Here is a 115,343-nt window from a genome sequence, read left to right as displayed (position 1 = left end):
GCGCGGACGTCCACGACCTTGCGTACGAGCTCGTGGAGCCCCCAGTCGTGCCAGCGGGCCGCCATGCCGCCCAGTTCGTCGTTGTCGGTGGGCGCCCGCCACAGGGAGAGCACGGGCGCGGCGGTCAGCAGCGGATGCAGCAGCAGCGCGTCCGGGTCCAGCGTGACGGCCGGGCCGGAGGCGGGCTCCGGCGTCGGGTCGGCGACGGCCGCGCCCAGCCGGACCTGCGGCAGGCACACCTCGGTGCCGAGCGGTGCCCAGGCCTCGTCGTCCGCGGTGACCACCCGCAGCGTCAGCCAGGACTCGCCCTCCGGCACGGGGAACGGCAGCGGCACCGCCGCGGACTCGCCCGGCAGTACGTCGGGCAGCTCGGCCGGTGCCGTCACCGTGGTGCCGTCCGCGAGGACCAGGCACCACTCGGCCGCCAGCCATTCCAGGCCCCGGAAGTGCTGCCGGTTGTGGACCAGGAGCACGCCCTGGCCGTAGGTGAGGCGGACCGGCGCCGCGATCTCCCGGTGCTCGTACATCACGGGCTTGGGCGTGCGGTCCGGGAACACCACGCCGTCGGCGATGAACGCCCCGTCGTGGATGGTCTCGCCGAAGTCGCCGCCGTAGGCCCAGCGATGGCCGGGCGCGGCGACACCGTGCTCGTACAGCCCGGCGCCCCCACGCCCGACAGGTCTTCCGTCGTTCACACGTTGGAGAATGCCGTGGTCCCAGAACTCCCAGATGAAGCCGCCCTGAAGACCTGGGGTGGACTCGATGGCGGCCCAGGTGTCGGCGAGCGTGCCGTTGCTGTTGCCCATGGCGTGCGAGTACTCGCACTGGATGACCGGCTTGGTCTGCTTCCCGGACCGGGCGTGCGCGACACAGTCCTCGATCGGCGCGTACATCGGGCAGGCGATGTCGGAGGCGACCGTGAGGTCGGCCCAGTCGAGCTTGGCCGCACCCTCGTACTGGATCGGCCGGGTCGGATCGTGGCGCCGGACCCAGCCCGCCGCCGCGTCGTGGCCCGCGCCGTAGTCGGACTCGTTGCCGAGCGACCAGATGATGACCGACGGGTGGTTCTTGTCGCGCAGCACCATGCGCGAGACCCGGTCCACGAAGGCGGGCAGATAGCGGGGGTCGTCGGCGATCTCGTGGGCGTGGTCGTGCGACTCGATGTTCGCCTCGTCCACGACGTAGAAACCCAGCTCGTCGGCGAGGTCGTAGAGCGTCGGGTCGTTCGGGTAGTGGGCGGTGCGGATCGCGTTGAAGCCGAAGCGCTTGAGCACGACCAGGTCCGCGCGCATGTCGTCCGCGGTGACCGTGCGGCCGGTCAGCGGGTGGAAGTCGTGCCGGTTGACGCCCCGGATGTAGACGCGCTCGCCGTTGACCAGCAGGTCCCGGCCGCAGATCTCGACATCCCGGAACCCGACCCGGTGGAGTGAGGTGTCGGCGACCGAGCCGTCGGCCCGGTGCAGACTCACGGTCAGGTCGTACAGCTCGGGCGTCTCGGCGGTCCACGGCCACACGTTCTCCACGGTGACCCGCAGCCGCGCCTCGCCGAAGAAGTCGGACACCCGCATGTCCTCGGCGTTGAGACGGTCGAACTCGGTGTCCTGGGCGAGGAGTTGGCCCTCCAGTGCCCCGGTGACGTACCACCCTTGCGGCAGCGGTCCCGCCGCGTCGCGCACCTGGCAGTCGACCCGGAGCCGCCCGTCCCGCCGGGCCCGCACGGTCACGTCGGCGAGATACAGCGGATCGGTCGCGTACAGCAGCACCGAGCGGGTGATCCCGGCGTGCCACCACTGGTCCTGGTCCTCGATGTGCGAGGCGTCGGACCACTTGACGACGGTGAGCCGGACGGTGGCCGGGTCTCCGGGGCGTACGACGTCGGAGAGGTCGAACTCGGCCGCGAGGTGGGAGTCCTTGGAGATGCCGACCGGCTTGCCGTTCACATGGACGAGGAGCACGCTCTCGGCCGCGCCGACCTGGAGCACGATCCGGCGTCCGGCCCACTCGGCGGGGATGTCGACGGAACGCTCGTATATGCCCGTCGGGTTGGCGGCGGGCGAGGCGGGCGGGATCTCGCCCCACGGCATCTGCGCGTTGGTGTACTGCGGCAGGTCGTCGCCGCTCTGGGTGGTCCAGGTGCCCGGCACCTCGGTCCGGGTCCACTCGCCCGAGCAGCCCATGGGCGAGGGCAGCAGCTGGAAGTGCCAGGAGCCGTCCAGGGACAGCGCACCGGGGCGCCGGTCCACCGCGTTCATGGCCAGCCGCCCCCAGGAGGTCACCTCCGGTGCCTCCCAGGGGCGCAGGGCGATCAGGTGATCGCGTCGCATCAGCGAATGGCTCCCTTGCCGAGATCCGCGATGATCTGCTTGGCGCCGATCGCGAAGACGATCAGCAGCGGGATGAGGGCCAGTACCGCACCCGTCATGACCATTCCGTAGTCCGTGGTGCCGTGGACGCCGTTGAGCTGGGACAGCGCGACCTGAAGGGTCACGTTGTCCGGGTTGGTGAGGGCGATCAACGGCCAGGCGTAGTCGTTCCACTGGCCCATGAAGGTGAAGATCCCGAGGAAGGCGAGACCGGGCCGCACGACCGGCAGGGCCACGTGCCAGTACTGGCGCATGAAGCTGGCCCCGTCGAGCTTGGAGGCGTCGAGCAGCTCGTCGTGGATCGCGCTCTTCATGTACTGCCGCATCCAGAAGATGCCGAACGCGTTCGCGGCCGCCGGCACGACCAGCGAGGTCATCGAGCCGATCCAGCCGAGCTTCGCCATGATCACGAACTGCGGGATGGCCTGCAGCTGCGCCGGCACCATGAAGATCATCATCATCATGGCGAACAGCACCCCGCGGCCCGGGAAGCTGAACTTCGCGAAGACGAACGCGGCCAGCGAGTCGAAGAAGAGCACGAGGACCGTCACCGTGGTGGCGACGAGCAGCGAGTTGAACATCGACCCGAAGAAGTCGATGCTGTCGAAGAGCTTGCTGAGGTTGTCGCCGAGGTGCGAGCCGGGCAGCAGCTTCGGCGGGTAGGAGAAGATCTCGGTCGACGAGTGCGTCGACATGATCACGGCCCAGTAGAACGGGAACGCGGAGAGCAGCACGCCGAGGATCAGCGAGGCGTGGAGGGCGATGCCCCTGCGCCGGGTGCCGTCGATGCGCTTGTTCTTGCCGTGCCTGGCCTTGCCGGGCTCGGACTCGGTGGGCTTGACATCGGTGATTGTCATGGTGACGGGCCTCCCTAGTCTTCGCCCCGGCGCTGCACCAAGCGCCAGTTGATGATCGAGAAGATGACGACGACGAGGAAGATGCCCCAGGCCACGGCGGCGCCGTAGCCGAAGTCGTTGTTGTCGAAGGTCTGCTGGAAGAAGTAGAGGACCATCGTCCGGCCGGCGTGGTCGGGACCGCCCGAGAACGTCGACTCGTTGGCCGTGGTCTGCAGCAGCACCTGGGGTTCGGAGAAGCTCTGCAGTCCGGTGACCGTCGAGATCACGAGGACGAAGAGCAGCACGGGCCGCATCATCGGCAGCGTGATCCGGAAGAAGGTCTGGATGGGCCCGGCCCCGTCCACGCGCGCGGCCTCGTACAACTCACCGGGGATCGTCTGGAGTCCGGCGAGGAAGATGATCGCGTTGTAGCCGGTCCACTGCCAGGTCATCAGGGTCGCGATGGCGACCTTGATGCCCCACGGGGTGTTCAGCCAGGCCACCTGGTCGAGTCCGACCGCCTGCAGCAGGGCGTTCACCAGGCCGAAGTTGGTGGAGAAGACCGAGCCGAAGATGATCGCGACGGCCACCACCGAGGTGACGTTCGGCAGGAAGTAGGCGAAGCGGTAGATCTTCTTGAAGCGGACCGCCGAGTTGAGCATCACGGCCGTCACCATCGCCAGGAAGATCATGGGGAAGGTGGCCAGCGCCCAGATGATGATCGTGTTGCCGATCGAACTCCAGAAGTCGGTGTCCGTCAGCAGGTACTTGTACTGCGACAGCCCGGCGTACTCCATCGAGCCCAGACCGTCCCACCGGTGGAACGACAGATACAGCGAGAAGCCGACCGGGATCAGACCGAAGGCGAGGAAGAGCAGATAGAAGGGGGAGATCGCGGCGTACAGCCGCCAGTAGCTCCGGATGCTCCTCTTGGGATTGGGGGACGGCGGTTCCACGGCGGGCGCCGGGGGCTTCTCGACCAGGGGCACGGTAGCCATCAGTAGCTCACCCCCAGGTGGTCCGCGATGCGCCGGCACTTGCTCATGGCGTCCCTCCAGGCCTTCTTGGGGTCCTTGCCGAGGACGCCGACGTTCTTGATCTCGTCCCTGATCGGCTGCCCGAGCGCCACGTCGAACGGGCTGTTGAAGGCGACCGGGATCTTCTCCGCGGCCGGCCCGTAGACGTCCATCGTGATCTGGTCGCCGAAGAACGGGTCGGGCTCGCGCAGCTTCTTCATGTCGTACGAGGCGGGGGTCGACGGGAAGAGTCCGGCGTCGACGAAGCCCTGGGCCTGGTTGTCGGCGTTGAGCAGCCAGGTGATGATCTCGAAGGCCTTCTCGGGTTCGCGGCACGCCTTGGTGATCGCCAGGAACGAGCCGCCGACGTTCGAAGGGCCGCCCGGGCAGTTCGCCACCCGCCACCTGCCCTTGGTCTTCGGGTACTGGAGCTTGAGGTCGCCGGCCGCCCAGGAGGCGTTCAGCTGGCTCGGCAGCCGGCCCTTCTCTGTGGCCGAGATGGAGTCGGGGGTGCCCGTCACGAGGTCGGAGACGATCCCGCGCCGCTTGGCCTCCACCGCACGGTCCCAGCAGTCGCGTACGTGCTGGCCGTCGCCGATGAAGTGCTTGTCCCGGTCCACGAACCGGGTGGTCCCCTGGCCGATCGACATCTCGAAGACGCTGCCGACGTCGGTCAGGATGTACGTGCCGGGGATGCGCTTCTTGAGCTGCTCACCGGCCGCGAAGAACTTGTCCCAGGTGTTCATCTCCGAGGAGACGTCGTCCGGTTCGTGCGCCAGTCCGGCCTTCTCGTAGACCGCCGGCTGGTAGTACTGCACGACCGGGCCCACGTCGATGGGGAAGCCGATCAGGCTGCCGTCGGGTGCGACCGCCTGCTGCCACTTCCAGTCCAGGTACTGGCTCTTGAGCTTCTCGGCGCCGAGGGTCCGCAGATCGATGAACTGGTCGGCGTTCGGCAGGTAGGACGCCATGTCCTCGCCCTTGAGCCCCGCGATGTCGGGGATGTGGGCCTGGCCGGTCATCGTGGTGATCAGCTTGGAGCGGTAGTAGCCGCCGATCTGGATCGCGTCCAGGTCGACCGACGAGTCGTAGCGCGCCTTGGCCTTCTTGACGACGGTGTCGCTCAGCCCGCCGCTCCAGTACCACAGGACCATGTTCCGGCCGGTCGAGCCGGTCGGGACGGCGCAGCCGGTTGCCAGGCCGCCGAGCGCCGTGGCGGCCGTACCGGCCAGACCCGCGCGGAGCAGGCCCCTTCGTGAGAGCCGCACAGCTCCCACCGCCTTTCGGATGTGTTCGGTCTTCGCATCAGGGGAGATCGGGAATGCCGTGGGGGGCGGGTGGGGTCACCGGGGCGTGGGGGACCGGCGGTCCGGGGTCGGCGGGCAGGCGGTCGGCCAGGAAGCCGTACGCCCGCCGCAGTTCGGTGTTTTCGGGGTTCTCGGTGTTCCGGACCGACTGCCACCACCGGTGGACGCCGTACCAGCCCGGCGCGGCGAGAGCCCCGCCGTGCCGCTGTACGGACAGTCCGGCGGCCAGCACCGCGAAGCGCAGCCGCTCTTCCAGGGGCCAGCCTTCGAGGGAGGCCGCGACGAAACTCGCGCCGAAGACGTCTCCGGCACCCGTCGCGTCCAGCACCTCGGTGGCGAGGGCGGGTACGTCGGCGTACTCGCCCGTCGTCTGGTCGACGGCGATCGCACCGTCGCCGCCGCGCGTCACCACGGCCACCGGCACCAGCTCGGAAAGCTTGGAGAGCGCGTCGGCCGCGGTGTCGGTGCGGGTGTACGCCATCGCCTCGGTGTCGTTCGGGACGAAGGCGTGGCACAGGGCGAGCTGGTCGAGGAGGGCCGAGGACCACTGCTGGGTGGGATCCCAGCCGACGTCCGCGAAGATCTTCGTACCGTTCGCCGCCGCTTTGGCGAGCCACTCGCGGGGTTCGGCCTCGATGTGCACGAGGGCGGTGCGCGCGGCGGGCGGGTCGCCCATCAGCGCATCCTGCGAGTACGGGGGTTCCTGGCCGTGGGTGACCAGGGCGCGGTCGTGTCCGTACGCGATCGAGACGGTGACCGGGGTGTGCCAGCCGTCCGCGGTACGGGAGAGCGAGAGGTCGATGTGCTCCTGCTCCGCGAGGACCTCACGGCAGTGGGCGCCGTAGTAGTCGTCGCCGAACACCGTGGCCAGGGACGTCCTCAGGCCGTAGCGGGCCGCGGCCACGGCCAGGTTCGCTATCCCGCCCGGGCTCGTGCCCATCCCGTCGGTCCAGATCTCCTCGCCGGGGGTCGGTGGCTTGCCCAGACCGGTCAGGACGAGGTCGTAGAAGAGCAGCCCGGTCAGCAGCACATCGGGCCGCGCGTCGGGCTGTTCGTCACCCACGAGCGCATCCTCTCGTCAAAACTCTTCACTTTCGATGCACGGGATCGTGTTTCGGTGGACAGGATCGTGCGCGCCTCAGGCCGATTTGGCAAGAGTCGAGCAGAACTGAGCATGGAAATGATTGCGAATGACGAGTACTGTTCAGCGCGTGCTGGCAGAGCGACGACATCAACTCATCCTGCGGGCCCTGCGAAACGGGGGCCCCGCAGCCGTCACCGACCTCTCGGAGCAGCTGGGTGTGAGCCCCGCCACAGTCCGGCGTGACCTGCTCAAACTGGAGGAGGAGGGGCTGCTCACCCGCGTGCACGGCGGGGCGGTCGCCGAGGAGGGCGACCAGCCCTTCGCCGAGGTCGCCGAGGTGCGCGTGGCCGAGAAGGACGCCATAGCCGAACGCGCCGCCGCGATGGTCGAGGACGGCCAGTCGGTCCTGCTCGACATCGGCACCACCGCGTACCGGCTGGCCCGGCAGCTGCACGGCCGCCGGATCACCGTGATCACCAGCAACCTCGTGGTCTACGAGGAGCTGGTGGACGACGAGGGCATCGAACTGGTGCTGCTCGGCGGCATGGTCCGCCGCGAGTACCGCTCACTGGTCGGCTTCCTCACCGAGGACAACCTGCGTCAGCTGCACGCGGACTGGCTCTTCCTCGGCACCAGTGGAGTGCGCCCCGGCGGGCAGGTGATGGACACGACGGTCGTCGAGGTGCCGGTCAAGCGGGCCATGATCAAGGCGGCCGAGCGGGTCGTCCTGCTCGCCGACCGCGCCAAATTCCCGGGTACGGGCATGGCCAAGGTCTGCGGGCCCGAGGAACTGGACGTGGTGGTGACCAACGGACCGGCGGACGCCGGGACGCGGTCGGCCCTTGAGGAGGCGGGTGTGCGCGTGGTGCTGACGTGAACGGCGTGCGCGCCGGTTCGCGGACATCGAGGAGCTCAAGGTCCTCGACGAACATCGAAAGGGCAGTTGCGTGAAGCTGACGATTCTGGGCGGCGGCGGGTTCCGTGTGCCGCTCGTGTACGGGGCGCTCCTCGGGGACCGCGGCGAGGGCCGCGTCACCGACGTCGTGCTGCACGACCTGGACGCGGGACGGCTCTCCGCCGTCGCCCGCGTCCTCGCCGAGCAGGCGGCGGACGTCCCCGACGCTCCGACCGTGACCGCCACCACCGATCTCGACGAAGCGCTGCGCGGCGCCGACTTCATCTTCTCCGCGATCCGCGTCGGCGGCCTCGAAGGCCGTGCGGCCGACGAGCGGGTCGCCCTCGACCAGGGCGTCCTCGGCCAGGAGACGGTCGGTGCCGGCGGCATCGCGTACGGGCTGCGCACGGTGCCCGTCGCCGTGGACATCGCCCGGCGTGTGGCCCGGCTCGCGCCCGACGCCTGGCTCATCAACTTCACCAACCCGGCGGGCCTGGTCACCGAGGCCATGTCCCGCCACCTCGGCGACCGCGTCATCGGCATCTGCGACTCGCCGGTCGGCCTCGGCCGCCGGATCGCCCGGGTGCTCGGCGCCAACCCGCGCGAGGCCTGGATCGACTACGTCGGCCTCAACCACCTCGGCTGGGTCCGCGGCCTGCACGTCGCCGGACGCGACGAACTCCCGCGGCTGCTCGCCGACCCGGACCTCCTCGGGTCCTTCGAGGAGGGCAAGCTCTTCGGCACCGAGTGGCTCCAGTCGCTCGGCGCGATCCCGAACGAGTACCTGCACTACTACTACTTCAACCGGGAAGCGGTCCGCGCCTACAGCGAGGCCGAGAAGACCCGCGGCGCGTTCCTCCGCGACCAGCAGGAGCACTTCTACGAGGAGATGAAGCGCCCGGACGCCGCCGCGCTCACCGCCTGGGACCGTACGCGCGCCGAGCGCGAGGCCACGTACATGTCGGAGAACCGGGAGACGGCCGGCGCGGGCGAGCGTGACGCCGACGACCTCTCCGGCGGCTACGAGAAGGTGGCGCTGGCCCTGATGCGGGCCATCGCCCGCGACGAGCGCACCACGCTGATCCTCAACGTCCGCAACCAAGGCACCCTCTCGGTGCTCGACACGGACGCCGTCATCGAGGTGCCCTGCCTGGTCGACGCCAACGGCGCCCACCCGGTCGCCGTCGCCCCGCTCCCGGACCACGCGACCGGCCTGGTCTGCGCGGTGAAGGCGGTGGAGCGCGAGGTGCTCGCCGCCGCCGAGTCGCGTTCCCGCACGACGGCCGTGAAGGCCTTCGCCCTGCACCCGCTCGTCGACTCCGTGAACGTCGCCCGCAGGCTGGTCGACGGATACACCGGGGTCCATCCCGGCTTGGCGTACCTTAAGTAAGCGCTTTCCCCGCTACCTGGAGACTTGAGATGCACGACGAACGCCGCCGGATCGAAGAGCGCGTCCAGCGCGTCCACGACCAGCGCATCAAGACCGCGATCTACGCCGCCTCCGTACCGTTCGAGGTCGAGGCCTGGCAGGCTCCGGGCGAGCCCGTCCCCTTCGAGGAGGCCGCGGCCGCCTCGTACGAGCCCTTCGCGATGGACACCCCCTGGGGCCCGCCCTGGGGCACCACCTGGTTCCGGATGCGCGGACAGGTTCCCGCCGAGTGGGCCGGCAAGCGCGTCGAGGCCGTCATCGACCTCGGCTTCATCGGCGACTGGCCGGGCAACCAGGCCGAGGCGCTCGTCCACCTCACGGACGGCACCCCGCTGAAGGCGGTCAACCCGCTCAACCAGTACGTGGCGATCGCCAATCCCGCCGTCGGCGGCGAGCAGATCGACTATCTGGTCGAGGCGGCCTCCAACCCGGACATCCTCGCCGACAACTTCTCCAAGATCACACCGCTCGGCGACAAGCTCACCGCGGGCGACAAGCCGATCTACACCTTCCAGCGCGCCGACATCGCCGTCCTCGACGAGGAGGTCTGGCATCTCGACCTCGACGTCCAGGTGCTGCGCGAACTGATGCTGGAGCTGGGCGAGCACGACCCGCGCCGGCACGAGATCATGCACACCCTGGACCGGGCCCTGGACCTGCTGGACCTCGACGACGTCTCCGGCACGGCGGCGGACGTACGGGCCGCACTCAAGCCCGCGCTGTCCAAGCCCGCCAACGCCAGCGCCCACATCGTCTCCGGTGTCGGCCACGCGCACATCGACTCGGCCTGGCTCTGGCCGATCCGCGAGACCAAGCGCAAGACGTCCCGCACCTTCTCGAACGTCACCTCGCTCGCCGACGAGTACGACGACTTCATCTTCGCCTGCTCCCAGGCCCAGCAGTACGAGTGGGTGCGCGACAACTACCCGAAGGTCTGGGCCCGCATCCAGGAGTCGGTCAAGAAGGGCCAGTGGGCGCCGGTCGGCGGCATGTGGGTCGAGGCCGACGGCAACCTGCCCGGCGGCGAGGCCGTCGCCCGCCAGCTCATCCACGGCAAGCGGTTCTTCATCGAGCACTTCGGCGTCGAGACCAAGGGCGTCTGGCTGCCGGACTCCTTCGGCTACACCGCGGCCTACCCGCAGCTCGCCAAGCTGGCCGGCAACGAGTGGTTCCTCACCCAGAAGATCTCCTGGAACCAGACCAACAAGTTCCCGCACCACACCTTCTGGTGGGAGGGCATCGACGGCACGCGGATCTTCACGCACTTCCCGCCGGTCGACACCTACAACGCCCGCTTCAGCGGCGAGGAGATGGCCCGCGCCACGCGCAACTACCAGGAGAAGGGCGCCGCCACGCGCTCGCTGGCACCCTTCGGCTGGGGCGACGGCGGCGGCGGCCCCACCCGCGAGATCATGGAACGGGCGCGCAGGCTGGCCGACCTGGAAGGCTCACCCAAGGTCGTCGTCGAGCACCCGGACGACTTCTTCGCCAAGGCCCGTGAGGAGTACCCGGACGCCCCGGTCTGGGTCGGCGAGCTCTACCTGGAGCTGCACCGCGCCACCTACACCTCGCAGGCCCGCACCAAGCAGGGCAACCGCAGGAGCGAACACAAGCTCCGCGAGGCCGAGTTGTGGGCCACGACGGCCGCGCTGCACGCACCCGGCTACGCCTACCCGCACGAGAAGCTCGACCGGCTCTGGAAGACGGTCCTGCTCCACCAGTTCCACGACATCCTGCCCGGATCGTCCATCGCCTGGGTGCACCGCGAGGCGGAGGCCGAGTACGCGCGGGTCGCGGTCGAGGTCGAGGAGCTGACCGCCGAGGCGGTCACCGCACTCGGCACGGGCGGCACTCGTGTCTTCAACACCAGCCCGGTCGAGCGCCGGGAGGTCGTACGGACCGCCGACGGCACCCTCGCCCACACCGTCGTCCCCGCGAACGGCAGCGCGCCCCTCGGCACCGGCGAGGCCCCCCGGCCGGTGACAGTCGAGGGCCGTGTCCTCGACAACGGCCTGGTCCGCGTCGAGGTCGCCGAGGACGGCACCCTGGCCTCCGTACGTGATCTGCGCGCCGGCGGCCGAGAGGTCCTCGCCGACACGGGCAACCTGCTCCGGCTGCACACGGACCTCCCCAACTACTGGGACGCGTGGGACGTCGACAAGCACTACAAGAACCGCTACACGGACCTGCTGGACGCGGAGTCGGTGACCGTGGTCGAGGAGGACCCGCTGCTGGGCGCGATCCGCGTGGAGCGCTCCTTCGGCAAGGGCTCGCGCATCACCCAGACGATCAGCCTGCGCGCCGGCAGCCCCCGTATCGACTTCGAGACGGACATCGACTGGCACGAGGCCGAGAAGTTCCTCAAGGCGGGCTTCCCGGTGGACGTCCGGGCCGCCCACTCGTCCGCCGAGATCGCGTTCGGCCACATCCAGCGGCCCACGCACACCAACACCAGCTGGGAGTCCGCCCGCTTCGAGGTCTCCGGCCACCGCTGGGTCCACATCGGCGAACCGGGCTACGGCGTCGCGGTCATCAACGACTCCACCTACGGCCACGACGTCACCCGCACGGTCCGCGAGGACGGCGGCACGACCACCACGGTCCACCTCAGCCTGGTCCGCGCCCCGCGCATCCCGGACCCGGAGGCCGACCAGGGCAAGCACCGCTTCACTTACGCGCTGCTGCCCGGCGCGACCATCGAGGACGCGGTCGCCGAGGGCTACTCGCTCAACCTCCCGCTGCGGGTGGCGGACTCGGCGGGCACCCCCGAGCCGGTCGTGTCCGTGGAGGGCGGGGGCGGTGTGACCATCGAGTCGGTCAAGCTCGCCGACGACGCCTCCGGCGATGTCGTCGTACGCGTCTACGAGTCCCTCGGCGGCCGGGCACAGGGCACCCTGCGCACGAGCTTCCCGCTCGCGGGCGCCCAGCTCACCGATCTCCTGGAACGCCCGCTGACCAGCGCGGACACGGACGGCGACAGCGTGTCCGTCACCCTGCGGCCCTTCGAGATCCAGACGCTGCGCCTGGCTGTGGGGAACAAGTGACCACGCTTCCCATGAAGAATTAAGGAAGCGGTAAGACGCCTGGTCACGGCGGGTCCATCGCCCGCCGTGACCAGTGCCTGTTCCCTGTACGACACCTGGAGTTCGCCCGTCGCCCCTCTGATGTGGGGCAGTGCGAGAGAAAGGTGTCACTGTGCGAGACCCGCGAATGTCCGCGATCGGCAAGGGGCTGAGGCGCAGGGGAAGGCTGATGGCCCAGGCGGTGAGTCCGCCGCGCCGGAACCTCGACGCCATGCCCGCGCCCCGGACCGACGGGGACTCGTACACCGCTCCGCCCGCCCCGCGGCTGGTGGACTCGCCGGTCTTCGTCCTCTCCTCCGTGCGCTCGGGCTCGACCCTGCTGAGGGTCCTGCTGAACAGCCACAGCAGGATCCGCGCCCCGCACGAGATGCATCTGCGCACCCTGCACATCAACCTGTCGCGCGACTTCACCGCCGACGCCATGAAGGCGCTCGAACTCGACAAGGACGAGCTGGAGCATGTGCTGTGGGACCGGGTGCTGCACCTGGAACTCGCCCGCAGCGGCAAGCAGATCATCGTCGACAAGACCCCGCCGAACACCCTCATGTGGCCGCGCCTGCACCGATGTTGGCCGAACGCCCGCTACATCGTGCTGCTCCGCCACCCCGGCGCGGTCGTCGCCTCGCTCACCGACCGCCGCACCGACCCGGACCACGAACAGATCCGCGCCGAGGTCCTCGACTACAGCGAGAAACTGGACGAGGCCCGCCGCACCCTCGACGCCCACGTGATGACGTACGAGGACCTCACCGCCCACCCGGAGCGGACCACCCGCGGTCTGTGCGAGTACCTCGGTGTCCCCTGGGAGAGCACGATGCTCGACTACGGCGACAAGGACCACGGCGACTTCCGCCCGCAGCTCGGCGACTGGAGCCCCACGATCAGGTCGGGCCGCATCCAGCAGGCCCGCCCGGCCGACCCGACGGCCCAACTGCCGCCGCGCCTGACTGAGTTGGCAAAGGCGTGGGGGTACCCGGTCGACTGACCGGGCACCCCCGTTGATAGCCGTTCTCGGGACCTTGCGCGGCCGTCAGCCGGTGAAGCCCGCCGTGATCGACGTGAACTGCCAGTTGCTCTGGCTGATGCCGGAGCAGTTGCTGACCACGCCGCCGCCCGGGCACGGCCGGTCGCGGTTGACCGACCAGAACGCGAGGCGGGCGATGTGGTGGGAGTTCGCCCAGTCGCGGATCTGCGTCCAGGTCGCCGGTGAGGTGAGCTCCTGCTGGTCGCTGAGACCGTTCATGCCGGAGATGCCGATGTGCGCGTAGGCCGTGGCGTCGTCCCAGCCGAAGACCGACTTGAGCTTGGTCTTCAGCCCCTCCGTCGCGTTCACCGTGTTGCCGTACATGTCGGCGCCGCCGCCGAAGTCGAACGGCATGATGGTGAAGACGTCGATGTTCGCGTTGAGAGCCGAGGCCCGCTCGATGAGCCGGTTGCCCCAGTAGGTCGGGCCGGTCGTCGACGTGCCGAAGGTGATGATCGTCCGCAGCCCGGGGTTGTTCTGCTTGACGATCCTCAGGGCGTTGAGAATCCGGTCCTGGACGACCTCGTTCTCGAACTCGTCGGTGTTCTCGATGTCGACGTCGATCGCCTTCAGCCCGTACGCGTCGATCACCTTCTGGTACGCGCCCGCGAGCGCCTCGGGTGTCGAGCAGTTCGGCCCCAGCTTGTTGCCGCTCCAGCCGCCGATGGACGGGACGATGTCGCCGCCCGCCGAGCGGATGGAGTTGATGACGGACTGGTCGTTGCCGCCGGTCAGCGGACGCGATCCGTCCCAGGCCGGGTTGCAGCCTCCGGAGGAGAGGATGAACGCCATCGTGAACCACTTCACGCCGGTCGAGTTCATCACCGACGGGGCGCTGGGCGGGTCACCCCAGCCGAGGTACAGATAGGGCGCGGCCTGCTTGAAGCCGGTACCCCCGCCACCGCCCGGATCGGTTGTCACGGCAAGGGAGTTGGAGGCGGCCGACCGGTTCCCGGCCGCGTCCCGGGCCCGCACGGTGAACGTGTACGCGGTGCTCGGCGAGAGCCCGCTGACCGTGGCACTCGTCCCGGAGACACTGAGCACCTGGTTGGTGCCGCTGTAGATGTCGTACGCGGTGACGCCCACGTTGTCGCTCGACGCGTTCCACGCCAGCGACACGCTCGACGAGGTCTTCCCGGTGGAGCGCAGGGTCGAGGGGGCCGTCGGCGCCTGGGTGTCCGAGCCGCCGCCAGGACCGTCGAGGCTGATGTCGTCGGCCTGGTAGGTGCCCTGCGCGTACCAGCCGTGCGTGTAGATCGTGGCGCTCGTCTGCGACGCGCCGGTGGTGAACGGCACGGTCAACTGGCTGTAGGCGGAGGGTGACTGGGTCCAGGTCGACGGCCCGCCGTCCACGCCCAGGTAGGCGTAGCTGCCGCGCACCCAGCCCGTCAGGCGGTACGCGGTGTTCGGCTGGACCGACACGGTCTGGCTGCACTTGGCGATGTCACTCGAACTCGCCGCGCCCGCAAGGGCCTTGGTGCCCCCGTGGACCGGGCTCGACACGATCGAGCCGAGGTTGCCCGAGCAGGACCAGGGGGAGAGGCTGCCCGACTCGAAGCCGGCGTTGGACAGCAGGTTGGCCGCCTGGGCGGTGCCGGGCAGCGCGACCGCCCCGGCGAGAGCCAGGGCGGCCGAAGCGAGCAGCGCGAGGAAACGGTCTCTGGAACGTCTGAGGCGCACGTGATCTCCCTGAACGTATGGGGGTACGGGAGTTGGCACGCTCACCAAGTTGGTATGGACCAATCAGACTGTCAAGGGACTGTCCGAAGTCTGTGCCGCCTGTGCCGGATGAGACGCCTGGGTGGTCTGCTCCGAGTGCGCCTCGACGGTGGGCTCCGCGGCGGTCGCGGTCGCGGCCGGGGGGACGGGGAGGTCCAGTTCCGCGCGCTGCTGCGGCAGCGACACGGGCCGTACCGCGCGCGGTCCCGCGACCACCGTGTAGTCCTGTCCGAGGAACGGCGGGACCACGTCGCCGGGCTCCTCGCCGAGCGCCAGCCGCACCGCCGCCCAGGGGGCGTTGATGCCGCACTGCGAGAGCTGGTGCAGGCCGCCGGCCGGGCGCGTGTTGACGTCCATGAGGACCGGCTCGTCGCCGAGCATCCGGAACTGAATGTTCGTCAGGTAGTGCAGCCCGAACGACTCCGCGAGCAGCCGGGACGGCTCGATCCACTGAGGGTCGAGTGTGAAGCCGCGCCGCCGGCCGTTCTTGGTCCGGCCCACGGCCATCCGTACCCGTCCGTCCGGACCGGTCAGGCAGTCCACGGACACCTCCGGCTGCTCCAGACGCGGCATGACCAGCCAGTCCACCGGCTCGTCGGCCTGCTTCAGCGCCTCTACGACCATGTCCAGTGGCACGTACGGGCTGGGGAAGCCGTTGAGGTGCATCAGGGAGAAGGGGGTCCGCGTGATGATGCGGAAACCGACGCCGCCCGCTCCGGAGGCCGGCTTGAAGCACGCCTTGTGGCCGTCGGCCTCCAGCGCGTCGACCGCCGTGACCAGCTCCTCCGCGGTCCGCACCCGCCACCACGGCGGTGCCGGAATGCCGAGCTTCTCGACCGCCTCGTACGCGATCACCTTGTCCTGGAAGGTGTGCACGGCCTCCGCGGGAGGCGCGAGCAGCGCCGTACCGACCGCGGCGAACTCCTCGCGGTGCTCGACGAGGGTCGCCTGGTGCAGGACCGGCACGAACACGTCGATGGAGTGCCGGGCGCACTGGTCGAGCGCGTACTCGACGTACGCCGCCGGGGACAGCCCCTCCGGCTCCAGCGCGGCCACGTCGGCGGCGGCGAGGATGGGGGAATCGGCGTCGCCGTGGGTCGCGTGGATCTCGACGGCCCTGCCGCACGGATTTCGCCGTAGCTGATCCATGAAGAACACGTTCTCCGCGTACGTGCGGTTGAGCCAGACGCGTACGCGAGAGACCATGCAGGCCGCCTTTCAGGGTTCGCGGGCACGGCGAAGCAAGCCGTGCCCGGCCAAGGAGTAAATGGGTACACAAAACCGCCGTTCGAAAACGGGAGTCCGTGGCGGTTGTGTAGGGCCGATCATAGGGCCTGCGCAGCGTGCTCGCTGCTACGTGCGTGTTACAGAATCCCGGGACGGGCCCGCCGGTGCTCCTGAGGCACGTCAGGCCCCCTGGACCCCGCTCCCCTTGAAGGACTCCAGCCCCTCCTTGATCTCCGCGAGCACGTCCGCCGCCTCGGCGCCGTCGATCACACGGTGGTCGAAGGTGAGGCTCAGCGGCAGCACCGGAGCGACGACGACCCTCCCGTCACGGACCGCCGGGCGGTCGGCGGTCGCGCCGAGCCCGAGCGTGATCGTGGTCCCGCCGACGGAGTGGAACGCCTCCACCGGACGGTGGCCGAGCGAACTCACCGCGAACGTGCCCGTCGTCGAGGCCCGCCTGCGCAGGGGACGGGTGGCGGCACGGTAGGCGAGGGTGCGCAGCGGCCCGGGCAGCCGCTGGAGCGCGCGGACGCCGGCGAACTCCGGCATCGTCGCGGGGTCACCGTCGCGGAAGTGGTCGACGCGCTCCTGGATCTCGCCGAGCCCGGCCCGCTCCAGGTCCGGCAGCACGGCCGACAGCACCACCCGGCGGCCGCCCAGCGTGCGGTCGAGCGTGAACTTGCCGTGCACACCGTCGTAGCGGGCGACCCTGGACCGGCCCCGGAGCGCGGCGTTCGCCTCGGGGTGCGCGGCCAGCACCCGCGCGGCCACATGGAGCACGTACGTGACCGTGGAGATCCGGCGCCCCGACGGCTGCCCGGCGCGGTGCTCCCGTACGTTGCCCATGTCGACCGACGTACCGAGGAACACCGGCGCGAAGGACCGGATGCCGTCGAGGAAGGCCAGGGTGTGGCGGCGCTCGCGGGCGACCGTTGAGATCCTCACGAGGCCACCGCCAGCGCGTAGATCTCCTCCAGGCTGCCGGCCTCCAGGGCCTCCGCCAGAGGGAGCGCACGGCCGGTCGTACGCTCCAGGAGCGCGAGGAGCGAGAGCAGGTGCACGGAGTCCCAGCCGGGCACCCGGTCGAGCCCCGCGCCGACGTCCGCGCCGGTCACCGGCAGGCCCAGGTCGTCCTGGAGGAGGATGAGGAAGTCGTCGATGGAGTTCACGAGCCGTCGTCTCCCGGGATCTCGGTGAAGTGGACGTGCGCGGGCGGGACGGGCAGGACCGCGAGGTCGTGCTCGTACGTCACGGTCGTGCCGTCGTGCTGACAGGTGGCTGTCGTGTTCTCGTCCGCGACCCGGACGAAGCCGTTCCTCGGGTAGAAGTCCTTGACCTTGGCGTTCTTCGGTGCGGCCCGGTGGTTCGCGCGCACCGCACGGGCGCCGTGTGCGCGGGCGTGTCGCAGCACGGCACAGAGCGCGGTCTGCTCGATGCCTCGGGAGAACACCCGGCAGCTGAGCAGGAAGTTGTCGATGTGGACGGTGTCGCCGTGCCGGTGCGTGAACACCGCGCCGACGACGCCATTGTCCCCGAAGCGGTCGGCGGCGCGGACGGCCAGGACACGCGCCGTCGGATCGTCGAGGAGGGCGCGGACCTCGGCGGGCCCCAGCCGCAGCGTCGTCTGGTTGAACTGGTTGGTGCGCAGGGTCAGTTGGGAGAGCCGGGCCACCTCGGCGGGCCCGGCCTCGACGAGCCGGACCTCGACCCGCAACTGACGCAGGTATTCGTCGAGGGAGTCGAAGCCGTCGAGGAAGTCCTTGCGGACCAGCTCGTCGCGGTACTGGGCGACCCGTGTGACGTCCTCGCGGGTCAGTTCCGGGGCGTCGAACCAGCCGTCGCGCAGCAACGCCTCGATGTGCAGGGCCGGTTCGCCGTTCACGGGTACGACGGAGACCCCCGGCAGCTCGTGGCGGACGAGCCCGCACTCGTAGGGGCTGTCGTCCACGAACACGAAGCTGTCCACGCCCAGGTTGAGCGCCTCGGCGAGCTCGGTGAGGTTGTCGTGCTTGGGCCGCCAGTTGGCGACGACCCGGACGAAGTCGTCCTCGCGCAGGAACATGCCGGGATGCCCGCGCAGCACCTCGCCGACCGGTTCGGGGTCGTTCTTGCTGACGGCGGCCAGCAGCACGCCCTGCGCGGCGAGTTGTCCGACGACCCGCTGGAACGCGTGGTGGGCCCCGCCGCGGTGCGTGCCGTCGGCTCCGGTCTCGATGCCGTCCGGGCCGTCCTCGCCGAGGATCCCGCCCCACAGCGTGCCGTCCAGATCCAGGACGAGGGCCTTCTTGCCCTGCCCGGCCCGATGCCGGGCGAGATGCCCGACCTCACGGGCGTACGCGGCGAGCAGGGCGGGGGAGAGGTGCGTCCTGGTGTACTGGCTCAGCCGCGGCTCGACCACGGGCACGCCCTCGCCGGCCAGCGGATCCAGGTCGAGGACGACGACCCGCTCGTGCTGCTCGGCCAGCCGCAGCAGCCGTGAGTTGGCCTCCCGCCACACCGCCCCGAGCCGCGCCCGCGACCGGTGGTCGACGAGCTGCGCGGCGAACCGCCTCGGCAGCGGCAGGGTGTTGAGGACGAGCGTCCCGCGCGCGGACTCCACGAACCGCGCGACCAGCCCCGCCAGCGTCCCGATCCGCTCCCGCGCCACCCGCTCCACGTCCTCGGGCCCCCAGGGCACGGGAACCTCGTCGAAGACCACCATCGGGTCGAGCACACAGAGGGCCAGTTCGGCCCGGTACAGCTCGCCGTCCGGGGCGGCGAGGTCGAAGACGTACGCGTCGAAGTCCGCGAGATGCGGCCGCAACAGCAGCCCGTGGCGGGCCAGTTCGACGGTCAGGGACGGCAGCAGCGGGGCCAGCGTGCCGTGCCCGGTGACGGCGACGGTCACGACCGGCACGGCCGGATGCTCCGCCACCACCTCGTCCGGATCGAGCCGCGCCAACAACTGCCCGGCCCGGGCGAGTTCGGCGTCCGAGGCCCCGCAGAGCAGCCGCCGAACACCGGGATACTCACGGAGGAGCCGCCCTTCACGGTGCAGATCGAGCAACGTCGAAGGCCCGGACGCCCCTGTCATAGCTCTCCTCGGGCTCGGCGCCCCGTAGGGGCGCGGGGAACGGCGCGAGCAACCCAACGGACCCGCACCCAAATGACCGACGGCCCGCACCCAGAAGTCCGGCCGTGGCCACATCGTCGGCGGGGCGGCTAAAGCCGCTCTTGTACCGTGGAGGCGGCATGTGTTCTTGTGGTCCCATCCGGGCACGCCGAGGGGCGTCTCCGGTCCACGGAGGGGGCGAGGGTGACGACGGCTGACCGTCCGGGCCGGCTGCTGGCCATCAGCGACCTGCACATCGGATACGCCGAGAACCGCGCCCTCGTCGAGCGGATGCGCCCCGAGACCGACGACGACTGGCTCCTGGTGGCCGGCGACGTCGCGGAGACGGTGGCCGACATCCGATGGGCCCTCGAAACGCTCGCCTCCCGCTTCCGCAAGGTGATCTGGGCACCCGGCAACCACGAGCTGTGGACCCACCCCAAGGACACCGTCACCCTGCGCGGCGTGGCCCGCTACGAGCACCTCGTGGAGGTCTGCCGCGAGCTGGGAGTGACGACCCCGGAAGACCCGTACCCGGTGTGGGAGGGCCCCGGCGGACCGGTCACCGTCGCGCCGCTCTTCCTCCTCTACGACTACTCGTTCCTGCCCGCGGGCTGCGCGACCAAGGAAGAGGGGCTCACGTACGCCCACGGGACCGGTGTCGTCTGCACGGACGAGCACTTCCTGCACCCCGACCCGTACCCGAGCCGTGAGGCCTGGTGCCGGGCCCGGGTGGAAGAGACCGAGCGCAGGCTCGCGGAGATCCCCGCCGAACTGCCGACGGTCCTGGTCAACCACTACCCGCTGGACCGCCACCCGACGGAGGTCCTCTGGTACCCGGAGTTCGCCATGTGGTGCGGCACCCGGCTCACCGCGGACTGGCACCGCACGTACCGCGTCGCGGCCATGGTCTACGGCCACCTGCACATTCCCCGCACCACCTGGCTCGACGGCGTCCGCTTCGAAGAGGTGTCGGTGGGTTACCCCCGCGAGTGGCGCAAGCGCTCGGAACCGCCGGGCAAGCTGCGCCGCATTCTGCCGATGGAGGTCGGATCCGGTGATCGAGGAGCTGCTCCCGGAGTCGGTCGTGGCCGTGGAGGCACACGGTGACGAGCGGCCCGGCGGCACGACGCCGTACCCCGAGCTCTATCCCGAGGAACAGGCGCTGATCTCGCGCGCCGTCGAGAAACGGCGCCGTGAGTTCACCCTCGTACGCGGCTGTGCCCGGCACGCCATGGAGAAGCTCGGCGTGTCCCCGCAGGCCGTGCTGCCCGGTGAGCGGGGAGCACCGCAGTGGCCCGCCGGGCTGATCGGCAGCATGACGCACTGCGAGGGCTACGCCGCCGCGGCGCTGGCCCGAGCCAGCGATCTGGCCTCGCTCGGCATCGACGCGGAGCCCCATCGGCCGCTCCCGGACAACGTGCTGGCGTCCGTGGCGCTGCCCGACGAGGACCGGCGGCTGCGCGGCCTCGCCGCGCAGCACCCCGGCGTCCACTGGGACCGGCTCCTGTTCAGCGCCAAGGAGTCGGTCTACAAGGCGTGGTTCCCCCTCACCGGGAAGTGGCTCGACTTCACCGAGGCGGACATCGACGTCTTCATGGATCCCGGACACACCACGTCAGGTGGCTTCCGTGCCCGGCTCCTCGTGCCGGGGCCGGTGGTCGACGGCCAACGGATCGGACACTTCGACGGGCGCTGGACGGTACGCCGGGGACTCGTGGCGACCTCGGTGACCGTGCAGCACGCGCAGGACTGAGCGCGCCCTCGGACGGCGGTCGGCGGAGGGCCGGGCCCGCAGCGACGGCCGCGGAACGCGGGCGCGTGCGGCTCGCCCGGCCCGTCCCGCCTCCGTCGAAGGACTGACGGCGGCTCATCACACCTCCGGGCACCACGTGTGCAGGAGGCGGAAGAACGCCTCCTCGTTGCCCGTGAGCCCGGCCGCGGCGAGCGCGCGCTCCGCCTCCGCGAGGGCGGAGGGCGGCACGACGGGTGGTCGGCCCGTGCCGGGAGGGCCGTCCATGGCGGCCCGTACCGTCTGCAGCAGTCGCAGATAGGCCTGCACGGCGGTGCGTTCGTGATCGGTCAGTACGGCGGTCGGCATCGGACGGCTCTCCCCGGTTCGGCTCGGCAGCAGCGCTTGTGGCGGTTCACTCGCCCCCGCACAGCGGTGGCGCTGGGTCCAGCTTGCCGTTCGCCACTGACAATGCCCTTTTGGTACGCGTCGGTTCGCCCGGTTAGCGGAGGGGAAACATCACGGAAATCCCTTGTCGGACAAGGGTCCTACGCTGGATGCCAGGGCCTGGAGCCGTACTCCCGGCGGCCCGGTGAGGGGAGGCGAGCCCGTGGTCGACGTCCCGCGACAGCACCCGAGGCCCACCGCACGGCTGCGCTCGGTGGGCGACGGGGAACTGCGGCTGCACCACCGCGTGGTGCACGGGTACCGCCGTGCCTACCGGATGGCGGGCGAGGGCCCGGCACTCGTCCTGATCCACGGCATCGGCGACTCCTCGGCGACCTGGGCCGGCCTCATCCCCGATCTCGCCCGCACCCACACGGTGATCGCCCCCGACCTGCTCGGCCACGGCGCCTCGGACAAGCCCCGGGCCGACTACTCGGTGGCCGCGTACGCCAACGGGCTGCGCGATCTGCTCTCCACTCTCGGCATCGAGCAGGCCACGCTGATCGGGCACTCGCTCGGCGGCGGCGTCGCGATGCAGTTCGCATACCAGTTCCCCGAGCGCACCGAGCGGCTGATCCTGGTCAGCGCCGGAGGGGTGGGCCGCGAGGTGAACCCGGTCCTGCGGGCGGTCTCGCTGCCGGGCGCCGACCTGGTCCTGGCGGCACTGAGGCTGCCCGGGATGCGGATCCAAGTGGGGCTGGTCGCCCATCTGATGAGGCTCCTCGACACCGACCTGGGCCAGGACGCCCCTGAGTTGCTGACCCTCGTGGACGCCCTGCCCGACGCGACCTCGCGCAGCGCGTTCATCCGTACGCTGAGGGCGGTGGTCGACTGGCGCGGCCAGGTCGTGACGATGCTCGACCGCTGCTACCTCACCCAGGGCATGCCGACGATGCTGATGTGGGGCGACCGTGACAGCGTGGTCCCGGTACGGCACGCGTACGGGGCGCACGAGGCGATGCCCGGCAGCCGCCTGGAGATCTTCGAGGGCGCCGGGCACTTCCCCTTCCACACCGACCCCGCCCGATTCCTCGCCCTCGTCGAGGAGTTCACCGGCACCACCAGCCCCGCCGACTGGAGCCGCGAACGCTGGAGCGACCTCCTGCGCGCCGGCAGCCCGGGAACCGCCGCGGGCCGCCCGGACACCGCCCGCAGCCTTGCGGTCGAGCGGGACCTGAGGGAGGCGAGCGAACGCAGCGCGACATAGCCGCCGCGCCGGCGTCGGCCGCGCCTCGTGATGGCCGGGGCCCGGTCAGCCCTCGCGTGCCCCTGAGGGTTCCGGTGCGCCCATGACCGTGTCCCGCTCCTTCTCCGACAGCGGCGGGTCGGCGAGGGGCGTCCGGCGGGGGCCCCGCAGCACCGCGATGACGACGGCGGGCTGGACCAGTGCGCTGAGGGGCTTGGACAGCGTCACCACGTCGAAGAACGCCTGGGTGACGAGGGGGCGGGCGGTCGCCGTGAGCATGAGGCGGTCGATGTAGCGGCCCAGGAGCTTGTCCGTGAGGCCCGGCTGCTCGCCGATCGCGCCTGGATAGAGGATGTCCGTGCCGGTGGCCAGGTCCCAGGCGGTGGAGACGGGCCGGGCCACGGCGCGCTGCACACGCCGGGCGAGCCCGGGTGTGGCGATCCCGTACTCGGCCACGAGCTCGCGCATTGCCACGGCACCCTGCGCGGCCACCGACAGCCCGTGCCCGTACACCGGGTTGTACGTGGCCACCGAGTCGCCGATCGCGACGAAGCCCTCGGGCCAGTCCTTGACCTTCTCGAACAGATGGCGGCGGTTCACGGTGCTGCGGGTGACGAAGACGTCCGACAGGGGCTCGGCGTGGGCGATGAGTTCGCCGACGACCGGATGCCTGACCTCGCGGGCGAACGTCTCGAACTCCTCGGCGGAGCCGGTGGGCTGACCGCCCCGCGTGCCCGAAAGGGTCACCAGCCAGCGGCCGCCCTCGATCGGCACGATGGTCGTCGTCTGCCCGGGGACGGGCTGCCGCGCGTCCGACTGTACGTTGACCAGGGGATAGTCCTCGGTGCCCTCGGGCGCCCGGAAGATCCGGCTGGCGTACGCGAGTCCGGAGTCGACCTCCTCCATCGGCGCCGGGGACACACCCAGCTCGTCGAGCCATTTGATCGCCCGTGAACCGCGCCCGGCGGCGTCCACGACGAGATCGGCCGCGAGGACGCTCTCCTCGCCGCCCGCCGTGCGGACCCGCACCCCGGTCACGCGCCGCGCGTCGCCCTCAAGGCCGAGCAGCTCGGTACGCGGCAGCACGGTGACACGGGCCTTGCGCGCGACCCGCTCGCGTACCACCCAGTCGAGGAGGTCACGGCTGCAGGCGATCATGAACTGCATCTCGGGCCACCGGCGGAACCAGCCCCGCGGCTGCATGGAGACAAGACCCGTCGGCAGCGAGATGCGACGGGCACCGGCGGCGAGCCATCCGTCGGTGACGCCGGGCAGCAGCTCCTCCATCGCGCGGGCACCACCGGACCACACGACGTGGACGTGGCGTGCCTGGGGGAGCCCCTTGCGCGGCTCGGGTCCGTCCGGCAGCACATCGCGCTCGACGAGGGTGACGTCGGCGTACTCGCCGAGCGCGGCGGCGGCCAGCATGCCGGCCATCCCACCGCCGATCACGACGGCACGTCTGGGGGCCGTTCCCGGTTTGCGGCTAGCTGGTTCGCTCATGGAAGTCGCTCTCTGACCTGGTCGCGTACTGCCCTCGGGCAGCCGCGACGACGGGGGACTGACGCAGCGCGATGGACATCCGCACGAGGTCGCGCGGTCCCTCGGTGGACATGGACGGAGAAGCGGCGGCGGGCGAGGGGGCGGTGGCCGGGGCGTCGGCCGCCGCCTCCGCCGAGTCGATGACCCTGCCGTCCGGGTCGGCGGCCCGCGCCCGCACCGCCGCCGTCACCATCGCCGCGTCGGCCTCGGCCTGCGCCTGGGCGGGATCGGAGCCCGCCGCGAGCGCCGCGTCGTAGGCGTTCGCGCGCACCCCTGTGTCGAAGTAGGGATACAGGCTGAGCATGCCGTCGTGGATGTCCGACTCCCGCTGGGTGACCTGGAGTTCGGCCGGGAACCACCACGACATGCGTACGCCGTGGGCCGCGTGGGGCGAGACCGGCTTCAGCTCGCGCCACAGGGGGCCGAGACGGCGGTACGTCGACCAGGTGGACCAGGTGTCGCCGACCCGCTGGCAGGCCAGGGGGAAGCAGAAGCCGATCGCGCTGATCTGCACCCCGGCGGAGGCGAGTACGGGCGCCGCGTCGGAGCTGAGGTAGTCGAGGTTCGCGCCGTTCCAGCGGGCGATCACCGCGGTGAACTTGGCGGTGAGATAGGCGATGTTGAACAGATAGCCGGCCACGATGATCATCAGGCCGGCCCGCAGCCACCCCTGCACCTGAAGTGCCCAGCGCCCGCACATGACGCTCATCGCGACACCCGAGACGGCCAGCGCCATGAGATAGAGCACGATCATCTCGCGGACGAACGGCTCGTTGGCGTAGTACGTGTCGAAGTCCACCAGCCGTTCCACGGGTGCGTCGCCGAGGACGAACAGCACGACCAGCGCCACGATCACGACGCTGTAGCCGATGATCCAGCGGCGCGACACCCGGCGGGTCGACTCCGGTGGCCCGCCACGCCAGTTGACGATCAGCACCAGACAGGCGGCGCTGAAGGCGCTGAGCAGGCAGTAGACCAGCGGCGCCGAGACGTTCGTGATCCCGATGACGTCGTTGACCTCGCCGATGGTCGGCGGGGCCGCGAAGAAGAACACCAGCCCGGCCAGCGCCATCAGCGTGCACACGGAGCGCAGCAGCGGGTCGCGCCAGGACCGCGACAGCGCGGGCGCCTTGACCAGGAGGGCGGCCGCCATGGCGACGGCGGGAACGTAGTAGCTGGACCCGTCCACGGTGTTCCGGAGCCCTCAGCCCTGCGGTCCGCGATAGCCCAGGGTGGCCTCGATCCGGCCGGCGAGACCGTCACGCCGTACGGGACCGCGCAGCGACGAACCCGCAAGCCACACCCGGCACTTGCTCGCCAGCAACAGCCCGAAGCTCTCCGCGTCCTTCTCGTCGGCCAGGTCCGACCGGGTGCGGGCCGCCACCTTCAGGACGGTCGCCTGGAGGTCGGCGTCGTCCGAGAGCATGCGGGCGGCGACGGCGGCGCCCTCCACGTGGTGGCTGCAGTGCCCGGCGTTCATATGCCACAGCTCATGGCCGAGGATCACCAACTGGTGGTCGGGCGCGGTGCGTTCCTCGACGACCACGAGGTCCTGGTCCGCCATGTCGAGCCAGAGCCCGCTGGCGGTGCCGGGCGGGAACGCGGCCGTGCGGAACTGCACCGGACGCCCGCGCCGTCTGCTCATGGCGTCGCACAGCGCGGCGTACAGATCGGCGGGCTCCGCCGGTGCCGGCAGTGAGAGCTCGTCGACCAACTCGCCGCACAGGCGGCGCATGTCCTTTCCTATGCCCACAGAATCCCCCGGATCACGACTCGGGCCGCTTGACGCTCTCCAAGAGCATGTCCAGCCACTCGGCGACCTTGTCCCGGTGCTGGTCGGTGGGCAGCTGTGCGGCCCGCCAGGCGATGCCGCGGACCCCGTGGTCCTGCAGCAGCCGCTCCAGCGGATCGTCGGCGGCGGCCGGCGCCGCCTCGCGCTCCCGGTCGGCGAGCCGCTGCAGCAGCTCCTGCTCGGTGTGCTGGAGGGCGCCCGCGAGTGCCTCGGGGTCCTCCGCGGTGAGGAATCCGGCGTGCACCCGGAAGAATCGCTGGATGGCGTCGCAGTGCTCCATCGTGGGGCGCCGGTCGCCGTTGATGAGGGCGCCCGCCTGCTGGCGCGACATTCCGGCGCCGTCGGCGATCTCCTGCTGGGTGTACCGGCGGCCGCCCGGCTTCAGGCGGGTGCGGCGCAGCAGGTCGAGGCGTTGCAGGAAGCGGGCCTGGAGATCGGGCTCGCCCGCGGGCCGCCCGTTGAGCAGGGATCTGACCACGACCTCGGGGACTCCGGAGGCCGCGGACAGCCGCCGGACGTCGAACACCTCGCCGTGCGGCGCGCCGAGCCGGTCGGCCAGCCCGGTGACTCGGGCCACGACGGCCGGCAGCAGACCCGTCGCCGTGGCGCCCGGAACCTCGAAGCCATCCGTCACCGACACTTCTCTCCTACGTCTCTTGTCGACCGCTCCGGTGGAACCGGATTCCTCGGACGTGAAGCCCCTGTGGGAATTCCGGAAGTGCGGAGTGAACCGCCCGAAGACCGGAGAGTAGCCCTTTGGTCGAACTCACATCCAGGTCTCGCCACAACTGTGGCGGGATTCAGCCGTCAACGGGCGTCAAATGCCACGATAGTTGACACCGCTCGCCTGGGGGTAGCAGGATCACGACGCCGCGATAGGGCCGCATAGGCAAGAGGGGTGGACCTCCCGATGGCATACCAGGCAGGAGGGTCCCGGCCACAGCCGCGACCCGCCCCCGAGAGTCGTGAGGCCCAGGCGTATCTCCAGGACTACGGCGCGCTTCTGGAGGCCGTCACCTTCCCCTCCGTCGTCGTCGACCACCGCTGGGACGTCGTCCTGGCGAACGGTGCGTTCGAGACACTTTTCCGCGGTGTGGGGCCGCATCCCACCGCCATGCCGTGGGACAACTTCCTCCGGTTCGTCCTGTTCCATCCGGACGCCGGAACGGTTCTCGGTGAGCACGAGTCGAGCTGGTGTCTGCCGATGCTGGCGCACTTCGCCGCCGCCGTCGAGCGGCACGGCCACGACCACGGACTCCAGTCGATCCTCCGGGACATCGCCCAGGACCCGATCATGGACGCCGCCTACCGGCACGGCCTGCCGCACTGGATCCGCTCGGTCGGCCCGGACGCCGTCGAGCACGACGGCGCGGTGCGGCCGTTGCTGCACCCCGACCCTCGCTGGGGCCGTACGGACTGCCGCATCGTCGGGGAGACCACCAAGACCCTTCAGGGCATGGGGTACACGCGACTGACGCTGGTCCTGCGCGAGGCCCGCCGGTCTCCCAAGCGGCGTACGCGACGCGCGTCGAGTCATCTGAGCGTGGTGTCGACCGCGGAGGTGTAGCACCCGCCCTACGCAAGCCACTCGCCTTTCTTGCGCTACTCCTGCGCGCGTGACGCGACGACATGCTCAGGTGGCGAAGAAGGTCGGGGTCAGCCGGGTGCTCAACGGCAAGCCCGGAGTCTCCGACACCACCCGGCAGGCGGTGCTCCCCGCACTCGACGTCCTCGGCTACGAACGGCCCACGCAACTGCGCGCCGAACGCGCCCGGTTGGTGGGTCTCGTCCTGCCCGAAGACGCGGGTCTCGACCCCGGCCAACCCCCGGCCACCGGGAACACGGTGACCGTCACGCTGCCGGACGGTGCCAAGCCGCGCTGTCTGCGGCTCAATGGCACCGCCGACACGGGCCGGCCCGCTGGGCAGTTCAGTGCAGTGGAGGCGTATCTGAACTGACGTCCTTCACCATTCGGTCGACCGGTGTCCCGCGCTTCGCCGCCTGGATCTGCTCGTACACATGGGTCCGCAGCTCGGCGAAGCGCGGGGCCACCCGGGTGTGCAACTGATCGCGCTCGGCCGGAAGATCGATCTTCAGCTGCTCCTGGACGACCGTCGGGGAGGAGGACAGGATCAGCACCCGCTCGCCGAGATACACCGCCTCGTCGATGTCGTGCGTCACGAAGAGGATCGTGATGCCCCGCTGCCGCCACAACCCGCGGACCAGGTCCTCCAGTTCGGCGCGGGTCTGCGCGTCCACCGCCGCGAACGGCTCGTCCATGAGCAGCACATCGGGCTCGTACGCGAGCGCGCGGGCGATCGCCACCCGCTGCTGCATGCCGCCCGACAACTGCCACGGGTACGCGCCCGCCGCGTCGGTGAGCCCGACCGACTCCAGAGCGTCGGCGACCAGTTCACGACGCCTCACGCTGGACAACTTCTTCTGCTTGAGGGGGAGTTCGACGTTCTCGCGGACCCGCATCCAGGGGAAGAGACTGCGGCCGTACTCCTGGAAGACGACGGCCATCCCGGGTGGTGGCCCGATCACCCGCTCACCTCCGAGGAGCACGTCACCCGCTGTGGGCGTCAGCAGCCCGCCCACGCACTTCAGCAGCGTCGTCTTGCCGCAGCCCGACGGGCCGACCAGACACACCAGTTCACCGGCCTCGACCGTGAAAGTGAGGTCGCGCACCGCCTCCACCCGGCGGCCCGACCCCTCGTAGACCTTCCTGAGGCCGCGTACGTCGAGCATGGAGCGCCCTTTCGCAAGGTTCACGTTCGAGAGGTTCACGACGACCGCCGGGAGACGTCGCGCGAGCCGTGGTACCAGCCGAGCACCCGCCGCTCGACCAGCCGGAAGACGACCGACAGCACAAAACCGAGCAGCCCGAGCAGCAGGATCCCGGTCCACATGTCGGGGATGGCGAAGCCGCGCTGGAACTGGACGATGGTGAAGCCGAGCCCGTTGCTCGCGGCGAACATCTCGCTGATGACCATCAGGATGATGCCGATGGACAGGGCCTGCCGCAGCCCCGCGAAGATCTGCGGACTCGCCGAACGCAGCACCACATGCCGCAGCCGGGCGACGCCCGTGATGCCGTACGAGCGGGCTGTCTCCGACATCACGGAGTCGACCGCCCGGACGCCCTCCACGGTGTTGAGGAGGATCGGCCAGACACAGCCGCTCGCGATCACGGCGATCTTCATCGTGTCCCCGATGCCCGCGAACAGCATGATGACCGGCACGAGCACCGGCGGCGGCACCGCGCGCAGGAATTCCAGCACCGGCTCGCACACGGCCCGCACCCGGCGGTAGGAGCCGATGACCGTGCCGAGCGCCACGCCCGCGACGGCCGCGCACGCGTAACCGGCGCTCAGCCGCAGCACGCTCGGCAGCACGTCGTCGCGCCACCGGTCGCCCGTCCACACGTCCGGGAAGGCGGTGAGGATCGTGCGCAGCGGCGGCCAGTAGACATCGGTGCTGTCGTCCGAGGCGACCCACCACCCCGCCACCAGCAGCACGGGCAGCGCGACGACGAAGAACCCCCGCAGCAGGACGCCCCTCACACCGCCACCTCCCCGCGCACCGACTGGTGCCAGGCCAGCGCCCGCCGCTCGACGGTCCGCGCGCCCACGTTGATCAGCAGCCCGAGCAGCCCGGTGACCACCACCAGCGCGTACATCTCCGGCACGGCCTGCGAGGTCTGGGCGACGGCGATACGGGCGCCCAACCCCGGTGCTCCGATGACGAGTTCGGCGGTGACCGCGAGGATCAACGCCACCGCGGCGGCCAGCCGCACACCCGTCATGACGTACGGGAGGGCCGTGGGCCAGAGCACATGCCGGACCCGTGCCCAGGTGCCGAGGCCGTAGGAGCGGGCCGTCTCCTCGGCGACCGGGTCGACGTCCCGGACGCCGTACATGACCTGGACGAGCACCTGCCAGAAGGACGCGTACACGACCAGGAGCAGGACCGAACGAAGCTCGGTGCCGAACAGCAGGACGGCCAGCGGGATCAGGGCGACCGAGGGGATCGGGCGCAGGAACTCGATCGTGGAGGCCGTCGCCTCGCGGAGGTAGGGAGTGACCGAGATCAGAACTCCCGCCAGGATTCCGGCTGTTACGGCGATCGTGAGCCCGATCGCCCAGCCGGTGAGCGTGTCCCCGAGCGCGGTCCAGAACGCCTCGTCGGCGAGTTCCGTCGCGAGCGCGTCGGCGATGCGGCTGGTCGGCGGGAAGTACTCGTCCTTGACGAGGCCGAGCCGCGGCACCGCCTCGCCGAGCGCGAGGAAGGCCGCGAGCCCGGCCGCGCCCAGGAGGGCGTTGGTGCCCCTCACGGAAGCAGCTTGTCCAGGTCCGGGGCCTTCTTGAACAGACCGTCCTGCACGCCCAGTTCGGACAGCCGCTCGATGGAGGCGCGGTTCGGCTCGGCCAGCCACCGGGGCAGGGTCAGCGTCTCCAGGAGGTTCTTCGGGATCTTCGTGTACGTGGCGATGATCTCGCGGGCCTCGTCCGGGTGGCTGTCGGCGTACGCGAGGGACTCGGCGGTCGCCTCCTGGAACTTCTTCAGCGTCTCCGGGTTCTTCTGGGCGTACTGCTGGGAGGTGAAGTACATGGCCACGGTGAGGTCGGGCGACACGTCGACGAAGAGCGATGCGATGCTGGTGCCGCCCTGGGACTTGATGGTGGCGAGCGCGGGCTCCACCACACAGGCCGCGTCCACCTGGCCGTTCGCGAGCGCGGCCGGCATCTGGTCGAAGGGCATCTCCACGAACTCGACCTTGGACGGGTCGCCGCCGTCCTTGCGCACCGACTCCTTGACCGAGGTGTCACAGATGTTGTTGAGCGTGTTGGCGGCGACCTTCTTGCCCTCCACGTCCTTGGCGGACTTGAGGGGGCTGCCCTTCTTCACGGCGAGTTCCGCGAAGTCGGCGCCCTGCTTGCCGGTGGACGCGACACCGTTCGACACGGCCTTGACCGGCATGTTCTTGGACTGGGCGACCAGCAGCGACGTCATGTTGCTGAAGCCGAAGTCGAACTGGCCGGAGACGACACCGGGCACGATCGCCGCGCCGCCCTGCGCGCTCGTCAGCGACAGCTTGATGCCGCGTTTGCTGTAGAAGCCCTTCGACTGGCCCAGGTAGAGAGGCGCGACGTCGATGATGGGGATGACGCCGGCCTTGATCGTGGTGGTACCGCCGGACGCCTTGTCGTCGTCCGACCCGGAGGAGTCGGACGAACCGCAGGCCGTCGCGGCGACGAACACGGCTCCGGCCGCGAGGCCGATGAGCAGACGACGCATGACTCCCCCTACTGGGACAGTTCCTCGACAGGCTGTGCGCAGACCGCACAGAAGTGCTCAGCGGGAACGTAGAACCTCGCCGCGAGCTGGTCAATGCCCTTGACACACAAGGACGTTGACAGAAACGTGCTCTTAGAGTGCGCAGAGCGCACGCCCGTGCGTCCCGTGGAGGCGATGATGCCTGCTGGAGCCCGCGAACCTCATTTCGTCCGTTCCTTCGAGCGCGGCCTCGCGGTCATCCGCGCCTTCGACGCCGACCACCCGGAACTGACGCTCAGTGAGGTGGCGCGGCTCACCGGCCTCACCCGCGCGGCGGCCCGCCGCTTCCTGCTGACACTCCTCGACCTGGGGTACGTGACGACGGACGGGCGGATGTTCCGGCTCACCCCGCGCGTCCTCGAACTGGGCTACTCGTACCTGTCCAGTTTCACCCTGCCGGAGATCGCCGAGCCGCATCTGGAGCAACTCGTCGCGCAGATAAGGGAGTCGTCGTCCCTGTGCGTCCTCGACGGCGACGACATCGTGTACGTGGCACGGGTGCCCACGCGCCGCATCATGACCGCGACGATCACGGTCGGCACCCGCTTCCCGGCCCATGTGACCTCCGTGGGGCGGGTGTTGCTCGCGCAGCTGCCGGACGAGGAGATCGACGCCCGGATCGTCCGCGCGGACCTGCATGCCCTGACGGCCCGCACGATCGTCTCGGCCGGCCTGCTGCGCACCGAACTGCGCCGGGTCCGCCGACAGGGGTACGCGATCGTCGACCAGGAACTGGAGGAGGGGCTGCGCTCGGTCGCCGTCCCGGTGCGTGACCGGGACGGCGAGGTGGTGGCGGCGGTCAACATCCCCGTGCACGCGAGCCGCAATTCCGTCGACTCCGTGCGCCGTGACCTGCTGCCGCATCTGCTGGCCACGGTCGCCCGGATCGAGGCGGACCTGGGGGCTGTGCGGCGGGTCAGGTCGGAGACGCGGTAGGCGTCACAGGTCGAGCACCAGGCGCTTCCCTTGGCACCGGGACACACAGATGAGCATGGTCTCGCCGGCCTCCCGCTCCTCGTCCGTGAGTACCGAGTCCCGGTGGTCCGGGGTGCCTTCGAGGACGTCCGTCTCGCAGGTCCCGCAGGTGCCCTCGGTGCAGGAGAAGAGCACCTCGACCCCCGCGGACCGTACGGTGTCGAGGACGGAGACGTCCGCGGGGACGGTGAGGGTGTGGCCCGAGCGCTCCAGGACCACCTCGAACTCCGTGTCCGCGCCCGTCTCCTGGACCTTGGGCTGGAACCGCTCGACGTGCAGTGAGCCCTTCGGCCACTGCGCGCACCGCTCCTCCACGGCGTCCAGCAGCGGACCGGGACCGCAGCAGTAGACGAGCGTGTCGGGCTGCGGGGTGCCCAGCTCGGAGGCGAGGTCGAGCAGCCCGGCCTCGTCCTGCGGGGCGATGCGTACCTTGTCCCCGTACGAGCTCAACTCCTCAACGAACGCCATGGAGTTGCGCGTACGGCCGCCGTACAGCAGTGTCCACTCCGCGCCCGCCGCCTCGGCCTCCGCCAGCATCGGCAGGATCGGGGTGATGCCGATGCCGCCCGCGACGAAGCGGTAGCGCGGCGAGGGCTGGAGGGCGAAGTGGTTGCGCGGGCCGCGCACGCGGACCTTGTCGCCCGCCTCCAACTGGCCGTGCACATGGGCGGATCCGCCGCGTCCGTCGGGTTCCCGCAGGACCGCGACGCGCCAGGAGCGCCGGTCGGCCGGATCGCCGCACAGGGAGTACTGCCGCTCCAGGTCCGGGCCCAGGATCACATCGATGTGGGCGCCCGGTTCCCAGGCAGGCAGCTCCTCGCCGAGCGGATGGCGGAGGGTGAGGGCGAGCACGCCTTCGGCGGCCAAGTCCCGTCGCTCGACGACGAGTTCGGCTTCGTAGGAGGTCATGAGCCGTTTCCTTGAGGGACATTCGGGTCGCGTGGGCCGTTCGGCACGTTCGGGTCGCGCGGGGTGTGTCCTTCGGGATGGCCGAGCATCCACTCCCACATCTCGATCGGGTCCTCGGCGCTGTGCTCGGCCCCGCAGTGACAGGTGCCGTGCAGCACATCGGTGCCCGGCAGCCAGTCGATGCGGTAGATCTCGCCGGTCGGGCTGGTCACTGGACCTTCTCCATGGGCTTCTCGCCCTCCTCGACCAGCCGGGCGAGGATCCGGCGGGCGGCCAGACCACCGGTGTCGATGTTGATGCTCAGCTCCTGGTAGCCGGTCCGCTCCGTACCCAGCGTCTTCTGCAGCAGGTTGAGCGCGTCCACGTCCTGCATCACGACGGTGTGGTTGTTGCCCCGCAGGAACTCGGTGACCTCGGCGTCGTCGGTCGCCCAGTCGCGCGAGACCATCCAGAAGTCGTACACCTTGCCGTCGGCGGACGGCGTGATGGCGTACGTGATCTCCGTGTGGAAGCCGTTCGGGTCGCTGCCGTCAGCCTCGGGCACCACACCGACCGGGGCGATCCGGCTGTGCAGGAGATACAGACACGGCGCGTGGTACTCGATGTCCTGCCAGCGGGTGATCCGCCCTTTGATACCGGTCGACTTGGCATAGAACGGCGGGCACTCGGCGTCGTCCATGTGCCGGCTGACCCGGACGATGCCCGCACCCTCGTCCACCTCGGTGGTGATCGGCGTCTCGGCGACCTCGGGGGTGCCGATGTAGCCGCCGTGCAGATACGTCTCGTGGGACAGGTCGAGGAGGTTGTCGACGAGGAGGCCGTAGTCGGCGTCGATCGGCTCCATCCCGCTGACGGTGACCCAGCCGGGGGAGTCCAGGTGCCTGGCCCGCGGAATGGTCTCCGGGTCGGCGAGCGCCGGGTCGCCTATCCACACCCAGATCAGGGCGTCCTGCTCGACCACCGGGTAGGAGGCGACCCGGGCGGTACGGGGGACACGCTTCTGACCGGGCACGTACACGCACGTCCCCGTCGTGTCGTACGTGAAGCCGTGATAGCCGCAGACGATCCGGTCGCCGTCGAGCCCGCTCTCGGAGAGCGGATAGCGACGGTGCACGCAACGGTCGTGCAGGGCGACCGGCCGTCCCTCGTCCTCGGTGCGGTAGAAGACGAGCGGCTCCCCGAGAACCGTCCGACCGAGCAACTCCCGCCCCACTTCGTGGGCGTAGGCGGCGACGTACCACTGGTTCCTGGCGAATGCGGTCATGTGAGGCATGGGCGGTCCCGTCCCGTGAAGCGGGGCGCCGTCGCCCCGCGTGCCGTGGTTGGACTCAGCGTCCTGACCCTTGCGGCAACTCCGCAAGACGGCTTCCGTGGGGCGGAAGAGCTTTCACGAAAGGGCTGGTCAGAGTATTGGTTGTGAGGAGATTGCGTCTGGGTAAACTGTCAAGTCAGATACATGCACTTGATGTTAAGTGGTGGGTTCCCTAGCGTTCTCGGCATGAACCTCACCGTCCTCGCGGCCTCCGGCCAGACCGGAATCGCCCTCACCCGACAGGCGCTGCGACGTGGTCACACCGTGACCGCCATCGCGCGCGATCCCGAGAAGATCGCCCTGCCCGACTCCCCGAAGCTGCGCAAAGTGGCCGGCGACGTGAACGACGCGGCGAGTATCGCCGCCGTCATGGACGGGGACTCCGTGGTCCTTTCCGCGCTCGGTACGGACCGGGCCGGGACTCTTCTGGCCGGTGCCCGGGCCGTCGTCGCCGCCGGCCCGCGGCGCGTCATCTGGCTCGGTGCCTACGGCACGGGCAGGTCGGCCGAAGTGGCGGGGGAGGGCGCGGGCGTGCTCGCCAAGGTGCTGGGCGACCGGCTTCCGGACAAGGTCGAGGCCGACAACACCGTTCTCGCCGCCGGGGGCACCGTCTTCCACGCCGGGATGCTTGCCGACGGGCCGGAAAGCCCCCGTCGGCGCACGGTCGGCCTGGAGTCCGCGCCTCCCTTCGACCTCGGTGCGAAGGTCAGCCGGGAAACCGTCGCCGCGGCGATGCTCGACGAAGCCGAGGCGCCTGGTTTCCCCGGTGCCGTGGCCCTGCCGTTGGCGGAGTAGGCGGAGCGGTCAGCGGGCGGTGATCTCCTCGACCGACGCCCGGACCTGCTCGCGGAGCCAGGCGTGGGCGGGGTCGGAATCGTAGCGCTGGTGCCAGTTGCAGTTGATCGTCGCCGCCGGGGACTCGACCGGCAGCGGCCGCGCGAGCAGCCCGAACGCCTCGATGAGCGGGCGGCCGAGGATCTCCGTGCAGGTGACCAGGGCATCGCCACGGGCGGCGATCTGCAGGGCGGTGGACACCGTCGCCACCGCCGCGACCACCCGGCGCCGCAGGCCTTCGGCGGCCAGCACGTCGTCGATCGGCGCGGTGAGGCGGCCACGCCGGGAGATCACCACATGCGGCTGCGCCGCGTAGGAGGCCAGGTCGAGTCCGGCGGCACAGGGGTGGTCCGCGCGCATCGCCACGACGAGCCGGTCCTCGCCGAGCGGCTCGGACCGGAACTCGGGCAGACCGGGCCTGCCGCCACCGAGTTCCAGATCGACGCGGCCGTGCCGCAGGTCGTCGGTGTCGACGGTGTTCTCAGCCAGCACCCGCAACTGCACCCCGGAGGCCTGCTGTTGGATCCTGTCGACCAGTACCGGTACCAGTGACGCGGCCACCGCGTCGTGACACTGGATCGTGAAGGTGCGGTCGAGCTCGGCCAGGTCCAGCTCACGGATCGGCGAGAGCACCGCGTGCGCCTGTCTGACCAGCCGGTGCACGTCCTCCCGCACCGACAACGCGTACGGGGTGGGAGTCATCGAGTGGCCGGTGCGCACCAGGATGTCGTCCCCGGTGACGGCGCGAAGCCGGCCGAGGGTGCGGCTGACCGCGGGCGAGGACAGGTGCAGCCGCTCGGCCGCGCCCATCACGCTTCCCTCTTCGAGCAGGGCGTCCAGCACGGTCAGCAGATTCAAGTCCAATTGCATACGAGTAAATCCCAACGAGACACCGATCCACTTCGGTCAACTCCAGGAGCATCCCATGAGCCAGGAACTGCTTGCCGCAACCGTCGCCGCCGTCCGCCGTGCCGGTGCCCGGATGATGACGCGCTATTCCACCGAGTCCCGTCAGTCCGGGCTTCCCGAACTGCTCGCGAACCTCCAGGCCAATGACGCGGCCGTCGTCGACGTGTTGCGCCCCGCGTTGGCCGAGGCGCAGCCCGCTGCGGGCTGGCTCAACGACGAACACGGATCGGGACCGCTGGCCAAGGGCGAGTGGTGGCTCATCGACCCGGTCGGCGGCAACGTCAACGCCGTGCACGGCATGCCCGACTGGAACATCGGCGTGAGCCTGGTCCGTGACGGGCGCCCGGTGCTGGCGGTGGTCTACTTCCCGGTCCACGACGAGATGTTCACCGCGACCGAAGGCGGCGGGGCGTTCCTCAACGGCGTACGGCTGCGGGTTTCGGTCAAGACGTCGTTGGACGGCGCACTGGCCGGGACGGGCCAGGCCCAGCCGGGTCACGACCCCGAACTCGCGCGGCGGATGGGCTCCGCCTTCACCGCGATGACGAACTCCGCCCTCTATGTACGGGTCTCCGTGCCTGTGACCCACCAGCTGGCCCAGGTCGCCGCGGGCCGGATGGACCTGCACTGGCAGTTCGACAACGTCCGGTCCCACGCGGCGGGTGTGCTGCTGGTGCAGGAGGCCGGAGGCGTCGTGACCGACATCGAGGGCAAACCGTGGGAACTGGCCGGCGAGAGCTACCTCGCCGCCGCACCGGGTGTGCACGCCGCCGCGCTGGAAGTCCTCGCCGTCTGAGGGAAGTCGGGATCGAGGGGGCGCCGGGGGCCAGTCGTCGGCGGGGTGTTCACGGGGGCGTGGTGCCGCCTCGTTCGCAGGGGCAGCGGGAATCGGGCAAGGCCGGCAGAGGGCGGTTCGGACACGGTCGCTTCCTGGTGTCACTGCCAGGCTGCGCAACAAAGGGTGCCAATGTTCGGCTATGAAGCGTTCTGCCCCATCGGGGCCAATGGTCCTCGCCGGCCTGTCAGTCGCAGTCACTGCCGCTGCCCTGGTGCTGGGTCTGATCCTCCCCGCCAGCGGGCACAGCCTCACGGATCGTTGCCCTCGTACGGGCGCCGCGACGGGATGCGGGGTGGCCCCACGGTCGGTGGGCGGCGCGGATCCGGGGCCGGTCGGGAGACTCTACGGTTCGGAGGTCCGCCGGATTCCCACCAGTAGCCGGTCGGTGGCGCTGACGTTCAACGCGGCGTGGGACGAGACGGGCGTGGAGACGGCCTTGACGGTGCTGCGCGGGCGGAACGTGCCGGCGACGTTCTTCTTGACGGGCAGGTTCGCCGAACGCCACCCCGGTGCGGCCCGGTCGATGGCGGCCGAGCACGGGATCGGCAACCACTCCTACAGCCATCCGCAGTTCGCAGACCTCACCCGCCCGGAGGCGGAGCAGGAGATCATGGGCGCGGACCGGGCGATCCGTCGGGCGACCGGGGCGGTACCGCTCCCGTTGTTCCGCTTCCCCTACAGCGCCACGACCCCGGAGGGCATCGCGCAGGCCAACGAACTGGGCTTCGCGGACATCGAGTTCACCACCGACACCAACGGCTACCTCGGAACCGCCGGCGGTATGACGGTCCAGAAGGTGGTCGACCGGGTCGTGGACGCCCTGACACCCGGGGCGATCGTGCAGATGCACGTCGGTACGGCCCAGGGGCACGGGCCTGCCCTCGACGTCCAGGCCCTCCCACGGATCATCGACACCATCCACGCCCACGGATACCGGATCATCGACCTGCGCACCGTCCTCGAATAGGAAACCCGCCAGGAAATCCACCCGTCCCATCTGCGACGATCCCTGCGTGGACTACCCGAACGACCAGCACCCCGCGGCCCCCGTCCGATCCGGAATTCCGGAGCACGGCCGCATCCCGAAGTACTACGCGGTGAAGGCGCGGATCTCCGCCCTCGTCGACGAGCTCGGGGAGGGCGGGCTGCTCCCCACCGAGCGGGACCTGTCCGAGCGGTACGAGGTCGCGCGGGAGACCGTACGGCAGGCGATCCGTGAACTGGTGCTGGAGGGGCGGCTGCGGCGGCAGGGGCGCGGCACGGTCGTCGCGGGCCCGAAGCTGGAGCAGCCCCTGTCGCTCGCCAGCTACACCGAAGGCGTACGACGTCAGGGGCGTACCCCCGGCCGTAACCTCGTCACCCTCGACCGCTTCCCCTGCCCCGAAGCGCTCGCCGCCGAGACCGGGCTCACGCGCGGCGAGCCGGTCTGGCATCTGGAGCGCGTGCTGCTCGCGGACGACGAGCGGGTCGGCCTGGAAAGCACCTACGTCTCCGTGGCCCGCCTTCCCCGCCTGGACGCCGACTTCGACCCCGACTCCTCCTTCTACGCCTACCTCCACCAGCAGGGCATCGCCTTCGGAGACGCCGACGAACGCATCGAGACGGTGCTCGCCACCCCGCGCGAGGCCCTCCTCATCGGCACGCCACCCGTTCTTCCGATGCCATGGACTACCTCGGCAGGCTCCAGGGCAACAACGTCGGCCCGTCCGCCTCCACCGGCAAGCTCGCGCCCAAGGTCGACAAGGGCGAACTGCTCGTTGCGAACGGCGATGTCCAGATGAACTTCGCCCAGGCCAAGTCCATGCCGAACCTCGCCATCTGGTTCCCGGCGACCACCACGGGCAGGCCCACCACCTTCGCCCTGCCGTACGCGGCCGGGCTGGTCACCGATGCCCCGCACAGCAAGAACGCCAAGAAGCTCCTCGACCACATGCTGAGCCGCAACGCCCGGCAGCAGGTCAGCGAGATCGGCGGCGGCTTCAGCGTCCGCCAGGACGCCAAGGCCACCGATGCCAACGCCATCGCGCTCACCAAGCTCATGGACGGCGTGGAGGTCTTCGAGCCCGACTGGTCCGACATCGACAAGAACCTCACGTCGTACGTTGACGGCTGGAAGGAAGCGACCGGAAGCTGACCGTTCCCCGAACGGGCCGCGCACCTCACGTACCGCCGTGTTTCACACAGATGCCACGCGGCCCTTCCCTGACGTTTGTTGCTCTTGGAACACTCCATTCGCGCACGTTCCATCACGTACTCGCCCTCAGTACCCCCTCAGGACAAGAGGTCACCTGCCATGCCCGAAGTGAATCGGCGCCGTTTTCTCCAACTCGCAGGCGGCACCGCGGGGTTCACCGCGCTGTCGGAGAGCATCGCCAAGGCCGCGTCCATCCCCGCGGGCTACCACCGCGGCACCATCGAGGACGTCGAGCACATCGTCGTCCTTATGCAGGAGAACCGTTCCTTCGATCACTACTTCGGTGCGCTCAGAGGCGTACGCGGCTTCGGTGACCCGCACCCGGTCACGCTCGACAACGGAAAATCCGTGTGGCACCAGTCGGACGGGACCAAGGAGCTGCTGCCCTTCCACCCGGAGGCCGACGACCTCGGTATGCAGTTCCTGGAGGGCCTGCCGCACAGCTGGCCCGACGGGCACGCCGCCTACAACGGCGGTAAGTACGACAAGTGGGTCCCCGCGAAGGGTGCCACGACCATGGCGTACCTGACCCGCGAGGACATCCCCTTCCACTACGCGCTCGCCGACACCTTCACCGTCTGCGACGCGTACCACTGCTCGTTCATCGGCTCCACCGACCCGAACCGCTACTACATGTGGACGGGCTTCACCGGCAACGACGGCAAGGGCGGCGGCCCCGTCCTCGGGAACGACGAGGTCGGCTACGACTGGACGACGTACCCCGAGCGCCTGGAGAAGGCCGGGATCTCCTGGAAGATCTACCAGGACATCGGCGACGGCCTGGACGCGGCCGGCTCCTGGGGCTGGATCTCGGACGCGTACCGCGGCAACTACGGCGACAACTCGCTGCTCTACTTCAACAAGTACCGGGGCGCCAAGGCCGGCGACCCGCTCTACGACAAGGCCCGCACCGGCACCGACGCCCGCAAGGGCGAGGGCTACTTCGACCAGTTGCGCGCCGACGTCAAGGGCGGCAAGCTGCCGCAGATCTCCTGGATCGCCGCCCCCGAGGCCTTCTCCGAGCACTCCAACTGGCCCTCGAACTACGGCGCCTGGTACATCTCCCAGGTCCTGGAGGCGCTCACCTCCGACCCCAAGGTGTGGGCCAAGACGGCCCTGTTCATCACGTACGACGAGAACGACGGCTTCTTCGACCACCTGGTCCCGCCGCTGCCGCCGCGCGACGCCGGCCGGGGCAAGTCCACCGTCGACGTCGGCCCGGACCTCTTCGCGGGCAGCTCGACGCATGTCGCAGGACCCTACGGGCTCGGCCCGCGCGTGCCGATGCTCGTCGTCTCGCCCTGGAGCAAGGGCGGTTACGTCTGCTCCGAGACCCTCGACCACACCTCGATCGTCCGGTTCATGGAGCGCCGCTTCGGTGTCGAGGAGCCGAACATCTCGCCCTGGCGGCGGGCCATCTGCGGCGACCTGACCGCCGCGTTCGACTTCTCCCGCAAGGACAGCAGGCCGGCCGACCTCCCGGACACCGACGCGTACGAGCCGCCGGACAAGGGCCGGCACCCGGACTACAAGCCGACCCCGCCCGCGGATCCGAAGCTGCCGAAGCAGGAGCGCGGTCTGCGGCTCGCGCGCCCGCTCCGGTACGCGCCGTGGATCGACGGTTCGGTGGACCCGAAGGCCGGGAAGTTCACGCTGACCTTCGCCTCGGGCAAGAAGGCCGGCGCCTCCTTCCACGTCACCTCCGGAAGCCGCACCGACGGCCCCTGGACCTACACCACCGAGGCCGGCAAGAGCGTCTCGGACACCTGGAACTCCGCCTACTCGAACGGCTCGTACGACCTGACCGTGCACGGGCCCAACGGCTTCGTACGTGTCTTCAAGGGCCCGGGCAGGACCGCCGGACCCGAGGTCACCGCACGGCACGACGGGGACGACATCGAGCTGACCTTCACCAACAAGGGCTCCCGCACGGCCGAGCTCAAGCTCACCAACGGCTACGGCGGCAGGCCCAAGTCGATCCGGGTACGGTCCGGCGCGACCGTCAGGCACACCGTTGACCTGGGGGCGAGCAAGCGCTGGTACGACCTCACCGTGTCCGACGCGGGCGGCTCGTTCCTGCGCCGGTTCGCCGGGCACGTCGAGAACGGCCGGGTGGGCGTCAGCGACCCGGCGATCGCCAGGGCCTAGAGGGTGCGATTCGCCACCGGAGATGCGATGAGTCCCACATCGCACGGACTGGTCAGGTTCTGGCGGGCCCGGGGTAGTGTGCCCCGGTGACCACGCATTCGAACACTCCTGCAGGTTGGTACCCGGATCCTCAGGGTGCGCCCCAGACGCTGCGTTACTGGGACGGTGCTCAGTGGACCCAGCACACCAACCAGGACCAGCAGCAGGCTCAGGCCGCGCAGCCGGTCCAGCACATGCCGCAGCAGCCGCAGCAGCACCCTCACGTGCAGCAGCAGCCGCAGCAGCACCCTGTGCAGCAGCAGCCGGTGCAGCAGGTTCCGCAGCAGGCGGGAGGGTTCGACCCGCGCGTGCAGCAGCAGGTGCATCAGCAGGCCGGTGTCGCACCGAACGCCGCCGGCGGGGGCACGCTGTTCACCGAGCCGGTCCTGGTGGTGAACCAGAAGGCCAAGCTGATCGAGCTGACCAACGAGTACAAGGTCATGGACCAGCAGGGCAACCAGCTCGGCTCGGTGGTGCAGGTCGGACAGGGCGCGCTGAAGAAGGTGCTGCGCTTCTTCGCGAGCCTCGACCAGTTCATGACGCACAAGCTGGAGATCCGCGACGCGTACGGTCAGCCGCAGTTGTTGCTGACCCGGCCCCGCAAGTTCATGAAGTCGCGGGTGCTCGTGGCGCGTCCGGACGGTTCGCCGGTCGGTGAGATAGCCCAGCAGAACATGGTCGGGAAGATCAACTTCGCCATCAAGGTCGACGACAAGCAGGTCGGCGCGATCAAGGCGGAGAACTGGCGCGCCTGGAACTTCTCGATCGTCGACCACGCCGACAACGAGGTCGCCCGGATCACCAAGACCTGGGAAGGCCTCGCCAAGACGATGTTCACGACTGCGGACAACTACGTCCTGCAGCTGCACTACCAGCTTCCCGAGCCCCTGTTGAGCCTCGTGATAGCGACGGCGCTGACCGTCGACACGGCACTCAAGCAGGACAGCCGAGGGCTTGGCTGACGAATCGGTTCGTCAGTTCGTCGTGAGCGTCGTGAGGGAGGGCGGCCGCGGACATCCGCGGCCGCCCTCCCTCATTCCGTCGTGCGTTCCGCCGTGGCCTACAGCGGGGTGAGGCGCTCGGGCTTCGGCTGCCGCGGCAGCAACGACGGCTCGTTCAAGGCCGATCCGGGCTCCAGGGCGAGAACCGCGGCCACCGGGTGCTCCTCGTCCACCGAGGTCTCCGTCGAAGGCTCCGCCGGAGCTGCTGTCAGGGGTTCCGCCGTCGGGGATTCCATCGCCGAAGGCACCGGCGTGGAGCGCGACAGCGTCACCACGCCCCAGGCCGCGACCGCCGCCCCGGCCAGCGCCAGCAGCAGTCCCGCCGCGCCGCCCTGCAGTCGCTCGCCGAGCAGCGAGAGGCCGATCACCGCGGCGGCGATCGGGTTGGCCAGCGTCACCACCGCGAGGGGAGCGCCGAGCCCGCCCTTGTAGGCGGTCTGCGAAAGCAGCAGCCCGCCCGCCGCGAAGGCGGCGACCAGCAGCGTGACCACGATCACCTGTCCGCTGAGCAGGGATTCCGAGCGGTCCGTCGCGGCGACCGTGACGGTCTGCGTGAGCGCCGAGGCGACACCCGAGGCGAATCCGGACGAGGTCGCGTGCCGCAGCCCGGGGCGGGTGCCCGGCCTGGCCAGTACGCCGATGAGGGCCGCGGTCGTGCCCGCCACGGCCAGCGCCTGCGGGACGCTCAGCACATCGTCGGGCGCGGGCCCTGACGCCGTGACCAGCAGCGCCGCGAGCCCGGCCAGCGTCAGCGCCGTACCGCGCCACTCGACGAGCGTGACGTGCCGCCCCGCCATCCGTGCGCCCAGCGGCACCGCGGCGACGAGCGTGAGCGCGCCGAGCGGCTGGACCAGCGTGAGGGGTCCGTACTTGAGGGCGGCCACGTGCAGCAGCGCCGCCGACGCGTTGAGGCCCACCGACCACCACCAGGCACCGCTGCCGAGCAGCCGGAGCACCCCGGAGTCGGGGGTCCGTGCGGCCAGCCGCTGCTGGGCCACGGCCGCGGCGGCGTACGCGACGGCCGAGAACAGCGACAGGACGACGGCGACGAGCGTGGCGCTCATCGTCCGGCTCCCACGAGCTCCGGAGCGTCCTGCGCGCCGGGTGTCCCCGGCCCGCCGGATCCGTCCGGTGCCCCCGGCCCTTCCGGTACGGAGCCGCCGGCGCCCACGCGCTCCCGGGCGGGCGCCGTCGGTGCCGCCGTCCGGCGCGGTACGCGGATCACGGCGAGGGCGATGCCGAGCAGCGCGGCCGCGACGATCGCGTCGAGCCAGTAGTGGTTCGCCGTGCCGACGATCACCAGCAGCGTGACCAGCGGATGCAGCAGCCAGAGCCATCGCCACCGGGACCGGGTCGCGGCGATCAGGCCGATCGCGACCATCAGGGCCCAGCCGAAGTGCAGCGAGGGCATCGCCGCGAACTGGTTCGACAGCGAGTCGGTCTCGGGCGAGGCGCCGTACACCGTGGGCCCGTACACCTGGCCGGTGTCCACGAGGCCCGTCGCGGCGAGCATGCGGGGCGGGGCGAGCGGGAACGTGAGGTGCACCACCAGGGCGGCGGCGGTGACCGCGGCCAGTACCCGGCGGGCCCACACGTAGTGCCCGGGCCGCCGCAGGTAGAGCCAGATCAGGAAGGCCGCGGTGGCGGGGAAGTGGACGGTCGCGTAGTAGGTGTTGACGACGTGCACGAGGGTGTCGCCGTGCAGCAGCCCCGACTGCACGTCGCCTTCGCCGGGCAGACGCAGGAAGCGTTCGAGGTCCCAGACCCGGTGCGCGTTGTCGAGGGCCTCACCGGTGTGGCCCGTGGCCAGCTGCCGGCCGAGCTTGTAGACGAGGAAGAGCCCCACGACGAGCAGGAGCTCACGGACGAGGGGCGGCCGCCGTATCGCGGCCTCCCCTTCTCTTGCAGGCTCGGATCGGCTTTCCATCCCCGGCCCCCTTGCTGACGTTCTGGTCGTGCTGGTGCGTGGTGAGCCCAGGAGGGGATCCACTCGACACGGGGGTGGGTCCTGTCCAAGGCTCATCGATACGACAGTGTACCGATACGTTCGCGTTCCGGTACACTGGCGTATCGATAGGACTTACGCCACACTGAGGGCCGGTCGAGGGCCACACTGGAAAGCACACGGGGAGCGGGCCCGCAGGGGGCCGCGGAGACCAGCGAGGAGAAGAGCCATGACGTCCCAGGCAGCCGACGAACCGGAGACGGTCGTCGCCTCGCGCCGCTCCAAGATCACGCCCCAGCGTGAGCAGGAGTTCTTCGACGCCGTGCTCGACCAGATCCGCGAGTGCGGCTATGACGCGCTGACCATGGAGGGCGTCGCCTCCAGCACCCGGTGCAGCAAGTCCACGCTCTACCGGCAGTGGAAGACGAAGCCGCAGTTCGTGGCGGCCGCGCTGCGGGCCAACCACTGTCCCAAGTTCATCGGTATCGACACCGGCTCGCTCGCCGGGGACCTGCGCGCGGTCGCGCGCACGGCTGGTGAGCGGTCGGACGAGGACACCAGGCTGCTGCAGGCGCTCGGGCAGTCCGTGATGCAGGACGACGAACTGCAGCGCGCGCTGCGCGACGCACTGGTGGAGCCCGAACTGGAGGCGCTCCGCGGGATGGTCCGGCGCGCGGTCGAACGCGGCGAGGTCGGAGCCGACCATCCGGTGCTGGAGTTCGTGCCGGCGCAACTGCTCGGCGTGCTCCGCGTCCGTCCCCTCCTGGAGGGGTGCCCCGCGGACGCGGAGTACCTCCTGCGCTATGTGGACGTGGCCCTGCTGCCGGCCCTGGGACTGTCGGACACCACCTGAGACCCAGGCCGCCGTCCATGGGATGACTGGACGGTGACCTGCTCGCGCCGCACCGTGGGGACGGGGGCGGCGCGCACCCCCCGGCCGGGTGGGGTTCCTCTCGAGCGGAGAGGCGCCCCACCCGGCCGATTGGTGTCCGGTCAGGGCCCCGGAGCCCTGACCGCCGTACGTCCTGCACGTCCTACACGTTCTGTCCGTTGCCGCCGCCGCCCGCGGCCTCCTTGATGCCCTTGGTGATCTCGTCGATGACCGACTGCTCGGGGGCCTTGGAGCTGACATCGATGCCGAAGCGCACGACGACGAGCTGCTTGGAGTTGGAGGGCGCCGGGAAGACGAGCGACTCGACGTAGCCGTCGTCGCCCTTGCTCGTGACGACCTTCCAGCGGACCGCGTAGCCCTTCTGCCCGGCCACGGTCACGGCCTTGGAGGAGAGCTCGTCGTGCGAGGTGATCTTGCCGTAGCTCTTGCCGCCGTAGGACTCCTCGGCGTTCTTGGCGATGTCCTCCTTGGCGGCGGCCTCGGCGGTGGTGGCCTTGAGCTCCAGCGCGAGCGCGGGAGCCGAGTAGGCGCCGCCGAGGCTGCACTCCTCCGAGGTGTCGCCGGGGCACTTGTAGGAGCCCTTGGTCGTCACCTGCGCGCCGACCTGGATGGTCGAGCCGCTCCAGCCGTCGGGCACGGGCAGGCTGATGCCGTTGATCGGGTCCGTGGCGTAGCCCTCCTCGGACGGGAGCGGCTGCGGGACCTCGGACTCGCCGCCCTCCGGGGCGCCGGGGCCACCCTGACCGCCGCCGTCCTGTCCCTGCGGGCCGCCCGGCTGGGTCGGCACCGGCTGGGTGTTGGTCGAATTGGTGTCGTCCGAGCCGTCGTCCGAGGTCAGCGCGTACACCCCGCCGCCGATGCCGGCGAGGACCGCCACGGCGACGGCGACGGCTATCGCCGTACGTGCTTTGCGCCGTGGGCCGCCGGGGTGCGCGCCCGGATAAGGAGAGCCCGGTGAGAACGCCGGAGGACCCCAAATGGCGCCGGACTCCGCGGGGCGGGTCTGGTCCGTCCATGTCCTACCGTCCCACCAGCGCTGCGTGGCGGGGCCGTCAATTGTCTGCCCGGGATCGGGATACCAGCCGGGGGGAGTCGCCTGCGTCATGGGTCCACCGTATGAGGCGCGAGTGAAAGCCGGATGAGAGGATCCGGATTCATTTCACCCAATCACCAGCCGCACCGGCTGTTTCAAGCCCCCGGGCACCCGTGGCAGCCCGTCCCGCCCCGGTGTCACCGAGCCCAGCACGCTGGGGTGCCGGGCCCCGGTGCTCCTCGGATCGGTGCCCACGAGACCGTGCAGCGTCAGGAAACCGAGGACGGCGAACGCGTACGCCTCCTTCGCCGCCGACGGCAGGCCCAGTGCGTCGGAGGTGTGCAGCGGTACCCCCGGCAACTCCTCGGCGAGCATCGCCATGAGGACGGGATTGCGCGTGCCGCCGCCCGAAGCGATGATCTCGGTGGCCCGCACGGATCGGACGGCGTCCGCGACCGTGCGCGCGGTGAGCCGGGTGACGGTGGCGATCACGTCCTGGTGCGCGGGAGTGCCGATGTCCGCCGGAGCGGTCGGATCGGCCGCCGTGGCCGGAGCGGCCGGGTCCGCGAGGCCTGCCAGAGCCGCCAGCAGGTAGTCCCGGTGGAACAGTTCCTTTCCGGTCGTCTTCGGCGCGGGCAGCGCGTAGTACGGCTCGTCGAGGAGCCGGCGCAGGAGCGGCTCGTGGACCCTGCCCCGGGCGGCCAGCGCGCCGCCCGTGTCGTAGGCGCGGCCGGTGAAGTGGCGGACGGCCGCGTCGATGAGCGCGCCCGCGGGACCTGTGTCGAAGGCGGTGCCGTCGGGCGCGGTCAGGTTGGCGATGCCGCCGAGGTTCAGCGCGACCGGGGTGCCAGGTCTGCCGCGCAGCCACAGCAGGTCGAAGAGGCTCACCAGGGGCGCCCCCTGGCCACCGGCGGCGATGTCGCGTGGTCGGAAGTCGGCGACCACGGGCAGCCCGGTGGCCTCCGCGATCCAGGCGGGCTGACCGATCTGCAGGGTGCCGCACACCCGCCCGCCGTCGGTCCAGTGGTAGACGGTCTGACCGTGCGAGGCCGCCAACTCGGCCCGTCCGCCGCACAGTTCACGGTCGGCGCGGAGGGCGGCCGCCGCGAAGGCCTGCCCGATGAGGGTGTCCAGGCGGCACACCTCGGCGAGGGTCGTGGCTGCCGGAGGCAGCGCCGCCGCGAGGGCCTCGCGCACCTCGGTGTCGTACGTCTCGCCGACCATGCCGAGGGGCCGCAGCACCAGGCTGTCCCCGTCGAGCCGCAGGTCGGCCGCCGCCGCGTCGATCGCGTCGTACGACGTGCCGGACATCAGGCCGATCACCCGCACCCGCTCAACTCCCTTGCCGTACCGGCTCCTTGCGGAGTGTCAGAAGCGCGAGCACGCTCACCGCGCACGTCACGGCCGCGTAGTACGCCGGGATGTCCACGCTGCCCGTCCGCTTGATGGTCTCCGTGATGATGAGGCCCGCGCACCCCGAGAACACGGCATTGGACAGGGCGTAGGCGAGTCCCAGCCCCGTGTAGCGGACGCTCGTCGGGAACATCTCCGAGAGCATCGCGGGGCCCGGGCCCGCCATCAGCCCCACGACGGCGCCCGCGACGAACACGGCCCCGCCCTTCACCGCGTTCGAAGTGCCCGTGTTCTGAAGGAGGTTGAGCAGCGGCACCGCCAGGACGGTGACCAGCAGCGCGCCCGTCAGCATCACCGGCCGCCGGCCGATCCGGTCGCTGAGCAGGCCCGCCGGGATGATCGTGGCCGCGAAGCCCAGGTTGGCGAGGACGGTGGCGACCAGGGCCTGCTGGAACGTGGCGTTCAGTGAGCTCTGCAGATACGAGGGGAGCACGACGAGGAACGTGTAGCCGGCCGCCGCCCAGCCCATGATGCGACCCGCGCCCAGCGCGATCGCCCTCGCCACCTCACGCCCCGGGGGCCGCTCGGGCAGGGGCTCCTCCCGGAGCGACTCGAAGGACGGCGTCTCGTCGAGCCGCAGGCGCAGCCACAGCGCCCCGAGCCCCATCGGCAGCGTCAGCAGGAACGGCAACCGCCAGCCCCAGTCGCCCAGTTGCCCCTCAGTGAGCACGGTCGCCAGCAGCGCGGCCACTCCCGCTCCGCCCAGCAGCCCCAGCGCCACCGTGAACGACTGCCACGACCCGTACAGGCCCCGCCTGCCCGGTGGCGCGAACTCCGTCATCACCGATACCGCGCCCCCGAACTCCCCGCCCGCGGACAGTCCCTGAAGGACCCTCAGAAAGGTCAGCAGCCAGGGCGCGAGGGCACCCACCGTGTCGTACGTGGGCAGCACGCCGATCAGTGTCGCGGCGCCTGTCATCAGGAGGACCACCACGGCCGGCACCGGACGCTGCGGAGCGCCTGGTACATTATTGCCGCCCCGCGAAGGGGCGTCGCGGCAGGGCTTGCCGGAGGGACGACACCACACCAGTGGGCGAGCGTCCGTGAACCTCAACCCGCCGGGTTGGAATCCTCCCGCTTCAGCGGGGGGAGGAGGTCAATCGATGAAGTTGCCTACCGAGCCCGCCAGCTGGGCCCTGCAAGCGCCTGACACAGGTGCTCCCGCAGAGCCCAGCTGGCGGGCTCGGTGACGTTCATGGGGTTCCTCCCGGAGTCGTCGCCCTGTCCGTCGACGTTGAAGAGTGGTTTCAGTTCACGCTGGTTGACAGTCAATAACCTTGACCCGCGCGCGCTGGCCGGCGGCCCCGTCCGTCGTCTTCGCGCCCCGACGTCACCCGTCACCGCAGCAGGTGTCCCGACCAGGCTCCATCGTGCCTTCCGGAGGGCTAGGCTCAAGGTCTGTACGTCGTTTGGGCGACCTGGGGAGGTAGCGGGATGACGGAGGCACGGCCGGGAACGGCCGCCTCGGCACCCCTCTGGGAGCGCGACGCGGAGATCGCCGCGGTCGCGGAGGCCGTCGACGCGCTGTGCGCGGGTTCGGCCTCGGGCAGCCTGCTGGTCTTCACCGGAGAGGCGGGCATCGGCAAGACCGCGCTGCTCGCCGAGTCGCGCCGGATCGCGGAGACACGCAAATGCACGGTGTGGTCGGCACGCGGTGGCGAGACCATCACGTCCGTTCCCTTCAACGTCGTACGGCAGTTGCTGCAGCCGGCTCTCGTGGCGCTGATGCCCGACGAGGCGCGTGAGTACTTCGGCGACTGGTACGACATCGCGGGACCCGCCCTCGGGATCGCCGAATCGAGCGACCGCCAGGCCGACCCGCAGGGCGTGTGCGACGGCCTGGTCGCGGCCGTGCGCAGGCTCGCCCGACGCGAGTGGCCGCTGGTGCTGCTCGTCGACGACGCGCACTGGGCCGACCAGGAGAGCCTGCACTGGCTCGCCGCCTTCGCGGAGCGCCTCGACGACCTGCCCGTCCTCGTCCTGGTCGCCCGCCGCCCGGGCGACGCCACCGGCGACAGCGCCCGCCACCTCGACGCCGTCGGCGCCCTGGCCGGCCCGATGCCCTCTCTGCGCGCGCTGACCCCGGACGCCACGGCCGGACTCACCCGCGCCACGCTCGGCGCGCACGCCGACGTCCCGTTCTGCCGCGAGGTGTGGGCCGTCACCGGCGGCAACCCGTACGAGACCGTGGAGCTCCTCGCCAAGGTCCAGGACAGCGACTTCGAACCGGTCGAGGAGTCGGCCTCGGAACTACGCGCGCTGAACCGCTCGGCGCGCGGCCGCGGACTCGTCGACCGGCTCGAAGGGCTCGGCGTGGACGCCACCCGGTTCGCCTGGGCGGCGGCCATCCTCGGCACGCAGATCTCCCTGGAACTGGCGGCCGAACTCGCCGGAATGCCGCGGGACGAGGCGGAGCGCTGTGCGGCGCTCCTCGGCGCGGCGCGCATCCTCACCGAGGCCGACCAGACGACCGGTCAAGTCCAGGACGGGGACCTGGAGTTCGTCCACCCGCTCATCGCCACCGCCGTCTACCGCTCGATCCCGGACGCGCTGCGCACCGCCATGCACGGGGTGGCCGCCTCGGTCGTCACCGCGTCGGGCCTCGGCGCCGCCGCGGCCTCCCGCCACCTTCTCGAGGTACATCCGGACGACGACCCCGAACTCGTCGAGCAGATGCGCGAGGCCGCCCGCGAGCACCTCGCCGTCGGAGCCCCGGACGCGGCCCGCCGCTGTCTGGAGCGCGCCCTGCTGGAACCGCCGCTTCCGGAGGTCCACGCGCGCGTGCTCTACGAGTTGGGCTGCGCCACGCTCCTCACCTCGCCCGCGACGACGATCGGGCACCTGCGGCAGGCACTCACGCTGCACGGTCTGGAGGAGGAGCTGCGGGTCGACGCGGTCTGCCGGCTCTCCTCCGCCCTCATCCACAACGACCAGCCGGAGGAGGCCGTCGCCGCGGTCGACGCGGAGGCCGACCGGCTCCAGCCCGGTCCCGCCCGAATGCGCCTGCAGGCCGTGCACTACATGTGGGAGGGCGTCCACGTCGCCGAGGAGGACGCGCCCGGCCGCTCCCGCCGCCTCGCCGAGCTCGTCAAGCCGCTCACCGGCCGCGACAACTCCGAGCGTGCCCTGCTCATCCTGCGCGCCTTCGACGGGATGACCCGCGGGGAGAACGCCGAGGAGGTCGTCGAGCACTGCGACCGCGCCCTCGTCAACGGCCGCCTCGCGCCGGGCCTCGGCTGGACCGACACCGAGTGGAGCTTCGAGCTCCTGATGATGCTCGGCATCTCCTACGCGTTCGCGGACCGCCTCGACCGCGCCGAGAGCCTCTTCACGGAGGCCCAGCGCACGTACGAGCACGCCGGGTGGAGCGGCGGCCATCTGGCCGTCGCGCACGCCTTCGGCGGCTACGTGCTCCGCAGACGGGGCCGCCTCGTGGACGCGGAGGAGTCCCTGCGCGAGGCACTCCGGCTGGCCGACCGGGTGGGCGACGGTCTGCCCATGCACTGGTCGGCGGCGTGCATGCTCATCGACACGCTGCTCGCCCGCGGCCACGTGGGTGCGGCCGAGGAGATCGCCGAGCGGTACTCCTTCGAACCGCCCCACCCGTCCACGACCGTCCTGCCGGACACCCACTCGATAAGGGGCCGCCTGCTGATCGCCACCGGCCGCGTCGAGGAGGGCGTGAACGAGCTGGAGACCGCCGAGAAGAGGTCCGCGGCCCGCGGCGGCCACAACACGGTGATGGCGCCCTGGGCCGGAGATCTGGCCCGCACCCTCGCCGTCGCCGACCCGCGGCGCGCCGCCGAGGTGGCGGCCGACGCCCGCATCCAGGCCGAACGCTTCGGCACGGACAGCGCGATAGGAGAGGCCCTGCGGTGCGCCGCGGCTCTGGAGACCGGCCGGCGCTCGGTCACGCTGCTCGCCCAGGCCGTGGCCTACTTGGAGGCGTCCCCCTGTGCCTACGAACACGCGGCGGCCCGCGTCGAGTACGGCATCGCGTCCCACTCCGTCACGGAGCTGACGCGCGGGCTCGCACTGGCGCGGACCTGTGGCGCGGACGGCCTGGTGACGAGGGCCCGGGAGGCATTGGCACTGCACACGGGTCTGGTGCCCCGTCCCCGGTGACCGAGGGGCGGACGGGTCGGTGACCGGGTGTCCAACGGGGCGGATGCCAGGCGCGCCGGGCGTCGAACGCCCGGTGGCGCGGCAGCCCGGGCAGCCGCTCAGCCGGCCGCCTCGTCCTCCTCGGCGAGCACCCGCTGGGCCACGGCGAACGCCGAGTTGGCCGCCGGGACCCCGCAGTACACGGCGGTCTGCAGCAGCACCGCGCCGATCTCCTCCGGCGTGAGCCCGTTGCGGCGGGCGGCCCGGACGTGCATTGCCAGCTCGTCGTAGTGGCCGTGCGCCACCAGCGCGGTCAGCGTGATCATGCTGCGCTCGCGGCGCGCCAGCGTCGGATCCGTCCAGATCTCGCCCCACGCGTACCGCGAGATGAAGTCCTGGAACCGCGCCGTGAACTCCGACTGCCGGGCCTGGGCACGGTCGACGTGTGTGTCGCCGAGCACCTGGCGGCGTACCTCCATGCCCCGCTTGGCGCCGCCGTCGAAGTGCGCGCGCAGCGCGGTGAGTACGGCCTCCGGGCACTGCGCGGGCGCGAGGTGCGAGGCCCCCGGGATCTCGACGAGCGCGGCACCGGGCACCGCGTCGGCGATCTCGCGCAGATGCGCGGGCGGCGTCGCGGGATCCTCGCGCCCGGTGACGAGCAGCGTGGGCGCGCCGATCTCCGGCAGCCGCTCCCGGATGTCGAAGGCCGCGAGCGCGTCACAGCAGGCGGCGTACGCGTCCGGATCCGCCGTCCGATGGTCCTCGACCAGCTCCGGAACGGTGAAACCGGGCGTGAACCAACGGGAGTCGGCGCTCTTGGCGAGCTCGGCCAGCCCCTCTTCACGGACCAGCGCGGCCCGCTCCTCCCACGGCTTGGAGCCGTTGAAATGGGCGGAGGAGCAGATCACCGCGAGCCGCTCGACCCGCTCCGGGTGATGGACGGCGAGATGCAGCCCCACCGCGCCGCCGAGCGAGACACCGGCGTACGAGAACCGGTCGAGGCCGAGCGAGTCGGCGAGCGCGAGCACCAGTGCGGCGAGATCGGCGACGGTCGCGCCGGGGCCGATCAGTCCTGCGGGGGAGTGGCCGTGGCCCGGCAGGTCCCAGCGCACGACCCGGTGGGTGACGGACAGTTCGGGCGCGACCTTGTCCCACAGAGCTGTCGATGTGCCGAGGGACGGACCGAGGAGAAGCGGGGGAGCGGTTACGGGACCCTCGGCGCGGTGGTGGAGCGACGTGCCGTCGGAAAGGGGCTGTCGGGTGCTCAACTTCGCTCCAGGGCACGGTCGGTGAGGGCTCCGGCGGAGCCGGTGTACTGGGCCGGGTCGGTGAGGGCCGCGAGGTCGAGGTCCTTCGACTCGGGCCCCTTCAACTCGGGCTCCTCGGCGAGGAGTTCCACGAGCGGCCGGTTCTCGGTGGTGGCCCGTCGCGCCGCCTGCGTGAGCAGTTCCTTGGCGCGGGCCCGTCCGAGCACCCGCGCGAGCTCGGCGGACAGCTGCTCGGAGACGATCAGGCCGTGGGTGAGGTCCAGATGGGCGCGCATCACGTCCGCGTGGACGCGCAGTCCCTCGGCCAGCTCGGCCGTGTCGCGCGCGGCCCCGCCGACCAGCCTCAGCAGGTCGCGCAGGGGCTCCCACTCGGCGTGCCAGGCACCGGCGGGCCGTTCGTCCTCGGCGGCCAGGGACCCGTACAGCGTCGCGGCGAGCTGCGGCGCCCGGCGGGCCGCCGCGGCGACGAGGGTGGAGCGCACCGGGTTCGCCTTGTGGGGCATGGCGGAGGAACCGCCACCGGTGTTCTCGCTCAGCTCACGGATCTCCGTACGGGCGAGGGTGAGTACGTCCGTGGCCGCCTTGCCGAGGGCGCCCGCGGTGAACGCGAGGGCTCCCGCCAGGTCGGCGACGGGGGTGCGCAGGGTGTGCCAGGGCAACACCGGTGCGGCGAGGCCCAGTTCACGGGCGTACGCCTCGACGAGGGCGCCCGTGTCCGGGGTGCCGTACGCGGTGAAGGCCGCCAACGTGCCCGCCGCGCCGCCGAGTTGGGCCGGGAGCCGGTCCCGTACGGCCTGGACGCGGTCCCTGGCATCCAGTACCAGCGACCGCCAGCCGGCCGCCTTCAGCCCGAAGGTGGTCGGCACGGCGTGCTGGGTGAGGGTGCGCCCCGGCATGACCGTGTCCCGGTGCTCGCGCGCGAGCCGCTCCAGCGCGATCTCCGTACGGGCGAGGTCCGCCAGGACCAGGTCCAGTGTCCGGGCGGCGACCAGCATGGCGGCCGTGTCCATGATGTCCTGGCTGGTCGCGCCCCGGTGGACATAGGGGGAGTGCTCGGTGTCGACGGCCTCGACCGCCGCCGTCAGGTCCGCGACCAGCGGGATCACCGGGTTGCCGCCGCCTCGCGCGCGGAGCGCCAGATCGCGGACGTCGAAGCGCGCCGCGTCGGCCGCCGCGGTGACGGCGTCGGCGGCCTCGGCCGGGGCGAGGCCGAGCGAGGCCTGCGCGCGGGTGAGGGCCGCCTCCGCGTCGAGCAGCGCCTGAAGGAAGGCCCGGTCGCCGGTCGCGGACTCGGCGGGCGAGCCCGTACGACCGGGCGCGAGCAGACCGGCGTCGAAACCGACGGAATCACCGGGACCGACGGAATCACCGATAACGACGGAGTCACCGGGACCGACGGGATCGCCCGAACCGGTGGGATCGCCGGGATCGGCAGGGGCGGCAGCTGTCACTGGAACTCCAGGAAGACCGTTTCGCCTTCGCCCTGAAGGCGGATGTCGAAACGGTACGTCCGGTTCGTGCCCTCGGCTGCTATCAGCGTGGCGCGCCGCTCGGCCGGCAGCGAGTCGAGCAGCGGGTCCGCGCCGTCGGCGAGGTACGCGCGGGTGAAGAGGTGGTGCGTCAGACCGCGCGCGAACACGCACACGCTGATGTACGGCAGCCCGGTGTTGCCCGGCGGCAGCGTGTGGAGCGCGTAGTGCCCGTCCGCGTCCGTGGGGACCCGCCCGTAGCCCGTGAAGTCGACGCCGTTGCGGCCCACGAACCCGCCCGTCGACGGATCACGGCGCATCGAGCCGGGCGCGCCCCTCAGCGAGCCGTCGGGCGCCGCCTGCCAGAAGTCCAGGAGGGCGTCGGGGATCGGCGTACCCGCGCCGTCGAACACGTACCCGTGCAGGGTGATCGCGTCGGAGTGGCCCTGGGGCGCCACCTCGGCGCCGCCCGGGAAGGGGAGCGCGTGCCCGTAGAACGGGCCGATGGTGTGGGAGGGGGTGGGGAGCAGTCGCTCGGCCATGCTCAACGGCCTTCCTCGATCCAGGTGGCGGAGGGACCGTCGAGGACGATGTCCCATGCGTAGCCCATCGAGAACTCGGGCCGCGAGAGGTCGTGGTCGTAGGCGGCGATCAGCCGGTTCCGGGCCGCCTCGTCCGTCACGGACCGGAGGATCGGGTCGTAGCGGAACAGCGGGTCGCTCGGGAAGTACATCTGCGTCACGAGCCGCTGGGTGAACGCCGTGCCGAACACCGAGAAGTGGATGTGCGCGGGCCGCCACGCGTTGGTGTGGTTGCCCCACGGGTACGGGCCCGGCTTGATCGTGGTGAACGAGTACCGGCCCTGATCGTCCGTCAGGGTCCGTCCCACACCGGTGAAGTTGGGGTCGTGCGGCGCCGGGTGCTGCTCGCGCAGATGGGCGTACCGGCCGGCGGCGTTGGCCTGCCAGATCTCGACGAGCTGGCCGCGCACGGGACGTCCGTCGCGGTCGAGCAGCCGGCCCGAGACGGTCATGCGCTCGCCGATCGGCTCGCCCCGGTGCTGGAGGGTCAGATCGCTGTCGTGCTCGGTGATGTCGGTGACCCCGAACACCGGCCCCGACAGCTCGACCGCCTCCGGGTCGCCTCCGCTCACCGCGACCAGCGGCTGCTTGGGGTGGCGCAGGAGCGAGCTGCGGTACGGGGCGTAGTCGCGCCCCGGGTGGTTCAGGACCGGGGCGCCGCCCGCGACCGCCTTGTCGTACGTGTCCTGGAGATCCTTGATCTCGATGTCGATGTCCGACTGGGTGAGAGCCATGAGAGTTCCTAACGCTCCAGTGCGAGGGCGAGGCCCTGGCCGACGCCGATGCAGAGGGTGGCGACGCCGACCCCGGTGCCCTTGCGGGCGAGCTGGTGCGCCACGGTCCCGGCGAGCCGGGCACCGGACGCGCCCAGCGGGTGGCCGAGCGCGATGGCACCGCCCTGCGGGTTGAGGATCGCCGGGTCGAACTCGGGCCACTCGGCGACACAGCCCAGGACCTGGGCGGCGAACGCCTCGTTCAGTTCAAGAGTTGACAGGTCGTCAAATCCCTTGCCCGCCTTGGCGAGTGCGCGGTTGACGGCCTCGACGGGGGCGAGTCCGAAGTAGTCCGGGTCGAGCGCGGAGACACCGGTCGCCGAGACGCGGGCGAGGGGTTCGCGGCCGGTGGCGCGCAGGCCCTCCTCGTCGACCAGGAGCAGGGCGGCGGCGCCGTCGTTCAGAGGCGACGCGTTCCCCGCGGTGACCGTGCCGTTCTCGGTGCGGAAGGACGGCTTGAGCCTGGCCATCGCCTCCAGCGACGTCGAGGCCCGTACGCATTCGTCGGCGCCGAAGACCAGCGGGTCGCCCTTGCGCTGCGGGACCGGCACCGGCGCGAGTTCGGCGTCGAACAGGCCGTCGGCCTGGGCCCGGGCGGCCTTCTGGTGGCTGCCGAGCGCGTACTCGTCCTGCTGCTCGCGGCTGATCTTGTGCTTGTCGGCGATGAGTTCGGCGGACTCGCCCAGCGGGATGGTCCACTGCGGGTCCATCTTCGGGTTGACCATCCGCCAACCCAGCGTGGTGGAGTACATCTCGGTGTGCCCGGAGGGGAATGGCTTGTCGTTCTTGGGCAGCACGTAGGGGGCGCGGCTCATCGACTCCACGCCGCCGGCGAGGGCGACGTGGGCGTCCCCGACCGCGATGGCGCGGGCAGCCTGGATGACCGCTTCGAGGCCGGAGGCGCACAGCCGGTTGACGGTCACCCCGGGTACGGAGGTGGGCAGCCCGGCCAGCAGTCCGGCCATGCGGGCGACGTTGCGGTTCTCCTCACCGGCGCCGTTCGCGTTGCCGAAGTACACGTCCTCGATCCGGGACGGGTCCAACTCCGGTGTACGGGCGAGGAGTTCACGGATGGCGTGCGCGGCCAGGTCGTCCGGGCGCACGGATGCCAGCGACCCGCTGTACTTGCCGAACGGGGTGCGGACCGCGTCGACGATGTAGACGTCCTTCACGACTGGATCTCCTCGATGAGCTCGTCTGCGATACGGACCTTCGCGGCGGTCTTGGCGACGATCTCCGCGACGGTGACGCCGGGCGCGGTCTCGACGAGCACGAGCCCTTCGTCGGTGACGTCCAGGACGCCGAGGTCGGTGATGATCCGGTTGACGCACGCCTTGCCGGTCAGCGGCAGCGCGCACTCCTGAAGGATCTTCGGCGAGCCGTCCTTGGCGGTGTGCGTCATCACCACGATCACCGTACGGGCGCCGTGGACGAGGTCCATCGCGCCGCCGATCCCGGTGATCATCTTGCCGGGGATGGCCCAGTTCGCCAGGTCCCCGCCCGCGGACACCTGCATCGCGCCGAGCACGGCGACGTCGATGTGCCCGCCGCGGATCATCCCGAAGGAGAGGGACGAGTCGAAGTAGGAGGCGCCGGGCAGGACCGTGACGGTCTCCTTGCCCGCGTTGATCAGGTCCGGGTCGACCTGCTCCTCGGTCGGATACGGGCCGGTGCCCAGGATCCCGTTCTCCGACTCCAGGATCACCTCCACGCCCGGCGGGAGGTAGTTGGGGATCAGCGTCGGCAGACCGATACCGAGATTCACGTACTGGCCGTCGTGAAGCTCGCGCGCGGCGCGGGTGGCCATCTCTTCCCTGCTCCAGGCCATCACGCAGTCACCGTTCCCTCTGCGGCTTCCCTCGTGACGGGGGCCGAGACCGTCCGCTTCTCGATCAGCTTGGAGTTCGCCTGCTCGGGTGTGAGCGCGAGAACCCGCTGCACGAAGATTCCCGGCAGATGCACGGCGTCCGGGTCGATCTCGCCGGGTTCCACCAGCTCCTCCACCTCGGCGATCGTCAACCGCCCGGCCATCGCGGCCAGCGGGTTGAAGTTCCGGGACGACTTGTTGAAGACGAGGTTCCCGTGCCGATCGCCCTTCGCCGCCCGCACCAGTGCGAAGTCCGTACGGATCCCGTGCTCCAGCACGTACTCCGTACCGTCGAACTCCCGCACTTCCTTCGGCGGCGAGGCGAGCGCGACCCCGCCGCTGCCGTCGTAGCGCCAGGGCAGCCCGCCGTCCGCGACCTGCGTACCCACCCCGGCCGGCGTGTAGAACGCGGGAATCCCGGCGCCGCCGGCCCTCAGCCGCTCGGCCAGCGTGCCCTGCGGGATCATCTCCACCTCCAGCTCACCGGCCAGATACTGCCGCGCGAACTCCTTGTTCGCCCCGATGTAGGAGCCGGTCACCCGGGCGATGCGGCCCGCCGCCAGCAGCACCGCCAGGCCGGACTCCATCGCCCCGCAGTTGTTGGAGACCACGCCCAGGCCGGAGACCCCGCGCTCGTACAACGCCTCGATCAGCACGTTCGGCACACCGCTGAGCCCGAAACCGCCGACCGCCAGGGTCGCGCCGTCGGGCACATCGGCCACTGCCTCGGCGGCTGTGGCGACCACCTTGTCCATCTGCGAAGCCTCATCTCTGCCGAGCGTCAGCGGCCCGATTAGTCAGGGCACTGAGTATTTCTTCGAGGTTTCAAACACGCTGCCATTCGAACGCCGGACCGTCAAGACCCCCAAGGAATCAGCAGCTCAGAGTCTCGACACACGGCGAGACAAGAAGAGCGCCTGCCCGGTATCGTTCAGTGCACCAACGAACAAGGAGGGCACATGGCCGCGGTGGATCTCTCCGCCCACCCCGGGCACCTGGCCCGGCGGCTGCAGCAGGCGCACTATCTGCTCTGGAACACGATGGTCTCCGAGGAGATCACCTCACCCCAGTTCGCGGTCCTGAACGCACTCGTCGCCGAGCCGGGGCTCGACCAGCGCTCGGTGGGGGAGCGGGTCGGGCTCGACCGGTCCACCATCGCCGAGGTCATCAGCCGCCTCGGCCGGCGCGGACTCCTGGACAAGGTCCGCGACCCCCAGGATGGCCGGCGCTTCCTGCTCCGCCTCACCGACGAGGGCGTGCGTGTCCACCGGAAGCTGACGGTGCGGACGGCGCGGATGAACCAGGTCTTCCTGGCACCGCTCTCCGGCGAAGAGCAGACCGTCTTCTTCGATCTGCTCCAGCGGGTGTCGGACGCGGCGGAGGGACTGCGCAATCCCGGCGCTCCGGCGGCGCCCCTCGTCACGCAGAACTGAGGCTCAGGCCTTCGCGAACACCACCCAGACCTGGCCCTCCGCGAAATTCAGGGGACTGCCGTCCGTGGTCGTGAACTCCGTGCCGTCCTCGGCCGCCGGACGCTTCCAGCCGGCGTCGAAGACCTTGCCGTCGCGCAGGACCTTCGCCGTCCCCGAGCCCACGGTGTTCGTGTACGGGGTGTTGTTGCCCAGGAAGTCGCGGAATGAGGACTTCCGAACGTTCACGTACTGCACGACGACCGTCGAGGCCGCCACCCGCTTCCCGTCGGTCGTGACCGTCGGGCTGCCGTCCATCGACACCAGCCAGCGCTGCCGGTCCTGCGCCCAGTCGAAGGTGAAACGGGCCGCCGGGAAACGGACCGTACGCGTGCTCTCGGCCTTCCCGCCCGCGGGCGCCGCCCCGTACCGGAACCCCGTCGTCAGCGCGTCCGCTCCGGGCACGGACTTCAGGAGCCGCTCCGCGCGCAGATAGAGGTTGTGCGGCAGGGGCTTGTCCGACCCCCGGTAGTACGCCCTCTCGTCGTCCTCCGGGGACACCGCGCGCAGCGGCGCCCTGTCGATCAGCGGCATCAGCTTGCCCTGCGCGCCCGAGAAGGCCAGCGTCGGCTCGTTGAACTGGCGAAGCAGCTCCAGATCGGACTCGCGGGCGCTGCGCACCGGGCCGACGGCCTTCGGCAGCTTCGTCGCGTACACGGCCATCAGCCGGCTGAGACCGCCCTCCACCTGCTCCGCGTACACGATGTCCGCGGCGTCCAGGCCCGTCTGCGGCCGGGCGGCGGGGACGTTGTCGATCTTCACTGCGAGCGGTGATGGGGCGCGGGGTGCCACGCTCTCCGGGCTGCCGCTGTCCGTGCTGTCGGGGACGTCGCCGCGCCCGTCGTCGAGCCGGTTCCCGGCCGTCGTACAGCCCGACGCCAGGGCGGCGGCCACCGTGGCAGCCAGCAGTGCCGCCGTCATCGTGCGGCGCCGCCTGAGCGCCATCCGTCCCATGCCCACCGTTGCCACCAATGCTCGTATTGATGATTGTGTGCTTATAAGTTCATTGATGGCCTTACCCGCTCGATTCTGATTGCGCGCGCTGATCGGCCGATCAGCCCAAGTTGATGACCGATCGATACATGCCGCGGGGTTCGGCGAAGAACCTCCGAGTACCCACGTGCGCCCTGTCCACTGCCGTCCGGTCGGCGCCGGTCAGTCCCGCGGCCCCAGGATGTCCGCCAGGTCGTAGCCGACCGGCTCCTCCAGCTGGGCATAGGTGCAGCTCTCGGGCGTACGGTCCGGGCGCCAGCGGCGGAAACGGGCCGTGTGCCGGAAGCGCTCGCCGTTCTCCATGTGCTCGTACGCCACCTCGCACACCAGCTCCGGCCGCAGCGGCAGCCAGGAGAGGTCCTTCTTGCCCGTCCACCGGCTCGGCGCGCCCGGCATCCGTGCGGACTCGTGCGCCTCACCCTCCGTCCACGCCGCCCATGGATGCCCGGCGGCCGACTCCATGCGCAGCGGCTCCAGCTCCGTGATCAGCTCCTCGCGCCTCTTCATCGTGAACGCCGCGCACACCCCCACGTGCTGCAACGTGCCCCCGGCGTCGTACAGGCCGAGCAACAGCGAACCGACGACCGGCCCGCTCTTGTGGAGCCGGTAGCCCGCGACGACGACATCGGCTGTGCGCTCGTGCTTGATCTTGTACATCAGGCGCTCGTCCTGCCCGTAGCGCAACGCGAGCGGCTTGGCGACGACTCCGTCGAGGCCCGCGCCCTCGTACTGCTCGAACCATCGCTGTGCCACCTCGATGTCCGTCGTCGCCGGCGCCACATGGACGGGAGCCGTGGCGCCGGACAGCGCCGCCACCAGCAGCGCCCGCCGGTCGCTCAGCGGAACGTCCAGCAGCGACTCGTCGGCGAGCGCGAGCAGGTCGAACGCCACGAACGACGCCGGATTCCGCTCGGAGAGCGTCTTCACGCGGGAGGCCGCCGGGTGGATGCGCTCGGTGAGCGCGTCGAAGTCGAGCCGCCCGTCGCGCGCGATCACGATCTCACCGTCGACCACACAACGCTCCGGCAGCTGCTCCCGCAGCGCCTCCACCAACTCGGGGAAGTACCTGACCAGCGACTTCGTGGAACGGCTCCCGATCTCGACCTCGTCTCCGTCCCGGAAGACGATCGCCCGGAACCCGTCCCACTTCGCCTCGTAGTGCATGTCCGGCGGAACCCTCGCCACGGACTTGGCGAGCATGGGCTTCACGGGCGGCATCACCGGTAGATCCATGTTCCGATTCTGCGCGGATCGGCGATGATTCGCCCGGTGTAGGGGCATGCACCCGAATATGCGAGGCGCGCCCGGTGCGCCTACCGTGGCTCGCATGGCAGACGCGGTGCAGCTGGAGGTGGCCGGGCGGACGGTACGGCTGTCCAGTCCGGACAAGGTCTTCTTTCCGGAGCGCGGCTTCACCAAGCGGGACCTCGCCGAGTACTACATCGCCGTCGGCCCCGGCATCCTGCGCGCGCTGCGGAACCGGCCCACGACCCTGGAGCGCTATCCGGACGGGGTGACCGGTGAGTCGTTCTTCCAGAAGCGGGCGCCGAAGAACATGCCCGACTGGATCCCCACGGCCCACATCACCTTTCCCAGTGGACGCAGCGCCGACGAGATGTGTCCCACCGAGGTCGCCGCCGTCGTGTGGGCCGCCCAGTACGGCACACTCACCTTCCACCCGTGGCCGGTACGCCGCGACGACGTCGACCGGCCCGACGAGCTCCGCATCGACCTCGACCCTCAGCCGGGCACCGACTACGGTGACGCCGTCCGCGCCGCCCACGAACTACGCGAAGTGCTTCACGAGTACGGGGATCTGCGTGGCTTTCCCAAGACATCCGGAGGACGCGGTCTGCACGTCTTCGTGCCGATCGAGCCTCGCTGGACCTTCACCCAGGTCCGCCGGGCCGCGATCGCCGTCGGACGTGAGCTGGAGCGCCGGATGCCGGAGCAGGTGACCACGGCCTGGTGGAAGGAGGAGCGGGGCGAGAAGATCTTCGTCGACTACAACCAGACGGCCCGGGACCGCACCATCGCCTCCGCCTACTCCGTACGCCCCCGCCCGCACGCCCCGGTGTCGGCGCCCCTCACCTGGGACGAGGTCCCCGACGCCGTACCCCGAGACTTCGATATCGCGACCATGCCCGCGCGCTTCGCCGAACTCGGCGATGTGCACGCGGACATGGACGAGCACGCCTACTCCCTCGAAGCCCTGCTCGAACTCGCCAGCCGTGACGAACACGACCACGGCCTGGGCGATCTGCCGTACCCGCCCGAGTACCCGAAGATGCCGGGCGAGCCGAAGCGGGTACAGCCGAGCAGGGCCAGGGACAAGAAGGAGAACGGCCCTACAACTCCTTGATCACAGCTCCTTGATCCTGATGTCCCGGTACGAGACGACATCCGTCGTGCCGTGCACCTGCAGTCCGAGATAGCCGGAGGCGAACCGTCGCCCGTCCGTGCCCGGGTCGTCCGAGCGTGGCGGGGTGAAGTCCTGGCCACCGGTGTTGTCGAACTCGTTGATCAGCACACCGTTGCGGTAGATCGAGTAGTGCTGGTCCACCACACGGATCTCGTAGTCGTTCCAGGTGCCCTTCTGGGTGACACCGGCTCCGGCCAGACCCACCCGGTCGAAGCCGTAGACCGAACCGCTCTTGTACATGTCGCCGGTGGGACTGTCGAACGCCTGGATCTCGTGCCCGTACTTGATGGCGACCCATTCGGGCCGTGACTCCTCGGGGTGGTTGTGGACCCCCGGGAACCGCACGAACACACCGGAGTTGGTGTTGCCCGTGCCCGGCGCGTCGTCACGCCACTGGAGCTTCAGGGAGAAGTCCCCGTACTTGCGCTCGGGGAACCACAGCATGCCGAGCCCGGCCTTCGTCGTGCCCGAGGTGATGGTCCCGTCGGCGTTCAGGCCGAACGAACCGCCGCCCACGTGCTGCCACTTGGCGAACGACCCCGGCGTACCGTCGAGGATCGTCCGGTAGCCCTCGGTCTGGCCGGGCTTGCCGATGCCCGACTGCTTGGCCGCCTTGTTGATCAGGTTGTACTCGCGCTGGACGACGACACCATCCTTGAGGAGGGCGTCCAGGACGGTCGTCACGTGCTTGAGGAACAGCGCGTGGGACGTCCACTCCTTCTCGTCCTCGATCAACTCGTTGATGCGGCAACGGCTGTTGGTGATCCGGTTCGGCACGCCCGAGTCGATCGTGCCGACGATGACCGTCAACCGCTCGTCGTACTCGGCACAGTTGGGCGCCGGCACACCGCCGCCAGGGGCGACCGTGAAGCTCACGGACCGGGCGTCGGAGGTGTTGCCCGCCTTGTCGCGCGCGCGGTACGCCACGGTGTGCGCGCCCACACGGTCGACCACCACGGGAGCGGTGTAGGCGAGGTACGGGCCGCCGTCGAGCGAGTACTCGATCGCCTCGACTCCCGAACCGTGCGCGTCCGTCGCGGTCACCGTCACCTTGGCGCTGTTGATGTACGCCCCGGACGAGTTCTTCGTGCCGTCGACGCTCACGCCGGTCACCGGGGGAGTCTTGTCCTCCTCGGGCGGTGCGACGACGGTGAACGAGACGGACTTCTCGGCCGCCGCGTTGCCCGCCTTGTCCGTGGCCCGGAAGCGCACTTTGTGGGTGCCCACCTCGTGGACCATGACCGGGGCGGTGTACGGCTGCCAGGCACCCGCGTCACCGATCGCGTACTCGATGGTGTTGACGCCGGAACCGGTGTCGGAGGCCGTCACCGTGACGGTCGCCATGGAGAGGTACTCCCCTTGCGGGTTCTGCTCACCGGTCACGGAGGCCGATGTCTCCGGGGGAGTGGTGTCGTCCGTCGGCTTGGCCACCACCGTGAACGACTCCGCCTTCTCGGCGGCCATGTTCCCGGCCTTGTCGAGCGCCCGGTAGCGGACCTTGTGGGCGCCGACCTGATCGACCACCACCGGCGTGGTGTACGGCTGCCAGGCACCCGCGTCACCGATCGCGTACTCGATCCGCTCCACACCCGAACCGGCGTCCGTCGCGCTGAGCGTCACGGTCGCCGAACCGACGTACGCGCCGTCCGCGTTCTGCGTACCGCTCACGTCCGCCGCGGTCTCCGGCGCCGTGGTGTCCTCGCCGGTGCCCTCGGTGACCACGAGGATGCCCTGCATCTGGCCGTGACCGGGGATGGTGCAGAAGTAGCGGTACCGGCCGGGAGTGAGTGTCACCTCGGCCGTGTACTTGCCGCCCTGGTCGTCGTTCGGGCTGGCAAGGATGTTCAGCGGTACGTCGTTCTGGTACTCAGGGTCGGACACGTCGAACGTCAACGTGTGCGGCATACCGGTGGTGTTGCCGGTCGCCTTGCTGTTCTCGAAGACGATCGTCGTGGGGCCCGCGACCGCCGTGGTGGGCGCGGACGCGTACTTGGTGATGTCGTCGCCGGCCGTCCACGTGAGTGTCTGCGCGGCCGCTGCCGCGCCGGCCGGAGCGCCGTCGGTCTGGCCGGACGCCGAGGTGGACGCGAGCCCGAGCACCATCAGCAGCGACGCCACAAGTGCCGTCCACAGCCGTCCAGTTCTTCGCCTTCGCATGTCCGTCATGCTTGTCACTGCGCCTCCCTGGCCAGCTGATCGGCGGCAGGCGTGGGGCCACCGCCCTTGTACGTCACCTGCCACAGCGCGGACTTGGAGTCCGACGTGAAGAAGCCGCGCCCGTAGTCGAGGACGTACAGCGTGCCGTCGGGGCCGAACTTCCAGTCCATGAGGTTCTTGATGCCGTCGTTGCCGATGGGAATGATCTTCTTCAACGACTCGGCGTGCACCGGAATGCCGCCCTGCCCCGCCGTCTTGGGGTCGAGCAGCACCGCGTGCCGCGGCTGGTCGGCGTCGTAGAAGTCGCCGACGAACCACTTGCCGTCCCAGTACGAGGGCCACTTGGCGTCGCTCGCGGTCGTGGCGTCGTACCGGTAGACCGGCCCGTCCATGGCCGCCTGGCCGCCGCCCTTCAGCCACGGCAGCAGGAACTTCTGGTCCTCCGCCTTGTACGACGGGATGCCGTTCGCGTCACGCGGGAAGTCCGGACCGCCGCCCTGGGGCGAGTACCAGATGGTGTTGGAGGTGACCGGCGGAAGGTTGACGAGGCCGTCGTTGTTGGGCGACTCGTTCTTCGGCGCGTCGCAGTTGTACCAGCCGAGCGGCTGGTTGGGATCGGGCAGGTTGCGGTCCCGGTAGGGCTGCTTGTTGCCCATGCAGTACGGCCAGCCGTGGTTGCCCGGCTTGGTGATCGCGGCGAACGTGTCGTACTTCGCAGGACCCCAGGTCGTCGACGGCGCCGAGGCGTCCGGGCCGACCCAGCCCGCGTAGAGGGTGTCGGTCTTCTTGTCGATCGAGATGCGTGCCGGGTTCCTGACACCCATCACATAGATCTCGCCGCGTGTCTTGCCGCCGCCCTCGGCGGTCTCCTTGCCCGTGAAGAGGTTCCCCTCGGGCAGGGTGTACGTGCCGTCCTGCTCCGGGTGGATGCGCAGGATCTTGCCGTTGAGGTTGTTGGTGTTGCCCGCGGTGCGGCGCGCGTCGGCGAAGGAGACGCCCTTGTAGTTCGGCTGCGGGTTGTTGCCCGAGTAACCGCTGCTGAAGCCACTGGAGTTGTTGTCGCCGGTCGCGATGTAGAGGTTGCCCTTCGAGTCCCACGCCATGCCGCCGCCCGAGTGGCAGCAGCTGTGGATCTGGACGGGCCACTTCAACAGGACCTTCTCGCTGGTCATGTCCAGCTTGCCCGTGGTCGAGCTGAGGGTGAAGCGGGAGACGTAGCGCTCGGCCATCCGGGTGTCGCGGTTGATCCGGGAGTGCGGCGTGTAGTGCAGATACACCCAGCCGTTCTCCTCGAACCGCGGGTCCAACTCGATGCCCAGCAGGCCCTCTTCGACCTTGATGAGCTCGTCGCCGCCGCCCTTGTTGCCGAAGACGGTGAGCGCGCCGGCCAGCGTGACCTTCTTGGTCTTCGGGTCGTAGACGTGGATCTCGCCCTTGCCCTTGCCGATGTCCGGGTTGGCCCAGTCCGTGACGACGGGCTGCGAGGAGTCGGCGCCGCCCCGGCCGATGTAGAACACACGGCCGTCGGGCGCGGTGACCAGGCCGTGCGGCTCACCGATCTGGTCGTTCTGGCCCGGCTGGTTGGGCTGGGTCAGGCGCTCCGCCTTGTAGTTGGCGTTGATCGTGGCCTTGCAGTCGGCCTGCGCGATACGAGTCGTCCAGTTCAGCGCCCCGCGCAGATGGGCGCGGAAGTCCGTCTCGTCGTACGAGGAGACCGTGCCGCCCATGCCGGTGTAGAAGGACCGGCCGCCGTCGTAGTCGCGGCACCAGGACACCGGGTGGTCCGCGCCATTCTTGCTGTCGCCCGGCTGGTACGTCGACTCGCGGACGCGGGCCACGGTGTGCACGTCGCCGGACGGGTTCTTGACCCAGTTCAGCCACTGGTCGGGGCGCTTCCACTGGAGGGGGAGGTCCTTGGTGGCCGGGTGCTGGCGGTCACCGACCTCAACGGTCGCGCGCTGTACGGCCGTTGGGCTGCCGGCCGCCGGACGGGCGCCGACGAGTCCCGAGAACCAGTCCGAGTAGGGCTCGGCGCGGGCCGCGTCATGGATGCCGAGGAAGCCGCCGCCCGCCTCCATGTACGCCTCGAGGCCGGACTCCTGCTCCGGTTCGAGGATGTCTCCGCCGCCGGTCAGGAAGACCACGGCGTTGAAGCGGCTGAGCTTCGTGTCGTTGGTGAAGACCGAGGCGTCGTCCGTGGCCGTCACGCTGAACCGTTGTGCCGCCGGCCCCGTCAGGCCGATGTCCTCGATCGCCTCGATCCCGGCGTTGACGACGGGCGACTCCTCGCCGTTCGCCGCGGATCCGTGGAAGATCAGCACACGTACGTTGGCGCCGCCGGGCGGCGACTTGATCGACATCGTTGTCAGCGCCGGGTCGGGTGCCTGGCGCGCGCTCGCGGCCGGCCCCGAGAGGACGCCTGCGGTGACGACTCCGGCGGCCAGCGCGGCCGCCCAGCCTCTCCGTCTACCTCTGCTCAACCCTCGTACGGTCAAGGGCTTTTGATGCGGTGTGAACCGCATGTGGTCACCCACCCCTCTGCTTCCTTTAGGGCTCGGTTCGCCGCCGGGGCGCTACAGCCTGGGTTGAGAGCGCGACCGTGCTCGACCCTCCTTCGTCGGGCCTCCGCGCGCTCGCACTCTCAACCCAGGCGTGCCCCTTTGGCTCACTCGCGTCACAGCAACAGCGCCATGGAAGCTAGACCTTTTCGTGGAACTCGCCAATAGGTATGACCGGGATCGCACGAACTTTGTCCTGGGTGTGGATAAACGGGCGCGATGCCACTACCGTCTCCCGGGTTCGTCTCTGTCACTCGGTCCTTCAATTCCGTCAATTCCGTCAATTCCGTTGATTCCGCACCCAGTTGGGGGAGTTCGGCATGGGCACCACGGACGACATGGACAGACGCGGCCTCAGTCGGCGGATGGTGCTGGGCGGGGCCGCGGTGGCCACGGTCGCGACATCGTTGTCGCTCGTGGCGGCGCAGGACGCCACCTCCGCGGACAGTCCGGTCCGGACCGCGCCCGCGGGCGGCGAGGTGAAGCACCTCAAGCTCTACATCGAGAAGCTCGCCGACGGATCGATGGGCTACGGCTTCGAGAAGGGCAAGGCCTCGATCCCCGGCCCGCTGATCGAACTCAACGAGGGGGACACCGCCCATATCGAGGTCGAGAACACGATGGACGTGGCGGCGAGTCTGCACGTCCACGGCCTGGACTACGAGATCTCCAGCGACGGCACGAAGCTGAGCAAGTCGCAGGTCGAGCCAGGTGACACCCGTACGTACACCTGGCGCACCCACGCCCCCGGCCGCCGCAAGGACGGCACCTGGCGGGCGGGCAGTGCGGGCTACTGGCATTACCACGACCACGTGGTCGGCACCGAACACGGCACGGGCGGCCTCCGCAAGGGCCTCTACGGTCCTGTGATCGTCCGCCGCAAGGGCGACATCCTCCCCGACAAGACGCACACGATCGTCTTCAACGACATGACGATCAACAACAAGCCCGGCCACCAGAGTCCCAACTTCGAGGCCACGGTGGGCGATCGCGTCGAGTTCGTGATGATCACGCACGGCGAGTACTACCACACGTTCCATGTGCACGGTCATCGCTGGGCGGACAACCGCACCGGGCTGCTGACCGGCCCCGACGACCCGAGCCAGGTCATCGACAACAAGATCGTGGGACCCGCCGACTCGTTCGGCTTCCAGGTGATCGCCGGGGAGGGCGTCGGGGCCGGGGCGTGGATGTACCACTGCCACGTCCAGAGCCACTCGGACATGGGAATGGCGGGCCTGTTCCTGGTGAAGAAGACGGACGGGACGATCCCGGGGTACGAGCCGCACGAGCCGCACGAGCACTGACAGCTCCGCTGGGGGGCTGGTTGGTGTCTGCGGGTTCGGTGTCGCCGGCCGCGCAGTTCCCCGCGCCCCTTCGGGGCGCGGGCAAGGCGGTTCTTCAGGGATGCACATTCGACCATTCGAACAGGGAGCGCTCTCAATGGTGCGTCGTACGGCGGTTATCCTGATCCGCAAACGCCGCCCTGAGGAGCCCCGAGGTGTCCGAGCAGTCGACAGAGCCCCGCCCGACACTGGAGGCCGTGGCCGCCAGGGCCGGAGTGTCCCGGGCCACCGTGTCGCGTGTCGTCAACGGCGGTGACGGTGTGCGGGAGCCCCTGGTCGAGCGGGTCAGGCAGGCCGTCGAGGAACTCGGCTACGTGCCCAACCAGGCCGCGCGCAGCCTCGTGACCCGGCGGCACGACGCCGTCGCCGTGGTGATCGCCGAACCGGAGACCAAGGTCTTCGCCGACCCCTTCTTCGCGCTTCAGCTCCGGGGCATCAGCAAGGAACTGACGGCTCACGACTCGCAGCTCGTGCTGCTGCTCACGGAGGGGCGCGCCGACCACGCGCGCGTGGGCCGCTATCTCGCAGGCGGCCATGTCGACGGCGCGCTCGTCTTCTCGCTGCACCTCGACGACCCGCTGCCCGGCCTCATCCACGGTGTGCCGACGGTGTACGGCGGGCGGCCCGGGTGGATCGACGGCTCGCGCGGCGCGGTGTACGTCGACTGCGACAACCGGGGCGGCGCCCGCGAGGCCGTACGCCATCTCGTCGGGCTGGGCCGCCGGAACATCGGCCACATCACCGGCGCTCTCGACCAGACCTCGGCGGTCGACCGGCTCGACGGGTTCCGGGACGTGATGGTGGACGCCGATCCGAAGCTGATCGCGGAGGGCGACTTCACTCCGGGGGGTGGTGAGCGTGCGATGCGGGAACTCCTCGACCGCTGCCCCGATCTGGACGCGGTGTTCGCCGCCAACGACCTCACGGCGGTGGGCGCCATGCGCGTCCTGCGTGAGCGGGGGCGGCGGGTGCCCGAGGATGTCGCGGTGGTCGGCTTCGACGACATGCTGCCGTTCACCGAGCAGGCCGACCCACCGCTCACGACGGTCCGGCAGGACATCGAGGAGATGGGCCGGCTGATGGCGCGGTTGCTGTTGCGCGGGCTCGAACGGACCGCGTCGACGTCGGCGTCCGGCGGGTTGGCGGGGGCGCCGTCCAGTGTCGTCCTGCCGACGACACTGGTGAGGCGGGCCTCGGCGTAGTCGCTCCGCGGAGCGCGGTTCCCCGCGCCCCCAAAAGATGAAAGACAGGGGCGCAGCCCCGTCTTTCAGGGGCGCGGGGAACTGCGCGATCAGCCACGACGCACCCGCAGATGAATCACCACACTCCAGCGGAGCGCCTACGCGCCTACGACCCGACCGTCACCGTGAAGCGGCGTGGGTTGCCGTCGTGGGCCGCGCCCGAAACGTCGGGTTGGCCGTCCGGGCGTACGTCGTCGTACGGGAAGGCGTAGCCGATGGGCGAGTTGGCGTGTACGACGCGCGACCAGTGGTTGACGGCCGAGCCCTTGTAGTAGTCGGCGGTGGTCGTGCCGTTGGGCTGGGTGGGGTGGGTGAGCATGATCGAGCGGTTGAAGCCGGCGGCGAGGCGGGCGAGGAGGGCCTTCTTGTCGTCGGAGTCGCCCGGGTTGTTGGCGAACGGCCCGTGGTTGCAGGTGAAGATGTCCTTCGATGTGGGCTTGGCGAAGGTGTGGCCGCCCGCGAAGGTGAGCGTGTCACCGCTGACCCGGCCGGTGAGCGTGCCCCGGCCGCCCTGGAGGTCGATCTTCAGGTCGGTCGAGCGGTACGTCGCCCACACCTCGTCGATGTAGCTGTTCCAGAGGTCGCGGAACGGCATCTCGGCGGGCCGGTCGAAGTACGGGGCCATCAGGTTCTGCGGGGAGATCACACGCAGTACGGAGCCGCCGTCGCCGCGGATCACCAGCTTGTCCCAGGGCTGGCCGTCCCTGGCCGCCTGTGCCGTGAGGTCCGAGGCGATCCTGTCGACCGCGCCGTCGGGCAGGGGTGCGACCGTGTGCGTGGTGTCGCCCTCCAGGGTCAGGCCGATGGGGAGGGCCGTGACCAGGTCGACGTAGCTGATGTTGGCGTACAGCTGCTGGGTGTTGAACGTGAACTCGCAGAACGACCAGGTCTTGCCGTAGTTCGAGTCGCCGGGCGTGGCGAACGCGGGCTCCACCAGCGCGGGGCCCGGGTTGAGGAAGAAGTTGAGCGTGCTGTCCCGGACGAAGTAGACGCGGGCGCCGAACATCTGAGGCAGCGTCAGGACCTTCGGGGCCGAGCCGGCGGCGCCGAGCGGGATGGCGCAGTCGACGGGCAGCGGGGTCTGCGGCGCCGAGGGAGAAGTGGGCCGGTAGACGCTGCCGTCGGCCCGCAGCAGCACCCAGTCGCCCGTCGACTGCTCGTGCCCGGTGACGTACGCGCGGACCGTGCCCGGCAACGAGGCGTTCTTGAGTGCGAGTTCGCATGTGGCGGGGGCCGCCTCGGCGGTGGGGCTGAGGGAGCTTCCCCAGACGGGGTAGCTCGCGGTGGCTCCGACGGCTGCGGCTCCGGACAGGAACGCTCTGCGTGAGATCACGGAAGTCTCCTGGGGTGTGGGGGGGGGAGGCAGGGGGACAGACCGACCTGTGGGGGGTCGGCGCCCTGCGGTGCACCACTGTTCCCAGGGGGAGTTGGGGCGTCAAGGGTTACGACTGAGAGCGCTCTCGAAAACTGCTTGCGTTCAGAAGTTGACGGTGAGGTCGACGGCGAAGTTGACGGCCCGGTAGCCGAGTCCCGATCGTGGGGACCCGGCCACGGATCGCCCTGCTGCCTGCCCTGTTGCCAGTCCTGTTGCGAGTCCTGGTTCGAGCGCTGCGGTCAGTTGTGTGGTCAGCTCTGTGGTTCGCTCTTGATCACCGCGAAGCGTGCGCCGTACGGGTCGGCGAGCTTGGCGATACGGCCGACGCCTTCCACGGACGTGGCGGGCATCCGGACCGTGCCGCCCAACTCCTCGGCCTTGGCGACCAGGGCGTCGGCGTCCGTGACTTCGAAGTACGGCAGCCAGTAGGCCCCTGTCTCCCGCTCTATCGGGTCGTCGGCAAGCGGGACGACACCGCCGAACATGGAGTCCTCGCCGCCCTCCGCGGGATTCACGCACGTGTACGTGCCGCCGGGGAACGGCACGGCCGAGGTCTCCAGGCCCAGTACGGAGTTGTAGAACGCGGCTGCCGCGGCGATGTCCGGTGTGTAGAGCTCGACCCAGCACAGGGAGCCCGGGTCGCCCGCGACGTCGATGCCGCGCAGCTGGCCCGGCTGCCAGACGCCGAAGGAGACGCCCGCCTTGTCGCTGAAGACGGCAAGCCTGCCCTCCTCCATGACGTCGTCCGGCGCCATGAGCACGCGGCCGCCGGTCTGCTCGACGGCCTTTGCGGTGGCGTCGGCGTCCGGGGTCTGGAAGAACACGTTCCAGGACGGTGGGCCCTGTTCGGGAGAAGTCTGCATGCCGCCGGCGGCGGTCTTCCCCGCCAGTTGGAAGAAGCCGTAACCGCCGGCCTCCGGTCCCGCCGACCGGAAGTCCCAGCCGAAGAGGCCGTTGTAGAAGGATGTGGCGCCGTCGATGTCGCTCGTGCCGAGATCGACCCAGTTCGGGGCGCCGGTGACGAAACGGGTGGTGAGCATGTTGCCCTCCTTTGAGGGGTCCCGTTGCCTGCACCCCGAGTCTTGCACCGCGCACTGACAATCGCTGCCGGAGCGCTGCCACTGGGCTTGGCGGGGCGTTTGGTTACCCTCAGTGTTCGGGGGATCCCTGTGTGTGGTTGGGTGCTCGCGGTTGTGGGTGTGTGCGGGGCGGTGGGGGCTCGTCGCGCAGTTCCCCGCGCCCCTTTGTGGCGCGCCGCCGTGCGGTCGGCCGCACGCGGGCGTCATCATTGGAGCCGCGCTCATCGCTGGAGTCGGCCGTGGCGCGGACGGGAGTCCCGGACGAGGCTTCGGGGCTCGCATTGATCCGGCGTTGATCGAACGTTTTTCGGTGGGCGGCACGATCCTGGGCATGCACAACGACACCATTGCCGCGCCCGACCTCTCCTGGCAGGAACAGGCACTGTGCGCCCAGACCGGATCCGAGTTCTTCTTTCCCGAGCCGGGCAGCTCGGTGCGTGAGGCGAAGCGCATCTGCGGGCTGTGCGAGATACGCTCCGCCTGCCTCGAGTACGCGCTCGACCACGACGAGCGCTTCGGCGTCTGGGGCGGCCTGTCCGAGAAGGAGCGGCTCAGTCTCCGCCGCACGCAGGACCAGCAGCAGCACCAGCAGTACTGACGGCGGCGCCGGTCATCCGTGCGTCACCGTGAACCGCTCCGTCCCGGCCGGTACCCGCACGTCCTGGCCTGTCACCCCCAGGTCCCGCCCGTCGGCGGACGCCGCCCGCACTCGGCCGAAATGGCACGGATAAACGAATCGCACCCCGTCCGGAGCCTCCGTGATGTCGACGGTCACCGTTCGCCCGGCCGGATCGTGCGCGAGCCGGTACCCGAACGGCTCCCCGAAGAGCGTGGGCGCCGCCTCCACCGCGACCTCTGCGCCCTCCGGCACCCAGTGCGGGCGTACGCCCGGTGCGATGTAGAGATGCGGATCGCGGTCCTCGTCCGCCTCGAAGAAGAGGATGTCGCGGATCAGCAGCAGATACTCGGCCGCCGCCCAGCCGTGCGGGATGTCGCCCATGTACCAAGGACGGTGCGGGACTTCGGCGAAGTCCGAGGCGACCGGGAACGCGTGCTGCTCGTTCCACGCGCCAAGTGCCGCCACCCGGCCCGCCGTTCGGGGGAAGCCCGCACCGACCGTCCAGCCGAGCAGCGCGTCCATCCGGGCGGGATCGCCCGCCAGCAGGTACGCGTGTGCCAACTGCAGGGTCAGATAGGGCCCGTACGCGTTCCAGGCGGCCTCGTGGCGATAGCCGCCGGTGACGAAGTGCGCGTACATCGTGCCCAGGGTGAGGCGGGCGGCCCGGTCGACCTCGTCGCCCAGCTTGCTGCCCATGTGCAGGCGCAGCGAGTGGAAGTAAGCGGCCGTGCCGATCATCGTGGAGTCGAGCCGTCCGGTGTCGGCGGGCCCGGTCGGGATGTACGTCTCCCAGGCGCCGTGAGCGCGCTGCTCGGCCAGCACCCAGCGGACGGAGTCCCCGGTGGCCCGCTTCAAGTCGTCGAAGGCGGACCAGAGTTCGGGTACCTCCGGTGCGTCGATCCGCTCCGCGAGGCGCGCCGCCTCGTACAGTCCGGCGAGGCCCCAGAGGTCGTCCCAGTAGTGCGGCTTGTCCCGTTCGCCGAGGTGCTCGGCGCTCCAGCCGCTGTGCAACAGCCCGTACCCGTCACGGTTGTCGCGGAGCCAGCGGGCCGCGTCGCGCACGTACGGGACGTACAACTTCGCCCCGAACGCCGCCTGTCGGCCGACGGTTCGGTCGAACCGGCCGATCGCCCAGAGCGCCTGGCCGTTGCTGTCCCACTCGCGGTCGTCCTTCTCGTGAGGGCCGCCGTAGAAGCCGTACTCGGCGCAGGGGCCGATCCGGCCGGTGCCCCGGTTGAACCGCAGCGGGTAGTGCGTGCCCAACTGGTGCTCGGCCAGGGCCGAATCGCCGACCAGCGAGCACGCCGTGGCCTCCACCGACGAGTCGCGGATCCAGAACGAGTCGTAGACCGTCGGGCCCGGATGGATCTCTCCATGGTCGGAGAGGATCAGAAGCTGCGACCGCGACTGCCGGAAGAGGTCCGTCAGATGTCCGACCGGGGACGGTAGTTGAGGCTGGAGCCCTTGTCCCAGCAGCTTCGCCGCCCAGAAGTCACGGTTGGCGGACTCCAGTTCAGTTGCCGGAGTTCCCTTCAGCTCCGCGAGATCATCTGCCCCGGCGTACAGATCGACCGGTAGCCGTACATCCAGCTCGAAGACCACATCCACTCATGGGTCTGTGCCATGGTGTGTCACCCCCTCCGGGCACCGTTGCACCGCGGTCGCGAACCGTAAATGCGTACGGCAAAGGGTTGAACGTGTAGGGCGGACGGTCGGGGTGCGAGGGGCGGCTTTCGGCTTCGCGGCAGGCCACATCGGTAATTCGGCGCGCACCACCGTCCCCGACAGGCACAATCCACCCCATGGTCCACACCCCGCGGCATCAGGCCGAGAGCCTCCTGAACGCTCTCGATCCACTCCCGTATCCCTTGCGCATGCGTGAACTGGCCGCTCGCACACGGGAATTGGAGGAGACGCGTCCGCTGCTGGACGAGCTCGAATCGCGCGGCGCCTACGAGCGAGGGCTCGCTGTCGTCGCGGCGGCCGTCGCCGGGGACACCGAGTGGATCGCGGCGCGTATCGCCGATCCGGACTCCTTCGTGCGCGGGCACGCGTTGCGCACCGCCGACAGTCTCCAAGTGCCGGACTCCGCCTACGAGTCGGCACTCACCGACGCGCCCGAGGCGATACGCCGGCAGCTGCTGCGTGCTGTCGTCGCGGGCCGACGTACCGCGCTGGCGGACCGGCTCGTCGACGGGGTGCGGGCGGAATGGGGCGACGAGGAGGCGGCACGGCTGCTGCCCGGGTGCTCTCCGGAGACGGTCGCCCGGCTGCTGCCCGCGCTGCTGCACGCGGTACGGGGCTCGAAGGCCCTCGGTCGACGGCACCCCAATGCCCTGCTGGACGTGGCGGAGCGGGAGTTGGCAGCCCTGCCGGAGTCGCTGCGTGACGCCTGGTGGCAGCGGCACACCGAGGTCGTCGTCGTCACCGTGACCGCCGAGCCACTGCGCGTGCTGGAGCTGGTCGAGCGTCTCGGGCCCTCCCGGATCCCTGCTCAACTCCTCGACCAGGCGGGCGCGTTCGCCGCCGTCGCGCCGGAACGCGTGCTCCGGCTGCTGATCTCGGGCCGCTTCCCCTCCTACATCGGCGCACGCAGCCTCTCGCTGCAACGCAGACTGGCGCGATCCGAGGCGGAGGAACTCGCCGGCTACGGGCGGATGTTGACCGCGTTGGGTGGCCTCGCGCCGCTCCTCCAGGCGCTGCCGCCCGCTCGCCGTCACGCCTTCTACACGGCGTCGACCGCGGACCGGGGCGCAGGCGGTGCCACCGTGGACGCGGTCATCCTGGAAGCGCTGCCCCGCAGTTGCGTCGCCGAGGAGGCCCGGCGGATGGCTGTCGCGGCGCGCGAGCGCGGGGAGGCCTGGGACACCGTGCTGCTCGCCGAATCCTTCTTGCCCGTCGCCGAGGTACGGGAGCGGCTCATCGAGGCGACGCGCCGCCCCGCCGCCGAAGACCGGGCGCTGGCCTGGCCGTTGCTGATCCGCAACGCCGCCCGCTCCGGCGACTCCGCGGCCGTCACCTCCGTACTGGAGGAGTCGGCCCGGCTGCGCAACGAACAGGATCCGGTGCGGCTGCCTGCCCTGAACGCGATGTCACGGACCCCACCCGCCCTGTTCACCGAGGACGCCGAGCCGCACCTCGACCGGATCGCCGCCGACGCCGTCGAGGCCCGGGACTCCTCGCACCAGACCCGGGGCAACCTCAGCGAGCTCGCCCTGTCCGTGCTGCGGGAGCACGCGGCGGGCGGATCACGGGAGTTGGTGAACTGGGCGCTGCGCACACTCGTCCGGATCTCCGGCAACACCGGACGCGCCGACCTGGGCCGACTCGACGCGAAGCTGCGGCGCGGCCAGGAACACCAGGTGTACGAGGCGCTGCGGCCGTGGATAGAGGCGGGCGCCGAGAAGGCCGACTACAGCCTCGCCTTCTCGCTCGCCCGGGCCGTGGGACGTCGCGCCCCGGGCATGTCCGAACTGCAGGAACTGCTGTGGCAGGCCGTCAGGTTCGGAAGCGACGGCACCGTGCGCGACGCGGTCGAACTGTGGCTGGAGCCGCCCGCCACCCGCGACGAACGGGCCGCGCGCGTCCTCGCGCTCGAACCCTCGGCGGGAACTCTGCGGCCGGTCCTGGACGTGATCACCCGGCGCCGTACCGACCTCCTCGACGTGCTCCTCGCGGACACCCCGCCGTACGGGCGTTTCCTCACCAAGGGCAGCCCGTGGACCGTGCCCGTGAGCCATGACGTACGGCGCTGGCTTCCACGTCAACAGGAGGCCGTGGCCCGGCAGTTGGCCGAGCAGGCCGCCGATGCCGGGCTGCCGTCGTACACGCGGGTGGCCGCCATCGCGCAGGGCGCGCGGATACCGGGCGCGGGCGTCGGACTCGTACGCGACTGGACCGGCGCGTCGGACGTCGTGCTCGCGGAGGCCGCCCTCGGCGCACTCGCCCATACCGACCGGCCGGGCGACGCGCTGCCCGAACTCCTCGCGCACGCCGGGAACGACCGCGCCCGCGTCGCCGTGTACGCGGCCACACAGGCATCCCGGCACGTGGCGCCTTCGCAGCTCGTGGAGCAGTTGCGTGAGGTGCTGCTCGGCCCGGGCATCAAGGTGACCAGCCGCAAGGAGGCCGCCCGTCTCGCCGCCGCCAGGCTTCCGATACCGGTGGCCGCAGGGCTCCTCACCGAGGCGTACGAGCGGCCCGGTGCCCACCTCGACGTGCGTGCCGCGTGTGTCGCCTTTGCGGGAGCACTGCTCACCGAGGAGAACGTCTGGACACTCCTGCACGACGCGTCGGGCGCCGAACCGGTGCTCCGCGCGGCCGTCCTGCGCGTCTCGCCCCTCGACCTGCCGGAACGGCACCGCGCGCGGTACGCCCGTCTCGTCCGTGACGTGTGTGCGACCGACGACCCGGCAACGGCGACCCTCGCCTTCGCAGCCCTGTCCCACTGGGCACCCTGGTCGCCGGACGCCCCCACCGTCCTGGCCTCCGCCACGGCGGACCTGCCGAACCGCACGAGCTGGCGGGCGGCGGCGCAGGGCCTCGTGATCGCGGCGGCGGGATCGGCCGGGGGAGCGGGCGGCCTGCGGGAAGCTCTGCGCGTACTGGCCGAGGCGGAGGGGGAGTCCGAGCCCGAGTCCGAAACCGAGGCCGGAGCCAACGCCTTCGCCGCCGATGCCGAACCCCGTCGCGACCGCCCCGCCCGCCAACGGGTCGACCACCTCGTCGCCCGGCTCGCCCAGCAGGCCAGGACGGCCGCCGTCCCCATCAGGGAAGCGGCCCTCGGGGCAGGTGAGCTGCTCGCGCGCTACGACGGATTCGTACCGCAAGCCGCAAGCATCGCGGCGTTCCATCTCGACCTGGACGCGGCGGCGGAGCGGGTCGACGCGTCCCTGGACCGGCTGGCCGCGCTGACGGAAGGGCGGCCGGTGCTCGCCGCCCGCACCGCCACGGAACTCGCCGCGAGGCTCCGCCGGACGCAGGAGGGCGACGCCGAGATCCTGTTCGGCGCCGCCCAACGGCTGACTGTCCACGGCGGCCACAGCGAGGGACTGCTGGCCACAGCGATCACGGCCACACTCGGCACCCGCACGGGCTGGGCGCCTCAGTGGCGAGCCCAGCTACGAGCCCTGCGCCGCCATCCGCACCCCGACGTCCGGGACGCGGCACTGGCGCAGATGACGGCGTACGAGTGAGGCGCGCCCCTAAGGGGCGCGGGGCTGTGTCGATATACGGCTCCGCCGCGTGGGCGCGCTCAGCCCTCGACGAGCCGCAGCCGAACGACTCGCCCGAGCCAATCGGTCAGACGGCCGCGGCCCGCGCCGCCATCCGCGCCTTGCGAGCCGCGAGCTTCTCGTCGAACTTGGAGGCCTCGGCGTCGAGCCCGCCCATGTAGAGACCGAGCTCTTCCTGGGCCTTGAGGCCCTCGGGGCCCAGACCGTCGATCTCCAGGACCTTGAGGTGACGCAGCACCGGCATCAGCACGTCGTCGTGGTGGATCCGCATGTTGTAGACCTCGCCGATCGCCATCTGCGCGGCGGCCCGCTCGAAGCCGGGCATGCCGTGTCCGGGCATCCGGAACTGGACGATGACGTCCCGCACGGCCTGCATGGTCAGGTCGGGGGCGAGCTCGAACGCGGCCTTGAGGAGGTTGCGGTAGAAGACCATGTGCAGGTTCTCGTCGGTCGCGATGCGCGCCAGCATGCGGTCGCAGACGGGGTCGCCCGACTGGTGGCCGGTGTTGCGGTGCGAAACGCGGGTCGCGAGCTCCTGGAAGGCGACGTACGCGACGGAGTGCAGCATCGAGTGGCGGTTGTCCGACTCGAAGCCCTCGCTCATGTGCTGCATACGGAAGGCTTCCAGCTTGTCCGGGTCCACGGCGCGCGACGCGAGCAGGTAGTCGCGCATCACGATGCCGTGCCGGCCCTCCTCCGCGGTCCAGCGGTGCACCCAGGTGCCCCAGGCGCCGTCGCGGCCGAAGAGGGAGGCGATTTCGTGGTGGTAGCTGGGCAGGTTGTCCTCGGTCAGGAGGTTCACGACCAGCGCGATGCGGCCGAGCTCGGTGACCTTGGACTGTTCCTTGTCCCAGGCCTCGCCGTCCTCGAAGATGCCGGGGAAGTTGCGGGCGTCGGACCAGGGCACGTACTCGTGCGGCATCCAGTCCTTGGCGACCTTCAGATGACGGTTGAGCTCGGTCTCCACCACTTCTTCCAGCGCGTACAGCAGCCGTGCGTCGGTCCAGTCGGAGGACGGGCTGCCGAGATGGGGAGAAGTGATCGTCACGGGGGCTCCAGGGGGGACGTAAATGCTGAGCGTTCACACAACCTACGGCATCGTAGGCTACGTATCCGTAGGTTACGATGCCGTAGGTTAAGCCCGACGTAAAGAGCCCTGATCAGCGACGATCTCTCCGGAGATCGACAAGAGCCGCTTCCTTGAGTCGCACCTGGCGGACACCGCAGGTCCCAGGGGACGAACGGGTGTCCTGGTCGGTCGTTCAGGCGTACAGCCCCCTGAGCCGGACCGAGAGGCAAGTCACACAGCCTTCGAGCTTCTCGAACTCGCTGATGTCGACGAGGACGGGCTCGTGGCCGAGATCGGCGTACAGCTCGGCGGTCTTGGGCGCGCTGGCCGCCATCAGCAGCCTGCCGCCGCCGAGGAGCACCACGTGGGCGCCGGACTCCTCCGGCACCCCGAGGAAGCGCGGGAAGATCGACGGGGTGTCCACCAGCGGCTCGTGCCCGACGACCGTGCCGTCCGGGAGCGCGGTGACGGCCGATTTCAGGTGCAGCACCTTGCTCACCGGTACGGCGACGACGCGGGCGCCGAGCGGCTCGAAGACCGCCCTCAACTGCTGGATGCCGGCCCCGTTGGTCCGTCCGCCCCGGCCGACGTAGATCGTGTCGCCGACCTTGAGGACGTCGCCGCCGTCGAGTGTGCCCGGCTCCCACACCCAGTTCACCGAGCAGCCGAGCCGTGCCACGGTCTGCTCGACCCCGGTGGTCTCGCCGCGCCGCGACTCCGCGCCGGAGCGGCCGATCAGTGCCACGTTGCGGTAGACGACCACCGAGTCCTCCACGAACACGGAGTCCGGGCAGTCGTCGGCGGGCTCCACCTCGACGGTCTCCCAGCGGTGCGTACGCAGCGCCTCCGCGTACGCCTCCCACTGTTCGACCGCCAGCTCGACGTCGACCTTCGTGCGCTCGATGTGCGTGACCAGACCCTCGGCCAGGCGGGGGCTCGGGCGGCGGATGAGGGCTTTCTGGCTGGGCACGTGCGTTTCTCCGTCTCGGCCGGGTGTGTCCCCGCACATCATGCAGCCCATGCCGGAGTCACAACAGCCCCCTGGGTGCGGGCCTGGAGAGGGGGTTGTGTGGGGGTGGGAGGTGCCCTGTCCGATATGGGCGGGGTTCGCGGAGGCACGCCCCATCAGGGGCGCGGGGCCGTGACATTCTGCGGCTCCGCCGCGTGGGCGCGACCAGCCCCCACCGGCCCGCACCCTTCGACGACCCAGTAGTCCCCTCAGTTGCCCCGAGCGGACCCCTACCCCACGAACCGCCGGAGGTGCTCGGCCGTGAACGACCCCTCCGCGTCCAGAAGCTGCCCGGGCGTCCCCTCGAAGACGACCCGACCACCCTCCTTGCCGCCGTCGGGCCCCAGGTCGATGACCCAGTCGGCGTGGGCGACGACGTCGAGGTTGTGCTCGACGACAAGGACCGTGTTGCCCGCGTCGACCAGCCGATCGAGGAGCGCGAGCAGGCCGTCGACGTCCGACATGTGCAGGCCGGTCGTCGGTTCGTCGAGGACGTACACCGCCCCCGTCCGGTGGAGCCGCGTCGCGAGTTTGATGCGCTGCCGTTCCCCGCCGGAGAGAGTGGACAGCGGCTGACCGAGCGTCAGATACGTGAGGCCCACGTCCCGTAGAGCCCGCAGACGGCGGCGTACGCCCGAGTCCTCGAAGAAGTCCAGAGCCTGATCGGCCGTCATCTCCAGTACGTCGACGATGGAGTTGCCGCCCACGGTCAGCCGCAGTACCTCGTCCTTGAAGCGCCGCCCCTCGCAGTCGGGGCAGGTCGTGGTCACCGGGTCCATGAACGCGAGGTCGGTGCAGCTGACCCCGCGCCCCTGACAAGTCCCGCACGCCCCCTCGGAGTTGAAGCTGAACAGGCCCGGCTCCACGCCCGTCTCCCGCGCGAAGATCTTCCGTACGGTGTCCATGACGCCGAGGTACGTGGCGGGTGTCGACCGTGCCGAGATGCCGATGGACGACTGGTCGACGACCACGGCGTCCGGGTGCGCGGCCGTGAACTCCTTCGAGACGAGCGTGCTCTTTCCCGAACCGGCGACACCGGTCACCGCGGTCAGCACACCCGTGGGGAACTCCACCGTCACGTCCCGCAGGTTGTGCAGGCCGGCGCCCTTCACCCAGAGCCCGCCGGTGGCCGTCCGCGTCCGCCGCTTCACCTCGGTGCGGCGGCGCAGACAGCGGCCCGTCGGGGTGTCGGCCGAGGCCAGCTCACCGGGCGTCCCCTCGAAGACGACCCGTCCGCCGTCCGCCCCCGCCCCCGGTCCCATGTCGACGATGTGGTCGGCGAGCGCGATGACGTCCGGGTCGTGCTCGACGACCAGCACGGTGTTCCCCTTGTCCCGCAGCCGCAGCAGCAGGTCCCCGAGGCGTCCCACGTCACGCGGGTGCAGCCCGACGCTCGGCTCGTCGAAGATGTACGTCATCCCGGTCAGGCTCGACCCGAGGTGCCGCACCATCTTGAGTCGCTGCCCCTCCCCGCCGGACAGCGTCGAGGTCTCCCGGTCCAGGCTGAGATAGCCGAGCCCGATCGCCTCGATCCGCTCCAGCGAGGCCACGGCGGCGGCCGCGACCGGTGTGGCGACGGGGTCGTCGATGTCCTTCAGTACGGGGATCAGGTCGCTGATCTGCATCCGGGTGCAGTCGGCGATGGACAGGCCGGGCCGCCCGGCCGGCCCCGTGCCGATCCGGGTCGCGAGTGCCGCCTCGTTGAGCCGCGCGCCCCGGCACCCCGGGCAGGGCCCCTCCGCCATATAGCCCTGAACCTGGTCACGCGTCTTCTGGCTGAGCGCGGACAGGTCCCGCTTGAGATACAGCCGCTCGAAACGGTCGGCGAGCCCTTCGTAGTCGGTGTTCCAGGTGCCGCCCGAGCCGCTGATGGTGACCTTGCTGCCGGGGCGCCCGCGCAGCAGGAACTCCCGCTCGGCCGTGGTGAATTCACGTACGGGCCTGTGCGGATCCAGTTCGGTGGTGTTGGTGTACCCCTGCCCCTGCCAGGTCCCCGCGGCGAACGGCGGGAAGAGGATCGCGCCGTCCGCCAGGGACAGGTCCGGGTCCAGGATGCGGTCCCAGTCGGGCCGGACCGTACGCCCGAGCCCGTCGCACTCGGGGCACATGCCCGACGGATCGTTGAACGAGTACGCGGTGGCCGGACCCGCGCTCGGACTGCCGTGCCGCGAGAACAGCACCCGGATCACCGAGTACACGTCCGTCATCGTGCCCACCGTCGACCGGGAGTGGCCGCCGACCGGTTTCTGGTCGACGACGATCGCGGGCGAGAGGTCCTCGATGGCCTCCGCGTGCGGCCGCTCGTACTTCGGCAGCCGGTTGCGGACGAACCAGGTGAAGGTCTCGTTCAGCTGGCGCTGCGACTCGACCGCGATCGTGTCGAAGACGAGCGACGACTTCCCCGACCCCGACACCCCGGCGAAGACCGTGAGCCGGCCCTTCGGGATGCGCAGGGTCACGTCCTGGAGGTTGTTCTCACGGGCCCCGACCACCCCGATGAACGAGTGCGTACCGGAAACGGGCTGGTCAGGACCGGCGACGGGCGGATGCGTACCGGTGGTCAACTGGCTCATACCGCCGAAGCTAGCCGGGATACCCGACAGCTTCTGGCGTGATTTCCCTGAGTTCTCCTCCTTCCATCAGCAGCCAGCGGGTGATCCCGATCGACTCCAGGAACGGCACGTCGTGGCTGGCCACGATCAGCGCTCCCTCGTACGACTCCAGGGCCGTGGTGAGCTGCCGCACGCTCGCCATGTCGAGGTTGTTGGTCGGCTCGTCCAGCATCAGGACCTGTGGCGCGGGCTCGGCGAGCATCAGCGCGGCCAGTGCCGCCCGGAAGCGTTCGCCGCCGGAGAGCGTCGCCGCCCGCTGGTCGGCCCGCGCGCCCCGGAACAGGAAGCGGGCGAGGCGTGCCCGGACCCGGTTGTTGGTGGCGCCGGGCGAGAAGCGGGCCACGTTCTCGGCAACCGTCAGCTCGTCGTCGAGCACGTCGAGCCGCTGCGGCAGGAAACGCAGGGGCACATGTGCCTGTGCCTCTCCGGAGACCGGTTCCAGCTCCCCGGCGATCGTCCGCAGCAGAGTCGTCTTGCCCGACCCGTTGCGCCCGATCAGCGCGACCCGCTCGGGCCCGCGCAGATCGAAGTTGCCCACGCTCGCGCCGTACGCCAACTCCAGGTCCTGGAGCGTCAGTACGTTCCGGCCCGGCGGCACGGCCGTGTACGGCAGGTCGACGCGGATCTCGTCGTCGTCCCGCACGGCGTCCACGGCCTCGTCGAGCCGCTCCTTGGCCTCGGACAGTCTCTCCTCGTGCATGATCCGGTGCTTGCCGGCGGACTCCTGGGCGGCGCGTTTGCGGGCGCCCATCACGATCTTCGGCTCGCGCTTCTGCTCGAACATCTTCTGTCCGTACTTCTTGCGCCGGGCCAACTTGACCTGTGCCTCGGCCAGTTCACGCTTCTGCTTCTTCAGGTCGGACTCGGCGACGCGCACCATGCGCTCGGCCGCCTCCTGCTCGGTGGCGAGTGTCTCCTCGTACGCCGAGTAGTTGCCGCCGTACCACGTCACCTCACCCACCCGTCTCCCGCCACCACCCTCAACCGAGGCGCTGCGCGCCGCACCTTTCCCTCGGTGCAGGTCGGCGATCTGGTCGACCAGGTTCAGGAGTTCACGGTCGTGGCTGACCACGATCATGACTCCGGACCAGGCCTCGACGGCCGCGTACAGCCGCCGGCGCGCGTACAGGTCGAGGTTGTTGGTGGGCTCGTCGAGGAGGAGGACGTCGGGCCGGCGCAGCAGCAGCGCGGCCAGCCGCAGCAGGACCGACTCGCCGCCCGAGACCTCGCCGATGGTGCGGTCCAACTCGATGTGGCCGAGACCGAGTTCGCCGAGGGTGGCGACGGCTCGCTCCTCCACGTCCCAGTCGTCGCCCACGACATCGAAGTGCGCCTCGGACACGTCGCCCGCCTCGATGGCGTGCAGCGCGGCCCGCTTGTCGGCGATGTCCAGCGCCTCGTCGACCCGCAGACCGGTGTCCAGGGTGACGTTCTGCGGCAGATAACCGACCTCGCCCGCGACACGCACGGTGCCGTCGGCCGGGGTCAGTTGCCCGGCGATCAGCTTCAACAGGGTTGATTTTCCTGATCCGTTGACGCCGACGAGCCCGGTCCTGCCGGGTCCGAAGGCCACCTGTAGATCGTCGAAGACGGAGGTGCCGTCCGGCCAGGCGAAGGAGAGGGAGGTACAGGTGATGGAGGTGGGGAAGGTTGACATACGCGCCTCGCGGTACTTGATGCGGTCAGGGCAACGCGTATCGAGACACCGGGGCGGCGACGACGGCCGGGAGGACGGACAGAGGTCCTCAAGGCATCCTGGGAGGAAAGGGGAAGGCCCTGCTCCGGAGGACGGCTCGAATGCCGAGGTCGCACGCTGCGCACACACGGATACGTGTGTGACGAGGTGTCTCAGGACCTCAGACGAGCAACGTCCTTCTCCAATCGGCGACAACAGAATCGTCATACACCGTACGAAGGGCTCTCGCGGCTGTCAACGAATTAACGTGAGCCCTCACCTCGACCGCACCAAGGAGACCTCGTGCCCACCGGTTCCCTCTCGTTGCCCGCCCGGCTCTACCTGCTGGCCTGGGACACCACGAAGCTGAAGGTCACCGACGCCGCCCACCTTCCCCATCTCGTCCGGGCCGGTGCCCTCACCGAGCTGGCGCAGCGCGGGCTGCTCGCCGACGTGGACGGCATCGCGACGCCCACGGACCTCGACGCCCAGACCGGGGACCCCGTCCTGGACGGGCTCCTGGAACTCGTCGAGGAGTCCCGCCCGCACAGGTGGAAGACCTGGGTCGGCCTGCGGGCCCGCGTCACCCTGGACGCCGTACGGGCGCAGCTCGCCGCCGACGGGTACCTGCGCGCGGAGAAGACGCGGGTGCTCGGGGTGTTCCCGTCCGTGGAGTACGAGATCGACCGCGTCGCCGCCGTGGACGGGCTGCGCGCGGAGGCCCGGGAGGTACTGGAGGGGCCCGGGCCGGTGGAGGAGGTGCCCGAGCGGGACGCGGCACTCGTCGCCCTCGCCGCCGGGGCGGAGCTGCGCACCCTGCTGTCGGGCAAGGAGCAGCGGCAGTACAAGCAGCGGATCGAGGACCTGGTCGAACGCAGCGGGGCGACGACTCCCGCCTTGAAGAAGGCGGTCCAGGAGGTGCGTTCGGCGGTGGCCGTGATGGTGTCGACGACAGGGGTGCCCGGGAGCTGAGAGGACAGGAGGGGTGGCCGCGTGTCGCCCGGCGGCCGAGGTGGCGGGAGCGGCTCGTACCGGGGAGCCGACCGCTCGCGGGTAGGTGGTCGGTGGGAGCGCCGGTCCCGGCCGTGGGATCCGCCGGGGCGGCCCACGTACGTGTCGGATTCCTGCCGGCCACGCCGCCCGCCCCGGTGATTGGCTCGTCCGCATGACCGATCTCCGTGCACAGGCCCTGACCTTCCGCGAGCTGCACATCCCCGGCCGGCCCCTCGTCCTGGCCAACGCCTGGGACACCGTGAGCGCCCGTCTCGTCGAGGAGGCCGGCGCCCCCGCCGTCGCGACCACCAGCGCCGGCCTGTCCTGGGACCTGGGCGCCGCGGACGGCGACCGCCTCGACCGGGTCCGCGCCCTCGAAGCCGTCGGGCGGATCGCGGCCGCCGTCCGGGTGCCGGTGAGCGCCGACATCGAGACCGGCTACGCCGAGGACGCCCAGGGCGTCGGCGACACGGTCCGCGCGGTACTGGCGGCCGGCGCGGTGGGCGTGAACATCGAGGACGCCCTGTACGGGCCGGAGCAGGCGCGCAGGGGCGGTGAGCCGCTGCGGCTGGTCGCCGAGCAGGCCGAGAGGATCGCGGCCGCCCGGGAGGCCGCCGACTCGGCCGGGGTACCGCTGTTCGTCAACGCCCGCATCGACACATATCTGCGCGGAGCCGGAGACCTGGCCGCCACTCTGGAGCGCGCCGCCACCTTCCTCGCCGCAGGGGCCGACGGAATCTTCGTGCCCGGTCCCGTCGACCCGGCCACCGTCAAGGGCCTGGCCGAGGGCGTGGACGGCCCGCTCAACGTGATGGCCGGCCCGGGCGCCCTGTCCGTCGCCGAGCTGTCCTCACTCGGCGTCGCCCGGATCAGCGTCGGCTCGGGCATCGCGCAGGCCGCACACGCACTGGTCCGCCGTGCCGCGCGGGAGCTGCTCGACACGGGAACGTACGAGTCGCTGGCCGGCGGACTCGACTACGGCGAGCTCAACACCCTGCTGGGGAAGGGGCGCTGACCTCTCCGGAAAGGGTCAGCAGGCGTCCCGCAGGAGTTCGGCCAGCTGCTGGTCCAGGTCCTGGTGCAGATGCTCCAGACCGAAGGGCACGACCTGGGTCGTACTCTCCAGGAAGCGCCGCAGCTCGCCCGTGCGGACGTGGACCACGGCGGTGCCCTCCGGGGCGTGGAACTCCAGGACGATGCGGTCGTACCCGTACGGCCGCACACGGACGTCTCCGTGTCCCACCGGCTCCTCCAGGCCCGAGGCGAGCAGCTCGCGGGCGAAGGTCCAGATCACGTCCACACCTTCCAGCGTGGCCGGGGCCGGGAAGGACATGCGGACGGCGAAGGGGTCGTGCGGGTCGTAGCGGAGGGTTGCGGGAATGCTCGGCATCCGCGGAGCCGCGGCGACGAGACGGGCCTCTACGGGCTGCTCGATGACGGTGGACAACGCCTTGCTCCCTTGTGACGGCTGGACGAACGGTGGACGGATGAGCCGGGCACTTGTAGAGACGCTCGAAGCGGCCAATCCGTGCTCACCAAAGTGCATGAAATTCGAGTGACCTCCGTCACCGCCTTCAATCACGGAAGTGATCAAAGATTCCTGAAGTGACCGCCGATGCCTTCCGGGGCATCTGGACGCCACTGGGGGAGTGAGCTAGCTTCGCCCGCCATGAGGGGCTTGGGGAAGACGCGACGCACGAGACTTACGGGATTCACAGGGCGTACGGGATCCACGGGGCGGCTGGTGACCGCGGGAGTGTGTGGACTCGCGCTCGCCGCCACGCTCACGGCACCCGCGCAGGCGCACGGACCGGACCAGGGATCGGGCCGGACAGCGGGCCTCGGTTCGGTCGGCGGGTCCAGTGGCGGGAAGGCGCCGCACTGGGAGCTGAAGGACAGCGGCACGGACGTCCGCTTCCGCGGGCTCTCCGCCGTCAGCCGCAACACCGCCTGGCTGGCCGGGTCCAAGGGCACCGTGCTGCGCACCGCCGACGGCGGCAAGAACTGGCGGAACGTATCGCCGCCAGGCGCGGCCGAGTTGGAGTTCCGGGACATCGAGGCCTTCGACAGCCGGCGTGCCGTGGTGCTGGCCATCGGCGAGGGCGAGGCGTCCCGGGTCTTCCGGACCGAGGACGGCGGGGCGACCTGGACCGAGTCGTTCCGCAACACCGACGCCAAGGCCTTCTACGACTGCATCACCTTCTTCGACAGCCGCCACGGCCTGGCCATGAGCGACCCGGTGGACGGCAAGTTCCGCATCCTGTCGACCCGCGACGGCGGCCGCTCCTGGAAGGTGCTGCCGAGCGCCGGCATGCCCGCCGCCCAGACGGGCGAGGCGGGCTTCGCGGCCAGCGGGCAGTGCCTGGTCAGCTCGGGGCCGCGGGACGTGTGGCTGGCCACCGGCGGCGCGCCGCGCGGGCGCGTGCTGCACTCCTCCGACCGGGGCCTGACCTGGACGGCCACCGACACCCCGATCCCGGCGGGCGACCCGGCGCGAGGAGTCTTCGCCGTCGCCTTCCGCGACCGGACGCACGGCATCGCGGTCGGCGGCGACTACCGCGCCGACCAGGCCTCCCCACAGGCGGCCGCGACCAGCCGCGACGGCGGCCGCACCTGGACGACGGCCGGCACACCGCCGCCCGCCTACCGCTCGGGCGTCACCTGGCTCCCGCACAGCCGGACATCCGCCCTCGCGGTCGGCCCCACCGGCACCGACCTCACCACGGACGGCGGCCGCACCTGGCGCACCCTGGACACCGGTTCGTACGACACCGTGGACTGCACCCCCGACCGGGCCTGCTGGGCCTCCGGCGAGAAGGGCCGGGTGGCCCGCCTGGAGCGCTGACCGGGATCCCCCGGGCGAACGGGCGCGGCAAGTGACCGTGGGCCGCGGGGTCGTACGCTCGTCACATCATGACGACGACCGTACGCATCCCCGCGGGCTGGCCCGCCACCGAGGACCAGGCCCGGGCCGTACAGGACGAGTTGCGGGGGCGGGTGGTCCTCGACGAGCCCGGTCCGCCGCCGGGGACCGGCCGGGTGACCGGGGTCGACGTGGCGTACGACGACGAGCGCGATGTCGTCGTGGCCGCGGCCGTCGTGCTCGACGCGTCGACGCTCGATGTGGTCGCCGAGTCCACGGTCGTGGGGCAGGTGCCGTTCCCTTACGTCCCCGGGCTGCTGGCCTTCCGGGAGATCCCGGCCGTCCTGGCAGCACTCGAAGCACTGCCGTGCGCACCGGGCCTGGTCGTCTGCGACGGCTACGGCCTCGCCCACCCCCGCCGCTTCGGCCTGGCCAGCCACCTGGGCGTCCTCACCGGCCTGCCGACGATCGGGGTCGCCAAGAACCCGTTCACCTTCACGTACGAGGAGCCGGGCGCCCCGCGCGGATCGGCCTCCCCGCTGCTCGCGGGCGAGGAGGAGGTCGGCCGGGCACTGCGCACCCAGGCGGGCGTCAAGCCGGTGTTCGTCTCCGTCGGCCACCGGGTGACCCTCGACACCGCCTGCGCCCACACCCTCCACCTCGCGCCGCGCTTCCGCCAACCGGAGACGACCAGGCACGCGGACGCCCTGTGCCGACGGGCACTGAAGGCGACGGCCTCCTGAGACGGCTCCCTGAGCACGAGTACTCGGCACCGGCTTCTGAGTACGCCTTCTGAGTACCGGTTCTGAGTATCTGTACGGATGCCGGGCCCCCGCCATGATCGGCAGGCTGTGCCACATGACGACACACCGCGCCCCGAAGCCCGCCACCAGCCCCACCCAGCCCGTCGAGCGGGCCGTGATGGCCGGACTGCTCCTCGCCGTCCTCGCCGGAGTCGCCTGGATAGCCGGGATGATCTACACGGTCATGGGGTGGCCGCTCTGAGCAGTTCCTCGCGGCCGATGACGTCGGCCCCCGTGGCCGGCACCGTGCACGCGTAGGCCCCGGCGATCGCGCCGAAGAGCCCGCACCGCTCGGGCGGTTCGCCGCTCAGCCGGCCGAACAGATAGCCCGCCGCGAAGGCGTCCCCGGCCCCGTTCGAGTCCACGACCGGCGTGGTCGGCGTGACGGCCGGGATGCGGGTCAGCTCACCGTCCAGCAACTGGTACGCGCCCTCGGCCCCGGCGGTGGCGACGACCACCTCGGCCCGGCCCCTCTCGGCGATCCGCCGCATGGTCTGTTCCGGGTCCGCCAGCTCGGCCGCCGACAGGAACACGACGTCGGCCTCATACGCGAACGCCTCGTGATACGCCTGCCTACCGTCCCAGTTGTGCAGGTCGGTCGAGATGCTCACCCCCGCCTCGCGCAGCAGCGGGAGGGCGTACGCGCAGGGGTGCGTGATGGAGACATGGGCGTGCCGGCTCGTCGCGGCGAGGGCCCGTACGGTCTCCGGGGGCAGCCGATCCTCCTCCCGCGCGCGCGTACTGTCGTACAGCGAGAGCCGCCGCCCGTCCGGCCCGACGAGGTTCACCGCACGCTTGGTACCGGCCGGCTGCGGAACCTCCGTGAACGCGACACCCTGGTCGCGGTGCAACGCCCGGACGAGATCACCCGCGTGATCCTCACCGACCATGTCGAGATGGTGCGTCCGCAGCCCGAGCGCATGCACCCCGAGCGCCACGAAGTCCCCGGTCTGCCCGGCCCGCGTCTCGATCGCGGGCACCATGTGGCTGTCGGCGAAGGGCAACGGCAACTCGGGTACGTAGACGATGGTGTCGACCCCGGCACCGCCGAGAACGAGCACGTCGATCTCGCGACTCAAGGATGCTCCTTTGTCATGAGAAGGGTCTGAGGGCAGCGCGCCCCGTAAGGGGCGCGGGGAACTGCGCGACCAGCCACAACGAACCCGCACCAGTCATCCGGCACTTCCCGCGGAGCGATCGGCAGCCACCCGAAAACTGATCCCAGCTCCCCGCAGCCGCTCAATCAGCGATTCCCCCATGGCAACAGCAGTCGTCACCTGCCCAGACACCGAGGGAAGCTCGTCGAACGCAAGACACAACGCGGACTCGGCCAGCATCTTCGCCGTGTCCCCGTACCCGGGATCCCCACCAGAGACCTCGGTGAACACCCGCCGCCCACCCCCTTCACCGACGAACCGCACCGAGAACCAACTCGACGCCCGCTTCTCCTCGCTGGGCCCGTCACCGGGCTTGAGCCGGTCGGAGAGCCACCGCCGCACTGGCGGCACCTGCGCCGCCGCGATGACCGCCCCGGCCCCCGCCGCCCCGCCCAACGCGAACGGCAGTGTCTCGACGGCCGCGTAGTGCCGGTAACGGAAATCGGGCCCGTACCGCTCCAGCGCCCGCGCGGACCGCTGCACGATCTGCGCGTCGATGGTCGGCAGGGGCAACGCCCACGCCCCGACCTCCTTGGCGTACCGCGGAGCGCTCGGCGGCGCGTAAGCCCGCCGTCCCACCAGCCGGGGCTCGTGCCGCTTGCGGTCCCGCGCCGCGGCGAGCATGTGCCGCCCGCGCGACATCTGGTTGAGGGCGGAGGCGAAGGTGCCGCCCGAGAACATGCCCCCGGCGCGTACGAAACCGTCCACCGTCAGCGGCACCCCTTCGGGCAGCTGACGCACGGTGAAGTAGGCGCCCAGGTCGTGCGGGATCGAGTCGAAGCCGGCGGCGTGCACCAGCCGAGCGCCGGTCTCACGCGCGCGTGCGTCGTGCCGCACGTACATGAGGTCCACGAACTCGGCCTCTCCGCACAGGTCCAGGTAGTCGGTGCCTGCCTCCGCGCAGGCGGCGACCAGGTCCTCGCCGTACGTGAGGTAGGGCCCGACGGTCGTGGCCACCACGCGCGCGTGCTCCGCGAGTTCCCGCACGGACGCCGGATCGGCGACATCGGCCCGCAGCAGCGGCAGCTCCGCGCAGGCCGGGTCGATCGCTGCCAGGCGCTCCCTCAGCCGTTCCAGCTTCGTGGTGTCGCGCGCCGCGATCGCCCACCGCAGCCCTTTCGGAGCGTGCGCGGCGAGATACTCCGCCGTGAGAACTCCGACGAACCCCGTGGCCCCGAAGAGCACGATGTCGTACGCGCGCTCCGTCCTGTCCTGCCTGCTCATGGCACCTCTCAGCCGTCCAGCCCGCGCCGTTGTCGGTGGCTGAGGCTAGCGTGAGGTACGAGGAGCCGAACCAGGACCCCGTGCGAGGGGCCGAAAAGGACCGGAGGCAGCCGTGGCCCCGACGAAGACCGCCCTGAAGAAGTGGGAGAAAGTACGAGAGTTCGCCCTCGGACTGCCGGGCGCGGCCGAGGAGTTCCCCTGGGGCGAGAGCGTCGCGAAGGTCAACAAGAAGGTGTTCGTGTTCCTCGGTGTCGCCGACGGCAGCTATCCGCTGGGCGTCACCGTGAAGCTCAAGGACGAGGTTGCGCATGCCCACGCGCTGTCCTCACCGGGCGCGGAGCCCGCGGGATACGGCCTGGGCAAGGCCGGCTGGGTGAGGGTCCCGCTGGAGGAGAAGGGCGCCCCGGCCGCGGAGCTGCTGTGCGACTGGGTCGAGGAGAGCTACCGCACCATCGCCCCGAAGAGGCTCATAGCGGAGCTGGACGCGCGCTGAAGCTCCTGGTTGGCTTCCAGAATCTACTAAGCGCTTGCTCGCCAGGGCTTGTGCGGAGTGGAACGCGTTCTTAACATCGCTGATGTTACATCAGGTGTGTCACAGTGCTGGGGGCTTGATGGCAGCGGCAGGAACGGCAGGGCAGGGCCCGCTCGCCGGGGTGCGCGTGGTCGAGCTGGCGGGCATCGGGCCCGGCCCGTTCGCCGCCATGCTCCTGGCCGACCTGGGCGCGGACGTCGTGCGCGTGGACCGGCCGAACGGCGGGGGACTCGCGATCAAGCCCGCCTACGACATCACCAACCGCAACAAGCGCTCGGTGATCGTCGACCTGAAGGCACCCGACGGCGCGGACCGCGTCCTCGACCTGGTCGACCGCGCCGACGTCCTCATCGAGGGCTACCGTCCGGGCGTCGCCGAGCGCCTCGGAGTCGGCCCCGGGGCCTGTCACGCCCGCAATCCGAAGCTCGTCTACGGACGGATGACCGGCTGGGGCCAGGAGGGCCCGCTCGCCCCGCGCGCGGGCCACGACATCGCGTACATCGCGCTGACCGGCACCCTCGGAATGATCGGCGCTCCGGGCGAGCCCCCGGCCGTCCCCGCGAACCTCGTCGGGGACTACGCGGGCGGCTCGCTCTACCTGGTCGTCGGCGTCCTCGCCGCCCTCCACCACGCGCGCGCGACCGGCGCGGGACAGGTCGTGGACGCGGCGATCGTGGACGGCACGGCCCACCTCGCCTCGATGATCCACGGCATGCTCGCCGCCGGCGGCTGGCAGGACCGGCGGGGCGCCAACCTCCTCGACGGCGGCTGCCCGTACTACGGGACGTACGAGACGGCCGACGGCCAGTACATGGCGGTGGGTGCGCTGGAGGGCCAGTTCTACGAGGAGTTCGTGCGGCTGCTCGGCCTGGGGGAGTACGTCTCGGCGCGCAAGGACCTGTCCCGCTGGGGCGACCTCCGCGAGGCGGTCGCGGCCCGCTTCAGGACCCGTACGAGGGACGAGTGGACCGCGGTCTTCGAGGGCTCAGACGCCTGCGTGGCGCCGGTGCTGTCGCTGCGGGAGGCCCCGCACCATCCGCATCTCGCCGCCCGCGGCACGTTCACCGAGCACGGAGGCATCACCCAGCCCGCGCCCGCACCCCGCTTCTCCACCACCCCCACCGCCGTCCTCAGCGGGCCCGCGCTGCCGGGCGCGGACACCGCGGACGTGGCCCGCGACTGGGACGTACCGGACCTCCTGAAGGGCAGCGCCGAGCCGGCGGGCAACAGCGAACCGAAGGGCAGCGCCGAATGAAGCGGCATATCTTCGCGCCCGAGCACGAGGCGTTCCGCGAGACCGTCCGGACCTTCCTCGCCAAGGAGGTGCTGCCGCACTACGAGCAGTGGGAGAAGGACGGCATCGTCTCGCGGGACGCCTGGCTGGCCGCCGGAAGGCAGGGGCTGCTCGGGCTCGCCGTCCCGGAGGAGTACGGGGGCGGGGGCAACGCCGACTTCCGCTACAGCGCGGTACTCGCCGAGGAGTTCACGCGCGCGGGGGCCGCCGGGCTCGCGCTCGGGCTGCACAACGACATCATCGGGCCGTATCTGACGGGCCTCGCCACCGAGGAGCAGAAGCGGCGCTGGCTGCCTGGCTTCTGCGACGGCTCACTGATCACCGCCATCGCGATGACCGAGCCCGGCGCCGGGTCGGACCTCCAGGGCATCACGACACGCGCCGAGGACCGCGGTGACCACTGGCTGCTCAACGGCTCCAAGACCTTCATCTCGAACGGGATCCTGGCCGACCTGGTGGTCGTCGTCGCGAAGTCGACCCCCGAGGGAGGTGCGAAGGGCCTCTCGCTGCTGGTCGTCGAGCGCGGCATGGAGGGCTTCGAGCGCGGCCGCAACCTCGACAAGATCGGGCAGAAGGCCCAGGACACCGCCGAGTTGTTCTTCCACGACGTACGCGTCCCCAAGGAGAACCTCCTCGGGGAGCTCAATGGCGCCTTCGTGCACCTGATGACGAACCTCGCTCAGGAGCGGCTGAACATCGCGGTCGCCGGGATCGCCGCCGCCGAGTACCTGCTGGAGATCACCACGGAGTACGTCAAGGAGCGCGAGGCCTTCGGGTGGCCGCTGTCCCGGCTCCAGCACATCCGCTTCGAGATAGCCGAGATGGCCACCGAGTGCGCCGTCACCCGGACGTTCCTCGACCGCTGCATCGTCGATCACTCGAACGGGGAACTCGACGCCGTACACGCCTCGATGGCCAAGTGGTGGGCCACCGAACTACAGAAGCGCGTCGCGGACCGCTGTCTCCAACTGCACGGAGGCTACGGCTACATGACCGAGTACCGCGTCGCCAGGGCCTTCACCGACGGCCGCATCCAGACCATCTACGGCGGGACGACCGAGATCATGAAGGAGATCATCGGCCGCTCCCTCCTCGCCTGACCCTCCCGGCCCTTCCGGGCTCTCCTTGAAAGGCTCACGCGTGACCACCGAAGCGTACGTGTACGACGCGATCCGCACCCCGCGCGGCCGTGGCAAGGCGAACGGCGCCCTGCACGGCACCAAGCCCGTAGACCTGGTCGTCGGACTCATCCACGAGATCAGGGCCCGCTTCCCGGGGCTCGACCCGGCCGCCATCGACGACATCGTGCTCGGTGTCGTCGGACCCGTTGGCGACCAGGGCTCCGACATCGCCCGGATCTCCGCCATCGCCGCCGGACTGCCCGACACGGTGGCCGGAGTCCAGGAGAACCGCTTCTGTGCGTCGGGCCTGGAAGCCGTCAACCTCGCCGCGATGAAGGTCCGTTCGGGCTGGGAGGACCTCGTCCTCGCGGGCGGCGTCGAGTCGATGTCCCGGGTGCCGATGGCCTCCGACGGCGGCGCCTGGTTCGCCGACCCGATGACCAACATCGCCACCAACTTCGTACCGCAGGGCATCGGCGCCGATCTCATCGCCACCATCGAGGGCTTCTCGCGCCGCGACGTCGACGAGTATGCGGCGCTGTCCCAGGAGCGCGCCGCCGCGGCCTGGAAGGACGGCCGTTTCGAGAAGTCCGTCGTCCCCGTGAAGGACCGCAACGGACTCGTCGTCCTCGACCACGACGAGCACCTGCGCCCGGGCACCACCGCCGACTCGCTGGCCAAGCTCAAGGCGTCGTTCGCGGACATCGGCGATCTGGGCGGCTTCGACGCCGTGGCGCTGCAGAAGTACCACTGGGTGGAGAAGATCGACCACGTCCACCACGCCGGCAACTCCTCCGGCATCGTGGACGGCGCCTCGCTGGTCGCCGTCGGCTCGAAGGAGGTCGGCGAGCGGTACGGGATCACGCCGCGCGCGCGGATCGTCTCCGCGGCCGTCTCGGGCTCCGAGCCGACCATCATGCTGACCGGGCCCGCGCCCGCCACCCGCAAGGCGCTCGCCAAGGCCGGACTGACCATCGACGACATCGACCTCGTCGAGATCAACGAGGCCTTCGCCGCCGTCGTCCTGCGCTTCGTGAAGGACATGGGCCTGTCCCTGGACAAGGTCAACGTCAACGGCGGCGCGATCGCCCTCGGCCACCCGCTCGGTGCCACCGGCGCGATGATCCTCGGCACGCTCGTCGACGAACTGGAGCGCCAGGACAAGCGGTTCGGCCTCGCCACGCTCTGCGTCGGCGGCGGCATGGGCATCGCCACGATCGTCGAGCGCATCTGACTCCCCAGTGGACCAACGGACTTCTACGGAGAACCCCCTCATGACCGAGAGCACCACCATCCGCTGGGAACAGGACGAGACCGGCGTCGTCACCCTGGTCCTCGACGATCCCGACCAGTCCGCGAACACCATGAACCAGGCGTTCCGCGACTCGCTCGCCGCGATCACCGACCGTCTGGAGACGGCGGTCCAAACCGACCCCGACTCCATCCGCGGCATCGTCTTCACCTCCGCCAAGAAGACCTTCTTCGCGGGCGGCGACCTGCGCGACCTCATCCGGGTCACCCCCGAGACCGCCCAGCAGCTCCTCGACGGCGGCCTCGCCATCAAGCGCGACCTCCGCCGCATCGAGACGCTCGGCAAGCCCGTCGTCGCCGCCATGAACGGCGCGGCCCTGGGCGGCGGCTTCGAGATCGCGCTGGCCTGCCACCACCGCGTCGCCCTCGACGCGCCCGGCTCCAAGATCGGCTGCCCCGAGGTCACACTCGGCCTGCTCCCCGGAGGCGGCGGTGTCGTCAGGACCGTACGCCTCCTGGGCATCGCCGACGCGCTCCTGAAGGTGCTCCTCCAGGGCACCCAGTACAGCCCGCAGCGCGCTCTGGAGAACGGCCTCGTCCACGAAGTGGCGGCCACCCACGAGGAGATGCTCGCCAAGGCCCGCGCCTTCATCGACGCCAACCCCGAGTCGCGCCAGCCCTGGGACAAGCCCGGCTACCGCATCCCGGGCGGCACCCCGTCCAACCCGAAGTTCGCGGCCAACCTGCCCGCCTTCCCGGCCAACCTGCGCAAGCAGACGAACGGCGCGCCCTACCCGGCCCCGCGCAACATCCTCGCGGCCGCCGTCGAGGGCTCGCAGGTCGACTTCGAGACCGCGCAGGTCATCGAGGCGCGCTACTTCGTGGAGCTGGCCGCGGGCCAGACCTCCAAGAACATGATCCAGGCCTTCTTCTTCGACCTCCAGGCCGTCAACTCCGGAGCCAACCGGCCCAAGGGCATCGAGCCCCGCCCGGTCCGCAAGGTCGCGGTCCTGGGCGCCGGGATGATGGGCGCGGGCATCGCGTACTCCTGCGCCCGCGCGGGCATCGACGTCGTCCTCAAGGACCTGTCGGCCGAGGCGGCGGCGAAGGGCAAGGGCTACTCCGAGAAGCTCTGCGCCAAGGCCGTCTCCAGGGGCCGTACGACCCAGGAGAAGGCGGACGCGCTGCTCGCCCGCATCACCCCGACCGCCGACCCTCAGGACGTGGAGGGCTGCGACGCCGTCATCGAGGCCGTCTTCGAGGACTCCGCGCTCAAGCACAAGGTGTTCCAGGAGATCCAGCACATCGTCGAACCGGACGCGCTGCTCTGCTCCAACACCTCGACCCTGCCGATCACCGCGCTCGCCGAAGGCGTCGAGCGACAGGTCGACTTCGTCGGACTGCACTTCTTCTCGCCCGTCGACAAGATGCCGCTCGTCGAGATCATCAGGGGCGAACGCACCGGCGACGAGGCACTCGCCCGCGCCTTCGACCTCGTGCGACAGATCAGGAAGACCCCGATCGTCGTCAACGACTCGCGGGGCTTCTTCACCTCCCGCGTGATCGGGCACTTCATCAACGAGGGCGTGGCGATGGTCGGGGAGGGCATCGAGCCCGCCTCCGTCGAGCAGGCCGCCGCTCAGGCCGGCTACCCCGCCAAGGTCCTCTCCCTGATGGACGAGCTGACCCTCACCCTGCCGCGCAAGATCCGCGCCGAGTCGAAGCGGGCCGTCGAGGAGGCCGGCGGCACCTGGACGGAACACCCCGCGGACACGGTCATCGACCGCATGGTCGACGAGTTCGGCCGGCCCGGACGCAGCGGCGGCGCGGGCTTCTACGAGTACGGGGACGACGGCAAGCGGGCCGGGCTGTGGCCCGGACTGCGCGAGCACTTCACGCGCGCGGGAGCCGAGATTCCCTTCCGGGACATGCAGGAGCGCATGCTGTTCTCCGAGGCGCTGGACACCGTCCGGCTCCTGGAGGAGGGCGTCCTGACATCCGTCGCCGACGCCAACATCGGCTCGATCTTCGGGATCGGCTTCCCCGGCTGGACGGGCGGCGTCCTGCAGTACATCAACGGATACGAGGGCGGGCTGCCGGGCTTCGTGGCCCGCGCGCGTGAGCTCGCCGAGCGGTACGGGGAGCGGTTCACGCCTCCCGCGCTGCTCGTGGAGAAGGCGGAGAAGGGGGAGCGGTTCGGGGACGTGTGAGGGTTTGCCGCCGGGGGTTCTTTCGCCCCCGCCGCCCCTACCCATTCCCGTCCCCTGGGGCTCCGCCCCAGGCCCCGTGGGGTGTGTTGTCGGGTGCGGGTTGGGTGTGGCTGGTCGCGCAGTTCCCCGCGCCCCTTTTGGGGGCGCGGGGAACTGCGCAATCTTTTGGCGGGGGTTCGGGGGCGGAGCCCCTGAGCAAGTGACGGGAATGGGTAGGGGCGGCGGGGGCGAAAAAAACCGGCGCCTAAGAAGTCATCTCATTTGGTGAGTCTGCGGTAGCAGATCAAGGTGCAGGCGATGCTGGTGAAGGCGAGGAAGTGGTCGGCTTTGCGCTCGTAGCGACGGTGCAGACGTCGGCATCCGGCGAGCCAGGACATGGTGCGTTCGATGGTCCAACGGTGACGGCCGAGTCGCTGCGAGGTCTCGATGCCCCTGCGGGCGATGCGGTGCCGGATGCCCCGGCTGGTTAACCAACGCCGCAGGTGGTTGTAGTCGTAGCCCTTGTCGGCGTGGAGTTTGTGGGGCCTGCGCCGTCGGCGTCCTCGGCGGGAGCGGATCGGCGGTATGCCTTTCACCAGTGGGATCAGTGCCTGGCTGTCGTGCGTGTTGGCGCCCGAAATACCGATGGACAGGGGCAGTCCGGTCCGCTCCGTGATCAAGTGGATCTTTGACCCGTACTTGCCCCGGTCTACAGGATTCGGGCCTGTCAGTTCCCCCTTTTTCAGGGCCCGCATGTTGACCGAGTCGATCGCGCACCGGGACCAGTCCAGCTCGCCGCAGGATCCGAGTTCGTCGAGGACCAGGCGGTGGAGTTTGGGCCACACGCGGGCCTTGGTCCACTCGGTGAATCGTCGGTGAGCTGTCGCGCCGGACGGCCCGAACGACGCGGTCGGCACCTGCTGCCACGTGCAGCCCGAGGTCGCCACGAAGACGATTGCGGCCAGCACTTCGCGGTCGCCGTGCCTACGCCGGCCACCGCCCTGGGGCCGCGACGGCGCGTCGGGCACCACCCGCTGGAACAGCTCCCACAACTCGTCCGGCACCAGCCGCTCAACGATCCTCGTCACGACCGGCAGCTTACCCAGCCAAATGAGATGACGTCTAAGCCAGTCGTACCGCTGAGCGACACGCCCCCCTTGCCCCCGGCCCCGGGGGCCCCGACGCTGACCGGCGAACTCAGGTCCCCGTCCTCGCGAGGAGCCAATGATGGGCCGCTGCCCCGCCCACGCCCTGCTCGACATCCTGCGAGGCGAGGGCGTGGACCGCGTCTTCGGCAACCCCGGCACCACCGAACTGCCTTTCCTGGCAGCCCTGGTGGACACCGAAGAGGCACCCGAGTACGTCCTCGGCGTCCACGAGGGCGCGGTCGTCTCCATGGCCGACGGCTACGCCCGCGCCACCGGCCGCCCCGCCTTCGTCAGCCTCCACATCGCGGCGGGCCTCGCCAACGGACTCATCGGCCTGCTCAACGCCCGCCGCTCTGCCGCGCCCGGTGAGCGTCCGCAGAACCTGTTCGAGGCGGTCCACGGCGGCGGCAGGTAATGCGGACGTCGGCTCGTCGAGCACCAGGACTCGCGGCCGGCGCAGCAGCGCCCGCGCGATCTCCGTCAACTGTTTGTCGGCGAGCGGAAGTTCACCGACCAGGGTGCGGGGCTCGACGTCGGGTCCCAGCTCGGCGAGCACGGGGCGCGCGGCCCGGTCCATCGCACTCCGGTCGAGCAGCCCGAAGCGCCGCGGGGGACGGTGGGGGAAGAGGTTCTCCCGTACCGACAGGTCAGGGAAGAGGCTCAACTCCTGGGAGACGACGGCGATTCCGCCCGACCGCGCCTCCGGCGCGAGCCGCACAGACCCGTCGTCCGGCCGCAGCGTGCCCGACAGGATCCGCACGAGCGTCGACTTGCCCGCCCCGTTCTCACCGACCAGCGCATGGACCTCCCCGCCGCGCAGTCTGATGCCCGCTCCGTCCAGAGCCCTGACCCCGCCGTACGACTTGACCAGGCCCTGCACGGCCAGCATGTCGCCGTACGTCATCTCAGCGCGCGTCCTTCAGCGGCTTGAGCTGCGCCTTCTGGTCACCGAGCAGCTTGTCGATCACCGGCTTGTACCAGTCGTACGCGGCCTTCGGGGACTTCTGCCGCGTGATGATCTCGTCGATGTTGGAGGAGTCGACGACCCCGCCGGGGGACAGGAACCAGCCGTCGGGCAGCTTGCCGTCGTTGTCGCGCACCGACTCGATGAGCATCGCCGTCGAGAGGTAGCCCTTGAGGAAGTGCTGCGGGTCGATGGCGACGAAGTTCGAGCCGTCCTTGACCGCGTCGAGTGTCTTCGGTTCGACGTCGAAGCCCGCCGTCAGCCACTTGCCGCTCTTCTCCTTCTTGATCTTCGCAAGGTTGTAGCTGTCGGCGTCACCGACCCCCAGGAAGGCCAGGGCCTTGGGGTGCGCGCCCACCTGCGACGACCAGGAGCTGTGGTTCTGCCCGGGGTCGCTGTACGTCTGGAAGGGGCCGAGCACCTTCACGCCCGGAGCCTCCTTCCTGAACGTGTCGGCGATGCCCTTGGCCCGGTTGTCGAGCACCGGTGTCCCCGGGTTGGGCACCCCGACGACGATCTCCCCCTTCGGGTCGTCGCCGAGCCGCTTCAGCGTCTCCTTGGCCATCAACTCGCCCAGCGCGTAGTTGTCGTTGCCCACGTAGAAGGTCACCTTGCTGCCGTCGGTGGGGGAGGTGTCCAGGGCCACGATCGGGATGCCCTGGTCGACGGCGCGCGCGGCGGGTCGGGTGAAGATCGGCGGGTCGAGGTTCTCCAGGACGATGCCGTCCTTGGCGCGGGCCGTGAGGTTCTGGAAGAGCTGCACCTCGGTGGGGCCGTCCGTGTGCACCGCCAGCCAGGGCGCGACACCCTCCCGTATGAGCAGGGCGCCGACGACCAGGCACATCGCGTAGCTGCCGCCCACCGACAGGTCGACCTCGCGCATGGCGAGCGCGAAGACCATGCCGCACGCCATCAGCGAGATGTAGACCGAGTTGTGCGCCGTGGAGAGCAGGTTGTCGCTGTCGAGGAAGTCCGGGTACCGGATGCCGATGCCGGCGACGAGCAGGGCGAGGACGACCAGGACGCCGAGTTCGTCGGGCAGCCGTCGCCGCCGGTTCCCGAGGCGGCCCGCCGGCAATCGACCGTGACCGGGCGACAGCCTGAACCACCGTCCGGCGCCGCCCTGTTCGCGGGCGCGCTCGGCGTCGTCCACGGCACGGTCGGTCTCGGTCATCGGACACGGCTCCCGAACGCCGGCGGCTGGGGGGTCGCCCCGCAGCGTCGGGCCGCCGGGCGCGCCCGGCAACACGGCCGTTCCAGCGAATGGAACAGCGCCCGGCGGCGACCGGGACCACGTGGAGAACCGCCGGCCGAAGGGAGCCGCCGCCGGACACGGCCACCGCGTTCCGAAGACCGGAAACGCCCCCTTGCCCGTCGCCTGACGGGTCATCACACTCACCGCATGGAGACGCGGACCGCGCTGGTGACCGGAGCGGCACAGGGCCTCGGGCAGGAGTTCGCCGTCGCACTCGCCGGACGAGGCTACCGAGTCGCCGGACTCGACCTCGTCCCGCAGACCCGGACGGCCGAACGCATCCTGGACTACGTGGAGTTGATCGCCGACGTCACCGACGAGGCACAGGTCCACGCGGCTCTGGAGCGAGTGCTGGAGCAGTTCGGCACGCTGCACGTCCTGGTCAACAACGCGGGCGTGTACCCCGAGTCGCCCTTCGAGGACACCACCCCCGAGGAGTGGCGGCGCGTCATGCGCGTCAACCTGGAGGCGCCGTTCCTGATGACCCGGGCCGTCCTGCCGTACCTGAAGGCGGCGGGCTGGGGGCGCATCGTAAACATCGCCTCCGCCGCCGTCCTCACCGCACCGCCCACGATGGTGGCGTACACCGCCTCGAAGGCAGGCCTGATCGGCTTCACCCGGGCGCTCGCCTCGGCGCTCGGCCCGTACGACATCACGGTCAACGCGATCGCGCCGAGCATGGTCCGCACCACGACCGCCGAGCGCACGGTCGGCGCAGGCGGCGGCTTCGAGCACGTCCGTGCCCAACAGGCCGTCCCCAGAACCCAGGAGCCGTCCGACCTGGTCTCCACGCTGTTGTACGTCGTCGACAAGGGCAGCGGATTCCTGACGGGCCAGACGCTCAACGTGGCTGGCGGGTCAGCGTACTTGTGAGGGCCGAAGGCGTACCTGCGAGACGTCGAAGGGGGCGGCGGTTCAGGACTCCTCGGTGAGCCACTCCCGCAGCTCTTCCTTCAGTGACCGCTGAAAGGTCGTCAACAACGCCTGCACCACGAGCGGTTGCATGTGAGCGGACAGGTCCTTCATCGCCTCGACGGACTCGCGCTCGGACACCTCGTCCCGGAACAGCAGGGACAGCTCGTGGGCCGCGGCGCGCGTGTGCTTCAGCAGGACCGTGCGCGCGGCGAGGATCGTCTCGTGCGCGATCGGCACGTCGAGCAGCTGGACGCCGAGCCGCAGCAGCCCTAGGTCCACGCGGTACGTACCCGGGTCGGCCGCCTCCCTGACGACGCTCATCGCGACGAGCCGGTCCAGATCCTCCGCGCCAAGCGGTCGCCCCGCCCGGCGCACCAGCTCCGCGCGGCTCACCTCCTCCGCCGAGTCCGGCGCCCAGGAGGCCACCACGGCCCGGTGGATGGCCAGGTCATGGGCGCTGAGCCCCTCCGGCAACTGCTGCAGATAGCGCTCGATCGCGGCGAGCGTCATCCCCTGGTGCTGCAGCTCCTCGATGAGGGCGAGCCGGGACAGATGGTCCTGGCCGTAGTGGCCCACCCGGCGCGGCCCGATCACGGGCGGCGGCAGCAGCCCCCTCGTGCCGTAGAACCGCACGGTCCGTACCGTGACCCCCGCCCGCGCGGCCAGCTCATCGACCGTGAGCGTCGGCTCCTCGATGTCCGTCGCCATGACCGCTCCTTCGGGTGCCACATCTGCCTCACGAGTGCGGTGCAACAGTATTGCTGTCTCACCTGCGTTGTGAAAGCTCCCGGGGCGGCCGACGGCCCCGAAATGCCGTGGCCGATTGTCAGTGGCGGTCCGTACGGTTGGCGTCATGTCGGAGATCACGTACGTCCGGGGCGACGCCACCACCCCGCTGGGCAAGGGCGTCAAACTGATCGCCCATGTCTGCAACGACATCGGGGGCTGGGGCAAGGGCTTCGTCCTCGCCCTGTCGGACCGCTGGCCGGAGCCGGAGACGGCCTACCGCCGCTGGCACCGCGAGCGCGCGGGCAACGACTTCGCCCTGGGCGCGACCCAGTTCGTCAAGGTCGACCGATACATGTGGGTGGCCAACATGATCGGCCAGCGGGGCACGAAGACCGGCAGCAAGGGCGTCCCCGTCCGCTACGAGGCGATCGACACGGCCCTCGCCCCACTGGCCGACAAGGCCCTCGAACTGGGCGCATCCGTCCACATGCCCCGCATCGGCTGCGGACTGGCGGGCGGAAAGTGGTCACGAGTGGAGCCACTGATAAACGAGCGACTCATAGCAAAAGGCATCAAGGTGACGGTGTACGACCACGGCGACTGAGTGAGCCCTCCAAGGGGCCCGGGCCCCGAAAGGGGCGCGGGGCTCTGACATTTGCGGCTCCGCCGCGGGGCGCGACCAGCCCAATACAACCCGCACCAGGCCACCCGCACCAGCGCACCCGCACCCCTTCCCGCCCCCCCCACGGAGTGCTACCGCTCGTGAACCGAGTTCGTCGCCGCGATCTTCTTCCACGACTTCGGCCGCACCAGCTCGCCCTGAGCCCGAGGCGCGATCGAAGCAGCCCGAGCCGCCGGCGCCCCCGGCTTCGACGCCTGGTACAGCCACGTGTCGAACAGCGAGGCGAGCGGCTGCCCCGACACCTCCTCCGCGTACTTCACGAAGTCACCGACGGTCGCGTTCCCGTACGAGTACTTCTTCGGCCACCCCTTCAGAATGGCGAAGAACGCCTCGTCCCCGATCTCGTTGCGCAGCGCCTGCAACGCCAGCGCCCCACGGTCGTAGACGGCGATGTGGAACTGGTTCTCCGGCCCGGGATCCCCGGGCTTGACGGTCCAGAACGGATCGTCGGAGGCCCGCGACGCGTACACGTAGTCCGCGATCTCCTGTGCCGTCCCCTCGCCCTCGTGCTCCGACCACAGCCACTGCGCGTACCGGGCGAAGCCCTCGTTGATCCAGATGTCCTTCCACCCGGTGACGGACACATGGTCGCCGTACCACTGGTGCGCCAGTTCGTGCACGACCACGGACACGTTCGTCCCGCTCGCGAACTGCCGTGGGCTGTAGAAGGGCCGGGTCTGCGTCTCCAGCGCGTACCCGGTGTCGGTGTTGGGCACGTAGCCGCCCAGCGCATTGAACGGATAAGGGCCGAAATACTCGGACAGCCAGTCCGCGACCTCCCCGGTCCGCTCGATGCTCGCGCGCGCCGCCCCGTAGTTGTCGCCCAGATCCTTGCTGTAGGCGTTGACGATCGGGATGCCGCTCTCCGACGTGCCGGTCGTGAGGTCGAACTTCCCGACCGCGAGCGTGGCGAGATACGTGGCCTGCGGCTTGTTGGAACGCCAGCTGTAGCGCGTCCAGCCGGCCCGTGAACTCACCGACTGGAGCGTGCCGTTGGAGATCGCCTGCGAGCCGTCGGGCACGGCGACCGACACGTCGTACGTGGCCTTGTCCAGCGGGTGGTCGTTGCTGGGGAACCACCACCAGGCCGCCTCGGGCTCGTTCGCCCCGACCCCGCCGTCCGGGGTGCGGTGCCAACTGGTGAACCCGTACGCCTTCTTCGAGGACGGCACCCCGCTGTAGCGCACCACGACCGTGACGGCCGTGCCCTCGGGCAGTGGGTTCTTCGGCGTGATCTCCAGCTCGTGCTCGCCCGAGGTGGTGAACGAGGCCTTCGTGCCGTTGACCCGCACCTCGCTCACATCGAGCAGGAAGTCCAGATTGAAGCGCGAGAGATCCTGTGTGGTCCTCGCCAGGAGGGTCGCCGTGCCCTCCAACTTGTCCGTCTCCGGCTGGTATTGGAGCCGGAGGTCGTAGTGGGAGACGTCGTATCCGCCGTTGCCGTAGGCCGGGTAGTAGGGATCGCCGATGCCCGGCGCTCCGGGGGAGTAGTCGGCCGCCGATGCCGGGATCGCCAGCAGCAGGGAGGCCGCGAGTGCGCCCGGGGCGATGAGTCTGCGGTGCACGTCAAGCTCCAAGTCGTAGGGGCACGAAGTCTGTTCGGAGCCTATTCAGTCCCTGTGGGCCCAGCCCTGTCCATGACCGCTCCTGTCACACGATCGCCATTCGGCCGACATGAGCGACCCCGTCCCACGCACCTTTCAAGCCACACCTCGGCCGAACCCCTACGCACCCCAATCGGCCCTCTTTTGCACAGGAGTTGACCGGAGTACCTTCCGCGCATGCGGACACCTGCGCGCTACAAGCGCTTCACCAACTGGAGATCGCTCGCGACGGCGGCCACAGCCGCCCTGATGGCCACGCTCCTCACCCCGGTCGCCGCCCACAGCGCGCCGCGGGAGAGCGCCCCCGTCTACTCGTACGAGAACGCGATCCGCGAATCCGTCTGGGTGGACACCAGACTGGACGGCGACAGCGACGGGAAGACCGACCGCGTCGCCGTCGACATCGTCCGCCCGCGCGAACCCGCCCAGCAGGGCCGCAAGATCCCCGTGATCATGGATGCCAGCCCGTACTACTCCTGCTGCGGGCGCGGCAACGAGAGCCAGAAGAAGACGTACGACGCGAACGGCGACGTCGTCCAGATGCCGCTCTACTACGACAACTACTTCGTGCCGCGCGGCTACGCGTTCGTCGGCGTCGACCTCGCCGGGACCAACCGCTCCGACGGCTGCGTCGACGTGGGCGGCCGTTCCGACGTCCAGTCCGCGAAGGCCGTCGTCGACTGGCTGAACGGCCGGGCCAAGGGCTACACCTCCCGCACGGGGACCACGAAGGCCAAGGCCGGCTGGACCAACGGCAGGACCGGCATGATCGGCAAGAGCTACGACGGTACGATCGCCAACGGCGTCGCCGCCACCGGAGTCGAGGGCCTGGAGACGATCGTCCCCATAGCCGCCATCTCCTCCTGGTACGACTACTACTTCGCCAAGGGCGCCCCCCTCTACGACTCGGGCCCCGAGTGGCTGTCCGACTACGTCGAGAGCCCCGACGCCCGCGCCAGGTGCGCCGCCGTCCAGCAGAAACTCGTCGACGGGGCCCCGCGCACCGGCGACTGGACCAAGCTGTGGACCGAGCGCGACTATGTGAAGGACGTCCGCAAGGTCGACGCCAGCGTCTTCGTCATCCACGGCATGCAGGACCTCAACGTCCGCCCGAAGCACTTCGGCCAGTGGTGGGACGGCCTCGCCGAGAACGGTGTCGACCGCAAGATCTGGCTGTCCCAGACCGGTCACGTCGACCCCTTCGACTTCCGCCGCGCCGAGTGGGCCGACACCCTGCACCGCTGGTTCGACCACGAACTCCTCGGCTACGACAACGGCATCGACGACGAGCCGATGGCCGACATCGAGCGCGCCCCCGACCAGTGGGTCACCTCGAACGTCTGGCCGCCGCGAGCCACCGACACCGTGAGCCTGCGCCCGGGCAAGGGCGCCCAGGCGGGCGTCGGCACCCTCTCACTGCGTACCGGATCGGGTACCGAAACCTTCACCGACGACCCGCAGCAGGACGAGACCGACTGGGCCGCCCAGATCGACCAGTCCACGTCCGCCAAGGCCGGCTTCACCACCAAGCCGCTCACCCGTGACGTCCGCCTGTCCGGCTCCTCCAAGGTGACCGTCACCGCCACCCCGACCACGTCGACCGCCCATCTCTCCGCGGTCCTGGTCGACCTCGGTCCGGACACGATCCGTGACTACTCCGCCTCGGGCGAGGGCATCTCCACGCTCACCGACCGCACCTGCTGGGGCCCGAGCACCACCGGCGACAGCTCCTGCTTCAAGGAGACCCGGGCGAAGACCGCGGACGTCGACTACACGGTGTTCAGCCGCGGTTGGGCCGACCTCGGCAACCACGCATCCGACGCCAAGGGCGAACCCCTCACCCCGGGCAAGCGCTACACCATCACCCTCGACCTGCACGCGAGCGACCACGTCGTCCCGGCAGGACACCGCCTCGCGCTGATCGTCGCCGGCACCGACGAGGGCCTCATCGACCCGCCGTCGAGCACCCCGACCCTCGCCCTCGACCTCGCGCGCACGAAGGCCAGCGTGCCGCTCGTCGGCGGGGCCGCGGCGTTCGCGCGTGCCACCTCGGGATCCTCGTACGTCACCCCCGACGCCACCCTCGACGGCATAGGCGAGCCGCGCGCCACGCACCGCGTACCCGGAGGCACCCACTGATGACACCCCGCCGTACCGCCGCCGTCGCACTGACGGCGGCGGTGCTCACCTCGCCCCTGCTGACAGTGCCCGCCCATGCGGCCCCGCCCCCACCCCGTACCGGATTCGAGCAGACCGACGGCGCACGCTGGACCACCCAGCCCGAGGAGCGGGACTTCCTCGCCGCCGTCGACAAGTCGAGCAGCCGGGTGTCGATCAGCCGGATCGGCACGACCAAACAGGACCGCCCGCTCCGGCTCGTACGCATCGGCAACAGCCACGCGGCCAACACCGTCCTGCTGGTGTGCAGCCAGCACGGCGACGAACCCTCCGGGCGCGAGGCCTGTCTCACGACGGTCCGCGACCTCGCGTACGCGAAGGACTCCGCCACGCGGAAGTTCCTCGACCGCACCACGCTGCTCGTCGTGCCCACTGCCAACCCGGACGGCCGGGCCGCCGACACCCGCGGCAACAGCGACGGCATCGACATCAACCGCGACCATCTCGCGCTCCAGACGGCCGAGGGCCGCGCCATGGCCGCCGTCGTCCGCGACCGCAAGCCCGACGTGATCTACGACCTGCACGAGTACGGGGCCACACCCCCGTACTACGACAAGGACCTCTTCGACCTCTGGCCGCGCAACCTCAACACCGACGCGGCCGTGCACGACGAGGGGCGGACCTTGTCGCGGACATACGTGCGGCCGGCCGCCCAGGCTGAGGGGTACTCGACCGGCACGTACGGAATCTGGACCGACCCGGTGACCGGTGACCCGATCCGGCAGGTCGCGGGCGACGGACAGGAGCGGATCCTGCGGAACATGTCCGGCGTCAAGCACGGCGTCGGGCTGCTCATCGAGAGCCGCGTCGACCCCCTCACGGACGCCGAGAAGGCCGACGAGGCACTCAACAACCGGCGCCGCGTCCACTCCCAACTGGCCGCGCTGGACGGGCTGTTCGAGTTCGCGGGCGAACGACGCACCCGGATCGAGGCGGCCACGACGGCGGCCCGGCTGGCCGGTTACCGGGATACAGGCCCGGTCTACGTCGGGGGCGCCGACAACGACCCGGCCGAACCGTCCGAGATCATCGCGGACCCGCCCTGCGCCTACCGGCTGACGGCCGACCAGTACGCGGACATAAAGGACGAACTCGCCCTGCACGGCGTGAGAGCGCGACAGGACGCGGACGGCGCCCACGTCCCGCTGCGCCAGTCCCTGCGCGCGCTCGTCCCGCTGCTCCTCGACGAGCGTGCCCCGTACCGCCTCACGGTCGGGGAACCCGACACCGACTGCTGAGGTGGGTGAGATCTGTAGCACCTGTGGTAGGTCGTAGGGCATAGCGAGGAAATGGCTTACCCACGGTTTACAGGGGAAGGTGCCGCAGATGACTGAAGACCTGTACAAGAGGGGAGGCCGGGAAGGTCCATCGGACATTCCCGGCGGCCCCGGTCAGCACACCGACTGGGTGGTGTTCGGTGTCACCGCCGCCATCACCGTGGCCTTCGTGATCTGGGGATCGGTCGGCACCGACTCCCTGAAGAGCGCCTCCGACAAGATGCTCAGCGGCCTGATCCACAACGGCGGCTGGGGCTTCATGCTGGCTGCCTCGGGCTTCGTGGTCTTCGCACTGTGGCTCGCGGTCAGCCGGTACGGCAGGATCCACCTCGGCGCGGAGGGCGAGGAGCCCGAGTTCAAGACCGTGTCCTGGGTCGCGATGATGTTCAGTGCCGGTATGGGCATCGGCCTGATGTTCTACGGCGTGAGCGAGCCGCTCTCCCACTACACGACCCCGCCACCGGGAACCGACCCCGCGGACTCCGCGGAACGCATGCAGACGGCGATGGCCACCACCCTCTTCCACTGGACGCTCCACCCCTGGGCGATCTACGCGGTGGTCGGCCTCGCCATCGCCTACAGCACCTTCCGCAAGCGCCGCCGCCAGACGATCAGCGCCGTCTTCACCCCGCTCATCGGGGAGAAGCACGCGAACGGCAGCGTCGGCCGGGCCATCGACATCCTCGCGATCATCGCCACCGTCTTCGGCTCCGCGGCCTCCCTGGGCCTCGGCGCCCTCCAGATCGGCTCCGGATTCACCGAGCTGGACTGGATGGACAAGGTGAGCGACGGTCTGCTCGTCGTGATCATCGCCGTCCTGACGGTGGCGTTCGTCGCCTCGGCCATCTCCGGTATCGAGAAGGGCATCCAGTGGCTGTCCAACATCAACATGGTGCTCGCCCTGGTGCTCGCCGTCTTCGTGTTCATCGCGGGTCCGACGGTCATCGTCCTCGACCTGCTGCCCACCTCGGTCTTCTCCTACCTCGGTGACCTGCCGCAGCTGGCCGGCCGTACCGAGGCCAGCACCGGCGAGGGCGTCGCGGACTGGCTCGGCAGCTGGACCGTCTTCTACTGGGCGTGGTGGATCTCCTGGACGCCCTTCGTCGGCATGTTCATCGCCCGCATCAGCCGCGGCCGCACCATCCGGCAGTTCGTCGGCGGCGTCATCCTCGTGCCCAGCACCGTAAGTCTCGTCTGGTTCGCGATCTTCGGCGGTACGGCGATGAAGCTGAAGGAGGGCGGCGATCTCGGCGGCGAGTCGACCCCCGAGGGCCAACTCTTCGGCGTTCTCCAGGAGTTCCCCATCGCGACCGCGACCAGCCTGCTCGTGATGATCCTCGTCGGCATCTTCTTCGTCTCCGGCGCCGACGCCGCGTCCATCGTGATGGGCACGCTCTCCCAGAAGGGCGCCCTCGAACCCGGCCGCTTCGTCGTGGTGTTCTGGGGCGTGGTCACCGGAGCCGTCGCCGCCATCATGCTGCTCGTCGGCACCGAGGGCAACGCGCTCACCGGCCTGCAGAACCTCACGATCCTGGCCGCCGCGCCCTTCGTCCTCGTGATGATCGGCATGTGCATCTCCCTCATGCGCGACCTGCGCAGGGACCCCGTCATCGTGCGCCACGAAATGGGCTCCGAGGCCGTCTCGCTCGCCGTGATCGAGGGCCACAAGAAGTACGACGGCGAATTCGAGATCAGGGTCGGCCCAGGTGCCGGCACAGAAACGGAGGGCGACCCCCTGGGCCACGACCACGGCTGAGCGCCGGGCCATGCCAGGCTGCGGGCCGCGGTCCGAGTCGGGCCGAGCGTCAGGTTCGGCTCAGGGCTGGGGTCTTGGGTCTTGGGGCTGAGGCTCGGCGAGGTCGGCCGGGAGGCGAGGGCGAGGCTTTCGTCTTTCAGGGGCGCGGGGAACTGCGCGACCAGCCACAACGAACCCGCAGCCAACAAACAACCCCTCACCACGGGGCGCCCTGCAAAGGGCGCCCCGCAGGGCACTCAGCCGAAGGCAAGCCCGGCAGCCACCCGCGCACACCCCCAAGCCACAGTCACCCCCGCCCCACCATGCCCATAGTTGTGCACCAACACCCCACCCCCACCCCGAACTTCCTGCTCAAGCCGCACAACACCCCGCACAGGCCGCAACCCGACCCGATGCCCCAACACCCGCGCCCGCGCCACCGCGGGCCGAAACCGCGCACACCGCTCCACGATCCGCGCCGCCACCGCCGGATCAGGCGTCAGCGACCACTCGTCCTCGTCGGTCGTCCCACCCAGCACCAACCGGTCGGGCTGCGGAAACAGATAGGTGGTCGTCCCGGCGGCGGCATCCGTCGAGACGAGCCAGCTACGCACACCGGGGTTCTCCACGATCACAAGCTGCCCCCGCACGGGCCGAACTGCAGGATCGGGTACGAGATCCCGGGCGCCCAGCCCCGTGCAGTTGACGACCACCGGCGCCGCCGCCCCCGCCTCGGCGAGATCCGTCACGGCACGCACCTCGACCGTCCCGCCCGCCCGCAGGAACCGCTCGCGCAGCCACCGCAACTGCACCGGCATGTCGATCAACGGCAGCCGGGCCCACAGCCCGGTTCCCGCGTACTCCTCGGGCGTCGACGCCCGGAGCCCCGGCAGCCGAGCGGCCGCCCACGGCCCCTGCTCGTCCAGCCGTGCCCCACCCAGTACGCCCTCGACCATGCGTACGCCCGTCTCGTCGGGCCGCGCCGCCAACTCCTCGTACACGGAAAGTGACTCCAGGGCCCACGCGCGGGCGAGTTCCAGCGGCTCGACGCTGTAAGGCCACCACAGTGCGCCCGCAACCGCCGAGGTGGTTCCCTCGGCGGGCTCCCGCGTCCAGACCTGCACCCGCCTACCGCTCTCGGCCAGAACGACCGCCGTCGTCAGCCCTATGACCCCGCTGCCGACCACTATCACGTCACCGCTTCGATCCCTCGTCACGCGGGGACGTTAGCGGAATGTGTCATGCCGTGCTCAGACAGCGCTCACTCTGGGGATACTCACAGCATGTCTGCCGAGTACGCGACCTTCGGCCTGGCACCGGCGATGCGTGCCGGTGGAGTCCTTGCCAACGGTGACTACCAAGCGCACCGGGATTTCGTCGACTTCATCGTCGACGGCCGCCCGCTGCTGTACCAGCTCTCCGACCTCGACGCCGTGTCCCCCCTCGCCTCCGACGTACCGCCCGCGATCTTCACCGCACAGGTACGCAGTCTCCTCCTGGAAGCCGACGCCCCGCTGGAGGGCGGCCGGTACGTCATCTACGGCTGCCCCGAGTGCGAGGACCTCGGGTGCGGCGCCGTGACCGCCGCGATCGAACGGCACGGCGACGACTACGTATGGCGCGACTTCGCCTGGCAGACCGACGAACACGCGGATCTGGAGCGGAACGGCTATCACGGCATCGGCCCGTTCCTCTTCCACGGCGAGGAGTACCGCGCCGCCCTGGGGTCGCTGCTCACCGGCACCGCGGGCGAGCGACGCAGGGTCCTGCTCATCGGCGCCAGGGCCGCCGTCCTGGCCAAACTCGCCGCCGCCCTGCGCATCATCGGCATCGGTGCCGAGACCGCGCAGGACGCCACCGACATCTCCGCCGACGAACTGCGCACGTACGGGGCCGTCGCCTTCGGCCGCGCGGTCACCGAGCAGGAACGTGCCGCCGTACGGCAGTCCTTCGAGCACGCGGGCGTCGATGTCGCGTACGTCGAGGGTCTGGCCCCGATCGTCCCGCTCCTGGTCGCCCAGATAGAGAACGCCCTGGACCGCAGCCCCCAGGAACAGCGTCGTCTGACCCGGCTGGTCGCCGCCGACGGCGAGGCGGGCGTCGAGGTCACCTCCACCTGCCGGGTCCAGCTGACCGCGTACCGCCTCGACCGCCTCTACCGCACGCACATGTACGAGGTCTTCGACGGCGTCCTGGAAGCGGGCCGCCACCGGCTCGCCCTGGACGCCAAGGCCACGAAGGGAGAGTCGTTCATCGTGGCCCGGACATCGGGAGGCGTGCTGGTGGAGGCGATGGTGCGCTGAGCTCCCCGGGCGCGCCCGGATTCTCCGACGGCCGTGCGCGGGGAACCCGACATCCGCGCGCCGAGAGCCCCCGACATCGGCGCGAGGGCGCCCTCGATGTCGCCGCGCCGGGACCGGGGCGACCACGTACCGGCGCCGGGGCGTCAGCGTGCACGAAAACCGAGGGCGGTCGCGCGTGGCCGGGCGATTAGGATCGCCCTCTGATGACTGCCACCCTCGTCGCCAAGAACCTCGCCGCCGGCCACGGCGACCGCTCGCTCTTCTCCGGGCTCGACCTCGTCGTCGCGCCCGGCGACGTGATCGGTCTCGTCGGTGCCAACGGAGCGGGCAAGTCCACCCTGCTGCGGATGCTCGCCGGGCTGCTCACACCCGAGGAGGGCGAGCTGCGGCTCTCCCCGCCGGCCGCGACCGTCGGCCATCTTCCGCAGGAGCCGGAGCGCAGGACCGGCGAGACCGTCCGGGACTTCCTGGCGCGCCGCACGGGCGTCACCGAGGCCCAGCGACTGATGGACGAGGCCACGCAGGCGCTCGTCGACGGGGCGCCGGGCTCGGACGACGCGTACTCGACCAGCCTGGAGCGCTGGCTCGACCTTGGCGGAGCCGACCTCGACGAGCGGGCCGAGGAGGTCGCCGACTCGCTCGGACTCGCCGTCGGCCTGGACCACCCGATGACCGCCCTCTCCGGCGGCCAGGCCGCCCGGGCCGGACTCGCCTCCCTCCTCCTCTCCCGCTACGACGTGTTCCTGCTCGACGAGCCGACCAACGACCTCGACCTGGACGGCCTGGAGCGCCTCGAACGCTTCGTCTCCGGCCTGCGCGCGGGCACGGTCGTCGTCAGCCACGACCGCGAGTTCCTCACCCGCACGGTCACCAAGGTCCTCGAACTCGACCTCGTCCAGCAGCAGATCAAGCTGTACGGCGGCGGCTACGAGGCCTATCTGGAGGAGCGGGACGTCGCCCGTCGGCACGCCCGCGACGACTTCGAGGAGTACGCCGACAAGCGGACCGCGCTCGAAGGGCGCGCCCAGATGCAGCGCTCCTGGATGGACAAGGGCGTCAAGAACGCCCGGCGCAAGGCGAACAACGACAACGACAAGATCGGCCGCAAGTTCCGCAGCGAGGCCAGCGAGAAGCAGGCCGCGAAGGCCCGGCAGACCCAGCGCATGATCGAGCGGCTGGACGTGGTGGAGGAGCCGCGCAAGGAGTGGGAACTGCGGATGGAGATCGCGGCCGCCCCGCGGTCCGGCGCCGTGGTCGCCACCCTGCGGGACGCCGAGGTCCGGCGGGGCGACTTCAACTTCGGCCCGGCCACGCTCCAGATCGACTGGGCGGACCGTGTCGCCGTCACCGGCGCGAACGGCGCGGGCAAGTCGACCCTGCTCGGAGCCCTGCTCGGCCGGGTGCCTCTGGACTCGGGCCACGCCACCCTGGGATCGGGCGTGATCGTCGGCGAGGTCGACCAGGCCCGCAAGCTGTTCCACGGCCCGGAGGCCCTGATCGACGCGTTCTCCGCGGCCGTGCCCGACACCGAGCCTGCCGAACTCCGCACCCTGCTGGCCAAGTTCGGCCTCAAGGCGGAGCACGTCCTGCGCCCGGCCGCCACGCTCTCCCCGGGCGAACGGACCCGCTCAGCCCTCGCCCTCCTCCAGGGCCGAGGCGTCAACCTCCTCGTCCTCGACGAGCCGACGAACCACCTCGACCTGCCGGCCATCGAGCAACTGGAGTCGGCCCTCGACTCGTACGAGGGCACGCTCCTCCTGGTCACCCACGACCGCCGCATGCTGGACGCGGTCCACACGACCCGCCGCCTGGAGGTGGCGGCGGGCAAGGTGACGGAGCGCTAGCGAGGGGAAAGGTGGCCGCGCAGGAGCGCCCCTTCAGGGGCGCGGGGAACTGCGCGATCAGCCCCCACTAACCCGCACAAAGAACTCAGCGCTTCCCCTTCTTGGAATCACCGAGCCCCGCCCGCCGCAAGGCATCCGCCATCGCGCTGTTGGCGGGCGGCGGGGCCTGCCGTGAACCCCCGCCGGAGCGCCCCTGCCCCTGCCCCTGCCGCTGCTGCCCGCGCTGCTGAGGCGGCCGCCCACCCCGCTGAGGCCGGTCCTGCCGCCCCTCGCCGGAGGCCGCCGCCTCGTCGTCCAGCCGCAGCGTCAGCGAGATCCGCTTGCGCGGGATGTCGACCTCGAGCACCTTCACCTTGACGATGTCACCGGACTTCACCACGTCCCGCGGGTCCTTGACGAACGTCTTGGACATCGCGGAGACGTGCACCAGACCGTCCTGGTGGACGCCGACGTCCACGAAGGCACCGAAGGCGGCCACGTTCGTCACGACACCTTCGAGGACCATCCCGGGGGCCAGGTCGGAGATCTTCTCCACGCCGTCCTTGAAGGTGGCCGTCTTGAAGGCGGGCCGCGGGTCGCGCCCCGGCTTCTCCAGCTCCTTCAGGATGTCGGTCACGGTCGGCAGACCGAATGTCTCGTCCACGAAGTCGTCCGGCCGCAGCGACCGCAGCACACTCGTGTTCCCGACCAGCGAGGCGACCTCGCTGCCCGCCGTCTTCACCATCCGCCGCACCACGGGATACGCCTCGGGGTGCACGCTGGACGCGTCCAGCGGGTCGTCACCGCCACGGATCCGCAGGAAGCCCG

The 115,343-nt window shown here is 70.5% G+C and carries 96 protein-coding genes and 3 pseudogenes (2 of these 99 running past the window's edge); 43 read left to right on the top strand and 56 right to left on the bottom strand.

Going from position 1 to position 115,343, the window contains the following annotated elements; translation table 11 throughout:
- The 5 genes in view from QF035_RS10250 to QF035_RS10230 are tightly spaced (at most 37 nt apart) and all read right to left on the bottom strand, a layout consistent with a single transcriptional unit that may run on beyond the window.
- Nucleotides 1-2,324: the 5' portion of a glycoside hydrolase family 2 TIM barrel-domain containing protein gene (locus tag QF035_RS10250; RefSeq protein ID WP_307519751.1), read on the bottom strand. Its footprint begins 592 nt before the window's first position; the window shows 2,324 of its 2,916 coding nt (coding positions 1-2,324); it begins with the start codon at nt 2,322-2,324; its stop codon lies beyond the left edge, outside the window.
- Entirely contained in the window at nt 2,324-3,220 is an 897-nt protein-coding gene (locus QF035_RS10245) for a carbohydrate ABC transporter permease (protein ID WP_079053580.1), read from the bottom strand. Before QF035_RS10245 ends, QF035_RS10250 begins: the two co-directional genes overlap by 1 nt.
- Before the next feature lie 14 nt (nt 3,221-3,234).
- Nucleotides 3,235-4,197 (bottom strand): carbohydrate ABC transporter permease, encoded by a 963-nt coding sequence (locus tag QF035_RS10240; RefSeq protein WP_307519748.1) that lies wholly within the window; start codon nt 4,195-4,197, stop codon nt 3,235-3,237.
- Nucleotides 4,197-5,483, bottom strand: a complete 1,287-nt coding sequence (locus QF035_RS10235; RefSeq protein ID WP_307519746.1) for an extracellular solute-binding protein — start codon at nt 5,481-5,483, stop codon at nt 4,197-4,199. The genes QF035_RS10240 and QF035_RS10235 overlap by 1 nt, the downstream gene beginning before the upstream one ends.
- 37 nt (nt 5,484-5,520) lie before the next feature.
- Complete coding sequence (locus tag QF035_RS10230; protein ID WP_307519745.1) at nt 5,521-6,585, bottom strand: carbohydrate kinase family protein; 1,065 nt, start codon at nt 6,583-6,585, stop codon at nt 5,521-5,523.
- Between the two features lie 148 nt (nt 6,586-6,733).
- Between QF035_RS10230 and QF035_RS10225 the strand changes: the two genes are divergently transcribed.
- From QF035_RS10225 to QF035_RS10210, 4 genes are all read left to right on the top strand, one after another.
- Nucleotides 6,734-7,483 carry a DeoR/GlpR family DNA-binding transcription regulator gene (locus QF035_RS10225; protein WP_055614767.1) on the top strand — a complete coding sequence of 250 codons (750 nt, stop codon included), beginning with the start codon at nt 6,734-6,736 and terminating at the stop codon, nt 7,481-7,483.
- Nucleotides 7,484-7,553: 70 nt separating this feature from the next.
- Complete coding sequence (locus QF035_RS10220; RefSeq protein WP_307519744.1) at nt 7,554-8,891, top strand: 6-phospho-beta-glucosidase; 1,338 nt, start codon at nt 7,554-7,556, stop codon at nt 8,889-8,891.
- A gap of 29 nt (nt 8,892-8,920) precedes the next feature.
- A complete protein-coding gene (locus QF035_RS10215; protein WP_307519742.1) occupies nt 8,921-11,974 on the top strand; it encodes an alpha-mannosidase in 3,054 nt (1,017 codons plus the stop codon).
- Nucleotides 11,975-12,125: 151 nt separating this feature from the next.
- Nucleotides 12,126-12,998 (top strand): sulfotransferase family protein, encoded by an 873-nt coding sequence (locus QF035_RS10210; RefSeq protein ID WP_307519740.1) that lies wholly within the window; start codon nt 12,126-12,128, stop codon nt 12,996-12,998.
- 45 nt (nt 12,999-13,043) lie between these two features.
- On the opposite strand, the gene QF035_RS10205 is transcribed toward QF035_RS10210, so the two are convergent.
- From QF035_RS10205 to QF035_RS10185, 5 genes are all read right to left on the bottom strand, one after another.
- On the bottom strand, nt 13,044-14,717 hold the full coding sequence (locus QF035_RS10205) for a carbohydrate binding domain-containing protein (RefSeq protein ID WP_307519739.1): 1,674 nt from the start codon (nt 14,715-14,717) through the stop codon (nt 13,044-13,046).
- Nucleotides 14,718-14,780: 63 nt separating this feature from the next.
- Nucleotides 14,781-15,962 carry an ATP-grasp domain-containing protein gene (locus tag QF035_RS10200; RefSeq protein ID WP_307519737.1) on the bottom strand — a complete coding sequence of 394 codons (1,182 nt, stop codon included), beginning with the start codon at nt 15,960-15,962 and terminating at the stop codon, nt 14,781-14,783.
- Nucleotides 15,963-16,163: 201 nt separating this feature from the next.
- Nucleotides 16,164-16,928, bottom strand: a complete 765-nt coding sequence (locus QF035_RS10195; RefSeq protein WP_307519735.1) for a 2-oxo acid dehydrogenase subunit E2 — start codon at nt 16,926-16,928, stop codon at nt 16,164-16,166.
- Entirely contained in the window at nt 16,925-17,152 is a 228-nt protein-coding gene (locus QF035_RS10190; RefSeq protein WP_307519734.1) for a phosphopantetheine-binding protein, read from the bottom strand. The genes QF035_RS10195 and QF035_RS10190 overlap by 4 nt, the downstream gene beginning before the upstream one ends.
- The gene (locus tag QF035_RS10185) at nt 17,149-19,056 is read right to left on the bottom strand and encodes an HAD-IIIC family phosphatase (RefSeq protein WP_307519733.1); all 1,908 of its coding nucleotides are present in this window, start codon (nt 19,054-19,056) and stop codon (nt 17,149-17,151) included. The genes QF035_RS10190 and QF035_RS10185 overlap by 4 nt, the downstream gene beginning before the upstream one ends.
- A gap of 222 nt (nt 19,057-19,278) precedes the next feature.
- Between QF035_RS10185 and QF035_RS10180 the strand changes: the two genes are divergently transcribed.
- Both QF035_RS10180 and QF035_RS10175 read left to right on the top strand, forming a co-directional pair.
- A complete protein-coding gene (locus QF035_RS10180; RefSeq protein ID WP_307519732.1) occupies nt 19,279-20,184 on the top strand; it encodes a metallophosphoesterase family protein in 906 nt (301 codons plus the stop codon).
- A complete protein-coding gene (locus QF035_RS10175) occupies nt 20,132-20,830 on the top strand; it encodes a 4'-phosphopantetheinyl transferase family protein (RefSeq protein ID WP_307519731.1) in 699 nt (232 codons plus the stop codon). Before QF035_RS10180 ends, QF035_RS10175 begins: the two co-directional genes overlap by 53 nt.
- 117 nt (nt 20,831-20,947) lie before the next feature.
- Here the strand turns inward: QF035_RS10175 and QF035_RS10170 are convergent, their stop codons facing one another.
- Nucleotides 20,948-21,175: a hypothetical protein gene (locus QF035_RS10170; RefSeq protein ID WP_143644066.1), complete on the bottom strand. Its 228-nt coding sequence runs from the start codon at nt 21,173-21,175 to the stop codon at nt 20,948-20,950.
- Between the two features lie 241 nt (nt 21,176-21,416).
- Between QF035_RS10170 and QF035_RS10165 the strand changes: the two genes are divergently transcribed.
- Nucleotides 21,417-22,460, top strand: a complete 1,044-nt coding sequence (locus QF035_RS10165; RefSeq protein WP_307519729.1) for an alpha/beta fold hydrolase — start codon at nt 21,417-21,419, stop codon at nt 22,458-22,460.
- A 45-nt stretch (nt 22,461-22,505) separates the two neighbouring features.
- Here the strand turns inward: QF035_RS10165 and QF035_RS10160 are convergent, their stop codons facing one another.
- The 4 genes from QF035_RS10160 to QF035_RS10145 are packed head-to-tail and all read right to left on the bottom strand — an operon-like array spanning nt 22,506 to nt 26,407.
- On the bottom strand, nt 22,506-23,942 hold the full coding sequence (locus QF035_RS10160; protein WP_307519727.1) for an NAD(P)/FAD-dependent oxidoreductase: 1,437 nt from the start codon (nt 23,940-23,942) through the stop codon (nt 22,506-22,508).
- Entirely contained in the window at nt 23,926-25,170 is a 1,245-nt protein-coding gene (locus QF035_RS10155; RefSeq protein WP_307519726.1) for an MAB_1171c family putative transporter, read from the bottom strand. The genes QF035_RS10160 and QF035_RS10155 overlap by 17 nt, the downstream gene beginning before the upstream one ends.
- 15 nt (nt 25,171-25,185) lie before the next feature.
- Nucleotides 25,186-25,716, bottom strand: a complete 531-nt coding sequence (locus tag QF035_RS10150; RefSeq protein ID WP_055614753.1) for a hypothetical protein — start codon at nt 25,714-25,716, stop codon at nt 25,186-25,188.
- Between the two features lie 31 nt (nt 25,717-25,747).
- Nucleotides 25,748-26,407 carry a helix-turn-helix domain-containing protein gene (locus QF035_RS10145; RefSeq protein WP_307519724.1) on the bottom strand — a complete coding sequence of 220 codons (660 nt, stop codon included), beginning with the start codon at nt 26,405-26,407 and terminating at the stop codon, nt 25,748-25,750.
- Nucleotides 26,408-26,683: 276 nt separating this feature from the next.
- Here QF035_RS10145 and QF035_RS10140 point away from each other — a divergent pair, with 276 nt between their 5' ends.
- Both QF035_RS10140 and QF035_RS10135 read left to right on the top strand, forming a co-directional pair.
- Nucleotides 26,684-27,340 (top strand): MmyB family transcriptional regulator, encoded by a 657-nt coding sequence (locus tag QF035_RS10140; RefSeq protein ID WP_307519722.1) that lies wholly within the window; start codon nt 26,684-26,686, stop codon nt 27,338-27,340.
- 49 nt (nt 27,341-27,389) lie between these two features.
- A pseudogene (locus tag QF035_RS10135) lies at nt 27,390-27,572 on the top strand (LacI family DNA-binding transcriptional regulator); the annotation flags it as partial.
- A gap of 130 nt (nt 27,573-27,702) precedes the next feature.
- Here the strand turns inward: QF035_RS10135 and QF035_RS10130 are convergent.
- The 4 genes from QF035_RS10130 to QF035_RS10115 are packed head-to-tail and all read right to left on the bottom strand — an operon-like array spanning nt 27,703 to nt 31,074.
- Nucleotides 27,703-28,524: an ABC transporter ATP-binding protein gene (locus QF035_RS10130; RefSeq protein ID WP_307531025.1), complete on the bottom strand. Its 822-nt coding sequence runs from the start codon at nt 28,522-28,524 to the stop codon at nt 27,703-27,705.
- Nucleotides 28,525-28,559: 35 nt separating this feature from the next.
- The gene (locus QF035_RS10125) at nt 28,560-29,339 is read right to left on the bottom strand and encodes an ABC transporter permease (RefSeq protein WP_307519721.1); all 780 of its coding nucleotides are present in this window, start codon (nt 29,337-29,339) and stop codon (nt 28,560-28,562) included.
- Nucleotides 29,336-30,109: an ABC transporter permease gene (locus QF035_RS10120; RefSeq protein WP_189839586.1), complete on the bottom strand. Its 774-nt coding sequence runs from the start codon at nt 30,107-30,109 to the stop codon at nt 29,336-29,338. The genes QF035_RS10125 and QF035_RS10120 overlap by 4 nt, the downstream gene beginning before the upstream one ends.
- A complete protein-coding gene (locus QF035_RS10115; protein WP_307519719.1) occupies nt 30,106-31,074 on the bottom strand; it encodes an ABC transporter substrate-binding protein in 969 nt (322 codons plus the stop codon). The genes QF035_RS10120 and QF035_RS10115 overlap by 4 nt, the downstream gene beginning before the upstream one ends.
- 177 nt (nt 31,075-31,251) lie before the next feature.
- On the opposite strand from QF035_RS10115, the gene QF035_RS10110 reads away from it, so the two are divergent.
- The gene (locus tag QF035_RS10110; RefSeq protein ID WP_373466941.1) at nt 31,252-32,049 is read left to right on the top strand and encodes an IclR family transcriptional regulator domain-containing protein; all 798 of its coding nucleotides are present in this window, start codon (nt 31,252-31,254) and stop codon (nt 32,047-32,049) included.
- A 3-nt stretch (nt 32,050-32,052) separates the two neighbouring features.
- On the opposite strand, the gene QF035_RS10105 is transcribed toward QF035_RS10110, so the two are convergent.
- From QF035_RS10105 to QF035_RS10095, 3 genes are read right to left on the bottom strand one after another with little or no spacing between them, the layout of a single operon-like run.
- Entirely contained in the window at nt 32,053-32,997 is a 945-nt protein-coding gene (locus QF035_RS10105; protein WP_307519718.1) for a PDR/VanB family oxidoreductase, read from the bottom strand.
- The gene (locus QF035_RS10100; protein WP_307519717.1) at nt 32,994-33,209 is read right to left on the bottom strand and encodes a hypothetical protein; all 216 of its coding nucleotides are present in this window, start codon (nt 33,207-33,209) and stop codon (nt 32,994-32,996) included. Before QF035_RS10100 ends, QF035_RS10105 begins: the two co-directional genes overlap by 4 nt.
- Complete coding sequence (locus tag QF035_RS10095) at nt 33,206-34,270, bottom strand: aromatic ring-hydroxylating dioxygenase subunit alpha (protein ID WP_307519716.1); 1,065 nt, start codon at nt 34,268-34,270, stop codon at nt 33,206-33,208. Before QF035_RS10095 ends, QF035_RS10100 begins: the two co-directional genes overlap by 4 nt.
- A gap of 225 nt (nt 34,271-34,495) precedes the next feature.
- Here QF035_RS10095 and QF035_RS10090 point away from each other — a divergent pair, with 225 nt between their 5' ends.
- The gene (locus tag QF035_RS10090; protein WP_307519714.1) at nt 34,496-35,104 is read left to right on the top strand and encodes an NAD(P)-dependent oxidoreductase; all 609 of its coding nucleotides are present in this window, start codon (nt 34,496-34,498) and stop codon (nt 35,102-35,104) included.
- Between the two features lie 9 nt (nt 35,105-35,113).
- On the opposite strand, the gene QF035_RS10085 is transcribed toward QF035_RS10090, so the two are convergent.
- Nucleotides 35,114-36,013, bottom strand: a complete 900-nt coding sequence (locus QF035_RS10085; protein WP_307519713.1) for a LysR family transcriptional regulator — start codon at nt 36,011-36,013, stop codon at nt 35,114-35,116.
- A 55-nt stretch (nt 36,014-36,068) separates the two neighbouring features.
- Between QF035_RS10085 and QF035_RS10080 the strand changes: the two genes are divergently transcribed.
- The 6 genes from QF035_RS10080 (at nt 36,069) to QF035_RS10055 (ending at nt 42,233) form a co-directional block, all read left to right on the top strand.
- The gene (locus QF035_RS10080; protein ID WP_307519712.1) at nt 36,069-36,848 is read left to right on the top strand and encodes an inositol monophosphatase family protein; all 780 of its coding nucleotides are present in this window, start codon (nt 36,069-36,071) and stop codon (nt 36,846-36,848) included.
- Between the two features lie 334 nt (nt 36,849-37,182).
- Nucleotides 37,183-37,857 (top strand): polysaccharide deacetylase family protein, encoded by a 675-nt coding sequence (locus tag QF035_RS10075; RefSeq protein WP_373466622.1) that lies wholly within the window; start codon nt 37,183-37,185, stop codon nt 37,855-37,857.
- A gap of 46 nt (nt 37,858-37,903) precedes the next feature.
- Nucleotides 37,904-38,671, top strand: coding sequence for a GntR family transcriptional regulator (locus QF035_RS10070; RefSeq protein ID WP_307519710.1), 768 nt, complete (start codon nt 37,904-37,906; stop codon nt 38,669-38,671).
- Complete coding sequence (locus QF035_RS10065; protein WP_307519709.1) at nt 38,668-39,024, top strand: hypothetical protein; 357 nt, start codon at nt 38,668-38,670, stop codon at nt 39,022-39,024. The genes QF035_RS10070 and QF035_RS10065 overlap by 4 nt, the downstream gene beginning before the upstream one ends.
- 159 nt (nt 39,025-39,183) lie before the next feature.
- The gene (locus QF035_RS10060) at nt 39,184-41,232 is read left to right on the top strand and encodes a phosphocholine-specific phospholipase C (protein ID WP_307519708.1); all 2,049 of its coding nucleotides are present in this window, start codon (nt 39,184-39,186) and stop codon (nt 41,230-41,232) included.
- 86 nt (nt 41,233-41,318) lie between these two features.
- Complete coding sequence (locus QF035_RS10055; RefSeq protein WP_307519706.1) at nt 41,319-42,233, top strand: phospholipid scramblase-related protein; 915 nt, start codon at nt 41,319-41,321, stop codon at nt 42,231-42,233.
- A gap of 98 nt (nt 42,234-42,331) precedes the next feature.
- Here the strand turns inward: QF035_RS10055 and QF035_RS10050 are convergent, their stop codons facing one another.
- Both QF035_RS10050 and QF035_RS10045 read right to left on the bottom strand, forming a co-directional pair.
- Nucleotides 42,332-43,336, bottom strand: a complete 1,005-nt coding sequence (locus QF035_RS10050) for a DMT family transporter (RefSeq protein ID WP_307519704.1) — start codon at nt 43,334-43,336, stop codon at nt 42,332-42,334.
- Entirely contained in the window at nt 43,333-44,199 is an 867-nt protein-coding gene (locus QF035_RS10045) for a phosphatase PAP2 family protein (RefSeq protein ID WP_307519703.1), read from the bottom strand. The genes QF035_RS10050 and QF035_RS10045 overlap by 4 nt, the downstream gene beginning before the upstream one ends.
- 247 nt (nt 44,200-44,446) lie before the next feature.
- On the opposite strand from QF035_RS10045, the gene QF035_RS10040 reads away from it, so the two are divergent.
- A complete protein-coding gene (locus QF035_RS10040) occupies nt 44,447-45,070 on the top strand; it encodes a TetR/AcrR family transcriptional regulator (protein ID WP_307519701.1) in 624 nt (207 codons plus the stop codon).
- A 181-nt stretch (nt 45,071-45,251) separates the two neighbouring features.
- Here QF035_RS10040 and QF035_RS10035 read toward each other — a convergent pair whose 3' ends face one another.
- From QF035_RS10035 to QF035_RS10025, 3 genes and pseudogenes are all read right to left on the bottom strand, one after another.
- On the bottom strand, nt 45,252-46,214 hold the full coding sequence (locus QF035_RS10035; protein ID WP_307519699.1) for a DUF2510 domain-containing protein: 963 nt from the start codon (nt 46,212-46,214) through the stop codon (nt 45,252-45,254).
- A 54-nt stretch (nt 46,215-46,268) separates the two neighbouring features.
- Nucleotides 46,269-47,471 carry an anhydro-N-acetylmuramic acid kinase gene (locus QF035_RS10030; protein ID WP_307519698.1) on the bottom strand — a complete coding sequence of 401 codons (1,203 nt, stop codon included), beginning with the start codon at nt 47,469-47,471 and terminating at the stop codon, nt 46,269-46,271.
- Nucleotides 47,472-47,475: 4 nt separating this feature from the next.
- Nucleotides 47,476-48,486, bottom strand: a pseudogene (locus QF035_RS10025) (MFS transporter); the annotation flags it as partial.
- Between the two features lie 503 nt (nt 48,487-48,989).
- On the opposite strand from QF035_RS10025, the gene QF035_RS10020 reads away from it, so the two are divergent.
- On the top strand, nt 48,990-51,680 hold the full coding sequence (locus QF035_RS10020; protein ID WP_307519697.1) for an ATP-binding protein: 2,691 nt from the start codon (nt 48,990-48,992) through the stop codon (nt 51,678-51,680).
- 98 nt (nt 51,681-51,778) lie between these two features.
- Here QF035_RS10020 and pcaDC read toward each other — a convergent pair whose 3' ends face one another.
- The 7 genes from pcaDC to QF035_RS09985 all read right to left on the bottom strand — a co-directional run bounded on the left by pcaDC (nt 51,779) and on the right by QF035_RS09985 (nt 58,372).
- On the bottom strand, nt 51,779-52,927 hold the full coding sequence (gene pcaDC / locus QF035_RS10015; RefSeq protein ID WP_307519696.1) for a bifunctional 3-oxoadipate enol-lactonase/4-carboxymuconolactone decarboxylase PcaDC: 1,149 nt from the start codon (nt 52,925-52,927) through the stop codon (nt 51,779-51,781).
- Entirely contained in the window at nt 52,924-54,300 is a 1,377-nt protein-coding gene (gene pcaB, locus QF035_RS10010; protein WP_307531023.1) for a 3-carboxy-cis,cis-muconate cycloisomerase, read from the bottom strand. The genes pcaDC and pcaB overlap by 4 nt, the downstream gene beginning before the upstream one ends.
- 74 nt (nt 54,301-54,374) lie before the next feature.
- Nucleotides 54,375-54,938: a protocatechuate 3,4-dioxygenase subunit alpha gene (pcaG, locus tag QF035_RS10005; protein ID WP_307519694.1), complete on the bottom strand. Its 564-nt coding sequence runs from the start codon at nt 54,936-54,938 to the stop codon at nt 54,375-54,377.
- A gap of 2 nt (nt 54,939-54,940) precedes the next feature.
- On the bottom strand, nt 54,941-55,711 hold the full coding sequence (gene pcaH / locus QF035_RS10000) for a protocatechuate 3,4-dioxygenase subunit beta (protein ID WP_307519692.1): 771 nt from the start codon (nt 55,709-55,711) through the stop codon (nt 54,941-54,943).
- A gap of 8 nt (nt 55,712-55,719) precedes the next feature.
- Nucleotides 55,720-56,922 carry a thiolase family protein gene (locus QF035_RS09995; protein WP_307519690.1) on the bottom strand — a complete coding sequence of 401 codons (1,203 nt, stop codon included), beginning with the start codon at nt 56,920-56,922 and terminating at the stop codon, nt 55,720-55,722.
- Nucleotides 56,919-57,578, bottom strand: a complete 660-nt coding sequence (locus tag QF035_RS09990; protein ID WP_307519689.1) for a CoA transferase subunit B — start codon at nt 57,576-57,578, stop codon at nt 56,919-56,921. Before QF035_RS09990 ends, QF035_RS09995 begins: the two co-directional genes overlap by 4 nt.
- Nucleotides 57,578-58,372, bottom strand: a complete 795-nt coding sequence (locus tag QF035_RS09985; RefSeq protein WP_307519688.1) for a CoA transferase subunit A — start codon at nt 58,370-58,372, stop codon at nt 57,578-57,580. The genes QF035_RS09990 and QF035_RS09985 overlap by 1 nt, the downstream gene beginning before the upstream one ends.
- 204 nt (nt 58,373-58,576) lie before the next feature.
- Between QF035_RS09985 and QF035_RS09980 the strand changes: the two genes are divergently transcribed.
- Nucleotides 58,577-59,050 carry a MarR family winged helix-turn-helix transcriptional regulator gene (locus QF035_RS09980; RefSeq protein WP_307519687.1) on the top strand — a complete coding sequence of 158 codons (474 nt, stop codon included), beginning with the start codon at nt 58,577-58,579 and terminating at the stop codon, nt 59,048-59,050.
- A gap of 3 nt (nt 59,051-59,053) precedes the next feature.
- On the opposite strand, the gene QF035_RS09975 is transcribed toward QF035_RS09980, so the two are convergent.
- Both QF035_RS09975 and QF035_RS09970 read right to left on the bottom strand, forming a co-directional pair.
- Nucleotides 59,054-60,040: a DUF3048 domain-containing protein gene (locus tag QF035_RS09975; protein ID WP_307531021.1), complete on the bottom strand. Its 987-nt coding sequence runs from the start codon at nt 60,038-60,040 to the stop codon at nt 59,054-59,056.
- Between the two features lie 201 nt (nt 60,041-60,241).
- Nucleotides 60,242-61,312 (bottom strand): ATP-dependent DNA ligase, encoded by a 1,071-nt coding sequence (locus QF035_RS09970; protein WP_307519686.1) that lies wholly within the window; start codon nt 61,310-61,312, stop codon nt 60,242-60,244.
- 94 nt (nt 61,313-61,406) lie between these two features.
- Here QF035_RS09970 and ligD point away from each other — a divergent pair, with 94 nt between their 5' ends.
- On the top strand, nt 61,407-62,441 hold the full coding sequence (gene ligD, locus QF035_RS09965; protein ID WP_307519685.1) for a non-homologous end-joining DNA ligase: 1,035 nt from the start codon (nt 61,407-61,409) through the stop codon (nt 62,439-62,441).
- Here the strand turns inward: ligD and QF035_RS09960 are convergent, their stop codons facing one another.
- Nucleotides 62,442-64,658, bottom strand: coding sequence for an OmpL47-type beta-barrel domain-containing protein (locus QF035_RS09960; RefSeq protein WP_307519684.1), 2,217 nt, complete (start codon nt 64,656-64,658; stop codon nt 62,442-62,444).
- Nucleotides 64,659-64,672: 14 nt separating this feature from the next.
- Nucleotides 64,673-67,180: a ThuA domain-containing protein gene (locus tag QF035_RS09955; protein WP_373466940.1), complete on the bottom strand. Its 2,508-nt coding sequence runs from the start codon at nt 67,178-67,180 to the stop codon at nt 64,673-64,675.
- A gap of 374 nt (nt 67,181-67,554) precedes the next feature.
- On the opposite strand from QF035_RS09955, the gene QF035_RS09950 reads away from it, so the two are divergent.
- Nucleotides 67,555-68,523 carry a multicopper oxidase domain-containing protein gene (locus QF035_RS09950; RefSeq protein WP_307531017.1) on the top strand — a complete coding sequence of 323 codons (969 nt, stop codon included), beginning with the start codon at nt 67,555-67,557 and terminating at the stop codon, nt 68,521-68,523.
- Between the two features lie 194 nt (nt 68,524-68,717).
- A complete protein-coding gene (locus tag QF035_RS09945; protein WP_307519682.1) occupies nt 68,718-69,764 on the top strand; it encodes a LacI family DNA-binding transcriptional regulator in 1,047 nt (348 codons plus the stop codon).
- A gap of 145 nt (nt 69,765-69,909) precedes the next feature.
- Here the strand turns inward: QF035_RS09945 and QF035_RS09940 are convergent, their stop codons facing one another.
- Together QF035_RS09940 and QF035_RS09935 are read right to left on the bottom strand one after the other, a co-directional pair.
- Nucleotides 69,910-71,136, bottom strand: a complete 1,227-nt coding sequence (locus QF035_RS09940; RefSeq protein WP_307519681.1) for a glycoside hydrolase family 64 protein — start codon at nt 71,134-71,136, stop codon at nt 69,910-69,912.
- Nucleotides 71,137-71,429: 293 nt separating this feature from the next.
- Nucleotides 71,430-72,218 (bottom strand): VOC family protein, encoded by a 789-nt coding sequence (locus QF035_RS09935; protein ID WP_307519679.1) that lies wholly within the window; start codon nt 72,216-72,218, stop codon nt 71,430-71,432.
- A gap of 370 nt (nt 72,219-72,588) precedes the next feature.
- On the opposite strand from QF035_RS09935, the gene QF035_RS09930 reads away from it, so the two are divergent.
- A complete protein-coding gene (locus QF035_RS09930; protein WP_307519678.1) occupies nt 72,589-72,855 on the top strand; it encodes a WhiB family transcriptional regulator in 267 nt (88 codons plus the stop codon).
- 12 nt (nt 72,856-72,867) lie between these two features.
- On the opposite strand, the gene QF035_RS09925 is transcribed toward QF035_RS09930, so the two are convergent.
- Entirely contained in the window at nt 72,868-74,484 is a 1,617-nt protein-coding gene (locus QF035_RS09925) for a hypothetical protein (protein ID WP_307519677.1), read from the bottom strand.
- A gap of 194 nt (nt 74,485-74,678) precedes the next feature.
- Here QF035_RS09925 and QF035_RS09920 point away from each other — a divergent pair, with 194 nt between their 5' ends.
- Entirely contained in the window at nt 74,679-78,071 is a 3,393-nt protein-coding gene (locus tag QF035_RS09920) for a hypothetical protein (RefSeq protein WP_307519676.1), read from the top strand.
- Nucleotides 78,072-78,177: 106 nt separating this feature from the next.
- On the opposite strand, the gene QF035_RS09915 is transcribed toward QF035_RS09920, so the two are convergent.
- The 4 genes from QF035_RS09915 to QF035_RS09900 all read right to left on the bottom strand — a co-directional run bounded on the left by QF035_RS09915 (nt 78,178) and on the right by QF035_RS09900 (nt 84,457).
- Nucleotides 78,178-79,158: an acyl-ACP desaturase gene (locus QF035_RS09915; protein ID WP_307519674.1), complete on the bottom strand. Its 981-nt coding sequence runs from the start codon at nt 79,156-79,158 to the stop codon at nt 78,178-78,180.
- Between the two features lie 214 nt (nt 79,159-79,372).
- Nucleotides 79,373-80,149: a dimethylargininase gene (ddaH, locus tag QF035_RS09910; RefSeq protein WP_307519672.1), complete on the bottom strand. Its 777-nt coding sequence runs from the start codon at nt 80,147-80,149 to the stop codon at nt 79,373-79,375.
- Nucleotides 80,150-80,418: 269 nt separating this feature from the next.
- Nucleotides 80,419-82,761 carry an excinuclease ABC subunit UvrA gene (locus tag QF035_RS09905; RefSeq protein ID WP_307519670.1) on the bottom strand — a complete coding sequence of 781 codons (2,343 nt, stop codon included), beginning with the start codon at nt 82,759-82,761 and terminating at the stop codon, nt 80,419-80,421.
- A 10-nt stretch (nt 82,762-82,771) separates the two neighbouring features.
- Nucleotides 82,772-84,457, bottom strand: a complete 1,686-nt coding sequence (locus QF035_RS09900; protein WP_307519669.1) for an ABC-F family ATP-binding cassette domain-containing protein — start codon at nt 84,455-84,457, stop codon at nt 82,772-82,774.
- Nucleotides 84,458-84,778: 321 nt separating this feature from the next.
- Between QF035_RS09900 and QF035_RS09895 the strand changes: the two genes are divergently transcribed.
- Nucleotides 84,779-85,447 (top strand): GOLPH3/VPS74 family protein, encoded by a 669-nt coding sequence (locus QF035_RS09895; RefSeq protein ID WP_307519667.1) that lies wholly within the window; start codon nt 84,779-84,781, stop codon nt 85,445-85,447.
- Between the two features lie 193 nt (nt 85,448-85,640).
- Nucleotides 85,641-86,483: an isocitrate lyase/PEP mutase family protein gene (locus tag QF035_RS09890; protein WP_307519665.1), complete on the top strand. Its 843-nt coding sequence runs from the start codon at nt 85,641-85,643 to the stop codon at nt 86,481-86,483.
- Nucleotides 86,484-86,498: 15 nt separating this feature from the next.
- Here QF035_RS09890 and QF035_RS09885 read toward each other — a convergent pair whose 3' ends face one another.
- Nucleotides 86,499-86,915 (bottom strand): SsgA family sporulation/cell division regulator, encoded by a 417-nt coding sequence (locus tag QF035_RS09885; protein ID WP_189839578.1) that lies wholly within the window; start codon nt 86,913-86,915, stop codon nt 86,499-86,501.
- A gap of 297 nt (nt 86,916-87,212) precedes the next feature.
- Here QF035_RS09885 and QF035_RS09880 point away from each other — a divergent pair, with 297 nt between their 5' ends.
- The 3 genes from QF035_RS09880 to mmpA all read left to right on the top strand — a co-directional run bounded on the left by QF035_RS09880 (nt 87,213) and on the right by mmpA (nt 89,336).
- Nucleotides 87,213-88,313, top strand: a complete 1,101-nt coding sequence (locus QF035_RS09880; RefSeq protein WP_307519662.1) for a WD40/YVTN/BNR-like repeat-containing protein — start codon at nt 87,213-87,215, stop codon at nt 88,311-88,313.
- Between the two features lie 68 nt (nt 88,314-88,381).
- Entirely contained in the window at nt 88,382-89,074 is a 693-nt protein-coding gene (locus QF035_RS09875; protein WP_307519660.1) for an endonuclease V, read from the top strand.
- Between the two features lie 115 nt (nt 89,075-89,189).
- Complete coding sequence (gene mmpA, locus QF035_RS09870; protein WP_169801948.1) at nt 89,190-89,336, top strand: morphogenic membrane protein MmpA; 147 nt, start codon at nt 89,190-89,192, stop codon at nt 89,334-89,336.
- Here the strand turns inward: mmpA and QF035_RS09865 are convergent.
- Together QF035_RS09865 and QF035_RS09860 are read right to left on the bottom strand one after the other, a co-directional pair.
- Entirely contained in the window at nt 89,317-90,213 is an 897-nt protein-coding gene (locus tag QF035_RS09865) for an adenosine kinase (RefSeq protein WP_307519659.1), read from the bottom strand. The genes mmpA and QF035_RS09865 overlap by 20 nt on opposite strands.
- Before the next feature lie 93 nt (nt 90,214-90,306).
- Nucleotides 90,307-91,515, bottom strand: coding sequence for a saccharopine dehydrogenase family protein (locus QF035_RS09860; protein ID WP_307519657.1), 1,209 nt, complete (start codon nt 91,513-91,515; stop codon nt 90,307-90,309).
- A gap of 112 nt (nt 91,516-91,627) precedes the next feature.
- Here QF035_RS09860 and QF035_RS09855 point away from each other — a divergent pair, with 112 nt between their 5' ends.
- The 5 genes from QF035_RS09855 (at nt 91,628) to QF035_RS09835 (ending at nt 97,923) form a co-directional block, all read left to right on the top strand.
- Nucleotides 91,628-92,008 (top strand): MmcQ/YjbR family DNA-binding protein, encoded by a 381-nt coding sequence (locus QF035_RS09855; RefSeq protein WP_307519656.1) that lies wholly within the window; start codon nt 91,628-91,630, stop codon nt 92,006-92,008.
- A gap of 118 nt (nt 92,009-92,126) precedes the next feature.
- The gene (locus QF035_RS09850; protein WP_307519654.1) at nt 92,127-93,302 is read left to right on the top strand and encodes a CaiB/BaiF CoA transferase family protein; all 1,176 of its coding nucleotides are present in this window, start codon (nt 92,127-92,129) and stop codon (nt 93,300-93,302) included.
- Nucleotides 93,299-94,441, top strand: coding sequence for an acyl-CoA dehydrogenase family protein (locus QF035_RS09845; protein WP_307519653.1), 1,143 nt, complete (start codon nt 93,299-93,301; stop codon nt 94,439-94,441). The genes QF035_RS09850 and QF035_RS09845 overlap by 4 nt, the downstream gene beginning before the upstream one ends.
- Before the next feature lie 40 nt (nt 94,442-94,481).
- Nucleotides 94,482-95,696, top strand: coding sequence for an acetyl-CoA C-acetyltransferase (locus QF035_RS09840; protein ID WP_307519652.1), 1,215 nt, complete (start codon nt 94,482-94,484; stop codon nt 95,694-95,696).
- Between the two features lie 40 nt (nt 95,697-95,736).
- Nucleotides 95,737-97,923, top strand: a complete 2,187-nt coding sequence (locus QF035_RS09835; protein ID WP_307519651.1) for a 3-hydroxyacyl-CoA dehydrogenase NAD-binding domain-containing protein — start codon at nt 95,737-95,739, stop codon at nt 97,921-97,923.
- A 257-nt stretch (nt 97,924-98,180) separates the two neighbouring features.
- Here the strand turns inward: QF035_RS09835 and QF035_RS09830 are convergent, their stop codons facing one another.
- Nucleotides 98,181-98,981, bottom strand: coding sequence for an IS5 family transposase (locus QF035_RS09830; RefSeq protein ID WP_307531015.1), 801 nt, complete (start codon nt 98,979-98,981; stop codon nt 98,181-98,183).
- 145 nt (nt 98,982-99,126) lie between these two features.
- Between QF035_RS09830 and QF035_RS09825 the strand changes: the two genes are divergently transcribed.
- Nucleotides 99,127-99,465 (top strand): thiamine pyrophosphate-binding protein, encoded by a 339-nt coding sequence (locus tag QF035_RS09825; protein ID WP_373466939.1) that lies wholly within the window; start codon nt 99,127-99,129, stop codon nt 99,463-99,465.
- A gap of 63 nt (nt 99,466-99,528) precedes the next feature.
- Here the strand turns inward: QF035_RS09825 and QF035_RS09820 are convergent.
- Nucleotides 99,529-99,939, bottom strand: a pseudogene (locus tag QF035_RS09820) (ATP-binding cassette domain-containing protein); the annotation flags it as partial.
- A gap of 16 nt (nt 99,940-99,955) precedes the next feature.
- Nucleotides 99,956-101,188, bottom strand: coding sequence for a substrate-binding domain-containing protein (locus tag QF035_RS09815; RefSeq protein ID WP_307519650.1), 1,233 nt, complete (start codon nt 101,186-101,188; stop codon nt 99,956-99,958).
- A 228-nt stretch (nt 101,189-101,416) separates the two neighbouring features.
- On the opposite strand from QF035_RS09815, the gene QF035_RS09810 reads away from it, so the two are divergent.
- Entirely contained in the window at nt 101,417-102,142 is a 726-nt protein-coding gene (locus QF035_RS09810; RefSeq protein ID WP_307519648.1) for an SDR family NAD(P)-dependent oxidoreductase, read from the top strand.
- A 42-nt stretch (nt 102,143-102,184) separates the two neighbouring features.
- Here the strand turns inward: QF035_RS09810 and QF035_RS09805 are convergent, their stop codons facing one another.
- Nucleotides 102,185-102,892: a MerR family transcriptional regulator gene (locus tag QF035_RS09805; RefSeq protein WP_307519647.1), complete on the bottom strand. Its 708-nt coding sequence runs from the start codon at nt 102,890-102,892 to the stop codon at nt 102,185-102,187.
- Between the two features lie 145 nt (nt 102,893-103,037).
- Between QF035_RS09805 and QF035_RS09800 the strand changes: the two genes are divergently transcribed.
- Nucleotides 103,038-103,517 (top strand): macro domain-containing protein, encoded by a 480-nt coding sequence (locus tag QF035_RS09800; protein ID WP_307519646.1) that lies wholly within the window; start codon nt 103,038-103,040, stop codon nt 103,515-103,517.
- Nucleotides 103,518-103,666: 149 nt separating this feature from the next.
- On the opposite strand, the gene QF035_RS09795 is transcribed toward QF035_RS09800, so the two are convergent.
- Nucleotides 103,667-105,160: a M1 family metallopeptidase gene (locus QF035_RS09795; RefSeq protein WP_307519644.1), complete on the bottom strand. Its 1,494-nt coding sequence runs from the start codon at nt 105,158-105,160 to the stop codon at nt 103,667-103,669.
- Nucleotides 105,161-105,376: 216 nt separating this feature from the next.
- Between QF035_RS09795 and QF035_RS09790 the strand changes: the two genes are divergently transcribed.
- The 3 genes from QF035_RS09790 (at nt 105,377) to QF035_RS09780 (ending at nt 110,410) form a co-directional block, all read left to right on the top strand.
- Nucleotides 105,377-107,338 (top strand): Xaa-Pro dipeptidyl-peptidase, encoded by a 1,962-nt coding sequence (locus QF035_RS09790; protein ID WP_307519643.1) that lies wholly within the window; start codon nt 105,377-105,379, stop codon nt 107,336-107,338.
- Nucleotides 107,338-108,615, top strand: a complete 1,278-nt coding sequence (locus QF035_RS09785) for a M14 family metallopeptidase (RefSeq protein WP_307519641.1) — start codon at nt 107,338-107,340, stop codon at nt 108,613-108,615. The genes QF035_RS09790 and QF035_RS09785 overlap by 1 nt, the downstream gene beginning before the upstream one ends.
- Nucleotides 108,616-108,703: 88 nt before the next feature.
- Complete coding sequence (locus QF035_RS09780; RefSeq protein WP_307519640.1) at nt 108,704-110,410, top strand: BCCT family transporter; 1,707 nt, start codon at nt 108,704-108,706, stop codon at nt 110,408-110,410.
- A gap of 236 nt (nt 110,411-110,646) precedes the next feature.
- Here the strand turns inward: QF035_RS09780 and QF035_RS09775 are convergent, their stop codons facing one another.
- Nucleotides 110,647-111,606 carry an FAD-dependent oxidoreductase gene (locus tag QF035_RS09775; protein ID WP_307519639.1) on the bottom strand — a complete coding sequence of 320 codons (960 nt, stop codon included), beginning with the start codon at nt 111,604-111,606 and terminating at the stop codon, nt 110,647-110,649.
- A gap of 66 nt (nt 111,607-111,672) precedes the next feature.
- On the opposite strand from QF035_RS09775, the gene QF035_RS09770 reads away from it, so the two are divergent.
- A complete protein-coding gene (locus QF035_RS09770; protein ID WP_307519637.1) occupies nt 111,673-112,692 on the top strand; it encodes an oxidoreductase in 1,020 nt (339 codons plus the stop codon).
- Nucleotides 112,693-112,895: 203 nt separating this feature from the next.
- On the top strand, nt 112,896-114,536 hold the full coding sequence (locus QF035_RS09765) for an ABC-F family ATP-binding cassette domain-containing protein (RefSeq protein WP_189839555.1): 1,641 nt from the start codon (nt 112,896-112,898) through the stop codon (nt 114,534-114,536).
- 85 nt (nt 114,537-114,621) lie between these two features.
- Here the strand turns inward: QF035_RS09765 and QF035_RS09760 are convergent, their stop codons facing one another.
- On the bottom strand, nt 114,622-115,343 hold the final stretch of the coding sequence (locus tag QF035_RS09760; RefSeq protein WP_307519636.1) for a Tex family protein. The gene runs 1,663 nt beyond the window's last position; only the last 722 of its 2,385 coding nucleotides appear in the window; its start codon lies beyond the right edge, outside the window; its stop codon occupies nt 114,622-114,624.

The sequence above is a fragment of the Streptomyces umbrinus genome, from assembly GCF_030817415.1.
GTDB classification, from domain to species: Bacteria; Actinomycetota; Actinomycetes; order Streptomycetales; family Streptomycetaceae; genus Streptomyces; species Streptomyces umbrinus_A.
Note: the sequence above shows the minus strand (reverse complement) of the source record. Positions and strands in the feature narration are given on the sequence as shown.

Bases quoted from the DNA above. Each gene is read 5' to 3' on its own strand.
- QF035_RS10245 (WP_079053580.1), bottom strand. From the start codon at position 3,220: ATGACAATCACCGATGTCAAGCCCACCGAGTCCGAGCCCGGCAAGGCC.
- QF035_RS10240 (WP_307519748.1), bottom strand. From the start codon at position 4,197: ATGGCTACCGTGCCCCTGGTCGAGAAGCCCCCGGCGCCCGCCGTGGAA.
- QF035_RS10215 (WP_307519742.1), top strand. From the start codon at position 8,921: ATGCACGACGAACGCCGCCGGATCGAAGAGCGCGTCCAGCGCGTCCAC.
- QF035_RS10200 (WP_307519737.1), bottom strand. From the start codon at position 15,962: ATGGTCTCTCGCGTACGCGTCTGGCTCAACCGCACGTACGCGGAGAAC.
- QF035_RS10185 (WP_307519733.1), bottom strand. From the start codon at position 19,056: ATGACAGGGGCGTCCGGGCCTTCGACGTTGCTCGATCTGCACCGTGAA.
- QF035_RS10170 (WP_143644066.1), bottom strand. From the start codon at position 21,175: ATGCCGACCGCCGTACTGACCGATCACGAACGCACCGCCGTGCAGGCC.
- QF035_RS10160 (WP_307519727.1), bottom strand. From the start codon at position 23,942: ATGAGCGAACCAGCTAGCCGCAAACCGGGAACGGCCCCCAGACGTGCC.
- QF035_RS10150 (WP_055614753.1), bottom strand. From the start codon at position 25,716: ATGCGCCGCCTGTGCGGCGAGTTGGTCGACGAGCTCTCACTGCCGGCA.
- QF035_RS10140 (WP_307519722.1), top strand. From the start codon at position 26,684: ATGGCATACCAGGCAGGAGGGTCCCGGCCACAGCCGCGACCCGCCCCC.
- QF035_RS10130 (WP_307531025.1), bottom strand. From the start codon at position 28,524: ATGCTCGACGTACGCGGCCTCAGGAAGGTCTACGAGGGGTCGGGCCGC.
- QF035_RS10115 (WP_307519719.1), bottom strand. From the start codon at position 31,074: ATGCGTCGTCTGCTCATCGGCCTCGCGGCCGGAGCCGTGTTCGTCGCC.
- QF035_RS10110 (WP_373466941.1), top strand. From the start codon at position 31,252: ATGCCTGCTGGAGCCCGCGAACCTCATTTCGTCCGTTCCTTCGAGCGC.
- QF035_RS10105 (WP_307519718.1), bottom strand. From the start codon at position 32,997: ATGACCTCCTACGAAGCCGAACTCGTCGTCGAGCGACGGGACTTGGCC.
- QF035_RS10095 (WP_307519716.1), bottom strand. From the start codon at position 34,270: ATGCCTCACATGACCGCATTCGCCAGGAACCAGTGGTACGTCGCCGCC.
- QF035_RS10090 (WP_307519714.1), top strand. From the start codon at position 34,496: ATGAACCTCACCGTCCTCGCGGCCTCCGGCCAGACCGGAATCGCCCTC.
- QF035_RS10085 (WP_307519713.1), bottom strand. From the start codon at position 36,013: ATGCAATTGGACTTGAATCTGCTGACCGTGCTGGACGCCCTGCTCGAA.
- QF035_RS10080 (WP_307519712.1), top strand. From the start codon at position 36,069: ATGAGCCAGGAACTGCTTGCCGCAACCGTCGCCGCCGTCCGCCGTGCC.
- QF035_RS10065 (WP_307519709.1), top strand. From the start codon at position 38,668: ATGAACTTCGCCCAGGCCAAGTCCATGCCGAACCTCGCCATCTGGTTC.
- QF035_RS10060 (WP_307519708.1), top strand. From the start codon at position 39,184: ATGCCCGAAGTGAATCGGCGCCGTTTTCTCCAACTCGCAGGCGGCACC.
- QF035_RS10050 (WP_307519704.1), bottom strand. From the start codon at position 43,336: ATGAGCGCCACGCTCGTCGCCGTCGTCCTGTCGCTGTTCTCGGCCGTC.
- QF035_RS10045 (WP_307519703.1), bottom strand. From the start codon at position 44,199: ATGGAAAGCCGATCCGAGCCTGCAAGAGAAGGGGAGGCCGCGATACGG.
- QF035_RS10040 (WP_307519701.1), top strand. From the start codon at position 44,447: ATGACGTCCCAGGCAGCCGACGAACCGGAGACGGTCGTCGCCTCGCGC.
- QF035_RS10035 (WP_307519699.1), bottom strand. From the start codon at position 46,214: ATGACGCAGGCGACTCCCCCCGGCTGGTATCCCGATCCCGGGCAGACA.
- QF035_RS10020 (WP_307519697.1), top strand. From the start codon at position 48,990: ATGACGGAGGCACGGCCGGGAACGGCCGCCTCGGCACCCCTCTGGGAG.
- pcaG (WP_307519694.1), bottom strand. From the start codon at position 54,938: ATGGCCGAGCGACTGCTCCCCACCCCCTCCCACACCATCGGCCCGTTC.
- pcaH (WP_307519692.1), bottom strand. From the start codon at position 55,711: ATGGCTCTCACCCAGTCGGACATCGACATCGAGATCAAGGATCTCCAG.
- QF035_RS09990 (WP_307519689.1), bottom strand. From the start codon at position 57,578: ATGGCCTGGAGCAGGGAAGAGATGGCCACCCGCGCCGCGCGCGAGCTT.
- QF035_RS09985 (WP_307519688.1), bottom strand. From the start codon at position 58,372: ATGGACAAGGTGGTCGCCACAGCCGCCGAGGCAGTGGCCGATGTGCCC.
- QF035_RS09980 (WP_307519687.1), top strand. From the start codon at position 58,577: ATGGCCGCGGTGGATCTCTCCGCCCACCCCGGGCACCTGGCCCGGCGG.
- QF035_RS09975 (WP_307531021.1), bottom strand. From the start codon at position 60,040: ATGGGACGGATGGCGCTCAGGCGGCGCCGCACGATGACGGCGGCACTG.
- QF035_RS09970 (WP_307519686.1), bottom strand. From the start codon at position 61,312: ATGGATCTACCGGTGATGCCGCCCGTGAAGCCCATGCTCGCCAAGTCC.
- ligD (WP_307519685.1), top strand. From the start codon at position 61,407: ATGGCAGACGCGGTGCAGCTGGAGGTGGCCGGGCGGACGGTACGGCTG.
- QF035_RS09960 (WP_307519684.1), bottom strand. From the start codon at position 64,658: ATGCGAAGGCGAAGAACTGGACGGCTGTGGACGGCACTTGTGGCGTCG.
- QF035_RS09955 (WP_373466940.1), bottom strand. From the start codon at position 67,180: ATGCGGTTCACACCGCATCAAAAGCCCTTGACCGTACGAGGGTTGAGC.
- QF035_RS09950 (WP_307531017.1), top strand. From the start codon at position 67,555: ATGGACAGACGCGGCCTCAGTCGGCGGATGGTGCTGGGCGGGGCCGCG.
- QF035_RS09935 (WP_307519679.1), bottom strand. From the start codon at position 72,218: ATGCTCACCACCCGTTTCGTCACCGGCGCCCCGAACTGGGTCGATCTC.
- QF035_RS09930 (WP_307519678.1), top strand. From the start codon at position 72,589: ATGCACAACGACACCATTGCCGCGCCCGACCTCTCCTGGCAGGAACAG.
- QF035_RS09920 (WP_307519676.1), top strand. From the start codon at position 74,679: ATGGTCCACACCCCGCGGCATCAGGCCGAGAGCCTCCTGAACGCTCTC.
- QF035_RS09905 (WP_307519670.1), bottom strand. From the start codon at position 82,761: ATGAGCCAGTTGACCACCGGTACGCATCCGCCCGTCGCCGGTCCTGAC.
- QF035_RS09900 (WP_307519669.1), bottom strand. From the start codon at position 84,457: ATGTCAACCTTCCCCACCTCCATCACCTGTACCTCCCTCTCCTTCGCC.
- QF035_RS09890 (WP_307519665.1), top strand. From the start codon at position 85,641: ATGACCGATCTCCGTGCACAGGCCCTGACCTTCCGCGAGCTGCACATC.
- QF035_RS09875 (WP_307519660.1), top strand. From the start codon at position 88,382: ATGACGACGACCGTACGCATCCCCGCGGGCTGGCCCGCCACCGAGGAC.
- mmpA (WP_169801948.1), top strand. From the start codon at position 89,190: ATGACGACACACCGCGCCCCGAAGCCCGCCACCAGCCCCACCCAGCCC.
- QF035_RS09860 (WP_307519657.1), bottom strand. From the start codon at position 91,515: ATGAGCAGGCAGGACAGGACGGAGCGCGCGTACGACATCGTGCTCTTC.
- QF035_RS09850 (WP_307519654.1), top strand. From the start codon at position 92,127: ATGGCAGCGGCAGGAACGGCAGGGCAGGGCCCGCTCGCCGGGGTGCGC.
- QF035_RS09845 (WP_307519653.1), top strand. From the start codon at position 93,299: ATGAAGCGGCATATCTTCGCGCCCGAGCACGAGGCGTTCCGCGAGACC.
- QF035_RS09835 (WP_307519651.1), top strand. From the start codon at position 95,737: ATGACCGAGAGCACCACCATCCGCTGGGAACAGGACGAGACCGGCGTC.
- QF035_RS09825 (WP_373466939.1), top strand. From the start codon at position 99,127: ATGATGGGCCGCTGCCCCGCCCACGCCCTGCTCGACATCCTGCGAGGC.
- QF035_RS09815 (WP_307519650.1), bottom strand. From the start codon at position 101,188: ATGACCGAGACCGACCGTGCCGTGGACGACGCCGAGCGCGCCCGCGAA.
- QF035_RS09810 (WP_307519648.1), top strand. From the start codon at position 101,417: ATGGAGACGCGGACCGCGCTGGTGACCGGAGCGGCACAGGGCCTCGGG.
- QF035_RS09805 (WP_307519647.1), bottom strand. From the start codon at position 102,892: ATGGCGACGGACATCGAGGAGCCGACGCTCACGGTCGATGAGCTGGCC.
- QF035_RS09800 (WP_307519646.1), top strand. From the start codon at position 103,038: ATGTCGGAGATCACGTACGTCCGGGGCGACGCCACCACCCCGCTGGGC.
- QF035_RS09790 (WP_307519643.1), top strand. From the start codon at position 105,377: ATGCGGACACCTGCGCGCTACAAGCGCTTCACCAACTGGAGATCGCTC.
- QF035_RS09785 (WP_307519641.1), top strand. From the start codon at position 107,338: ATGACACCCCGCCGTACCGCCGCCGTCGCACTGACGGCGGCGGTGCTC.
- QF035_RS09780 (WP_307519640.1), top strand. From the start codon at position 108,704: ATGACTGAAGACCTGTACAAGAGGGGAGGCCGGGAAGGTCCATCGGAC.
- QF035_RS09770 (WP_307519637.1), top strand. From the start codon at position 111,673: ATGTCTGCCGAGTACGCGACCTTCGGCCTGGCACCGGCGATGCGTGCC.
- QF035_RS09765 (WP_189839555.1), top strand. From the start codon at position 112,896: ATGACTGCCACCCTCGTCGCCAAGAACCTCGCCGCCGGCCACGGCGAC.